This window comes from Pseudoclavibacter sp. Marseille-Q434 (assembly GCF_050315415.1).
Classification (GTDB): domain Bacteria; phylum Actinomycetota; class Actinomycetes; order Actinomycetales; family Microbacteriaceae; genus Pseudoclavibacter.
In genome coordinates this window covers 1-115,343 of the sequence record NZ_JBNPQH010000003.1, presented here as the reverse complement: position 1 = coordinate 115,343, position 115,343 = coordinate 1, and the positions used below count along the sequence as shown (strand labels likewise).

Here is a 115,343-nt window from a genome sequence, read left to right as displayed (position 1 = left end):
CCGGGGAAGACACGACTTCGCCCATCCCCGCCGTCATCTCGTCGACGACGCTGTTCTTCCTGCAGCCCGACCTGCCACCGGTCCTGGAGCGCGCACCGCGCGAGGACCGCAGCCGGACGCGACGACAGGACGACGAGCCGTACGAGCGTCCGGAGCGCAGCGACCGCGCCGACCGCTACGACCGCCAGGAGTCGAGCGACCGCTCGGACCGGGGAGACCGTGGAGACCGCTCGGACCGGGGAGACCGCTCACGCGAGTCCTCACGTGACGACCGCCGGCAGGCATCCGCCGAGCGCTCGCAGTCGACTACCCGTCGCCGTCAGCCGCGCGAGGAGCAGCAGGCCGAAGAGCCGGTGCTCATCACGGAACCGCAGAAGATCAAGGGCTCGACGCGTCTCGAGGCAAAGCGCCAGCGGCGTCGCGAGGGCCGCGAGAGCGGTCGCCGTCGCCAAGTCGTCACCGAGTCCGAGTTCCTCGCCCGGCGCGAGTCCGTCGACCGCGTCATGCTCGTCCGTGCCAAGGACGACCGCGTGCAGATCGGCGTGCTCGAGGACAAGGTCCTCGTCGAGCACTACGTCGCCCGCTCGCAGGAGTCGTCCCTCATCGGGAACGTCTACCTCGGCCGCGTCCAGAACGTGCTGCCGAGCATGGAAGCCGCCTTCATCGACATCGGTCGCGGGCGCAACGCCGTCCTCTACTCCGGAGAGGTCGACTGGGCCGCCGCGGAGGTCGGCGGCAAGTCGCGTCGCATCGAGAACGCCCTCAAGCCAGGCGACCGCGTGCTCGTCCAGGTCACCAAGGACCCGATCGGCCACAAGGGCGCGCGCCTCACGAGCCAGGTCTCGCTTCCCGGCCGCTACCTCGTCTACGTCCCCGGCAACTCGATGAACGGCATCTCACGCAAGCTGCCGGACACGGAGCGCGCTCGCCTCAAGAAGATCCTGAAGGAGACCCTGCCGGCAGGCGTCGGCGTCATCGTGCGCACCGCCGCCGAGGGGGCGACTCAGGACCAGCTCGAGCGCGACGTCAACCGACTCACGGCACAGTGGGCCGACATCTCCTCCCGCATCGAGGCAGGCCCAGCTCCTGCGCTCCTGCACTCGGAGCCCGACCTGCTCATCAAGATCATCCGCGATGTCTTCAACGAGGACTTCCAGAAGATCGTGATCCAGGGCAGCGATGAGCTCGAGACCATCACGACCTACCTGCGCCAGGTTGCCCCTGACCTCGTCGATCGCGTCGAGGCATTCCAGGGCGGCGACGTCTTCGCCGAGTACCGCGCCACCGAGCACATCGAGAAGGCCCTGGACCGCAAGGTCTGGCTGCCCTCCGGTGGATCGCTGGTCATCGACCGCACCGAGGCCATGACGGTCGTCGACGTCAACACGGGGAAGTTCGTCGGGTCCGGCGGCAACCTCGAGGAGACGGTCACGAAGAACAACCTCGAGGCCGCCGAAGAGGTGGTGCGTCAGCTGCGTCTCCGTGACATCGGCGGCATCATCGTCGTCGACTTCATCGACATGGTGCTCGAATCGAACCGTGACCTCGTCATGCGTCGCCTCATCGAGTGCCTCAGCCGCGACCGCACGAAGCACCAGGTCGCCGAGGTCACGAGCCTCGGTCTGGTGCAGATGACTCGCAAGAAGCTGGGCCTCGGCCTGCTCGAGACGTTCAGCGAGCCGTGCGAGTCCTGCGCTGGTCGCGGTGTCATCGTGTTCCACGACCCAGTGCTCAAGCACCGCGGTGGAGCGCCCGACAGCGCCGCCAACAGCAAGAACGGCCGCAAGGGCCGCGGAGGCGGACAGCAGCGCGAGCAGCAGGGCGCTCGGGCGGTCGCAGCTCCGGCGGCGCCGTCGACGTCCACGCACGGCATCACGGACGAGCTCCGCGGGGCCCTCTCCAAGATCGCCGCATCCACCATCAACGGTCAGAAGCCGGGCGAGCAGGGCGAGGAGCAGGCCGCAGATGCGCAGTCGCAGCCAGGTGCCCAGGCGCCGGCCGCCGAGGTGCGGGGTGACGAGCAGGCCGCCCAGCCGAGTGAGTCTCGTCGCTCGCGTCGTGGGCGCAGGCGTGCCAAGACGGACGCCCAGGCACCCGCGTCGACGCAGGAGCAGTCGCCGGAAGCGGCGTCTGGCGACGCGGCGCCTGTCGACCGCAACGAGGCACAGCAGTCTGACACCGACGACCGCAAGGCTCGCGCCAGCGAGAACCTCTTCGACTTCGACTCGGCCAAGAGCGCCGAGCCGGCCCAGACCACGCGCGAGGCCGACCCGGCAGCGCTGCGCGAACTCGACTCGCTGCTGGATGCACTGGTCGCCCCCGAGGGTGAGCAGCAGCAGCCAGCAGCGAGCGAAACGACCGGGGCCCCAGCCGCGGTCGAGGTGACGACACCCGCCGCCCCTGAGGAGTCTCAGGACGCGTCGGTGACGTCGGCACCGGAGGCAGTCCAGCCGGTCACGGCTGAGCCGCCGAAGGGTGCTTCGGGGCGTCCGCGCCGCCGCCGCATCACGACGCCTCCGCTCTCCGCCGAATAGGCGGCCAGAGCAGGGCGGCCGGGCGCGAGAGCGCCCACCGGGTGGGTGCGCTTGCGCGTACCGACCCTGCCGGGTAAAGTGGTTCGCTGTTGCACGTTTGCATTCGTGCTGGCATTCCCTCGCCCGGTAGCAGGGCAGAGTCAGCTCGCCGCAGCGAGCAGGGCTTCCAGAGTTTGAACACACAGCGTCCGACCTTGTCGGGCTCGGAGAAAAGGTACTGAAGTGGTATTCGCAGTTGTGCGCGCCGGTGGACGGCAGGAGAAGGTAGAGGTGGGCACTGTGCTCACCACGAACCGTGTTGTTGCCGACAAGAAGGGCAACGTCACGCTTCCGGCTGTGCTGCTCGTCGACGGTGAGACCATCACGAGTGACGCAGAGAAGCTCGCTAAGGTCACGGTGACTGCCGAGGTCCTGAACGACCTCCGTGGCCCGAAGATCGTCATCCAGAAGTACAAGAACAAGACCGGTTACAAGAAGCGTCAGGGCCACCGTCAGGAGCTCACGCGCATCAAGATCACCGACATCAAGTAAGTCGAGGAGCAGACTTCAATGGCACACAAAAAGGGAGCGAGCTCGACTCGCAACGGCCGTGACTCGAACGCTCAGCGCCTCGGCGTGAAGCGCTTCGCGGGCCAGACCGTCAGCGCGGGCGAGATCCTCGTCCGTCAGCGCGGCACGCACTTCCACCCCGGCGCCCTCGTGGGCCGCGGTGGCGACGACACGCTGTTCGCCCTCTCGGCAGGCATCGTCGAGTTCGGTGCGAAGGGCCGCCGCAAGGTGGTCAACATCGTCGCTGGCGAATAGCAGCAAGCACAGTCCCTGAATATCAGGGCGGTGTCAGGATGAGGGGCGGGCCACGGTCCGCCCCTCATCCGTATTTTCAGGACCAATCGTTCTACAGGAGCTCTTCATGGCCACCTTCGTCGACCAGGTGACGCTGTATCTGCGCGCTGGAGAGGGTGGCAACGGCTGCGTCTCCGTCAAGCGCGAGAAGTTCAAGCCACTCGCCGGCCCCGATGGCGGTGACGGTGGCAACGGCGGCAGCATCACGTTCTTCGCCGACCCGCAGGAGACGACGCTGCTGTCGTACCACCACAAGCCCCACCGCTCGAGCGACAAGGGCGGCTTCGGCATGGGCGACTGGCGGAACGGCTACACGGGTCAGCCGCTCGACCTCCCCGTTCCCGTCGGCACGGTTGTCCGTGACGCGGACGGGGTCGAGCTCGCCGATCTCTCGGAGCCCGGCATGCGCTACGTCGCGGCCGAGGGCGGCCAGGGCGGCCTGGGGAATGCATCGCTCGCGAACACCAAGCGCAAGGCTCCCGGCTTCGCGTTGCTGGGCACGCCCGGCGAGGAGCTGCAGGTGCAGCTCGAGCTCAAGATCGTCGCTGATGTGGCCTTCGTCGGCTACCCGTCGGCCGGCAAGTCGAGCCTGATCGCGGCCATGTCGGCCGCCAAGCCGAAGATCGCCGACTACCCCTTCACGACCCTCCACCCCAACCTCGGCGTCGTGCAGGCGGCCCAGTACCGCTACACGGTCGCCGACGTCCCCGGGCTCATCGAGGGCGCGAGCGAGGGCAAGGGCCTTGGCCTCGACTTCCTGAGGCACGTCGAGCGGTGCTCTGCGCTCTTGCACGTGCTCGACTGCGGAACGCTCGATCCGGGTCGCGACCCGATCAGCGACCTCGATGTCATCCTCGAGGAGCTGCGCAGCTACCCGGTGCCCGAGGGGCAGACGCCCCTGCTCGAGCGCCCCCAGCTCATCGCGCTGAACAAGATCGACCTGCCGGACGGCCGCGAACTCGCGGACTTCGTCCGTCCCGAGCTCGAGGAGCGCGGCTACCGTGTCTTCGAGATCTCCACGGTCAGCCACGAAGGGCTGAAGGAGCTCTCCTTCGCGCTCGGTGAGCTCATCGAACGCGACCGCGAGGCGAAGCTGGCCGAGCTGGCCATCAAGCCGCGCATCGTGCTCCGCCCGCGCCCCGTCGACGAGAAGGACTTCGAGATCCGCGTCGAGGGTGGAACGCACGGCAACACCTACCGCATCCTGGGCGAGAAGCCGCAGCGCTGGGTCGCGCAGACCGACTTCGCCAACGATGAGGCGATCGGCTACCTCGCCGACCGTCTCAACAAGATCGGCGTCGAGGATGCCCTCTTCAAGGCGGGGGCCGTCGCCGGGTCCGCGGTGATCATCGGACCTGGCTCGCAGGGCATCGTCTTCGACTGGGAGCCCACGCTCACGAGCGCGGCCGAGCTGACCGTCTCGCCCCGTGGCACGGACAGTCGCCTCGAGGAGAACGCTCGCACGACGACACGCGAGCGTCGCGAGGGCTACTACGAGCGGATGGACGGCAAGGCTGCGGCCCGCGCCGAGCTCGAGCGTGAGCGTGAGGGCGGCGTATGGAAGGTCGACGAGTGACCCTTCGAACATGGGTAGGATGGACGGCATGATCGAGCTGATTCCTGCCGTGCTTGCCAACGCTGTGCTAGCTGAAGAGGGGCACCACGTCGTCAACGAGCTGGCGATGCCCCCGATCATGTTCGGCGTCGTCACGCTCGTCACCTTCGTGGTCCTCATCGCCGTGACGTACGCGTTCCGGAACACGTGGCACAGCCACCCGGTCGACTCGAAGGTCGTGCCGTACGAGCCGTTCAACCACGCTGGTGTCATCGAAGCCGGTTCGGTCCACTCGAAGCACTAGCGCGAAGAGCCGCGCCGCCCCCATGCCTCATACCGTCGAGACCTCCCCTGCAGCCGCGCGCCGTCGTGTCGGCATCATGGGTGGCACCTTCGACCCCATCCACCACGGGCACCTCGTGGCGGCGAGCGAGGCGGCGGCGCACTTCGAGCTGGATGAGGTGCTCTTCGTGCCGACGGGAAAGCCCTCGCACAAGTCGCACGTGACGCCCGTCGAGCACCGCTACCTCATGACGGTCATCGCGACGGCCTCGAACCCGCGCTTCAAGGTCAGTCGAGTGGACGTCGACCGCGACGGTCCCACGTACACGATCGACACGCTCCGCGACGTGCAGCGCCTCCGTCCTGATGCGGACCTCTACTTCATCACGGGAGCCGATGCCATCACGCAGATCCTCGGCTGGAAGAACTCGCTCGAGCTCTTCGAGCTCGCGCAGTTCGTCGCCGTCTCTCGACCCGGTCACGAGCTGCGAACCGACGGGATCCCGGCAGACAAGGTCGCCGTACTCCAGATTCCCGCGCTGGCGATCTCCTCGACCGATATCAGGGAGCGCGCCTACGAGGAGAAACCGGTCTGGTACCTGGTCCCGGACGGTGTCGTGCAGTACATGGCGAAGCACCGGCTGTACACGGCTGAAGAGATTGATGCGATATGAGTGACGCCCCACTGACCCGCCGCGAGCTGCGAGAGCTCGAACGGCGCCGCGAGAAGGGCGAGGAGACGCCGCTGCCGAACCGCACGCCGACCGTCTCGGTCGACGCGGGAGTTCCGAGCGCTGACGTGTCGAGCGCTGATGCCACGAGCGCTGACGCTCCAGGGCAGCCCTCAGCGCCCCCTCCCGCATCCGGTGTCGCCCTCGAGGCTCCTCTGCAGATCGACGGGCTCTCGCCTGAGCGGCCCCCCGAGACCGCTGATACGGCGGAGCCCGCGGAGCTGCCCGGCGACTCGTTCAACCGCAGCCCGGCAGCCGTCGAGCAGGAAGCCCAGGAAGACGGCACGAGCGGCGACTACTTCCGTCGCCTCGTGATGGCGAGCCACTCCACGGACGAGACTCCGACAGGCATGATCGTCATGCCTGAGATGAGCTCGCCAGACATCACGGGTGCCCTCAGCGGCGCCGGTGACCTCATGGTGACGGGCAAGATGCAGGTCTCCCGCGAGCTCTCCAACTTCGGCACGCTCACCAGCGGCCTCGACTCGCCCGAGATCGACCGGGACGACGACGGCGACGAGCCGCAGCAGACCAGAGTCGTCGAAGAGCACACGCCGGTCGCTGCCAGTCGCGCGGTCCGCGAGCCGGGAATGCCGCTCGCGCCTCGTCGCGGACACGGCATCCGCCTCTCGATCTGGGCCGTCGTCAGCGGGATCGCCGTCGCTGTGGCTGGCGTTGTCGCCGTGATCCTGGGTATCGTTCAGGGTTGGTTCTGATCAGCTGGCGAGCGCATCGCCTCTCGGACACCACGATGAGCTCTCAAGGGCTCTCTATGAAAGGGACCGAATGACCGCGAGTACGCGAGCAATCGAACTGGCACACGTCGCAGCGAAGGCTGCCGACAAGAGACTCGGCTTCGACATCGTCGCCCTGGACGTCTCGAACAACATGCCGCTCACGGATATCTTCCTGCTCGTCTCCGGCCGAAACGAGCGCATGGTGCTGTCCATCGCCGACGAGATCGAAGACGCGATGCGCGACATCGGGCAGCGCACGCTGCGCCGTGAGGGTCGCCGCGAGGGCCGTTGGGTGCTCCTCGACTTCAACGACATCGTCGTGCACGTCTTCCACGAGGAGGAGCGCATGTTCTACGGGCTCGAGCGCCTGTGGAACGACGCCCCCGTCGTGAAGCTCGACATCGGCGCCGACGACGCGGAATCCGCGGACTCGGCTCCGGAAGCACAGAGCTGACCGGCGTGACCACCCGCAGGTCCCCGGGGGGATGGGCGTGGCTCGTCGTCACCGGCTTGCTGGCGGGCTTCCTCTCCGGTCTCTTCGGCGTCGGTGGGGGCATCCTCATCGTGCCGGCCCTCATCTACCTGGTGCGACTCGACCCACGCCTGGCAGCGGGCACCTCGCTTCTCGCGATCCTGCCGTCGGCGATCGTCGGTGTCGTGACGTACGCGATCGGCGGCCACGTCGATCTGCTCCTCGCCCTGCTGCTGGCGGCGGGTGCGATCGTCGGGGCGCCGATCGGGTCCTGGCTCCTGCAGAAGGTCTCGAAGCGCACCCTGCAGTGGTCGTTCATCGCCTTCATCGTCGTCGTCATCATCTCCCTCTTCCTGGTCGTGCCCTCGAGGGACGCCGCCGTTCATATCGACGTCCTCGGGGGAGTGCTGCTCGTCGTCCTCGGTCTCTGCACGGGTGTGCTCTCCGGGTTGCTCGGCATCGGCGGCGGCGTTGTCGTCGTCCCGATGCTGGTCGTGCTGTTCGGGTCCAGTGACCTGCTGGCGAAGGGCAGCTCGCTGCTCATGATGATTCCGACGGCGATCTCCGGCACGATCAGCAACCTCCGCCGCAAGAACGTCGACGTGGGTGCTGGCCTCGCCGTCGGTGGGTCGGCCTGCCTGACCACGACCCTCGGAGGGTTGAGCGCTGCGGCCATCTCGCCATCGCTCGCGAACATCCTCTTCGCCGTGTTCCTCGCGGCGACCGCCATTCGCATGGGGATCGACGCGTGGCCACGCCGTCGCGCGCAGTAGCGACACGCGCCGGCCGCCTCGATTTGGTACGCCTCAGGTTCTGAGCTATTATTTTCGAGTTCCCGGAAACGGGTGCGGGTCTGTGGCGCAGCTGGTAGCGCACCTGCATGGCATGCAGGGGGTCAGGGGTTCGAATCCCCTCAGATCCACCAAGAAGCCCCGGTCAGCACGCGCTGACCGGGGCTTTCTCGATCGTGCCGCGGGCGTGTGCGGTCCGCACCCCGAACGTGCGACGTCGGCATGGGGCAGGATGTCCGCATGGCGAGACGCATAACGAGCGACAACGCGCGCGCGAACTGGAGCGCGCTGATCGCGACTCCCTTCGCGGCGGCCTTCTACATCTTCGTGGCGAGCAGGCTCGGGGTCGAGATCGGTGACTCCGTGCGCTACCTGGTGAGCATCTTCATCGTCTTCTGGCCCCTGTTCGGTGCGGTCTACCTCGTCTGGACGCACCTGGCGTACCGCAACGCGGATACCGTGCAGCTGCGCGTGGCGTCCCGGCAGGAGCGCATCACCAAGCGTCGATGGTGGCATCGGCTTGTCGGCTACGGGGGAGCGACTGACTGGACGACCGCCGGCGCCATGGTCGCCGTCGCTCTGACGATCGCGATCGCGCAGGAACCCGCCTTCCGGGACCAGACGATCTTCGTGGTGCTCGGGCTCGCGACGGTGGCCGCGTCGTGGGCGCTCATGGTCTACGCCTTCGCGCTCGAGTACCTGCGCCTGGACGCGACAGCAGCGACGGCGCCGGCGGTCGGGCTCGAGGGCGCATCCGCCACCGAGCAGGAGCGGGCGCGTCGCCCGGAGATCGTGTTCCCGTTCGAGGAGGAGCCGCGGTTCGGCGACTATCTGACGCTCGCCGTGCTGATGTCGACGATGGCCGCGACCGCCTCGGCAGAGATCACGTCCCGCCGAGGCTGGCGGATCGCGCGCACGAACGTCGTGCTGGCGTTCTCGTTCAACTCGGTCATCGTCGCGATGATGGTGTCGGTGCTCTTCGGCGGCCTCACGAGCTAGCTGCTCGGCAGGATGACGAGGTTGCCGACCTTGCGACCGGAGTCGACGACGGCGTAGGCGTCCTGGATGCTCTCGAGGCCGCCTGCGACGCTCGTCACGGGGTCGAGGGCCCCGGTTGCGGCGAGCGTCAGCAGCTCCGTGATGTCGGCCGTGCGCTCGGGAATGGGCCCGGCGATGACGTTGCCGCGTGCGGTGACCGTGTCTGCGAAGCCCGCGACGGCGAGGATGAGTCGTCCCGTGGGGGAGAGCAGCTGCCGGCCCGACCGCCTGCTGAGGTTCCCGACGGCGTCGAGGACGACGTCGTACCGCGCATCGAGGTCTTCGACGGGCGTGACGGCGTAGTCCACGTGCTCGTCGGCGCCGAGACGCAGCGCGAAGCTCCGGTTCCGCGCGCTCGAGACGGCAGTTATGTGCGCGCCGAGGGCCTTCGCGAGCTGCACGGCGCTCGAGCCGACTGCGCCAGAGGCTCCGTTGATGAGGACGCGTTCGCCGGGTTGGAGGTGGGCGCGCTCGCGCAGGAACTGGAGGGCGGTGCCGCCCCCGAACAGCAGGCCGGCCGCATCCTCGAACGACACCTGCTCGGGGAGGCGGGCGAGGCGCGCGATGGGAACCCGGGCCAGCTCTGCGTGCCCGCCCAGTCCGCCGCCGATCATGGCGGCGACCCTCGTGCCCGGTGGGAAGCCGCTGCCCGTCGCGCCCGTCGATTCGACGGTGCCCGCCACGGCGATCCCGAGCACCTTCTTGCGCGGCCCGCTGACCCCGATCCCAAGGCGCGCCAGCATCCCGAAGCCGGCGGGAAAACGCCCGGCGCGCATTCGCGCATCTCCGGAGGTCACGGCAGCGGCTTCCACTCGGACGACGACCTCGCCCGTGCGGGGTGTCGGGTTCGGAACCTCGGTGATGACGACGGCCTCTGGTGGTCCGTACCTGGTGACGACTGCAGCTCTCATGAGATCCCTTACGCCTGTAAGTCTGATGATCTCAGAGTAGCCTTACGGATGTAACCCTGCAAGGAGGAGAAATGGCAGACCGTCAACCGCTGAGCAGGACGCGCATCCTCGACGCCGCGGTGCGCGTCGCTGATGGAGGCGGGCTCGCCGCCGTCAGCATGCGCAGTGTGGCGCGTGAGGCTGGAGTCGAGGCCATGTCGCTCTACCACCACGTGGCGAACAAGCAGGCTGTCCTCGACGCGCTGGCAGGGTGGGCATTCGAGCAGATTCCCCTGCCACCTGGCGGCGGGGACTGGCGAGCCGAGATGGGTGCAAGGGCGCGCGCAGCTCGCGAGGTGCTCCGCGCACATCCCTGGGCGCTCGGCCTCCTCGAGTCCCGTTCGAACCCGGCGGTGGCGGTGCTCGCCCACCACGACGCGACGCTCGGCTCGCTGCGCGCCGGCGGGTTCTCGGTGCTGCTGGCCTCACATGCCTACTCACTGCTCGACGCGTACGTCTTCGGGTTCGTGCTCACCGAGCAGAACCTGCCGTTCGAGCAGGGCCAGAACGCGGAGGAGTTCGTCGCAGCGATGGAGCTCCCCGCCGACGAGTTCCCACACCTCGCGGAGCTCGTCGGCGAACGCATCATCGGTGGTGCGTACGACTTCGCTGACGAGTTCGACGTCGGCCTCGAGATGATCCTCGACCAGCTCGGGACGAGGCTGGCCCTCGAGCGGGGCGCGTGAACGGCGTCAGCGGACGACGCGAAAGCCCTCGATGCCCTTCGGGGTGCGCTCGGAGACACGCGAGGAGGTGACCTCTGCAAATTGCGGCCCCTCCGCCATCCACGCGAGCAGCGCGTCGACCTGGCTCTCCTCACCCTCGAGCTCGGCTTCGACCCGGCCGTCGTGCAGGTTGCGCACCCAGCCGCTCACACCGAGGCGCTCAGCCTCCTGCGCGGCGCTGAAGCGGTAGCCGACGCCCTGCACGTTCCCGGACACGATCATGTTGACTCTCCGCATGGGCACATTCTGCTCCGGCGACGGCGGGTACGGGAAGAAGCCTGCCCGGGCTCGCACCGAGACACAGGTTTCTCTCACCTGGGGAACCTCCGGCTGCCGCGGGCAGTGGGGACGAGGCCTTCCGGAGGCGGAGCGTCTGCGGAGGCAGGCGCAGCGTCTCACGTGAGGTGGGAGAGCTCGCCCTCGTCGTAGCCGGTGTCGGGCAAGCAGCCGAGTTCCGTCAGCAGCTCCGGCATCGTCCAGAGGCGCACCTCCTGCGGGCGGTTCGTCGCGACCGCGGCTCTTGCGCTGCCTCGTACCGCGAGCATCCGCACGCTGACGGGCGATGGGGTCGGTGCGGCAGGATCACCGGGGCCACGAGAACCGGCGGAGCTGGGGGAGGGGGCGCCGTGCACGCGGTGCCAGCCGGCGTGCTCCGGGTCCGGATGCGCGTCGACGCGCAGCGAGGCGGGCTCGGTCCGCAGGCCGGTGCCGGAGACCTTCAGCGCCGCCTCCTTGGCGGTCCAGGTGCCGATGCGGGCGGCGACACCCGACGGCTGGCCGGCATCGCTGACGACCCGCGCGCGTTCGTCAGGGTGCAGCGCATACGCATCGAACCCGGCCCACAGCTGCCGCGGAACGGTCTCGATGTCGACGCCGATCGCATCCGCTGGGTCCGCGATCGCGACGAGCACCCGTCCAGCGCTCGTCGAGGAGCTCAGGGCCAGGTCGGCGCTGCGCGGCTGCCCGTGCGCTCGACCGCAGTCGGGGCAGAGGCGCAGGATCTCGAGCTCGCTCGCCTGCTCGAGCGGCAGGCCACGCCCCCAGGCCGCGAGCAGCCGGAGCGCGGCGCGTCCCGCGAGCGTTCGCCGGCGCAGCTCCTCGCTGCGCCTGGCGCTCGCCGTGACGCGGTCGTCCTCGCTCGCGCACTGCGACGCGGCGTCGAGCACCTCGTCGATGCCAGCGGCGAGCACGGCGATCATCGGCGGCTGATGCGGCGGTACTGCCACACGGCGATCGGCGCGAAGATCGCGATGATGGCGACGCTGCAGAGGAACGCATACAGCACGGCGTTCTCGGCCGGCCATCCGCCGGCGGCCGTGAAGCCGCTCGGAGCCGCGTTCCCGAAGAGCTCTCGAACGGCGCTTGCCACCGCGGTCACCGGGTTCCACTCGGCGAAGGCGCGAAGAGGACCGGGAAGCATGTCGGCCGAGACGAAGGCTCCCGAGATGAAGCAGACGGGGAAGAGCCAGAGGAGGCCGAGGCTCTGCGCGACCTCGACGCTCTTGGCGGTCAGTGCGATCGTCGCGCCGATCCAGGAGGTCGCGAAGGCGAACAGCAGGAGCATGCCGAACGCGAGGAGCACCTCGAGTGGGCCGGATTCGACGCGCCAGCCGATCGCGAGTCCGCAGGTCAGGATCACGGCGATCGAGATGATGCTCGTGACGAGGTCGGAGCTCGTCCGGCCCAGGATGACGCCAACGCGTGACATGGGCAGCGTGCGGAGCCGGTCGATGAGGCCCGACTGGAGGTCCTTCGCGAGGTAGACGGCCGTGAACGAGGAGTTGAAGGTGAGCGTCTGCGCGAGGATGCCGCCGATGAGGAACTGCCGATAGTCGGCTCCGCCGAGCGCCCCGCCGAAGACGAACGCGAGGATGAGCACGAAGATGATGGGCTGCGCGATGCCGGTGACCAGCGCCCCCGGCGTGCGCTGGACGTTGAGGACGTTCCGGCGGGCGACGATGCCGCCGTCGCGGAATGCTGCGGTGATGGCGCTCATGCGGTGACCGCCTCTCGCTCGTCGTGCGCGGTCGCATCCTCGGCCGGTTCATCCGGCCGCTGGCCCGTGATCTGGAGGAACACCTCATCCAGCGTGGGCTGCCGGAGAGCGGCCTCGCTCGTGGCGATGTCGGCGTCCTCGAGCGCACGCAGGACCGTGGACAGGTCGTGGCTGCCACGCGGTGCCTTGGCGGTGATGCGCACGCCACGGTCGTCGATGGACGCTCCGCCGCTGATCGTCGTGACGAGGTCGAGCGCGCGGTGTCCATCCTCGGACGATTCGAGGACGAGGTCGATCGACGCCCCGCCGGCTCGGGCCTTGAGCTGGGCGGCCGTGCCCTCCGCGACGATGCTGCCTGCGTCGATGACGGAGATGGAGTCGGCGAGCTGGTCGGCCTCTTCCAGGTACTGCGTGGTGAGGAGCACGGTCGTCCCCGCCGTGGCGAGGGTCTGGATGGCGTCCCAGGTGTCGCGGCGCCCGCGGGGGTCGAGGCCGGTGGTCGGCTCGTCGAGGATCACGACGGGCGGTCGGGCGACGATCGCACCCGCCAGGTCGAGGCGTCGGCGCATGCCGCCGGAGTACTCGCCGGCTCGCTTCTTCGCCGGCAGGTCGTCGAGCCGGAAGTCGCGGAGCAGCTCGTGGGCCCTGGCGCGGGCGTCTCGCCTGCGCATGCCGTAGAGCTGGCCGACCATCGTCAGGTTCTCGACTCCGGTGAGCTTCTCGTCGACGGCCGCGTACTGCCCGGAGACCCCGATGCTGCGGCGGACGTCCTGGGCCTCATGCCGCACCGAGTGGCCGGCCACCTCGACGTCGCCCTCATCGGGGTCGAGCAGCGTCGTGACGACGCGCACGGTGGTGGTCTTGCCGGCGCCGTTCGGTCCGAGGAGCGCGTGGACGGAGCCGGCGGGGATCTCGAGGTCGACGCCGTCGAGCGCGGTGAAGTCGCCGAAGCGCTTGCGCAGGCCGCGAATCGAGATCACGAGACCGCCAGGTCGCGCTCGCGGACCGGCGTGATGTCTCGCCAGTTCTCGGTCACGTAGTCGAGGCAGGCCTGCTTCGGGGCCGGTCCGTAGACCACGACCCACCCTGCTGGGACGTCGGCGAAGTCTGGCCACAGGGAGTGCTGCTGCAGATCGTTGACAAGAACTCGGAACTCTGCGGATGTGTCATCGAACGGATTGGTCAAGATGTTCCCTTCTCTCGTCACGCGGGGGTTCCTGATGGAGGTGGCGCGAATGGTTCTCCAAGTGCTTCGGAGCCCGTTCGCTATCGGTTGGGGAATCGCGCGTGTGAATCCGACATGAGGCGGTCGAGCTCCGGAGCGACCTCGCCGAGCGCTGATTCGTCGAGGAGCGCGGAATGGCGCGCGTGGACTGGGCTCGAGGTCACCGTGCCAGTCGTGTGCGGTGCCCAGGCGTCGGGTCCTGGGCGGTCGGCCGGGACATCGACGCTCGCCTCGAACACGTGCAGGTCGCCGTCGAAAGTCGGCACGGGCGTCGTGTCGAGGAGGGCGCCCACGCGCAGGAAGCCGCGCACCATCCGCTCGATACTTGCCGAAGGGATGTCCGCGAGCGGGTTGCCCGCTCCTGCGAGCAGGGCGCGGACCGCATCCGCATCCAGCTCGTCGGCTGGCGCCTCCACCTCGTTCGCATCGAGGAAGGCACGCCACATGCGGTCGCCACCGTCGACGCCCGCGACCGAGGAGTGCTCGGTCGGGTAGGCGTCGAGGATCGCGAGGAGCGCGACCTCGTCGCCGCCGCGCTGCAGGTGGGCGGCGAGGTGCTGAGCGAGGCGGCCGCCGAACGACCAGCCGACGATCCGGTACGGTCCTGCCGGCTGCACGGTCTTCATCGCGTCCACGTACTCGTCGAGCAGCTCGGCGAGCGTGTCGTGGTTGGTCTGCTCCCCGTCGTCCGGGGCGATGCCGGGCAGCTGGAGGCCGTAGAGCGGGCGGTCGCCCTCGAGGTGTGCGAGCAGCCCGGCGAACTTCCAGGAGATGCCGCTGGCAGGGTGCACGGCGAAGAGCGGTTCCTGGGCGGCAGGGGAGCCGTCGTCGCGGGCGGGCCGCAGCGGCAGGATCGTCCGGAGGCTCTCCGCGATGTCGCCGCCTCCGGTGCTGGCGAGGGCAGCGAGCCCCTCGACGGTGGGCGCCTGGAACATGGCCTGCACGGGCAACTCGACGCCGAGGGCCTCGTTGATGGCGCGGATGGTCGGCTGCGCCACGAACGAGTGGCCGCCAAGCGCGAAGAACGAGTCGTCCGCCCGCACGTCCTCGACGCCAAGCACCTCGGCGAAGGCCGCCGCGACCGCCAGCTCGGCCCGCGTGCTCGGCTCGCGACCGGCCCCGCCCGTCGTCTGGAACTCGGGGAGCGCATCCCGGTCGAGCTTTCCGTTCGGGGTGAGGGGGATGCGCGGGATGATCTCGAGGCCCACGGGATGCATGTAGTCGGGCACCGTGCCGCGCACGGCATCGAGCACTCGGCTCGCGAGCTGTGCTCGGGCCTCGCCGTCTGCGTCCGGGTCGCCGCCAGCGATGCCGGGGTCGCTCGGCACGATCCAGGCGCCGAGCGCGAGTTGCCCGGCCGAGTCGACGGGCAGGACCACGGCGTTGGCGACGCCCGGCTGGGCGCCGATCACGCGAGCGAGCTCCTCCGGCTCCACGCGGTGGCCGCGGATCTTGAGCTGGGCGTCGGTGCGGCCGAGCGACACGACTCGGCGCGGTTCGCCGTCGAGCGCATCCCGCACGACGACGAGGTCGCCCGTGCGGTACATGCGGCTGCCGTCGCGGGCGAACGGGTCGGCGACGAACCTGTCGGCGGTGGCCTCAGAACGGCCCGTGTAGCCGTGGGCGAGCTGCGTGCCGGCGAGCCAGAGCTCGCCGACGCTGCCGACGGGGCTGGGACGCAGCTGGCTGTCGAGCACGTAGCCCACGACGTCACCCGTCGTCGCCCCGAGCGAGGGGGCCGCCGTCTCACCGATATCGGCGAGCATCGAGTCGACGCCGACCTCCGTCGGGCCGTAGAGGTTCCACGCGCGAACCGTCGCTCGTCCACGCAGCCAGCTCCACAGCTCAGCGGTGATCGCCTCGCCGCCGAGCAGCATCGTGAATCCGTCGCCGTCGGGGAGGGAGTCGAGCCAGCTCTCGAGTCGGGTCTGCTTCATGAGCGCCTCGACGTAGCTCGGGGTGGTCTCCCACGCGCCGATCCGCCGGTCCGCGAACAGCTGCACAAGCGCCTCGGGGTCACGGCGCACGTCGTCGGCGACGATGTGCAGCTCGTGTCCGCTCGCGAGCCACAGGATCGGGTCCATGGCGGCGTCGAAGCCGACGCCCGTGGTGTGCGCCACGCGGATGCGACGCTTCGCCGCATCCGGCAGGAGGGTCGATCGGTGGCTGCGGAGCAGGCTCGCGAGGGCGCGGTGGGGCACCTGGACGCCCTTCGGCACACCCGTCGTTCCCGAGGTGAAGATCAGGTAGGCGGGGTCGTCGAGCGACACCTCGGGGAGACCGGCGGCCTCGTGCTCCGTGGAGCTGTCGGCGAGGAGCTCCTCGAGTCCGCCGTTGAGGATGACGGCTGGCTCTGCGGCCTCGATCATCGCGTCGACGCGCTCGCTCGGGTACTCGGGGTCGATCGGCATGGCGACTGCGCCGGCCCGCCATACGGCGAGAAGGGCGGCGGCCGTGTCGACCGAGCGCGGCAGGCGGTAGGCGACGACGTCGCCACGGCCAACGCCGTGTCGGCGGAGCGCGCCGGCGAGCCGGTCGATGCGAGCCGTGAGGGCGCCGAAGTCGAGCGCTCCGTCTGGGGCCACGACCGCTAGTTCCGTGGGCGTATGCGCGGCAGAGGCGGTGAAGGCGGCGAGCACCGCGCTCGGCTCGGACGTCGTGCTGGCGTCGCTCGCCTCCTGGAAGGGCCAGGCACGCAGGCGCCCTGGCGTGCCTGGCACCGGGATCGCCTCGAGGGGCGCATCCGGCGTCTCGGTGGCCGCCGCGAGGTAGGCGAGGAGCCGCTCGACGAGGCCGCCGGCCGCGGCTGCGCTGAAGAGCGCCGAGTTGTACTCGAGCACGCCTGGCACGTCGGCGCCGGCCTCTGCGGTGCGCAGCGTGAAGGACAGGTCGAACTTCGCGCCGCCCGTGCTCTCCGGAGCGACCGGGGTGACGGCGACGCCTGGCAGGGCGAGGGGGAGCTCGCTGCGCTCCTCGACCGCGAGCATCGTCTGGAAGAGGGGGTGGCGTCCGAGGACACGCTCCGGGGCCATCGCCTCGACGATGCGCTCGAACGGCACCTGCTCGTGGTCGATGCCGAAGAGCGCGGCCGTGCGGGCCGCCTCGACGGCGTCGGCCAGCGTCGCCTCGTCGCCGAGCTGCACTCGGAGCGGCAGCGTGTTGACGAAGAATCCGACGAGGTCGCTGAGATCGGCGTCCTGGCGGCCGGCCGAGGGGGCCCCGATGACGAGGTCCGTGCCGGCACCGGTCCGCGCGAGGAAGCCGGCGATCGCGCCGAGCCAGCCGTGGAAGGCGCTCGCCGACCTGCCGGCCGCGACGGAGCCGAGCGCGCCCGCGACCTTCGCGGGGATGCTGAAGTCGAGCTGGCCGGCAGGCTGCGCGCTCTGGGCGGCCCGCGCGCCGTCGGCGGGGAGCTGCAGCACCGACGGAGCACCTTCGAGGTGGGCGGTCCACGCCCCGACCTGCTCTGCTTCATCCGCTGGCGCCTCGCTCGCCCGGACCAGGCGCGCGAGGCGCCAGCGGCGCGAGGGAGGCGCCGTCGGTGGAGATGTGATGGAGGACGAGCTCGAGCAGCCACGAGTCGTCGCCGGCGGGAGTCAGGCCTGCGCGCAGGGGAAGCTGGCTCGTCAGGTCGAAGCCGGCCGATGCGTCGACCGGCTCGTGCTGGAGCACACCGGCGGCGGGTTCATGGATGCGTTGCACCGGAGCCCCATCGACTTCGGGGTACGTGGTGCGCAGCACCTCGTGTCTCGCGACGAGGTCGTCGACCGCGCCGGACAGCGCCTCGAGGTCCAGGTCGCCGTCGAGGCGAGCGCTGAGCACGACGTTGTAGTTACCGGATTCGGGGGCGAGCTGGTTCAGGAACCAGAGGCGCGCTTGGCCGGGCGAGAGCGGCAGGGCTTCGCCGTGGACGCGCGGGTTGGCTGCGGTCCACTCGGCGAGCGGCGGGCGCGAGCTCGGCCCACCGGTGGGGTCGGCCACCGGGTGCTCGCCCGTGCGGCCGAGCACGGCAAGGAGGGCGGCCGGCGTGGGGGCGTCGAAGATCGCGCGCAGGGGAGGGGCGGCGCCGAAGCGCTGGCGCAGCTCACCGGCGAGCGCCACAGCGAGCAGGGAGTGCCCACCGAGCCGGAAGAAGTCGTCGTCCAGGCCGACCTCGTCGAGGCCGATGACGGCGGCGAACGCCTCGCACATGCTGTGCTCGTCGTCCGTCTCGGGCTTGCGGGAGCCCGCGACCGACTCCGGGGCGGGGAGCGCGGCGAGGTCGACCTTGCCGTTCGGGGTCAGCGGGAGCCGCTCCAGCACCGTGACGGTGGCCGGAACCATGTACTCCGGCAGCTCGGCGCGGGCGAAGGAGAGGACGGCGTCGGCATCGGCTGCCCCGGCGACCCAGGCGACGAGCCTCGCGCTGTCGGGACCTGCCGGCGCGTGGATGGTCGCGACGGCGGCCTCGACGCCCGGAGCGCGCTCCAGGCTGCGCTCGACGTCGTCGAGCTCGATGCGGTAGCCGCGGAGCTTCACCTGGTCGTCGTCGCGGTGGAGGAACTCGAGTTCGCCGGAGGGGTGGCGGCGGACGATGTCGCCGGTCCGGTAGAGGCGGGTGCCGTCTCCCGAGGGGTCGGCGATGAAGGCGCTCGCCGTCTCGGCGGTGCGTCCCAGGTAGCCGTGGGCCTCGGAGGCGCCAGCGAGGTGGAGTTCACCCGGCACGCCGTCCGGCACGTCGCGGAGGTAGCCGTCGAGCACCCGAGCGGTCACGTTGGCGACCGGGCGGCCGATGCGAACACCTCCCGGCTCGGTCAGGCGCGTCACGACGGAGTCCACCGCGAACTCGCTCGGGCCGTAGAGGTTCCAGGCCTCGATTCCGTCAGCGCTGAGCAGGGAGTCCCAGAGGTCGGACGAGACGGCCTCGCCACCGAGGGCGACGAGCAGCGGCGTCTCGCGTTCGGTGCTCTGCTCGAGAAGGCCGGTGCCGATGAGCTGGCGCACGTACGAGGGCGTCGTCTCGAGCACGTCGATCGAGGAACCCGACACGCGCTGCACCAGCTCGTCGGCGTTGCGCCGCGTGGCGTCGGACGCCATCACCAGGCTCGACCCCGCGGCAAGCCAGAGGATCGGGTCCCAGGCGGCGTCGAAGCCGAGGCCGGCTACGTGCAGGACGCGCGGGGGGCGCCCGCCGAGGAGCTCGCGGAGCGGGGAGATCATCGCGTGCAGGTGCTGCGCGAGGACATTGGCGAGGGCGGAGTGCGGCACCTGGACGCCCTTGGGCACACCGGTGGTGCCGGACGTGAACACGAGGTAGGCGGGCTGCTCGGGGAGCGGCAGGGCGGGGAGGTCGAGGTCCGACTCGCTGGCGCCGAGCTCGACGAGAGAGGTGGGGGGCACGGTCCGAGTCCCTGACTCGTCGGCGAGGGAGCCGAGGCGCGCCTCGTCGACCGCGACGAGCAGCACGGGGGTGCTGGCGTCAAGGATCTGCGTGATGCGGGCATCCGGGTAGTCGATGTCGACGGGCACCGCGATGGCACCGCTGCGGAGCGCGGCGAGCACGAGCGTCACGGCGTCGCCGGAGCGGGGCAGCGCGATGGCCACCCGGTCTCCGGGGCGCACGCCTGAGGCGACGAGGCCACGGGTGGCGGCGTCGATGCGCTCGCCGAGCTCGGCGAAGGTGAGAGGCTCGGTGTCGTCCTCGAGGGCCAGCTCTCCGGGGAGACGGCGGACGCTCGTGGCGAGTTCATCGAGGATCGTCCCGTCCATCGGCAGGCGCTCGCCGCGGGCCTGCGCGTCGATCCGCTGCTGGGTCGCCCGGTCGAGGGCCGGGAGATCGGAGAGGGCGAGCTCGACGGTGTCGATCATGGCGGAGAGCATGCGGTCGACGGTGTCGCGCATGCGCCCGATCGTCGACTCGTCGAAGAGCGCGAGGTCGTAGGCGAGGGCGGCCTCGAGCGGGCCTTCGTCGCCGGCGGGGGTCGAGAAGTCGAGCATGAGGTCGGTCTTGACGCCGGCGGTCGTGACCTGGCTCGGGACGGTGACGACGACCTCGCCGAGGTCGAGCTTCGCCGGCTCGGTGTTCTGGAGCGTGAGGAGCACCTGGAAGACGGGGTGGCGGTCGGCCACGCGCGGCGGCCGGAGGGCGTCGACGACCGCATCGAACGGCACGTCCTGGTGGGCGTACGACTCGGTGTTGCCCACGCGCACACGCTCGATGAGCTCGCCGAGCGTCGGGTTCCCCGCGAGCGAGGTGCGCAGCGCGACCGTGTTGACGAAGAAGCCGACGAGTCGCTCGAGCTTCGGGTCCACGCGTCCGGCCACGGGGGTGCCGACGACGATGTCCGTGCCGGCGCCGTGCTGGCCGAGCGCCGCCGCGACTGCCGCGTGCAGGACGATGAAGAGACTCGTCCGATGCTGCGCCGCGACCTCGCGGAGGGCGCGGTGGCGCTCCGCATCCAGTTCGAAGGCGAGGTGGCCGATGTCGCTCCGCCGCGCGCCGCGCTCGCGGTCTCGCGGGAGGGCGATCTCGTCGGGTGCGTCTGCCAGCGTGCGCCGCCAGAAGTCGAGCTGGGTGCTCATGGCGCTCGAGGGGTCGTCCTCTGAGCCGAGCGACTCCCGCTGCCACAGCGTGTAGTCGGCGTAGGAGACGGGGAGCGCGGGCAGCACGTCGTCGGCCGAGACGCTCCTCTCGCCGGCGGCCGCGGCGACGTGGCTCGAGTAGGCCGCGGAGAGGTCGGCGGCGAAGGGCGCGAGCGACCAGCCGTCCGAGGCGATGTGGTGCATCGTCGCGACGAGCACGTGGTTCGTCGGCGAGGTGCGCAGGAGGACAGCGCGAAGCGGCACCTCGCGGGTCACGTCGAAGGGGCGCAGCGACTCCTGGCGGACGATGTCGTCCACCCGGTCTTCTGGCACGTCGACGGAGGTGAAGGCGGGGGCGCCGGCGTCGATCGGGAGGATGCGCTGCCTCGGCTCGCCATCGACGTAGGGGAAGACCGTGCGCAGCGGCTCGTGGCGCTCTGCGATGTCCCGGAAGGCGGCCCGGAGCGCCGCCTCGTCGAGCGTGCCATCGAGGTGCAGCACGATGGGGATGTTGTAGGCGCTGGAGCCTGGCTCGAGGCTGTTCAGGAACCACAGGCGCCGCTGGGCGAGGGAGACCTGGAGCTCGTCGCCGTGGGGCGTTGGGGCGAGGGGGCGGGTGCGGGCGGCGTCGGCGCTGTCGTCGTCGAGCGCGGCGAGCCCGGCGACGGTCGGGCGCTCGAAGACGTCGCGCACCGTGATCTGCCGGTCGAGGCGCTCCGTGAGCTGCGAGGCGAGTTTGGTGGCGAGGAGCGAGTGGCCGCCCGCGCCGAAGAAGTCCTCGTCGACGCCGATCGACTCGATGCCGAGCACCTCGGCGAAGGCCTCTGCGGTGACGCGCTCGGCGCGTGTGCGCGGCTGCTGCACGGGGTCGTTCGGGTGCTGCTCCGGGGCTGGGAGTGCCCGCCGGTCGAGCTTGCCGTTCGGGGTCATGGGCAGCTCGCTCAAGGCGAGCACGCTGCTCGGGACCATGTAGCCGGGCAGGTCGGCGGCGAGTGCGGCCTTCGTCTGCGCCGCGAGGTTCTCCTGCTGGCGCTCGCCGGTCACGTACCCCACGATGCGGGCGGATGCGCCGTCGCCCACCACGATCGCGGCGGCGGCTGAGACCCCGGGCTGCCTGCGCAGCGCGGCCTCGACCTCCGCGAGCTCGACCCGGTACCCGCGGATCTTCACCTGCTCGTCGATGCGGCCGAGGAAGCGGAGCGAGCCGCTGCGACGGCGACGGACGACATCGCCCGTGCGGTACATCCTGGTGCCGTCCCCGGCGAACGGGTCGGCGAGGAAGCGCTCGGCGCTGAGGCCGGGCTGGCCGACGTAGCCGGACGCGACGTTGGCGCCGGCGAGGTAGAGCTCGCCGATGGCGCCGTCCGGCACCGGGGTGAGGGAGGCGTCGAGGAGGTAGTGGCGCGTGTTGCGCACCGAGCTGCCGATGTGCGGCTCCGAGCCCTGCACGATGGGCGCGATGAGGCTGTCGACGGTCGTCTCGGTGGGGCCGTAGAGGTTGAGGGCGGAGACGTCCGGCTGGGCCGCGAGCGCGTCCCAGAGGGCGGGCCCGACGGCCTCCCCGCCGAGCGCGATCTCGGTCGGGTACCTGTCCTGCTGAAAGAGTCCGCCCGCGATGAGGGCCTCGGCGAACGACGGGGTCGTCTCGATCGCGTCGATGCCGTGTTCGGCGAGGTAGGTGGCGAGGCGCTGCGGGTCGCGGCGCACGTCGTCGTCGATGAGGTGCAGCTCGTGGCCGGCGAAGAGCCAGAGCAGCGGGTCCCACGCGGCGTCGAACGAGAGGCCGGCCGTGTGGGCGACCCTCACGGGCCGGCCGAGGCGCTCTGCCGCTGGGTCGAAGATCTCGGCGCGGTGGTGCTCGAAGAGGTTGCGCAGGGCGAGGCGGTCCACGCCGACGCCCTTGGGGCGCCCGGTGCTTCCCGAGGTGAAGACGACGTAGGCGAGCTCTGAGGGGGAGACGGGTGCAAGGCCGCTCGGGTCGGCGGGTCGCTTGCGCCAGGCGATGGACGTGTCGGCGTCGATCGGCAGGGTCGCGACGCGCCAGGACGCGCCATCGGCGAGGTCGCGCTGCTCCTGGGCCTTGCTGGTCAGCAGGAGCGCGGGCGATGCGTCCTCGATCATGTTGCCGACGCGGTCGATGGGGTACTCGGGGTCGAGGGGGACGTAGACGCCACCCGCCTTGAGCACGGCGAGCACGAGCATCGGGAGGTGCTTGCTGCGCTCGATGCGCACTGCCACCGTGCGCCCTGGACCGACGCCCTCGCCGACGAGGTGGTGCGCGAGGCGCGTCGAGAGCTCGTCGAGCTCCGAGAAGGTGAGCGTGCCGTCAGCTGCGACGACCGCACGAGCCGTGTCGCGGACCGCGGCGACCTTCGAGAACGCGCGCAGCACCGATTCCTGGCCGATGGGCACGTCGTCGCCGGAGCCCTGCCCGAGGAGACCGGCGATCTCGTCCGCTCGCACCACGTTGGCGTCCGTGACGGTGGTCGCGCTCGGATCGTCGAGCACCTGCGAGAGCAGCTCGAGCATCCGCCCCGCGTGCTCGCTGAGGATCTCGGCCGTGTAGAGCTCGGCGTCGCCTTCGAGCTGGAGCGTGGGCTCGGCGGCCTCGCTCGTCAGCCCGGAGATGACGACCGACAGGTCGTGCACCGGACCGGTCGAGAGGATGTTGACGGTGCCGCGCGCGCGGCCGAACACGAGCTCGTCGATGACGGGGAGCAGGTTGACGGAGGGGCCGGCGAGGGCGTGCGTCTGCGCGACCTCCTCGACCCGGAACTGCTGGTGCGCGACGGCGCCGCGCACGGCGTTGCCGGCGTTGGCGATGACCTCGGAGAGGCTCAGCCCCGGGGCGACGTCGACGCGCAGGGGCAGGATGCTCGACAGCATGGACGGGATCGTCTTCGCGAGCTTCCCGCGCCTCGCCGTGACGGGGAGGCCGAGCGAGACCCGGACCTGGCCGGTCATCTTCGACAGGTAGAGGGCGACCAGTCCGACTGCCGTCTTCGGCATGTCGCGACCGAGCGCGCGCAGGCGCTTGGCGTCGGCGTCGGGGATGGTCGTCGACACGCGCACGACGCGCTTGGCCGCCCGGCCGGTGGTTCCCTCGAGCCCGGTCACGACGCTGTCGTCGGCGAGCTGCTCGCGCCAGTAGTCGGCGTCGGCCGCGTGCTGATCGGAGACCGCGTACTCGTCGAGGTGGGCCAGCAGTTCAGGCAATCCGGGAAGGGGAGACGCGGTGCGCGCGGCCAGGTGCGCGATCGGGCCGGCGAGCAGGGCGCCGAGCACCCCGCGGGGGGCGCTCTTCTCGAGCCGGGTGTACGCGCCGGCGAGGTAGCGGAGGCCCACGACGGCGGAGTAGCCGTCGAGGAGCACGTGGTGCACACGCTGGAAGAGCAGCCAGCGAGCGTCCGCGACCCGGTACAGGGTCGTGCCGAGCAGCTCGCGTCCCGTCATCGGCCGCGGCGTCTCGAGCTCGCGGTCCATGCGCTCGAGGGCGACCTCGACCGCCTGCTCCTCGCCGAGCTCGCGCAGGTCCGTCACCGCGAGGAGGTCCGCGGTGGGCGACGGGCGCTCGATGATCGCGTACGGCCCGTCGCCGTCCTCGGCGAGCACGAGGCTCATCGCGTCGAGGTCGGCCACGGTCTTCGTGAACGCGATCCGCAGCAGGCGCTCGTCGAGCTGCCCTCGCAGGTCCAGGTACTGGCCGATCTGGTAGCTCGGGTTGTCGGGATCCAGCTGCTGGGCGTACCAGATGCCGAGCTGCGCCGGGGTGAGGCGCAGGCGATCCGATGCCGCGCCGTCATCGTGCTGGTCGCTCGGGCCCCGCTGGCCCTTCGGGGTCTGCTGGCTGGTCTGCGTCTGCTGGCTGGCCTTCGTCACTGTGCGCTCCTCATAGCGGTGCCGAGGTCTCCCTCGGCACCTGGTCTCCTGCTGTGCTGCGGCTGGTCGCCGCGGCTGGCCTCCCTCAGACGGAGGCGCGGCCGCTACTGGAACTGGCCGATCTGCAGGGAGTTGAGGAGGCCGCCGAGGTCGATGAGTGGGCCGTCGATGAGGGGGCCGTTGATGAGCGCGCCGCTCGCCGTCGTCGAGACGGAGCTCGCCGGTGCGAGATCGGCTGCGCTCGCGGGGGCGGCCGTCAGGGCGACTGCGCCGAGAGAGAGGGCCGCGGCCGTGGAGAGGCTGGCGATGGTGCGCGTCGTCGTCTTCTTCATTGTCTTGCTCCTCAGTTCGCTGTGTGCCGGGTTGGTCACAAGAGTCCTTCGGAACCGGTCTGGCGGCGGTTTGGCATCAATCCGAGGCCTCTCGGTCGTTTCACAGCTAGCCTGAACGCGTGTTCGACTGGCTGATAGCTATCCCCCCGCTGCTCGTTGTCCTCCTCGTGGCCGTCATCGTCACGCTCGAGAGTCTCGGCTTGCCCCTCCCTGGCGAGAGCGTGCTCATCGCCGCGGTGCTCATGAGCGTGGCAGGCACTGGGGTCGACCCGTGGCTGCTCGCCGCCGCGGCCGCCGTCGGCGCCATCGTGGGCGACTCGATCGGCTACTACATCGGCAAGCGCTGGGGAGCGCGACTGCTGCACTACCTCTCGCAGCGGTTCCCGAAGCACTTCAGCGTCGCGCGCATCAACGCCGCCGTCGGGCTCATGCAGAAATGGGGCGCGTACGCCGTCTTCTTCGGTCGCTTCATCGCGCTGCTCCGCGTCTTCGCGGGACCCCTCGCGGGCGCCATGGCCATGCCGTACGGTCGCTTCTTCGTCGCGAACGCCCTCGGTGGCGTCGCCTGGGCGGCCGGTGTCACCGCCATCACGGTCGCCCTCGGGAAGAGCGCCCTCGCGCTCATCCACGCGTTCGGCTGGGCCGCGCTCGCGGTCGCCGTCGTCCTGGTCATCGTCATCGTCGCGGTCGTCGTCTACCGAGCCCGCAACCGACCTGAGGGGGCGGATGCGAGCAGCGAGACCGAGCAGGAACTCGACCTGCTCATCCCTGCCGCCCAGGATGCGCAGGAGACCGCTCCGGGAGGGGCCGCGGGTCGCGACGCCATCGGGGCGGCGGTCCGCCCACTCGTCACGTTCGCCCGTCGTGCTCCGTTCACGACCATCCTGGTCCTGGTCCTCATCGTCGGAGGCGTCGCCACCGGCGCGATGTGGCACCTGTCACGAGCGCAGCCCTGGTACGGAGACGTGGCCTTCGGCCTGCCGCCGCTCCAGGCCGGCATGTGGTGGACCCCCATCACGGGGTCGCTGCTCGGCAACGGCGCCTGGCACTACGCGCTCCTCATCGTGCAGCTGCTCATCGTGGGCGGCGTCTTCGAGTTCCGCTTCGGCTGGAAGCGAACCGCCCTGGTCTTCCTCGCCGGTCAGGCGCTCGCCGTGCTCGGAACGCTCGCCATCGTCGCCGCGCTCGCCCCGACCGGGTGGGAGTGGGCGACCAGACTCGCGGGCAGCCTCGACGTGGGGGCATCCGGTGGCATCGCAGCGCTGACCGCCGCCCTCGTCTGGGTCCTCCGACCGCCATGGCGCCTGCGACTGGGTCTCGCGCTCGGGGCGCTCGTCTCCCTGCGCCTCCTCTATGTGGGCGACCTCGCGGACCTCGAGCACTTCCTGCCGGTCGCCGTCATCTTCACGATCTACGCCGTGCAGCGGCACCGCAAGACGGGCCTCGCCACGAGCACGCGCGAAGACCGCCTCATCGCCTTCACGGCGCTCATCGGCCTCGGTGCGGCGCAGGTCGTCGCTGCCCTCTTCACGCTCGACGGACCGCTCGGCAAGTCGACCGCCGAGACCGAGACCTGGGTCGGCGTCGCGATCGACGTCGTCGTGATCCTCCTCGTCGCGAACGGCATCAGGCGAGGACAGCGCTTCGCGTGGATCGTCGCCGTGACCCTCGGCATCTTCAACCTGCTCGAGCTCGCGCTCATCGTCCTCGACGTCGCAACGTCCGGCAGCCTCGACGACGGCCTGACCATGAACTTCACGGGCTCGCTGCTCTGGGTGCTCGTCGTGCTCTTCCTCGTCGTCGCCCGCAGGTCCTTCGCCGTGCGCGTGCGCCCGTCGAAGAACTCCATCTCCGGGGACCGGCGAGGAACGGTCGAGGAAGCCCGCGAGATCCTCCCGAGAGTCGGGGGCAGCACGATCTCCTGGATGACGCTCTGGCCCCGGAACCACTACCTGATGAGCCCCAAGAAGGATGGCTACATCGCCTACCAGGAGTACTCGGGGGTCGCGCTCGCGCTCGGCGACCCGGTTGCGCCCGCGACGGAGCTGAGCGACCTCATCCACGACTTCGCCTCCCGCGCCGAGCTCGCCGGGCACACGCCGGCGTTCTTCTCAGCGACGCAGGCGACCGTGGACGCCGCCCCATCCAGCTGGCAGCGAGTTCAGGTGGCGGAGGACACGATCATCGACCTCCCCGGTCTCGAGCTCAAGGGGAAGCCCTGGCAGCCCGTCCGCTCCGCCGTCAACCGGGCCGAACGCGAAGGCATCCGCTTCAAGATGACGACCCTCGCCGAGGAGCCGTGGGCTGTGCTCGCGCAGGTGCGCGCGATCTCCGAGGACTGGGTGGGTGACAAGGGGCTGCCCGAGATGGGCTTCACCCTCGGCGGCGTCGACGAGGCACTCGACCCGGCCGTGCGGCTCGGCATCGCGATCGATGACGACGGCAGCGTGCACGGCGTCACCTCGTGGCTGCCCGTCTACGGCAGCGAGGGCGAGGTCCGCGGCTGGACGCTCGATCTCATGCGTCGACGCGACGGTGGCTTCAAGCCCGTCATGGAGTTCCTCATCATCTCGTCGGCGCTGGCCTTCCGGGATGAGGGTGCCGCCTTCGCCTCGCTGTCGGGGGCGCCACTGGCGGGGTCCGGCGAGGCTCAGGCCAGTGCGCTCGACCAGGTGCTGAGCCAGGTCTCGGAGATCCTCGAGCCGCTCTACGGCTTCTCGTCCCTGCACAACTTCAAGACGAAGTTCAACCCGAGGTACGAGCCCATGTACCTGCTCTACCGGGACGAGGCCGACCTGCCGCGCATCGGCATCGGCCTGACGCGTGCGTACCTCCCGACCGCGACGACGGGTCAGCTCATCAGGGCGGGACTCGGCGCCGGCAAGTAGCGCCTGGCGTCGTTCTCGCCGAGCGTGGACGCTTCGGCGAGCCACTGCTCGCGCTTCTCGGCCGTCGAGGTCTTGACGGGGGAGAAGCGCGTGACCGCGATGGGCGAGAGGCCGATGAAGCCGAGCACGTGCGTCTTGAGCTGCCGGACAGGTGTGTTCCCCGTGAGCCGCAGGTAGGTGCCGGGGCTGTCCGCAGTCATGATGATGCGCGCGCTGCGTCCCTTGAGGAGGCCCTTGGGGAACGTGCCCGAGGCGTCATAGGCCATGCGAGGGAGCAGGAGCCTGTCGAAGAAACCCTGGAGCAGTGACGGCACGGAGCCCCACCAGACCGGGGTGACGAGCACGATCCTCGTCGCCTCCTGGATGGCGGTCCAGGCCTGCCGCAGGTCGGGCTCCAGCTCCTGCCGCTTGGTGTAGCCGAAGCGCAGGTTCTGGTCGAACGCGAGGTCTCGCACGGCGAGGATCCTGGCGTCGCCGTGTGCGTCGGCGTAGCGCGTCGCGAGCGCGGCGCAGAGGGAGTTCGGGTTGGGGTGGCCGTCGATGACGAGGGTGTGCATGGTGGCTCCTGAGCCTTGAAGTGGACAGTGTCAAGATGTGGCGAGAGTCAGCCTAGCTACAATGTTGCTCATGTCAAGATCGGATGCGCCCTATCACCACGGCAACCTCGGCCCCGTCCTCGAAGCAGCCGGCGTCGAGCTGCTGGCGCAGAAGCCGCATTCATCGATCAGCCTGCGCGAGCTGGCGCGGGAGGCTGACGTCAGCCACAACGCGCCGTACCACCACTTCGGCGACAAGACCGGGCTCTTCAAGCGGCTCGGCGAAGTGAGCATGCAGCGGCTCGTCGACCAGTTCCTGGCCGCGGATGCGCCAGGCCTCGACGCGCAGGAGCGCGCGCTTGCGCTTGGCGCCGCCTACGTCGAGTTCGCCGTCGACAACCCGCATGCGTTCACGCTGATCTACGACCCGGAGGTGTGTGTGCCAGGTTCCCCGAGCGAGACCATGGCCCCGCTCATCCGTCAGCTCGAGGACACACTCGGCGACGCGGCGGCGGGACTTGACCCCGAGGCTGGCGCTGCGCGAATCGAGGCGCGCGCGACGGCCCTCTGGGCGACCATGCAGGGGCTCGCATATCTGGTGATCGCGGGGCATCTCACCCGTGCTGAGATCAGGCCCGCGATCGCCGAGTCGCTTCGACGCTGAAGCGCCTCAGTCACGGTCTCGATGTGAGGCTCGAGTCAGGCGAGCGACTCGACGACGGCGACGACGCGTCGTTCGCGCACCGCGGGGTGCTGGTCGGCGCGGTGACGGGCGTGAGGCAGGAGTTCCGCGAGATTCGCTGCTCGGATGCGTCTGATTGTCGGCGGCTTGTGCCACGATCAGATCCAGCGACGATGACCGTCGTCGCGACCTATGAGAGGCCCGACCATGGCAGTCATCCTGAACCCCTACATCCACCTCATCGACAACGCGCGCGAGGCGCTCGAGTACTACAAGTTGGTCTTCGGGGGCGAGCTCGTCCTGAGCACCTTCGGTGGCTCTGGCATGCCCATGGACCCTTCCGTATCAGAGAAGATCATGCACGGCCAGCTCACGACCACGAGCGGCTTCACGATCATGGCCTCGGACACCCCCTCTTTCATCGAGCCCAACCCGGGACGAACGGTCGAGATCTCCATCAGTGGTGATGCAGCGGACGAGCTGCGCGGCTACTGGGACAAGCTCGCCGATGGCGGCGAGATCGAGCAGCCCCTCGTGCAGGCGCCGTGGGGTGACACGTTCGGAATGCTCGTCGACCGCTTCGGGATCGCGTGGATGATCAACATCCTGGGAAGCTGACGAGTGCGCTGCATGCGATCAGCCTGACTGCGCCGTACACTTGACGCCGACCTACTGCGAGGTGAGTGACCCTGGTGCCATCGAGTTTCGACGTGACGTCGCTTGCTTCTCTCGACACTTCTGCGTTGCCGCGAATCGGACGAGCCGTCGGGCGCGGGAGCGCCCACGCCAAGCTCATCCTCTTCGGTGAGCACGTCGTCGTCTACGGAAAGCCCGCCGTCGCGCTTCCGCTTCGTGCCATGCGCATGCGGGCGACCGCATGGCGTGAGGGCACAGAGCCCCGCTTCGAGTCGGACCACTACACGGGCCCGCTCGCTGCCGCCCCCGAGATCGTCGAGGCGCCACGCACGGCGATCGAGGAGACCCTCAGGGCCATCGGGGGCGACCTCGAGGGTCTGACAGTGGCCGTTCGCGGCAACATCCCGCTCGGGCGCGGCCTCGGGTCGAGCGCCGCAGCGGCCGGAGCCATCGTCGACGCGGTCTCGCGGCTCCATAACGTCACGCTCTCCGGCGGCGAGCACTTCGCGCTCGTCCAGCTGGCGGAGCAGGTGGCGCACGGCAAGCCGAGTGGACTCGATGCGCTCGCGACGACCATTCCGTCGCCCATCCGATTCCAGAACGCCAGCGCCGTGCCGGTGCCTGTCGCCCTCGACGCGTGCTTCGTGATCGCAGACACGGGCGTGCACGGTTCGACGCGCCAGGCCGTCGATGACGTGCGCACCTCGCTCGAACGCGACCACGACGCGACGATGACCATCATCGACACCCTCGGTGACCTCTCGGACCTGGCTATCACCGACCTTGAGACCAACGAGGCGCGCTCGCTCGGCGCCCGCATGACGCAGGCGCACGAGCTCCTGTCAGCGCTCGGTGTGAGCCACCCAGCACTCGACGAGCTCGTGGCCGCGGCGACGGGTGCAGGGGCGCTCGGGGCCAAGCTCACGGGCGGAGGCCTCGGTGGATGCATCGTCGCCGTCGTCGAGCGCGGCAACGCGTCGGCGGTCGCCGCAGCGTTGCAGGGCGCGGGGGCCATCCAGACCTGGAGCATCACCAGCACGGGCACCCCGCTGTGAGGTCGACTGCCGTCGCCTTCCCGAACATCGCGCTCATCAAGTACTGGGGGAAGCGCGACGAGGCGCTGATCATCCCGCAGACCTCGAGCCTCTCGCTGACGCTCGCCGTCTACCCGACCACGACGACCGTCACGCTCGCGGCGGAGGCCGAGCAGCACCAGGTCCTGCAAGACGGCGCCCCCATGTCGCAGGCGGCGTCCGTCAAGGTAGCCCGCTTCCTCGACCACGTCGGTCAGCTGGCCGGCAGCACGAGAGCTGCGCGCGTCGAGACGAGCAACGCGGGACCGACCGGTGCAGGCCTTGCGTCGTCCGCCTCCGGTTTCGCTGCCCTCGCTGCCGCGGCTGCTGCGGCGTACGGGCTCGACCTCTCTGCACGCGACCTCTCGCGACTCGCCAGGCGTGGCTCCGGCTCCGCCTCGCGCTCGATCTTCGGCGGCTTCGCCGTCTGGAACGCCGGCACCGACGACCTCAGCTCCTACGCGGAGCCCGTGAACGACGCGCACGTCGACGCGGCCATGGTGCTCGGCATCGTCAACGCCGGGGAGAAGCCGATCTCGAGCCGCGACGCCATGCGCCGAACCGTCGAGACCTCGCCGTACAACGCGCCGTGGGTCGAGACGAACCCGACCGAGCTCGCGCTCATGCGCGACGCGCTGCGTCGAGGCGACTTCACCGAGGTCGGTGAGATCACCGAGCGCAACGCGCTCCGCATGCACGCCGCGATGCTCGGCGCCGTGCCTCCCGTCCGATACCTCACCGCGGGCAGCATGGCCCTCATCGACGCCGTGGCGGACCTCCGCCGCGGCGGCCTCGAGGCGTACGCGACCATGGACGCCGGGCCGAACGTCAAGACGCTGTGCCGCTCCGCTGATGCCCCCGCGGTCCGAGCAGCGCTCGCAGCCGCAGCTCCCGGCACCGAGTTCGTGATCGCCGAGTCAGGTCCGGGTGTGGCCGTCTCCGGTCCGGACGACGGGGCCGCGGTCCCAGGCATCCCCGGAGCAACGCGGTGATCGTCGCCGAAGCCCCGGGCAAGCTCTTCGTCACCGGTGAGTACGCGGTTGTCGAACCAGGCAGGCACGCCGTGATCGTGGGGGTCTCCAGGCTCATCCGTGCCCGCCTGCACGCCGCCGCGAACGACGCGGTCAGCTCGGTCCGGTCGCTGCACTTCGGCTCGCAGCCCGTCCCGGTTGCCATCGATGGCGACTCGGTCTCGATCGACGCAGCCGGTGGCGAGCTCGTGCAGGAGTGCATCCGCGTCGTCCACGACCTGGCACGTGAGCGGGGGATCGAGACCTCGCCGTTCGCGCTCGAGATCGAGAGCGAGCTCGACGACGAGCACGGTCGCAAGTTCGGACTCGGCTCGAGCGGTGCCGTCGCCGTCGTCACCGTGCGCGCCGTCGCCGAGCACCTCGGTCTCGGCCTCGACGACGACGCGGTCTTCCGCCTCGCAAGCCTCGCGACCATCGAGCTGCGGCCGGCCGCCTCGTGCGCTGACATCGCGACGAGCACGCTCGGGGGATGGGTGCACTACGCGTCGCCCGACCGGCTCGCTGTTCGCGAGCTGCGTCGTGCGAGCGGGGTCGAGGCGAGTCTCAGCGAGGCCTGGCCAGGACTCGTGCTCGAGTCGCTGCCAGATCCGAGTTCCATGGTGCTGCACGTGGGATGGACCTCAGCGCCAGCCTCGACGGCCGAGCTCGTCGGTACACTCCACGCGGGGGACTGGCGATCGAGCACCGGATACGCGGCCTTCCTCGGGGAGAGCGACAGGATCACGGCGGCTCTCGTCGCGGCGATCCGAGCCGACAGCGTCGAGCACGCCCTCCTGGCCATCCGCGACGCGGCCGACAACCTCGAGGCGCTGGACGAGTTGAGCAGCATCGGCATCCGCACCCCCGCGCTGCTGGATCTCATCGCCGCGGCACGCGGCGTCGGGATACCGGCGAAGACCTCGGGGGCAGGTGGCGGCGACTGCGGAATCGCGCTGGCGCCGGCCCGCAACGAGGCGCTCGACGCCGCATGGCGCGCCGCCGGCATCGAGGTCCTGGACCTGCACGTCATACCGCACCGTCGAGTTGGAGTTCGCGAACATGGGTAACCGCAAGGACGAGCACGTCGACCTGGCCCTCGAGCAGCGGGCAGGCATCACGCGCAACGACTTCGACGACGTGCGCTTCGTCCACCACGCCCTCGGCGGGATCGACCGCGGGTCCGTCTCGACGGCCGTCGAGGTCGCCGATGCCAGCTGGCCTGTGCCGTTCTACCTCAACGGCATGACGGGCGGCAGCGACCGCACCGGCGCCATCAACCGCGACCTCGCGGTGGCGGCTCGCGAGACCGGCATCGCCATGGCCGCCGGCTCGCTCTCCGCCTATCTCAAGGATGCCGCCACGGCCCCCAGCTTCCGCGTCATCCGCGATGAGAACCCGCGCGGGTTCGTCATGGCCAACGTCAACGCCACCGTCAGCCCGGACGACGCGCGGCGCGCCGTCGACCTGCTCGAGGCGAATGCGCTGCAGATCCACATCAACTCGGTGCAGGAGACCGTGATGCCGGAGGGCGACCGAGACTTCGCTGCGTGGCCGGGGGCCATCGAGGCCATCGTGCAGCGAGTCGGCGTTCCGGTCATCGTCAAGGAAGTCGGATTCGGGCTCAGCTCGAAGACGCTCGCACGCCTCGCCGCGCTCGGAGTGTCATACGCGGACGTCAGCGGCCGGGGTGGCACGGACTTCGCCAGGATCGAGAACTCCAGACGGCGCCTGGGCGACTACGCCTCGCTGGTCGGCTGGGGACAGTCGACCCCTGAGGCGCTCATCGAGGCGGACGCCAGTACCTCGCCCACGCCCGTCCTGCTCGCCTCGGGAGGCGTGCGAACGCCACTCGACGTCTTGAGGGCGCTTGCCCTCGGCGCGCGCGCCGTCGGCGTATCCGGCCACTTCCTCGAGGTGCTCGTCGAGGACGGCCTGGAGGCGCTCGTCGAGCACATCCGCTCCTGGCAGGATCAGCTCGCTGCGCTGCAGACCATGCTCGGCGCTCCCACTCCTGCGGCTCTGGGCCAGCAGGAGCTCATCCTCCACGGCGCGCTCCTCGAGTTCTGCGCCTCCCGCGGCATCGACCCGGCCGTCGTCTCGCGAGCCCGCGGGCGCGGCACCCTCCCATCGAAAGGACAGCGATGAGCACCGAGCTCCTCGACCACGCACCAGTTCCGCTCAAATGGGTGGGTCCAGTCCGCGTGACCGGCAACGTCATGGAGGGTGAGCAGCTCGTCCCGCTCGCGACCTACGAGCAGCCGCTCTGGCCCTCGGTCGGCCGCGGCGCCAAGATGTCCATGCTCGTGCCGGACGGGATCAAGGCGACCCTGATCGACGAGCGCATGAGCCGCTCGGTGCTCTTCGAGGCGGACGACGCCGGCGTCGCGCTCACGGCGCTCCACGAGATCCAGGCGCACATGCACCTGCTGCAGGAGGTGGTCGCGACGAGCAGCCGCTTCGCTCGCCTCATCGACCTGCACGCGCAGATTGCCGGCAACCTGCTCTTCCTCAGGTTCGAGCTCACGACCGGCGACGCGTCCGGCCACAACATGGTGACGCTCGCCTCCGAGCGACTCATGGACTTCATCCTGCGTCGCTGGCCAGAGCTCCGCTACGAGTCGATCTCGGGCAACTTCTGCTCCGACAAGAAGGCGACCGCGGTCAACGGCATCCTCGGCCGGGGCAAGAACGTCGTCACGGAGCTCGTGCTCCCGCGGCGCACCGTCGAGCGCTGGCTCCGGTCGACTCCGGAGAAGATCGCCCAGCTCAACGTGCGCAAGAACCTCATCGGCACGATGCTGGCTGGCGGCCTTCGAACGGGCAACGCGCACTACGCGAACATGCTCCTCGGCTTCTTCCTCGCCACGGGGCAGGATGCGGCGAACATCGTCGAGGGCTCGCAGGGAATCACCCACGCCGAGGTGCGCGACGGAGACCTCTACTTCTCGTGCACGCTGCCCAACCTCATCGTCGGGAGCGTCGGCAACGGCAAGGGGCTCGACTTCATCGAGGCGAATCTCGAACGCCTCGGCTGCAAGGAAGACCGCGAGCCCGGAGCGAACGCTCGGCGACTGGCCGTACTGTGTGCGGCAACCGTTCTCTGCGGCGAGCTCTCCCTCATGGCAGCCCAGACGAACCAGGGCGAGCTGATGGCCTCGCACATCAAGCTGGAACGCGCCGCGAACTGAGCGACGCGCGGAAACGAGCGAACACTATGACAACACCAATCGGCATCCACGACCTCGCCTTCGCGACGGGGTCCCGAGTGCTCGACCTCTCGGTGATCGCCGAGCGGCTCGGCACTGAGATCGAGAAGTACACCATCGGCATCGGCCAGGAGCGGATGAGCATCACCGCCGCCGACGAGGACGTCGTCACGATGGGAGCGGCGGCAGCCAAGCAGATCATCGACCGGCACGGCACCGAGGGGATCCGCACGGTTCTCTTCGCGACGGAAACCGGCATCGATCAGTCGAAGGCGGCTGGCGTGTACGTGCACCAGCTGCTCGGTCTGCCGGCCACCTGCCGAGTCGTCGAGCTGAAGCAGGCCTGCTACTCGGCCACCGCCGCGCTGCAGTTCGCCACGGCCCTCGTCGCACGCGACCCGCGGCAACGCGTGCTCGTGGTGGCGAGCGACGTCGCGCGCTACGAACTGGGTTCGAGCGGTGAGCCGACCCAGGGGGCCGGCGCAGTCGCCATGCTGGTGGCTGCCGACCCGGATCTTGTCGTCATCGAGCCAGGCTCAGGGGTGTTCACCAGCGACATCATGGACTTCTGGCGTCCGAACGGCCAGGTCACCGCGCTCGTCGACGGCAAGTACTCGATTCGCGCGTACCTCCAGGCCGTGGAGAGCGCGTGGAACGACTACACCGAGCAGGGCGGATTCCCCATCGGCGACTTCCACCGCTTCTGCTACCACCAGCCGTTCACCAAGATGGCCGCTAAAGCGCACCGCCACCTCATCAAGACAGCAGGAGGTGACCTCGAACCGGCGGCTCTCGACGCCCAGATCGCGCCCACACTCCGCTACAACAGGGTCATCGGCAACACATACACCGCATCGATCTACCTTGCGCTCCTGAGCCTGCTCGACAGCGAGGAAGAGCTGGAAGGCAGCCGTATCGGCTTCCTGAGCTACGGCTCCGGAAGCGTGGCGGAGTTCTTCGGCGGCACGGTTCAACCTGGATATCGAGAGCACTTGCGAACCGAAGAGAATCGAGCAACGCTCGCGAATCGCGTTCCCATAGATGCCGCACAATACCTGGAGTGGCATGAACGTCGGGATCCGACCGAGTTGGGGGAGTTCACGCTCCCGAACGAGACGGAGGGTCCATTCCGGTTGGCCGGTTTCAGCGACCTCAAGCGCGAGTACGCCGCTACGCAGTGATTCCACTGGTGGGCGGGGCTAGCATTCGGGTATGAGCGAGAACATCACCGTCGGAGTCGCTGGTAACCATCCTGGAATCGTCGCGACGCGGTGGGCGGCAGCCCGTGCGTCACGCGGACGGAAACGCCTGAAACTCGCGCATATCGTCGATCCGAGAATTGCGGGTGCCGGGAATCCAGACCTCATGATCGAGGCGGAGTCGGCTGCGGCGCGCATCCTGCAGGAGGCGACCGAGGCGGCGCTCGCCGTCGACGCCGGCCTCGACGTGGAGACCGTCGTGTTGACGGGTCCGGTCATTGAGACCCTCGCCGAGCTCTCGAAGTCGTCCGGCCTGCTTGTCGTGGGCAGCAACCGTGGTGACGCTCCTGGGCGCGCGAGTGGCACGCACAGCGTTCGCGTCGCCGCTGCCAGCGAATCTCCGGTTGCGGTCGTCCCGGACACCGATCTCTCGGCCCGACGCGGCGTGGTCGTCGGTGTCGACGGGTCGGACCTCTCGGAGAATGCCCTGGCGGTGGCTGCGGAGGAGGCGAGTCGCGCAGGGGAGCCTCTCATCCCCGTGCACGCCTGGCATGCCCCGAACGTCTACGGAGGGGGCGTCATCGTCACGGGTGACTTCTTCGACGAGCTGCGTCTCGCCGCAGAGGAGACACTCTCGCTCGCCCTTGCGGGCCTGAGGGGCCGCTACCCAGACCTCGAGATCACCCCGGTTGTCGTCGAGGGCATTCCGGACATGGCCATCCTCGACGCCGCGCACTCGGCGTCCCTGGTCGTCGTCGGCAGCCGGGGGCGGGGTGCCTTCGCAAGGCTCCTGCTCGGTTCCGTGAGTCATGGAGTCCTCGCGCACCTCGAGACGCCAACGATCGTCGCCAGATAGCGACGGCCGGTACAGGAAGAGGGCCCGACGGCTTCCGCCGTCTGGCCCTCTTCCTGCGTCTGGTCTCGAGAGGTGAACCCACGAGACCTCTCGGGTTCGTGCTTACGCGTTGGCTGCTTCGTAGTCCTCGATGATCGAACCGGGAATGCGACCCCGGTCGGAGATCTTGTGGCCCTCGGCGCGAGCCCAGGCGCGGATAGCGGCCAGGTCCTTCTTCGGGCGGTTCGAGGTGGAACCGGCCGACTTGGACTTGCGCGACTTGGCTACCGTGCGGGCGGCCGAGACGTAGTCGGCGAGTGCGTCACGGAGCTTCTTGGCGTTTTCGTCCGAGAGATCGATTTCGTAGTCGGTTCCGTCGAGAGCGAATTGAACCGTTTCGCCTTCGCCTTCGGCGAGTGAACTCGAGTCGATGTCGTCGACGAGCTGGTAGATGACTTTCCGAGCCATGGGATCCCCTTCGTTAATTGCAGACCGAGGACATGTTAGATGATTATCCGGTGATTTGAATCCAGGTTTCTTCTGGCTGGGGAGTTTGCGCCCTATGCACTGCGTGAGCTAGGTGGCGACACGATGAGAGAAAAAGTCTCCCGAAGTCATTTCGGTTCGCATCCGAGTTCCTCGTGAATTCGTCGGTGAGCGCGCGGTCGCGCTCACCAGCGTCACCCGAGAGCGGCGGGCAGGATACGATCGCGGAAGCTATGAATGTTCTTCAGGGATTCGCGGTCATCGCGGTCATCGTGACCGTGGGCGTGTTCCTGGCACGCAGCGGTGTACTCGGGCAGACCGGGCAGACCGGCCTGTCCAAGCTCGCATTCAACGTCGCGACCCCAGCTCTGCTCTTCACGCTCATGGCCGACGCGCACCTCGAGGTGCTCTACTCCAGGCAGTTCGTCGTCACGGCGATCGCCATGACCGCTGTGGCACTCATCTACACCGCCGTCGGCGCCCTCCGCAGATGGGGACTCGGGACGACGACGTCCGGCGCCATGGCGGCCAGCTACGTCAACGCCGGGAATCTCGGCATCCCGATCGCGGTCTACGTGCTCGGCGACGCAACACTGGTCGCACCCGTGATGCTCGGGCAGCAGCTCATCATGGGTCCGGTCTTCATGACGCTCCTCGACATCGCATCCAGGGACGACGACGCGCCCCGACTCCGGTGGTGGCAGATCGTCCTCCGGCCCTTCCGCAATCCCATCGTCATCGGAGCGCTGGCTGGCATCGCAGTGAGCGCGTCCGGCGTCACGATCCCTGGGTTCCTGCTCGACCCCATCGAGCTCCTCGGAGGCATGAGCGTCCCCGCGATGCTCCTGGCGTTCGGTATGTCCCTCTGGGGCAACGCCATCCCCTTCCGTGAGCCCGACCGTGCGCCCGCGATCGTCGCCACCGTGCTCAAGGTGTTCGTCCACCCGGCTCTGGCCTGGCTCATCGGAGCGTGGCTGTTCGGTCTCGACGGTGCGGCGCTGCTCATCGTCGTCGTGACCGCGGCGCTGCCGTCCGCGCAGAACGTCTTCACCTACGCGAGCAACTATGGGGTCGGGATGCGTGTCGCGCGCGAGACGATTCTGGCGACGACCTTCCTCTCGGTTCCGGTCATCTTCGTCGTGACCCTGCTGCTCTCGAAGTAGCGCGCGCAGATTGCCGCTGGCGCTTCGAATTCGAGGCGGGCTAGCTTTGTCGCATGGAGCTCTGGCGTGGAGAACTGCGATGGCCGATCAAGTCGTCCTTCGTGGAGTACGTGCGTCGCTCGGGTGGTGACGTGCGCGTGGAGGGCGGAGCCTTCGTCGACGACGATGAGTTCGCCTATCCGCGAGGCGCCACCGACTCGGCGTGGCTGGCTGGAGAATCCCCGGTGGGAAGCGCCAGCTTCGTCGGCTCGGTGAGGCTCACGGGACACGGAGGCATGCTCGACGTGACGTTCCGGAACCCGCAGCTCGTCTTCGACGGCGATGGGGCGAGGCTCGTCGTGCAGGGTGAGGACGGTGCGCTGATCGACTTCGCGAGCTGCGAGGTCGGGACGCCGCTCATCCGCGATGACGTGGCCGAATGGCTCGGGGTGCGCGTGATCCTCACCCCGGCGGGCTCGAGCGTCTTCAACGGCATGTACCGCCCGTACTCGGAGATGGACTCGCTGAACTTCACGCTCGCCCTGGGGCGCACGCAGTCCCCTCGAGAGGAACGCGCCTAGTCCACGGGTGTGACGACGGTCTCTTCCGGGGCCTCGTCCGTCGTCGTGCCCGGCGCCTGCGTCAGGTCCGGCAGGATGCCCGCCTCCGTGAGCTGCTTGGCGAGGCCAGCGCCATCCGGCGCGTACACCCACGGCACCGGCGCGTTCTTGCGCCAGTGCGCGCTTGCCGCGCGGCCGCCCGCGAGCACAGCCTCGCTCGTCGACAGCTGTCGGATGGCGATGGCGAGCACGCGGTCAGGGTGGCGGCTCGTGAACTCGCCGTAGATCTGCTCGTCATGCTGGCCGTCGTCACCCACGAGGATCCACTTGATGTCGGGGAACTCACGGGCGAGTCGGTCGAGGTTCGACACCTTGTGGTCGAGCCCGGACCGGAAGATGCGCTCCGGGGTCGGCCCCCAGTCGGTGAGCAGCAGGGGACCGGCGGGGTAGAGATTGCGACCGAGGAAGCGAGCAAGCGTCGGAGCGACGTTCCACGGACCGGTCGACAGGTAGACGACGGGCGTCTCGCTGCGCCCGAAGGACGTGAGGATGCGCTCGGAGAGCACGTTCATGCCGGGCGTCGGGGTGCGCGCGTGCACATCGAGCACGAAGGTGTTCCACGCTGCGAGCATGGGGCGGGGGAGTGCCGTCACCATGACCGTGTCGTCGATGTCGGACAGGAGTCCGACGCGCTGCTCGTCGGCGACGATGAAGACCGGGGCCGTGCTCGTCTGCCGGTCGAAGCTCTCGAAGGTGATCGTGTTCCAGCCCGGCGCGAGGTTCGCGGGCAGGTTGATGTCGATGATGCCGCCCCGGTCGGCCTTGACCGCGTGCCGGACGCCATCGATGATGACGGTCGCGGGCACATTCCCGGCGGATACCCGTGCGAAGCTCCGCCAGCCGCGGACGACCGATTCACGGCGCTTGCGCCTGAGGAGCCTCGAGAGGCTGAAGCGGCGCCTGCTGCCGGGAGGGGCCATGTGGACGCGCGCGAGCGCTCTGACCCACGTCGTGGTCCCGTACCCCGTGTAGGGCTCGAGGACGGTGAGGTAGCCGCGCTTCCGTACGAGCTTGACTCGCACGAGGCGGACGCGGTCCTCGATTCGGAAGGCGTTCTCGATGACGGCCCGCACGGGCCTGAGCCCAAGCAGCCAGCGTTCGAGCGGGGACTGGGCGTCGGAGGTCGGCGTCACCCGCTCATCCTCGCACGCCGGCGGTCTCGGCGTCTGAGTTGTCTGCGTCCGTGTTGCCGCCATCCGGCCCGGCCTGCTCGTCGGCTGCTCGAGCTGTCGCCTCGTCGAGGTCGCGGTTCATGACCTTCCCGATGGATCGCTTCACGAGCCACATGATGAAGAGGAACACGACGATGACGCCGACGAAGAGGTAGCCGGCCCAGTGCAGGGACGAGGAGAGCTCCCTGAAACCGGCCGACGCCCCAGCCGCGGCACTCACGTAGGCGGTCGACCAGATGACGCAGGCCGGAATGGTCCAGGCGAGGAATCGTCGGTAGCGCATGCCGCCCATGCCTGCGGTGAGCGGCACGAGGGAGTGCAGGACCGGGAGGAATCGAGAGATGAGGACCGCAGGGCCGCCGCGACGCTGGATGAGGAGCTCCGCTCGCTGCCAGCGCTCGTCTCCGAGCCAACGGCCCACTCGCGAGGCGCGGATCCGTGGTCCGAACGTGCGGCCGAGCCAGAACCCGAAGGACTCGCCGAGGAGCGCACCGACGATCGACGCGGCGATCGTCAGGACCCAGGGGAGCGGGGCGTCTATGCCCGTGCTGAGTGCGAGCAGGACCGTCTCGCCGGGAACGATGAGCCCGATGAGCACGCTGGTCTCGAGCAGGATCGCGACGCCCACCAGCACGATCCGCCAGACGGGAGGCACGGATTCGATGTACTCGAGGGCGGTCTCGATCAGCTCGTTCATGCTCTCGTCCCCGCATTCATGTCCGCGACTCTAGAGCCAGAAGTTTGGCGTCCCTGGGGATTCTCCACCGTTACCGTTTCGTTACACGCACTACATAATGTAGAAAAGCCTGGTCGAGGCAAGGAAGTGTGCCAACTCAGGGGCTTCTATTCGACAACATGTAGGAGAAGTCGGCGTACCATCGAGTTCAGGAATCGCGCTGCGCTTCCAGGGCCTCGCGCCCAACCCGAGACGCATCAGGAGGCCCCGTGGACGCCCTGCTGGATCCACTCATTCTCGCGCGGTGGCAGTTCGGTGTCACGACGATCTACCACTTCCTCTTCGTGCCCGTCACGCTGGGCCTGGTCCTCGCCATCGCGATCTGGCAGACGGCATGGGTGCGCACGGGCAAGGTCACGTACCTGCGACTCACGAAGCTCTTCGGCAAGATGTTCCTCATCAACTTCGCCATGGGCGTCGTGACCGGCATCGTGCAGGAGTTCCAGTTCGGCATGAACTGGTCTGACTACTCGCGTTTCGTCGGCGACGTGTTCGGGGCCCCGCTCGCATTCGAAGGACTCGTGGCGTTCTTCCTCGAGGCGACCTTCATCGGGTTGTGGATCTTCGGCTGGGACAAGCTGCCGCCGAAGCTGCACCTCGCCACCATCTGGATGACCATGATCGGAACGTGGACCTCGGCCTACTTCATCCTGGCCGCCAACGCGTTCATGCAGAACCCGGTCGGGTACGAGATGAACGAGGCCAACGGGCGAGCTGAACTCGTCGACTTCGGTGCCGTGCTGACCAACCCGGTTGCGCTCGCCGCGCTGCCGCACACGATCTTCGCCTCGCTCATGGTGGGAGCGGCCATCATCATCGCGACCGCCGCGTGGCACCTCAAGCGCGACCAGAACCACGACGTCATGTGGCCCGCCCTCAAGTTCGGCCTCTGGTTCATGCTCGTCGGCGGCGTCGGCACCATGCTCAGCGGCGACCAGCTCGGCCTCGCCATGGTCGAGGCGCAGCCCATGAAGATGGCGGCCGCCGAGGCTCTGTACACGACTGCCACCGGCGCGGACGCATCCTTCTCGGTCTTCACATGGGGAACCCCGGACGGCTCGTCCGAGCTCTTCTCCATCCGCATCCCCTACCTCCTCTCGTTCCTGTCGACGCACACGTTCGACGGAACGGTCGAGGGCATCAACGATCTGCAGGCGCAGTACACGGCGCTCTACGGTCCGGGCGACTACGCGCCGATCATCTGGGTCACGTACTGGTCCTTCCGCTGGATGATGGGCTTCGGCATGGCGTCCATCGCGGTCGCCATGGCCGGCCTCTGGGTGACGCGCAAGAAGGCGAAGAACCCGCCGAGGAAGTGGATGTTCAACGTCGCGATCCTCACCGTCCTGTTCCCGACGCTGGGCATCACGGTCGGATGGATCTTCACCGAGATGGGACGCCAGCCCTGGCTGGTGTTCGGGCTGCTCAAGACCGAGTCCGGAGTCTCCCCGAACGTGAGCGGCCTGAGCGTGCTCATCTCGCTCATCGCGTTCACGGTCGTCTACGCGATCCTCGCGATCGTCGAGGTGAAGCTGCTGCTGAAGGCGGCTCAGTCCGAGCCGCCGAGTTTCGATTCGAATGCCGATGGCACCGTCGACGACGTTGCCGATGTCAAGGTGAAAGCGAGCGTCTACTGATGGATCTGCCCGTCCTCTGGTTCTGGATCGTCGCGTTCTTCTTCATCGGGTACTTCGTGCTCGACGGCTTCGACTTCGGCGTCGGCATCGCCCTCCCGTTCATCGGCAAGGACGACACCGACCGGCGAGTGCTCATCAACACGATCGGCCCGATCTGGGACCTCAACGAGACGTGGGTGATCGTCGCCGGGGCCGTGCTGTTCGCATCGTTCCCCGAGTGGTACGCGACGATCTTCTCCGGCTTCTACCTGCCCCTGCTGCTCATCCTGCTGGCGCTCATCGTCCGAGGGGTCTCGTTCGAGTACCGGCACCAGGGCAAGGGCGTCGAATGGACGAGATGGTTCGACTGGATGATCTTCGTCGGCTCGATCGTGCCCGCCTTTCTCTGGGGCGTCGCGTTCGCGAACATCACCCAAGGGCTCGCGCTCGATGAGAACTTCAACTACGTCGGCTCGTTCTTCGACCTGCTGAACCCCTATGCGCTGCTCGGCGGGCTCACGACGCTCACGCTGTTCTTCTACCATGGGCTGGTGTTCATCACGAGGAAGACCGAGGGGGAGATCCTCGACCGTGCTCGCGCGCTCGCCCTGAAGGTCGGCGTGCTCGTCGCGGTGCTCGCGATCACGTTCCTCGGCTGGACGGTCACCGCGAACTTCTCGATCGCGGGCATGATGCTCGCGATGGTCGCCGTGCTCGCGTTCGTCGGCTCGTACGTCGGCACGCTGCTGCGTCGCGACGGCATCGCCTTCGCGCTCGGTGCTCTGACGGTGGCCACGGCCGTGCTCACGCTGTTCGCGTCGCTCTTCCCGAACCTCATCCCGAACACGCTCGACCCGGCCAACCCGCTGACGATCATCAACGGCTCCTCCAGCGACTACACGCTGACGATCATGAGCTGGGCCGCGCTCATCATCGTGCCGTTCGTGCTGGGGTACCAGGCGTGGACCTTCTGGGTCTTCCGGAAGCGCATCAGCCGCACCATGATCACGGGAGAAGCGCCCAAGGAGTCAGCGGCCGTGGCCGCCTAGCCTGTGAAGCCCCTCGACCCCCGACTCCTGAGCCACGCCGCGTCGGCACGAAGCTTCTTCGTGCTCGGCGCGGCCCTCGGGGTCGTGCAGACGGCATCCGTCATCGGCTTCGCCTGGCTGGTCACCCACCTCATCGTGTCGGCGATCGCAGGCGAGCGCGTCGACGAGCTCTTGCCCTGGTTCGGGGCGCTGCTCGCGGTCATCGCAGCGCGCAGCGCCGCGACCTGGGGCATGGAGGCGATCTCCGCTCGGGCTGCGGCGAAGGTGAAGAGCGAGCTGCGCTCGAAGCTGCTGGCATCCATCGCGAAGCTCGGCCCCGCCTGGCTGGCCAGCACGTCGAGCTCCCGGCTCACGACACTTGCCGGACCGGGTCTCGGCGCCCTCGACACCTACTTCTCGAAGTACCTTCCACAGCTCATCCTGACGGCTATCGCAGCGCCCGTGCTGATCGTCGTCATGGCGATCTGGGACCTCCCCTCCGCCATCACCGTCATCATCACCCTGCCGCTCATCCCCGTCTTCATGATCCTCATCGGGTGGGCGACGCAGAAGGTGCAGCAGCGGCAGTGGTCGGCGCTCTCGACGCTGGCGACGGGGTTCCTGGAGGTCGTCGAGGGGCTCTCGACGCTCAAGATCTTCGGCAGAGCCGAGCGGCAGCCCACGCGTATACGACAGGTCACCGACGACTACCGGGTCGCGACGATGAAGGTCCTCCGCCTCTCGTTCATGTCCGGGTTCGCGCTCGAGCTCCTCGCGAGCCTCTCGGTGGCGCTCATCGCCGTCACGATCGGCATCCAGCTCATCAACCGTGAGATGTCGCTCGAGGTGGGACTCTTCGTGCTGCTGCTCGCGCCCGAGGTGTACCTTCCGCTGCGCCAGGTCGGCGCCCAGTTCCACGCGGCGGCCGATGGCGTCGCGGCGTCCGAGGACGTGTTCGCGGTGATCGAGGAGGCCGACGCGGCTCCCGGTGAGTCGCAGGCCGCTGCGCGGGGTGCATCCGACGCGGGACGCCCGGGCCCGGGCAGAACCCTGGGAGACCTCGTGCTCGACGATGTCACTGCCGGCTACGAGGGTCGGTCCGTGCTACGGCATCACAGCCTCGTCGCCCCGGCTGGGGAAGTGACGGCGATCGTCGGCCCGTCTGGCGCGGGCAAGTCGACGCTGCTCGCCGTCGTGCGTGGCACGGTCGACTCGGTCGGCTCCGTGAGTGTCGGCGGCGAGCACCTGACCGGTGAGGCGCGTCGGGCGGCCATCGCGTGGATGGGCCAGTCGCCGTCGCTGATCGAAGGAAGCGTCGCCGAGAACGTGGCCCTCGGCCAACCGGACGCGAGCCCGGAAGAGGTGCGCGCCGCGCTCAGCGCCGCTGGCCTCGCGTCCCTTGACGCAGATCGGATGCTCGGCGTCGCCGGCGCGGGTCTCTCCGGCGGGCAGTCCCAGCGCGTCGCCCTCGCCCGCACGCTGTTGCGAGCGCGTCGCCTCGACTGCCCCGTCGTGCTGTTCGACGAGCCGAGCTCGGCGCTCGACGCCGAGACCGAGCGTCGCATCGCGGCGGCGTTCCGGGCCCTCGCCGACGAAGGGCGCGTCGTTCTCGTCGTCAGCCACCGGCGAGCGCTCGTCGCGTCTGCGGACTCCGTCCACGCCGTCGAACGCATCGATGCGGTGGTCAGCTCATGACCCGTCTCCAGGAGCGCCCGTCCGCCGATGAGCGCCGGATCCTGCGCCTCGCCATGCCGTCTGCGCGTCGCCTGTGGCCGTCCATCGCGATGGGGCTCCTGAGCGCCATCTGCGCCGTGGCGCTCCTCGCCACGAGTGCCTACCTGCTCACGCGGGCCTCGGAGATCATCCACATCCTGCTGCTCGGCATCGCCATCGTGGGAGTCCGCGCGTTCGCCATCGGGCGTGCGGTCTTCCGCTACGTCGAACGGCTCCTCGGACACGACGCCTCCTTCCGGCAGCTCGCGGAACTGCGCGTCGGGGTGCTCGAGCGGCTCATCCCGCTCGCACCCGCCGGCCTCGCCACGCATCGTCGCGGCGACCTGCTGACCCGGCTCGTGAGCGACGTCGACGAGCTGCAGTTCCTGCCGCTCCGAGTCGCGCAGCCCCTCATCATCGCGGGGCTCACGTCGACGCTCGCCGTCGTCGGCATCTGGCTCGTGAGCGCGCCCGCAGCGATCGTGCTCGCGCTCTGCCTCCTGCTGGCTGGCATCGTCGCGACAACGACGAACCTGGCCATCTCCGGCCGCGCCGACCGGGAGGCCGCGCCGCTGCGCGCGGCGCTCAACGACCGCATCTACGAGACCGTCTCCAACTTCGAGACGCTCGAGGCATACGGAGCCCTCGACGCGAAGCTCGCGGAGGTCGACGCGGCAGACGCGCGCCTGCGCGACGCGCTGGTCTCCCGCGCCAGGGGCAGCGGTGCGGTCGCAGGGTCCGTGATGCTCTTCTCGGGCCTCGCGACGGCGAGGGCGCCCGCCGTCGGCATCAACCCGACGGTCGACGGCACCCTGCTCGCGCCCATGCTCACCCTCATCGCGCTCGTGCCGATGGCCCTCTTCGAGATCTTCGCGCAGGTGCCCCAGGCGGTGGCCGCCTGGCGTCAGGTCAGGGCGAGCGCGGTTCGTGTCGCCGACGTGGCACCGGGGGATGCGCCGAAGAGCCTGCCGGACGCCCAGCTGCTTCCGGAACCGCGCCAGGGGCCGACCCGACCGGTGACGCTGGCACTCGACGGCGTCTCCGCGTTCTGGCCCGGCGACCCCGGGCCCGCGATCCGCGAGATCTCCCTCGAGCTGGCACCCGGCGACCGGCTGCTCGTCGAAGGCGAGTCTGGTGCCGGCAAGACGACGCTCGCCAACGTGCTCGTCCGGTTCCTGGACTACGAGGGCTCGTACCAGCTCAACGGCGTCGAGGCGAAGGAGTACGCGCCCGCGCAGGTGCGGGGAGTCGTCGGACTCATCGAGCAGCGGCCCCACATCTTCGACGAGACCATCAGACAGAACCTGCTGTTCGCGAAGCCGGACGCCGACGACGCCGAACTCGAGGCCGTCCTCCGCCGAGTGGGGCTCGGAGCATGGCTCGAAGAGCGGGGCGGACTCGAGGCCAGAGTCGGCGAGCACGGCTCGCTCATGTCCGGCGGGCAGGCGCAGCGCATCGCCCTCGCGCGCGGCATCCTGGCAGACTTCCCGGTGCTCGTGCTCGACGAGCCGACCGCCAACGTCGACCCAGCGCTCGCCGACCGGCTCGTGGCAGAGCTGCTCGACGCATCCGGTGCCGAACGCTCGGTCGTGATCATCTCGCACACCCCCGTCGACCCATCCCTCGTGACTCGCGCGCTTCGCCTCGGCTGCGAGTAGTCTTGGGCGTTGGTGTGCAACGCGAAGAGCCCCGTGCTTCGCGTGGAATCCCGTCGCTCGCGGCGAGACCCACCCTCCGTGCAGCAACCGGCAACGCGATGAGATCTCCTCACCGCCGAGCGACCTGCAAGAAAATGGAAGAGGAAATCTGTGACCGAAGCGACAGGCGCTGAGCCCCAGGACTACGACTTCAAGGCTCTCGAGGCGAAGTGGTCGGCTGAATGGGATCAGCTTCAGCCTTTCGCGACGAACCTCGCGGGCGACGACCGCCCGCGCAAGTACGTCCTCGACATGTTCCCGTACCCCTCCGGTGACCTGCACATGGGCCACGCTGAGCAGTACGCGCTCGGCGACGCCGTCGCGCGCTACTGGCGACACCAGGGCTTCAATGTCCTGCACCCCATCGGCTGGGACTCCTTCGGCCTGCCCGCCGAGAACGCCGCCATCAAGAACGGCGGCGACCCAAAGGACTGGACCTACGAGAACATCGGGCAGCAGCGCGCCTCCATGAAGCGCTACGCGGCGTCCTTCGACTGGAACCGCGTCATCCACACCTCCGACCCCGAGTACTACCGCTGGAACCAGTGGCTGTTCCTGCAGATGTACGAGCGGGGCCTCGCCTACCGCAAGTACTCCGACGTGAACTGGTGCCCGAACGACCAGACCGTGCTGGCCAACGAGCAGGTCATCGACGGGCACTGCGAGCGCTGCGACGCGATCGTCGTGAAGAAGAAGCTCAACCAGTGGTACTTCAAGATCACCGACTACGCAGACCGGCTCATCGACGACCTCAACCAGCTCGAGGGTCACTGGCCGCAGAAGGTCATCACGATGCAGCGCAACTGGATCGGGCGCTCGCTCGGTGCGGACGTCGACTTCGTCGTCGAGGGCCGGGATGAGCCCGTCACGGTCTTCACCACGCGACCAGACACGCTCTACGGCGCGACTTTCATGGTCGTCGCCCCAGACTCCGACCTCGCCGCAGAGCTGGCCGAAGGCGCGAGCGACGAGGTGCGCGAGCGCTTCGCGAAGTACCTTGCCGACACGCGCGCGCTCGACTCCATCGACCGCCAGTCGAGCGACCGCCCGAAGACGGGCGTCGACCTCGGGCGCTTCGCCATCAACCCGCTGAGCGGCGAGCGCCTGCCGATCTGGGCGGCCGACTACGTGCTCGCCGACTACGGAACCGGCGCGATCATGGCCGTGCCCGCGCACGACCAGCGCGACCTCGACTTCGCGCGCGCCTTCGACCTGCCGGTCAAGGTCGTCGTCGACGTCACGCAGGCCGTCACGGGCGTCATCCCGATCATCCCCGAAGACGGCTCGATGCCAGAGTTCGAGGACCTGCACCCCGCAAAGACGGGCGAGGCGCTGTCCGGCGACGGCCGACTCACCAACTCGGGGCCGCTCGACGGGCTCTCGAAGCGCTCGGGCATCCAGGCCGCCATCGAGCTCCTCGACGAGCGCGGCACGGGGCGCGCCGCCAAGAACTACCGGCTGCGCGACTGGCTGATCTCCCGCCAGCGCTACTGGGGCACGCCCATCCCGATCCTGCACGGCGAGAACGGCAAGGAGGTGCCCGTGCCGCTCGACCAGCTGCCCGTGCGCCTGCCCGAGGCCGAGGGCCTCGACCTGCGACCCAAGGGCGCCTCGCCGCTGGGCGGCGCCACCGACTGGGTGAACACGGTCGACCCCGAGACGGGCGAGCCCATGCTGCGCGACACGGACACCATGGACACGTTCGTCGACAGCTCCTGGTACTTCCTGCGCTTCCTGTCGCCGAACAACGAGCTCGCGGCCTTCGATGAGAAGACCGCCTCGAGCTGGGCGCCCGTCGACCAGTACGTGGGCGGCGTCGAGCACGCCATCCTGCACCTGCTCTACGCGCGCTTCATCACGAAGGTGCTCTACGACCTCGGGCACGTCGACTTCACGGAGCCGTTCTCCGCGCTGCTCAACCAGGGCATGGTCGTCATGGACGGCAAGAAGATGTCGAAGTCGAAGGGCAACGTCGTGAGCCTCTCGGCGGAGCTCGACCAGTACGGCGTCGACGCCGTCCGCCTGACGATGCTCTTCGCGAGCCCGCCGGAGGACGACGTCGACTGGGCCGATGTGTCGGTCGCGGGCTCCGGCAAGTTCCTCGCGCGCGCCTGGCGCATCTCCGGCGAGGTCACGAGCCCCCTCGGCGTCGACTTCGGTGAGGGCGACCGGGGCCTGCGTCGCGAGACGCACCGGTTCCTCGCCGACGTCCCGCAGCTCGCGAGCGGGTTCAAGTTCAACGTCGTCATCGCGCGGCTCATGGAGCTCACCAACGCCACCCGCAAGGCCATCGACTCGGGCGCAGGCCCGGCCGACCCCGCCGTGCGCGAGGCCGCGGAAGCCATTGCGGTCGTGCTCGACATGTACGCACCGCACACGGCGGAAGACATGTGGGAGCGCCTCGGCCACGAGGGCAGCATCTCGCACGTCAAGTGGCCGACGGCCGCCCGCTCGCTGCTCACGCAGGACCAGGTGACGGCAGTTGTCCAGGTCAACGGCAAGGTGAAGCACCGCCTTGACGTGCCCCCGACCATCGACGAGGCGTCGCTCGAGCAGCTCGCGATCTCGTCGCCGAAGGTGCAGGCCGCCATCGACGGGCGCGAGATCGTCAAGATCATCGTTCGGGCCCCGAAGCTCGTCAACATCGCCGTCAAGGGGTAGCAGGCCCCCTGCTGAGAGACGCCCGACGCGCCCCCGCTCACCCGAGCGGGGGCGCGTCTGCGCGTCTGACCGCCTTCCTCACTCCGACCCCTTCTTCCATTTCGGGATGGCTTTCTCGCTTCGGGATGGTTTGTTTCCCATCCCGAAGCGAGAAAGCCATCCCGAGAGTCGGTCACGAGTCGCTCGGCGACTCTGCAGACATGTCCGCTGAGGGGAGTCAGCTCTCCACAGGATGCGACTTCGAAGGCACCAGGATGCCCGAGCGGTCGTAGCGTGCGAGCGTGTCCGAATCCGAGCTGGCCGACCTCTTCGAGCGTCCGCCCCGACCGCGCCTGCGGATCGGGGTGGGCGCCGCGGTCGTGCTCGTGCTCGTCGTGCTCGCGGGGGCGATCGCGATCGCCGCGTTCCGGCCGACACCGAGCCTGGGAGCTGTCGGAGTGCCATCTCCGTCGGCCAGCTTCGAGCTCGACTCGACGGAGGCGCCCGCTGGCAGCGAGGGGGCGACCACCGAGACGCTGCTGGTGCACGTCGTCGGGGCGGTCGGGGCCCCTGGCGTCTATGAGGTTCCGCCAGGCGCACGCGTGGTCGACGGCATCGCCGCCGCCGGAGGTCTGGCGGCCGACGCCGACCCCTCGCTCCTCAACATGGCTCGCCTGCTGGTCGACGGCGAGCAGCTGCACATCCCTCGCGTCGGCGAGGCTCCGGTGGCGCCGGTCGGGGCGGGCGCCGAACCGCCGGGCGCAGGGGGAGGCCCCGCCGCGGGCGGGGTCGTGAATCTGAACACGGCGACGGCGGCAGAGCTCGAGGAACTGCCTCGGATCGGGCCGGCGATGGCGGCCCGCATCATCGACTTCCGCGAGCAGAACGGCGGGTTCACGGCCGTCGAAGAGCTGAAGGAGGTAGCGGGCGTCGGCGACGCGACCTATGAGGGTCTCGTCGACCTGGTCACGGTGTGAAGAGCCGCGGCGTCGAGCGAGACCCGGCGCAGAGCGGTGCGCTTCTGCCTCCTTTGCAGGCCGAGCGCCTCGGCATCAGGGATGCTCGACTCGTCCCTGCGGCGAGCGCTGTCTGGGGTGTGGCCTGGCTGTGCGTGACGTTCCCAGGGGCCGCCTGGCCGATCACGGTCGGCGCGGCGCTCCTGGCCCTCTGCTGCCTGGCGGCGGCGCTCGTCTGTCAGCCCAGATCGACCTCCTCGAGCGGGGCGCTGGCGACCCTGGCTGTCCTGGCCGCGGCGATGACGCTCGTGGCGGTGAGCGCTGCTGCCCAGCTCCCCATCCGAGCGCCTGAGACGCTGCGGGCCGCAGCGGTCGAGGGGGCGACGCTCCGCGCGACTGGGACGCTCACAACCCTCGTGGGTGAGAGCGGGGTCGACGACCGTGAGCAGAGCGGCGACTGGGCCGGGGTGCAGCTCGAGGAAGCACCGCACTTCGAGGTGCTCCTCGACTCGTTCACGGCTGCGGGCAGCTCCGGAGGGGGTGGGGCCTCGCTGCTCGTCTTCGGTCAGCTGAGCATGCCGGAGGGCGCGGACGCGCGCATCCCCGGAATCGGCTCGCGGGTCGCACTGCACGGCGAACTGGGTCCGGCGGAGGCAGGTGACAGCGTGGCAGCCATGGTCTTCCTCGACGGTCCCGCCGAGGTCGTGCAGAGCCCCGGCGGGCTCCTCGAGGTCACCGCGGGCGCTCGGGATGCGTTCGTGGGTGCTGCGCGAGGGCTGCCGGGGCCCGGTGCGCAGCTGCTGCCCGGTCTCTCCGTCGGAGACACCCGCCTCGTGACGCACGAGCTCGATGCCCAGATGAAGGCCGCCGCCCTCACGCACCTCACCGCCGTCTCCGGCGCGAACTGCGCCATCGTCGTCGCGGCCGTGCTGGTGGTCGGGCGCCTGCTCGGAGCCAGGCGCGGGGTGAGACTGGCTCTCGCCTCGGTGGTCCTCGCTGCCTTCGTGGCACTCGTGACACCGGAGGGGAGCGTCGTCAGGGCCAGCGTCATGGCGGGCGTCGTGTTGGCGCTCGAGGCCACATCTCGTCGCGCGAGCGGGCTCGCGCTGCTCTCACTCGCGGTCCTCACCGTGCTCGTGGCAGATCCGTGGCGCAGCCGCGATTACGGCTTCGCGCTCTCGGCGCTCGCGACGCTGGGGCTGCTGACCCTCGCGAGTCCGATGAGCGACCGCCTCGCGAGGTTCATGCCCCGAGCTCTTTCCCTGGTCCTCGCGGTGCCGGCAGCGGCGCAGCTCGCCTGTCAGCCCGTCCTCCTGCTCCTCGCGCCACAGCTCCCGCTCTACGGCGTTGTCGCGAACGTGCTCGCCGCCCCGGCAGCGCCCGCCGCGACGCTCATCGGTCTCGTCGGCTGTCTCCTGCTCGGGCTCGCTCCTTGGCTGGGTCATGCACTGCTCTGGGCGGCGTGGGTCCCGGCCCAGTGGATCGGGCTCGTGGCCGGCGCGGTCAGCTCCTGGCCGGACGCCCTCCTCCCGTGGCCAGGCGGTCTTCTCGGCGCGCTCCTCTGCCTCCTCGCGGTCCTCGCGCTCGTCTTGCTCATCCAACGCTGGCGAACGTGGCTCGCGCTCCTGCTCTGCGTGGCCCTCGTCGCCTACCTCGGCACAGTCGTGGGGCAGGCTGTCCACCTGAGGCGGAGCATCCCGAGCAACTGGCGGTATGCGGCGTGCGACATCGGCCAGGGGGATGCGCTGCTCGTGCGCACGGATGCCGGGACGGCGCTCATCGACACCGGTGCCGAGCCCGAGGCGCTGCTGTCCTGCTTCGAGACGCTCGGCGTCGGCCACCTGTCGATGCTGGTGCTGTCGCACTTCGATCTGGACCACACCGGGGCCGCGATGGCGATGGTCGAGTCTGGAGTCACCGTCGCGGTGCTGGTCGTCCCTGACACGAGCGAGGCCCGGGAGGAGCCGCTCGTCGCGGACCTCCGCGCATCCGGGGCTCACGTCACGTACGCGGCGAGCGGAGACTCGTGGGCACTCGGCGACCTCACCTGGAACGCGCTCTGGCCAAAGCGTGGACGGAGTGGAGAGCCGTCACGCGGGGGTGGCAACGATGGCAGCCTCGTGACGGTGCTCGAGCCGACGACGGCGTGCGTGTCCGTCTGCCTGTCCCTGGCGGCCCTCGGCGACCTGGGGGAGGAGGCGCAGCGCGACCTCCTTCGCGAGCACCCGCATCCGCGAGCCGACATCGTCAAGATGGCGCACCACGGTTCGCGTGACCAGAGCGCCAAGCTGTACCAGGAGCTCGGCTCATCGATCGGGCTCGTCTCGGTCGGGGCCGACAACGGCTACGGACATCCGACGGATGCCGCGCTCGCGATGCTCACCGCAGCTGGCACGCAGCCGCTGCGCACCGACGAGCTCGGCACCATCGTGGTCGGGGGCACGGTCGGGGCCGGCGGCGGTCTGGACGAGCCGGTGGTTGCCGGGATCGAGACGGTCGCACGCACGAGGCTTCGACCGCGCTGGCACCGGAGCGCTTGGTCCCGAGCCCGGACCGGTCGTCGCTACCATTGACCCATGGCACAGGCGAAGCGGGCGAGCACCCCCAAGAGGGCGATCCCCGTCCTCACCCATCGCGAGGTGCGGCCCGCTGGCATCGTCCTCGTCAGCGGCCCGGAAGACTATTTCGCCGAGACCGCGATCACGCGGCTGCGTGACGTGCTCCGCGCCGAGTCGCCCGATCTCGAGATCACCGAGATCGACGCCTCGGGCTACTCGAGCGGCTACCTCACCACGCTCGTGAGCCCGTCGCTGTTCTTCGAGCCGCGCCTCGTCATCATCCGCGGTGTGCAGCAGTGCACCGACGCGCTCATCGCAGACGTCGTCGACTACACGAAGATCCCCGTGGACGGCGCAACGCTGGTGCTCAGGCACGGCGGGGGAGTCCGCGGCAAGAAGCTTCTCGACGCGGTCCGCGCCGCCAAGGACGTCGCCGTTGAGATCGACTGCCAGAAGCCGAAGCCGAGCGAGCTCGTCGACGTCGTCGTCGCCGAGGTCCGCGGCGCCGGCCGTCGCATCGAGCCGCAGGCGGCCGCGCTGCTCGTCGCCGCCTTCAACACCGACCTCGCCGAGCTCATCGGAGCCGCCCGTCAGCTCTTGACGGTCACCAGCGACACCATCACCGACGAGCACGTCGACAAGTACTTCGGAGGCCGCGTCGAGACGACCGGCTTCAAGATCGCGGATGCGGCGCTCGCGGGGCGAGTCCGTGACGCGCTCGCGCTGGTCCGGCACGGGTTCTCGACCGGACTGCACCCCGTGCCCATCGTCTCGGCCGTCGCCTCGAAGCTGCGCATCATGGCGAAGGTGCAGGGCCTCAGCGGGTCGGACGCGCAGATCGCAAGCCGTGCCGGGGCATCCCCCTGGCAAGTCGGCCAGGCCCGTCGTGAGCTGCGCGACTGGGATGACTCGTCGCTCGGACGCGCCATCACGCTCGTCGCCGAGACCGACCACGCCGTCAAGGGCGGAGGCAAGGACCCGCAGTTCGCCGTGGAGCGGATGCTCCGCTGCATCGCACTTCGCGACGTCTGACCGCATCCGCGTACCCTGGCCGGCTTCGGCTGACCAGCTTCCGTGATCGAACCGCGCCCGCGGGCCAACAGCGCTCTGCGGCGTGGCCCTGAGCACGCGAGTTGGTCACGAGGCCGGACCGTCGCCTCAGGGCAGGCCCGAGAGGCGGCCCCTAGAGCTTCGCGGCGATCCGCAGCACGGTGCCCCAGGTGCGGACCGTGGCCGGTCCGCTCGACGGGTCCGAGCTCTTCGGCCGGCCGAGGCGCTGCAGCACGGGCGACTGGATCTGCCCGATGGGGCAGGAGACGTAGATCTCGCGACCGTGCACGGCCCAGCGGTCGTCCTCGAGGTCAACGCCCTCGAGCGCGGCCGCGACGCGCTCCTCCGGTGGCTCCGCGCAGAACACGACGACGTAGCGGCTCGGATGCGGGTCGAGATGCCTGAACGGGTCCAGCTCGACCACCGCTCGCCACTCGTCCGCGTCACGCACGAGCGCCGGCACGTCGAGGTCGAAGGCAGCCGCTATCTCTGCGCGGAGCCTCGTCTCGAGTTCGGCGTTCGACTCCGCTGGCGGAGCGTTGAACAGCACGTTGCCCGTCTGCAGGATCGTCGCGAGACCGGTGTGCCCGGCGGCCTCGAGCGCGGCCTTGAGGTCCGCCATCGGGAGCTTCCGGTGCTGACCGAGGTTGATGCTCTGCAGCAGGGCGATACGACGAATCGACCCCCGCACCTCGGACGAGGATGCGGGGGTCGATGTCGGCATGACGGGAGGCTTAGAGCGCTGCGACCGTCTTGGCGATGGCCGACTTGCGGTTCGCTGCCTGGTTCTTGTGGATGACGCCCTTGGAGACGGCCTTGTCGAGCTTCTTGGCAGCGAAGGTGAGCGCGAGCTCAGCCTGCTCCTTGTTGCCCTCGGAGACAGCCGAACGCACGCGACGGATAGCCGTGCGGAGTTCGCTCTTGTAGGCGCGGTTGCGCTCGGTCGCCTTGCGGTTGGTGCCGATGCGCTTGATCTGCGACTTGATATTTGCCACGTTGCTTCTTTCTTACAGGAAGGTGTACTGGAACGGTGCCGCACGGAAGAGGGCCGTGCCGCCAATCCGCGCCGAGTGGGCGACGCGTAAGCCAAACAGAAACTCTACCAGGCTTCAGGCGACGTCGGTACCCGGCAGTGGTTTATGCCGGATCCGCGATGGTGATCTCGAGCTCGGCCGGCGCATCCGTCTTCGTGCCGAACACGACCGTACCGGTCGCGACCTTGTCGATGAAGAACCGGTCGTGGCTGACGACGATGACGGCGCCGGGGAAGTGCACGAGCGCGCGCTCCATGACCTGCGTGCTCGGCAGGTCGAGGTGGTTGGTCGGCTCGTCGAGCACGAGCACGGAGGCGCCGGAGAGCAGGCACTGGGCCATCGCGACTCTGGCGCGCTGGCCACCGGAGAGGGTCCCGATCCGGGACTTCAGCTCCGCCTCGCTGAAGCGGAACATGCTGAGGAACCGGGCTACGGACTTCTTCGTGGCTCGGAGCGCGATGCTGTCCGGCATGGCGTTGACCGAGTGCGAGACGGTGTCCGACTCGTCGAGCTCGGCGAGCACCTGGTTGTAGGAGACGACCTTGACGCCGTTCGGCCAGTCGACCCGCCCGGTATCGGCCTTCTCCTCGCCCGTGAGCACGCGCAGAAGCGTCGACTTGCCGCTGCCGTTCGGGCCGATGACCGCGATGCGGTCGCCGCGGTGCACTTCGAAGGTGACGTCGTCGAAGAGCGTGCGCTCGCCGTAGCTCTTGCCGAGGCCGGAGACGCGCGCGAGCACATCCTTGACGTGCAGTGAGCCGTAGATCTCGGTGACGATCTCGTCGACCGGCCGCGGCGCGCGCTTCTTCTTGATGCTCGAGAGGCGCTTGCCGAGCCCCTTGCCGCCCGCCTTCGCGGCCTCGCGCCGGTCGGAGATGCCCTCGGCCTCGAAGGCGAGCAGCTCCGCCTCGTGCACGAACTGCGCCTGGAGGGTCTTGAGTCTGAACTGCTTCTGGATGACGTACTCGCCGAAGTCACCCGGGTACTCGTGCAGGTGCAGGTTCTCGACCTCGAGGATGCGCGTGACCACTGCATCCAGGAACGTGCGGTCGTGCGACACGATGATCGCGGCGCCGCGGAACGCGCGGAACCACGTCTCGAGCCATTCGACGCCGGCGACGTCGAGGAAGTTCGTGGGCTCGTCGAGCAGCAGCACGTCTGGCTGCTCGAGCAGGAGCTTGGCAAGGGCCGCGCGGTTGCGCCAGCCGCCGGAGAGCTTCTCGATGGGGCTCGTGCGGTGGTCGTCGTTGAAGCCGAGCTTCGTGAGGGCGGTGTCGATGTGGCGCTTGTAGTCCCAGCCGTCCGCCCGGTCCATCTCCTCGAAGAGCTCGGACTGACGCAGGATGAGGCGGTCGAGCGAGTCGGCGTCCGGTTCGGCCGCGATGGCGGCGTCGATCTGCGCGAGCTCCGCCTCCATCTCGTGGACGTGAGCGAAGAGCGTCTCGAGCGTCTCGAGGATCGTCGAGGAGCCGTCGAGCTCGGAGAACTGCGAGAAGTAGCCGATGCGCACGCCGTCGTCGATCGACACGGTCCCGTTGTCGGGCGAGACCTGCTCGAGGATGAGCTTGAGGAGCGTCGACTTCCCCGAGCCGTTCTGGCCGATGAGCCCGATGCGGTCGCCCCGGTCGAGCGTGAGGAAGACCTCCTTGAGTACGGGGGAGGGGCCGAAGCCGACCTCGACGTCGTTGAGGCGGATGAGACTCATGCAGTGGTGCCTTCCTGGGCGTTCTCGGGCGGTGCGTGCCGCTGGCAGCGCGCGCGATCGCCGGGCGATGAGCGGCGGACTCGCGGCTCATGGGAGGATAGGCGACACCATGTCACCACGCGCCTCCACTCCGCTCGAGCCGGCTCAGACCGACCCCGCCCGGATCCGCAATTTCTGCATCATCGCCCACATCGACCATGGCAAGTCCACCTTGGCCGACCGGATGCTGCAGCTCACGGGCTCCGTCGATGAGCGCGCCATGCGTGCACAGTACCTCGACCGCATGGACATCGAGCGCGAGCGCGGCATCACGATCAAGAGCCAGGCCGTGCGCATGCCGTGGGCCGTCGAGGGCGACACCTTCGCGCTGAACATGATCGACACGCCCGGCCACGTCGACTTCTCGTATGAGGTCTCCCGCTCGCTCGCCGCCTGCGAGGGCGCCATCCTTCTTGTGGACGCCGCGCAGGGCATCGAGGCGCAGACGCTCGCGAACCTGTACCTGGCGATGGAGAACGACCTGGAGATCATCCCGGTCCTCAACAAGATCGACCTGCCTGCCGCCGACCCCGACCGTTTCGCGGCCGAGATCGCGAACCTCATCGGCGGCGACCCCGACGACGTGCTGCGAGTGAGCGGCAAGACGGGCATGGGCGTCGAGGAGCTCCTCGACCGAGTCGTCGAGCGCATCCCAGCCCCCGTCGGGGTGGCGGATGCACCGGCGCGCGCGATGATCTTCGACTCGGTCTACGACGCCTACCGCGGCGTCGTCACCTACGTCCGTGTCGTCGACGGCGAGCTCAAGGCCCGCGACAAGATCAAGATGATGTCGACCGGCTCCACGCACGAGATGCTCGAGATCGGCGTCTCGTCGCCAGAGCCCACCGTGGCCAAGGGCCTCGGCGTCGGCGAGGTCGGCTATCTCATCACGGGCGTCAAGGACGTCCGCCTCTCGAAGGTCGGCGACACCGTCACGGGGAGCACGCGGCCGTCCGAGGACCCGCTGCCCGGTTACACCGAGCCGAAGCCCATGGTCTTCTCCGGTCTCTACCCGATCGACGCCGGCGACTACCCGGAGCTGCGTGAGGCGCTTGACAAGCTCAAGCTCTCCGACGCCGCCCTCAACTACGAGCCGGAGACGTCCGTCGCGCTCGGCTTCGGCTTCCGCGTCGGCTTCCTCGGCCTCCTCCACCTGGAGATCGTCACCGAGCGCCTCATGCGCGAGTTCGACCTCGATCTCATCACGACCGCGCCGTCGGTCGTCTACGAGGTCAAGACGGAGGACAAGCAGCTCCACACGGTCACGAACCCGAGCGAGTACCCGGAGGGCAAGATCCTCGAGGTGCGGGAGCCGATGATGCGCGCGGCGATCCTCGCGCCGAAGGACTACGTCGGCAAGATCATGGAGCTCTGCGAGGGCAAGCGCGGAACGCTCATCAGCATGGACTACCTCAGCGAGGAGCGCGTCGAGTTGCGCTACTCGATGCCGCTCGGCGAGATCGTGTTCGACTTCTTCGACCAGCTGAAGAGCCGGACGCAGGGGTACGCCTCCCTCGACTACGAGCCCATGGGCGACCAGGTCGCCGACCTCGTGAAGGTCGACATCCTCCTGCAGGGTGAGCGCGTCGACGCGTTCAGCGCCGTCATCCACAAGGACAAGGCGTACGCCTACGGGCTCCTCATGACCGAGCGCCTGCGCAAGCTCATCCCGCGCCAGCAGTTCGAGGTGCCGATCCAGGCAGCGATCGGCGCCCGCATCATCGCCCGCGAGACCATCCGCGCCATCCGCAAGGACGTGCTGGCCAAGTGCTACGGCGGCGACATCTCGCGAAAGCGCAAGCTGCTCGAGAAGCAGAAGGCCGGCAAGAAGCGCATGAAGATGGTCGGCCGCGTGGAAGTGCCGCAGGAGGCGTTCATCGCCGCCCTGAGCGGCGATGTCGAGAAGAAGAAGTAGCAAGAAGACGCAGTCTTTACCTAGTGGAAGTAGCCTGAGAGACGTGATGGAACAGGACAACCCTTTCGGCCAGGTGCTCGTCGCACTCGTGACCCCGATGACGCACGACGGAGAAGTCGATTGGGCGGGCGTCGAGAAGCACATCGACGACGTCATCTCGGCTGGCGCTGACGGCATCGTCGTCACCGGGACGACCGGCGAGACGTCGACGCTCACCGACGCCGAGAAGCTCAAGCTCGTCGTCGTCGGCAAGGAGGTCTCGGCAGGGCGCGCCAAGATCATCACCGGTGGCCCGTCGAACGAGACCGCGCACGCCATCCAGCTCGCCAAGCAGTCGGCGGATGCGGGTGCCGACGGCGTCATGGCCGTCACCCCGTACTACAACAAGCCGACGCAGGCGGGTGTGCTCACGCACTTCCGCATGATCGCGGACGCGACCGACCTGCCGCTCATCCTCTACGACATCCCGGGCCGCACCGGCATCCCGATCACGTACGAGACGATCCTGCGCCTCGCGAAGCACCCGAACATCATCGCGGTGAAGGACGCCAAGGGCGACCTCGCCCAGGTGTCGCGTGTGCTCAACCAGACGGAGCTGCTCTACTTCTCGGGCGACGACGCCAACACGCTGCCGCTCCTCTCGATCGGCGCGACCGGCCTCATCGGCGTGACCGCGAACATCGCGTCGCAGCCGTACCGCACGATGGTCGACGCCGTCAACGCGGGCGACCTCCGGACGGCGACGGATGCGCACAAGCGCCTCGAACCGCTCGTCCGGGCCACCATGACCCACGTTCCGGGCACCGTGGCGACCAAGTACATCCTGCACGGCCTCGGCCGTATCCAGTCCCCGCGAGTCCGGTTGCCGCTTGTCGGTCCGGAGGAGTGGGAAGCCGCCCTCATCGAGGACGAGCTCGACCTGGTTCGCGACGTCGAAGGCGCGAGCTTCACGAACTTCCGGCCTGACCGCAACGCGGCCGCGGGTGGTGCGCTCCCGCGCATCCCAGGCACAACCCGCTGATTCGACCATCTCACCAGCGGCAACGCTGACTTCTCTAAGGCTCATATGACAAAGACCGAACACCTTCCCAAGCTCGCTGCAGGCTCCATGCGGATCATCCCGCTCGGAGGCCTGGGCGAGGTCGGCCGCAACATGGCGACGTTCGAGATCGACGGGAAGATCCTCATCGTCGACTGCGGCGTGCTCTTCCCCGAAGAGACGCAGCCCGGCGTCGACCTGATCCTCCCGGACTTCGACTCGATCCGCGCTCGTCTGGACGACGTCGTCGGCATCGTGCTGACCCACGGCCACGAGGACCACATCGGAGCGGTGCCGTACATCCTCCGCCTCAAGCCGGACATCCCACTCATCGGCTCGACGCTGACGCTCGCGCTCGTCGAGGCGAAGCTCAAAGAGCACCGCATCAAGCCGTACACGCTCACGGTGGCGGAGGGGCAGGTCGAGGAGCTCGGCCCGTTCTCGCTCGAGTTCGTGGCCGTCAACCACTCGATCCCGGATGCGCTCGCCGTGCACATCACGACGGACGCGGGCACCGTGCTCCACACGGGCGACTTCAAGATGGACCAGCTGCCGCTCGACGGTCGCCTGACGGACCTCCGCGCGTTCGCGCGACTCGGCGAAGAGGGCATCGACCTCTTCATGGCCGACTCCACGAACGCCGAGGTTCCGGGCTTCACGCCGACGGAGCGCAACATCGGCCCGGTCATCGAGGACGTGATCTCGCGCACCAAGGGCAAGGTCGTCGTCGCGAGCTTCTCGAGCCACGTGCACCGCGTGCAGCAGGTCATCGACGCGGCGGCGGCCAACGGTCGCCGCGTCGCGCTCATGGGGCGTTCCATGGTGCGCAACATGGGCATCGCGTCCGAGCTCGGCTACCTCAACGTGCCGCAGGGTGTGCTCATCGACCACAAGAAGGCGCTGAAGCTCCCCGACAACGAGATCGTCTTCATGTCGACGGGGTCGCAGGGCGAGCCGATGGCTGTCCTCAGTCGCATCGCGTCGAAGACGCACGCCATCGAGGTGGGGGAGGACGACACCGTCATCCTCGCCTCGAGCCTCATCCCGGGCAACGAGAACTCGGTGTTCCGCGTCATCAACGCGCTCATCAAGCTCGGCGCGAACGTCGTGCACAAGGCCAACGCCAACGTCCACGTCTCGGGCCACGCCGCGGCGGGCGAGCTGCTCTACTGCTACAACATCCTGCAGCCGCGTCAGGTCATGCCCGTGCATGGTGAGATCCGTCACCTCGTGGCCAACGCCGAGATCGCGAAGAAGTCCGGCATCGCCGACGAGAACGTGCTGATCGTCGAGAACGGTGCCGTCCTCGACATGAAGGACGGCGTCGCTCGTCAGGTCGCCCAGCTCGACATCGGCTTCATCTACGTCGACGGCTCGACCGTCGGGACGATCACCGACGCGGACCTCAAGGACCGCCGCATCCTCGCTGAAGAAGGATTCATCTCCATCTTCACCGTGGTCGAGGCGGCGACAGGCAACATCCTCGTCGGACCTGAGATCCACGCGCGAGGCTTCGCTCCGGATGAGGCTGTCTTCGACGACATCATCCCCGGCATCCAGAAGGCGCTCAAGGAGGCCGTCGAGGCAGGCAACTCGAACTCCTACCAGCTCTCGCAGGTCGTGCGTCGCACGATCGGCCGCTGGGTCAACACGAAGCACCGCCGTCACCCGATGATCATCCCGGTGGTCATCGAAGCCTGACGTCATGCTCCGGGGGCCGCCGATCTCGGCGGCTCTCGGGGCGTCATCCTCGATCCTGTCGGTGGCCGCAGGTACCTTGGGCACCATGGCCACAACCTCGTCCAACACGAAGCGAACCCCCGCGCCCAAGAAGCGGGCGAGCGCGGCAGCTGCCAAGGCTCCGGTGGAGACCGAGAAGCCTGGCATCGCCACCCGCGCCTGGATGGCAGCGGCGAACGTCGCGGGCCAGACAGCTCGTGCGTTGGGGCCCGAGACGCTTGAGAAGGATCAGCGGCGCGACGGATTCCCGTTCCTGCTCTTCCTGCTCGCGGTCATCGGCGGCGTGGTCGTCTGGTTCTTCCCGGGCAACGGCGTCGCCACAGCCCTCAACGACTTCACCTTCGGCGGGCTCTTCGGCCGCATCTCCTATGCGCTTCCGGTGGTGCTGGCCTTCTTCGCGCTGTGGCTGTTCCGGCACCCTTCGTCGGTCAGCGACAACGGACGCATCGGGGTCGGCCTGTTCCTCGGCCTGGTCTCGAGCTCCGCGATCTGCCACGTCATCGCGGACAACCCGGACCCGGCCAACGGCATGCCCGCGCTTGCGCTTGGCGGCGGGGTGTTCGGGTGGCTCCTCGGTGGCACCCTCGGGGTCATCATCACCCCGATCGGCGCGGCCATCATCGCCGGCCTGCTTGTCCTGCTCTCGGTCTTCATCATCACGAAGACCCCACCGCACAAGGTCGTCTCTCGACTGCGCGAGCTCTGGGAGTGGATGTTCGGCATCGACGAGGAGTCCGCGGCGCACGCACGCTCCGCGAAGCCTGGCAAGGCAGTCGGTGCTGACGACGAGAGCCTGCTCGGTGACGACGACCGCTCGCGTTCCGCCGACGCCGAGCGACTTCCCTGGTGGCGCCGGAACGAGTCCGGCCGTGAAGACGACGTCGACTACGAGGAGCAGCCGTACGAGACGGCGGTCGCCGACACCAAGAAGCACGAGCACCACCGCATCGATCCAGAGGCGACGACGACCGTGCTGCGAGGGCTCACCTCGGAAGATCCCGACAACGCCGTCACCGGACCGCAGCCCACCGCGGTGCTCCCGGGCCTGCGTATGGACGACGCGACCGATGTCATCGACGTCGCCGATCCCACCCTCTTCTCCGCGACCGGCATCCAGGACGACTCGACGCCGACCGACCCGGACGAGTTCGCCGACCTCTTCGGGGCGCCGGCGGCTTCTGCGGCGGCCGTCGTGACGACCCCGTCCCCGGAGGCTGCTCCCGCAGCCGCGGATGATGACGGTGAGCAGTGGGACTCCCGCGACGCCGACTCGTCCGGCCAGGGGTACAGCCTCCCAGTGCAGTCAATGCTGTCCAGGGGTGCGCCCGCGCTGGCCCGCACCGAGGCGAACGACCTCATCGTGGAAGCGCTGAACTCCACCTTCGCTCAGTTCAAGGTCGACGCCAAGGTGACCGGCTTCTCGAGGGGCCCGACGGTGACGCGCTACGAGGTCGAGGTGGCCCCCGGCGTCAAGGTCGAGCGAGTCACGCAGCTCTCGAACAACATCGCGTACGCGGTCAAGAGCAATCAGGTGCGCATCCTGTCTCCGATCCCCGGCAAGAGCGCCATCGGCGTCGAGATCCCCAACTCCGACCGCGAGGTCGTGTCCCTCGGCGACGTCCTCCAGTCGCCCGAGTCGATCGCCGCCAGGCACCCCATGACGATCGGCGTCGGCAAGGACGTCGAGGGCGGCTTCGTGCTCGCCAACCTCGCGAAGATGCCGCACCTTCTCGTGGCCGGTGCCACGGGAGCCGGAAAGTCGAGCTTCGTCAACTCGATGATCGTGTCGCTCCTGATGCGGGCGACGCCTGCCGAGGTGCGCATGGTGCTCGTCGACCCGAAGCGGGTCGAGCTGACCCCATACAGTGGCGTCCCCCACCTCATCACGCCCATCATCACGAACCCCAAGAAGGCAGCGGAGGCGCTGCAGTGGGTCGTGAAGGAGATGGAGATGCGCTACGACGATCTGGAGAGCTTCGGCTACCGGCACGTCGACGACTTCAACGCTGCGATCCGCTCCGGCGGCATCATCCTGCCTGAAGGGTCGAAGCGAAAGCTCAAGCCCTACCCGTATCTGCTCGTCGTGGTCGACGAGCTCGCCGAGCTCATGATGGTCGCCCCTCGCGACGTCGAGGACTCCATCGTCCGTATCACCCAGCTCGCCCGCGCCGCGGGAATCCACCTCGTGCTCGCCACGCAGCGTCCGAGCGTCGACGTCGTCACGGGACTCATCAAGGCCAACGTGCCGAGCCGCCTCGCGTTCGCCGTGACCAGCTCCACCGACTCACGCGTCATCCTCGACCAGGTCGGTGCCGAGTCGCTCATCGGGCAGGGTGACGCGCTCTTCCTGCCGTCTGGGGCGAACAAGGCCGCTCGAGTGCAAGGAGCGTGGGTCAACGACAAAGAGATCATGGAGATCGTCGCTCACGTCAAGCGTCAGGCGCAGCCCGAGTACCGGGCCGACGTGGCGCAGGTCGTGGAGAAGAAGGAGATCGACGCCGACATCGGGGACGACCTCGAGCTGCTGCTCGCGGCGGCGGAGCTCGTCGTGAACTCGCAGTTCGGCTCGACCTCGATGCTGCAGCGCAAGCTGCGCGTCGGCTTCGCCAAGGCCGGACGCCTCATGGACCTGTTGGAGTCCCGCGAGATCGTCGGGCCATCGGAGGGCTCGAAGGCCCGCGACGTGCTCGTCACGGCCGAAGAGCTGCCCGGTGTTCTCGCGCGCATCCGTGGACAGGACCCGGCCATGAGTGCCGCCGCGCCGGCGGCCGCAGCGCCCCTGGCCGAGCCTGACGGCATGGCAGCGTCGTTCGACGCAGTCGCCGCCCAATACGATGGGCTTGAAGAAGTCGAAGGCGAGAGCGGCGACGAAGACGCCTGGGGTCTGACGGGGCGCGACTAGCGAGAGGCAGCACCATGACCGGTCGAATACTCCGTGGAGGCGACGGGCCGGTGAGCAACTGGTGCGTGCCGAACCTCATCACGATCGCGCGCATCCTGCTGGTGCCCGTCTTCGTGTGGTTCCTCCTGCTGGACGGCAACACCGATGGTGCCTGGCGCTGGGCGGCCGCCGTGCTGTTCATTGTGGCCATCGCGACCGACAGCCTTGACGGTCACATCGCCCGCAGCCGGAACCTCATCACGGACCTCGGCAAGCTCCTCGACCCCATCGCCGACAAGGCGCTCACCGGCACCGCGCTGGTGATGCTCTCCGTGCTCGGCGAGCTCCCGTGGTGGGTGACGATCATCATCCTCGTGCGCGAGCTGGGTATCACCTTCTGGCGACTGGCGGTCGCCAAGAAGCGCGTCCTGCCGGCCGGGCGGGGCGGCAAGCTCAAGACGCTTGTCCAGGCGTTCGCCATCTCGCTCGCGCTGCTCCCGCTCTGGGCCGTCTTCGGGGACTGGGTGCACTGGGTCAACATCGTCTTCATGTCGGCGGCGTTCATCCTCACCGTGTGGTCCGGGATCGACTACCTCTGGCAGGCCTACCGGCCGCAGAACAAGAAAACGCCCGAGCTTCGGGCCGACGACGGGACTCAGCGATGACCGGCGGAATCACCCCAGCACTGCCGCAGACGATCGAGCTGGGGCGGGTGCTGCTCGAGGCCGGCCTCAGCATCGGCGTCGCCGAGTCCCTCACCGGAGGCGCACTCGTCGCAGAGCTCGTCAAGATCCCTGGCATCTCCGCATCGCTCGCGGGCGGCATCGTCGCCTACCGCACCGAGCTCAAGCACTCGCTGCTCGGGGTCGACGAGGACCTCCTGGCCGAGCGGGGACCGGTCGACCCTGATGTCGCCGCCGCCATGGCACTCGGCGCGCGGACCGCTCTCGCCGCTGGTCGTGGCGAGCGCCTCGACATCGGACTCTCGACCACGGGGGTCGCAGGCCCGCAGGCGCAGGCCGGCCGAGCTCCCGGCGTGGTCTTCATCGGCATCTCCTCGCTCTTCGGCGACAAGGTCGTCGAACTCGACTTCTCCTCGCTGGTCCGTCTCGACGACCCCGCCGGCAGCCGGCAGCGGGTCCGCGGCGCCACCGTCGAGGCAGCCGTTCACAACGTGCTGGAAATGCTCGTGGAACACTGACGCGGTATCGTGAGCGAAGCTTCCTCGAAGGTTGAGTCGAATCGCCTCAACATTCGGCTTTCTTTCAGGAATACCATCGATGTTTGCTTGGTTGTTCTCAGCGTGACGAAGTCTCCACGAAGTCTCGTAAGTTACAGTTCTTGGCATACGGCAGTAAGGAGGACCCCGCTATGGTCCTAGCGCGTCAAGAGATCGGTGAAGTCCTGCGCGATGTGCGCCTGCGTAAGGGGCACACGCTCCGGCAGGTCGCGGGTCGCGCCTCGGTTGCACTCGGCTACCTGAGTGAGGTCGAGCGCGGGCAGAAGGAAGCCTCGAGCGAGATCCTCGCGTCGGTGGCGGAAGCCCTCGAGACCCCCCTCTCAACCATCTATCGCGAAGTGGGCGACCGTCTGGCAGTCCACGAACGCTTCGACACGAGCATCCCGGACACCGTTCCGGACGACCTCCTGCTCGGAGTTCGCAAGCCACTCGTCACGCGTTAGCGCGACGCTCTCGCAGGGTTCTCCTGGTCGAGGGAAGCGACCGACGGCGCCGCAGCATCAGCTGCGGCGCCGTCGGCGTACGCTTGGGGGATGCGCAAGAGCGAGTTCGACAGGGCCGTGGTCGACGAATTCGGTGACGCCTACGGGCGCTCCCTGATGCGCGACCTGGTGCTCGGGGCTGTCGGGGACCGCACGGCGCTGCAGGCGCTTGACGACGGAGTCGAGCCGCGCGACATCTGGCTCGCGCTCTGCGCGGACACGGGAGTGCCAGAGTCCAGGCGTCACGGCGTCGGCACGATAGATCCCCGGACTCGGGACTGACCTCGACCTCCTGAGCCACTGCCTTCCATCCGACACGCCTGTCGGATGTTCGAAGTCGTGTTCGAAGCGCGTAGGGTGTTCACGTCGGACTCCTCGGAGACTTGTCCACAGATGAGGGACCTCGATCACGGAATGTCGGTGGTCGCCTCTAGCGTGATTGTCGAGTAGCCAAGGAACCCGATCCGCCTTGTCGTCAGCGCTCTCCATCAGCGCGCGACAGCCGAGAGGCGACCGCCACATTCCGAGAGGACCACCACCATGCCAAACCCAGCAGACCGCGAAAAGGCTCTTGACGCCGCACTCGCCCAGATCGACCGCCAGTTCGGCAAGGGGTCGGTCATGCGCCTCGGGAGCGACGAGCGCGCACCCGTCGAGACCATCCCAACCGGATCCGTCGCACTCGACGTCGCGCTCGGCATCGGGGGGCTCCCTCGCGGCCGCATCGTCGAGATCTACGGGCCGGAGTCCTCGGGGAAGACCACGCTGACGCTCCACGCCATCGCGAACGCGCAGCGTGCCGGTGGCATCGCGGCCTTCATCGACGCGGAGCACGCGCTCGACCCCGAGTACGCGAAGAAGCTCGGCGTCGACATCGACGCTCTCCTCGTGGCCCAGCCAGACACCGGTGAGCAAGCGCTCGAGATCACGGACATGCTGATCCGCTCTGGCTCCGTCGACCTCGTTGTCATCGACTCCGTGGCGGCCCTCGTGCCGAAGGCTGAGATCGAAGGGGAGATGGGCGACAGCCACGTCGGACTCCAGGCGCGCCTCATGTCGCAGGCCCTCCGCAAGCTCACGGGTGGGCTCAGCCAGACGAAGACCACCGCCATCTTCATCAACCAGCTCCGCGAGAAGATCGGCGTCTTCTTCGGCAGCCCCGAGACGACCGCCGGTGGAAAGGCGCTGAAGTTCTACGCCTCGGTCCGCCTCGACATCCGTCGCATCGAGACCCTGAAGGATGGCACGGACGCCGTCGGCAACCGCACCCGCGTGAAGGTCGTCAAGAACAAGATGGCACCGCCCTTCAAGCAGGCGGAGTTCGACATCCTCTACGGGGTCGGCATCTCCCGTGAGGGCTCGCTCATCGACTTCGGGGTCGAGCACGGCCTCGTGCGCAAGTCGGGCGCCTGGTACACCTACGAGGGCGACCAGCTCGGGCAGGGCAAGGAGAACGCCCGCAACTTCCTCATCCAGCACCCCGAGATCGCCGAGGAGATCGAGCGCAAGATCCTCGCCAAGCTCGGTGTCGGCCAGCCAGCCGACTCGCCTGCCGAGGCCGTCGAGGCACCGCTCGCGCCTGTCGCCGCCGAGGCGAAGGTCGCTCAGCGGCGCGGCGCATGACCGACGAGCTCGCTCCGGTGACACCGCTCTTCGGGTCGTCACCGGCGAGCGACCAGTCAGCGTCGGAGGCTGACATGGTGGCCCCGGCCACAGAGCAAGCTCCGTCGAGTCCGGGGAGGCGAGACGCTGCCAGCTCTGCGGCAGAGTCCCGCCCCTCGACCGGCGGAGCCCCGAGACTCGTTTCCATCCCAGGCGGGCAAGGCGAGACACAGGCTTTCACGGCCGTCGTGCCCGCTGGGATGGACGCGGAATCCCGGCAACGGCTGGTCGAGGAGGCACAGGAGACACTGGTCCGAGCGCTCGCTCGCAGCGACCGGTCCATCGAGGAGGCGCGGCGCCTGCTCCGCGACTGGCGGGGCGAGGACCCTCAGGGCGCGCAGGCTCCCGAGGACGGCTCCGAGGAGGCCGCCGACTATGAGGCGTCGCTTCGTCTTGACGACGACGAGACCGAGCAGGTGATCGAACGCTGCACTGAGCTCGGCTACCTCGACGACTTCAGGCTCGCCGAGCTGCTCGTGCACAAGGCCAGAGACAAGAAGCGGTCGGGCATCCAGGGCGTCGAGCGGACACTTCGCGACCGGCACCTCTCCACGGAAGCGATCCAGGAGGCGCTCGCCGAGATCGATCGCGACGATGAACTCGAACGTGCCACCGAACTCGCCACTGAGCGTGCCAGGCGGGTGACGGGGGTCGAGCCCGACGCGGCAATCCGACGCATCGCCGGGTTCCTCTCCAGGCGCGGCTACTCTGCAGGCGTCGCGTTCACCGCCGCCAGGGAAGCTGTCCAGGGAGGTCCCAGGACGCGCCGCCCGTCGAGCGGCTCAGCCGGCGTGTTCTTCGGCGTCACTCCCGTCGAGTAGCGCCAGCGCAACGCGCTGCCCCTCAGCGTCGCGGGCGACCTCGAGGCGGACCAGAGCCTCCTCGAGGGCTCGCCGGGCTGCGGCTGGAGCACCAGCCCGATCGTGTGCCTCAGCCAGCACGAAGCCCACGCGACCTGCCGCGCGCAAGTCGCGTTCCGCTTCCAGGGCCGAGATGGCAGCCATCGCCTGCGTCGCCGCACGTGACGGGTCGCCGTCCCGAAGCGCCGCGCGAGCACGGCGTACCGCCACGATCGCGGCCTCCTGCTCCCGCTCGGCAACGGGCGCCAGGTGCAGGGCCGCGATCTGCAGGTTGGCATCGAAACCAGCGAACACAGCAGCACCCGACGGGAACGACGTCGCCCCGAGGGCCAGGAGCATCTCGGTCCGCCCAGCGAACTCCACGGCCGTCACGGGCCCCCCGTCCGACGCCGCGGCCGGAGCGACCACCTCGTCCACCCACCGATCCCACGCGAACTCGCCCTGCCGGTACTGATCGCGCAGCCCCGCGTCGCAGACGATCAGCAGCCCATGCCGCGGCTCGACAACCGGGACCTCGCCCTGGAGCTCACTCGGCAGGGAATGCCAGTACGCCTCATCGCGAGGGGCGTCCCTCCAGCGCTCCGGTTCGTCATGCATCGAGATCGTCAGAGCCTCGAGGCGCGAGGCTCCCAACTCATCCGTGACCACCGTGGTCACGGCCTGCAGCGGACCGCCGCCCACCTTCAGCACCAGGCCGTCGACTCCGTTCTCACCGCCCGCCGGACCGACATACAGGGCCCCGCTCGGCGCCGAGATGACAGCCGAACGGTCCCCGCGCGCCTCAACGCGGCCAGCGTCGGTCTGCAGCAGCCCCCTCTGGAGAGCAAGAGAAGTCGCCGGTGTGACGCCGTCATCAGTGGTCATGGCTCGCATCCCGCCAGCGTAGCGGTGGCAGTGCGCCATCGTGAAGCGAACGTAGAATTGGCGGATCATGAGCGAGACAGCCACACCCATCGCACCCTCCCCAGCTGCACGCAGACCAGACGGGTCGCCGAGGAGCTACGAAGTGCGCACGCTCGGCTGTCAGATGAACGTGCACGACTCCGAGCGCATGTCCGGTTCGCTGCGAGCTGCTGGGTACGTCGAAGCCGACGGCCTCGAACCAGACGTCGTCGTCATCAACACGTGCGCCGTCCGAGAAAACGCGGACAACCGTCTCTACGGCAACCTCGGGCAGCTGGCGGCCATCAAGCGAGAACACGAAGGCATGCAGATCGCCGTCGGTGGATGCCTGGCCCAGAAGGACCGCGGAACGATCCTGGAAAAGGCCCCCTGGGTCGACGTGGTCTTCGGAACACACAACATGGGGGCCCTGCCGAGCCTGCTCGAGCGGGCACGTCACAACGACGAGGCCCAGCTCGAGATCCTCGAGTCACTCGATGTCTTCCCGTCGACCCTGCCGACCAAGCGCGACTCGACCTACTCCGGGTGGGTGTCCATCTCTGTGGGATGCAACAACACCTGCACCTTCTGCATCGTCCCGTCTCTCCGTGGCAAAGAGAAGGACCGTAGGCCGGGCGACGTCCTCGGCGAGATGCGTGCGCTCGTCGACGACGGCGCGATCGAGGTGACGCTGCTCGGGCAGAACGTCAACTCCTACGGGGTCGAGTTCGGCGACCGCCAGGCATTCAGCAAGCTCCTCCGCGCTGCCGGCCAGATCGAAGGCCTCGAGCGCGTGCGCTTCACGAGCCCCCACCCCGCCGCCTTCACGCAGGACGTCATCGATGCCATGGCGGAGACGCCCAACGTCATGCCTCAGCTGCATATGCCCCTGCAGTCCGGCTCGGACCGCATCCTCAAAGCCATGCGGCGCTCGTACCGCAGCACGAAGTTCCTCGGCATCCTCGACAAGGTGAGGGAGCAGATGCCGCACGCTGCCATCACCACCGACATCATCGTCGGATTCCCGGGCGAGACCGAAGAGGACTTCGCCGAGACCATGCGCGTCGTCGAGGCCTCGAGGTTCGCGAGCGCCTTCACATTCCAGTACTCGATCCGGCCGGGCACGCCCGCCGCGACGATGCCGGATCAGGTGCCGAAGGCCGTCGTGCAGGAGCGCTACGAGCGGCTGATGGCATTGCAGGACCGCATCAGCCGCGAGGAGAACGAGAAGCTCGTCGGCTCGGTGCAGCGGATCCTGGTCAGCGCCGGCGAGGGGAAGAAGAACGGCGAGACACACCGCATGTCCGGGCGAGCCGAAGACAACCGGCTCGTGCACTTCTCTGTGCCGACTGGTGTGGAGCGTCCGCGACCCGGTGACGTCGTGACCGCCGAGATCACGGCCGCGGCCTCCTTCCATCTCGTGGCCGACGCTCGCTCATCCCACCTCGACGTCCGCCGGACGACGGCGGGGGATGCCTGGGATCGTTCGCTCGCGGAGAGCTGCTCGGTACCCGCGCCGGGAGGTGCCCAGAGCCGCGTCTCGCTCGGTCTCCCGACGCTCCGGCGAGCCTGACCGTGTTCATCACGATCGGGGGAGCGACCGGTACGGGCAAGTCGCGGCTCTCGCTCGAGGTTGCCGCGCGGCTTCGCGCCACGGGTCGAGGAGCGCAGATCATCAACGCCGACGCCATGCAGCTGTACCGCGGCATGGACATCGGCACCGCGAAGCTCAGCCTCGAGGAACGCGTGGGAGTTCGGCACCACCTCCTCGACGTCCTAGAGGTGACCGAGGACGCGAGCGTCGCCTGGTACCAGGAACGTGCGCGGGCGCTCATCGAGCAGATCGAGGCCGAGGGGGACGTGCCCATCCTCGTCGGCGGATCCGGTCTCTACATCGCCGGCGTGTGCTTCGATCTGCGTTTCCCTGGAACCGACCCGCAGGTCCGCGCGCGACTCGAGGCCGAGCTGGAGAGTGCCGGACCTGGCCCGCTGTTCGCACGTCTGCGCGAGCTGGACCCGACCGCCGCAGCCACGATGGACGCGCGGAACGGCCGTCGTCTCGTCCGCGCGCTCGAGGTGATCGAGGTCACCGGCGAGCCATTCAGCGCGCAGCTGCCCGACCAGGAGGCGACCTGGCGGGACGTGACCTTCGCCGTCGTCGAAGAGCACCGCGAAGTGCTCACGCCGCGGCTGGACGCCAGGGTGGAGCGGATGTGGGAGAGCGGACTCCTGGAAGAGACGGAGATGCTGGCGGAAGCGGGCCTCGAACGCGGCACCACCGCGAGACGAGCCATCGGCTACCAGCAGGCGCTCGCGCAACTTCGAGGCCAGTCGTCTCGGGCCGAGGCGATCGCGGAGGCGCAGCTGCTCACTCGGAAGTACGCGAGGCGACAGGTCTCGTGGTTCCGTCGCTACAGCAGAGCCGTCCGCGCGCACAGCGGCGAGAGCTTCGCCGCCCAGCGCATCATCGAAGCAGCCGGACTCTGACGCCGTGTCCGCTGCGCACGGGCCGGGTCAGATGTCCGTAGCATTGACGCCATGACACAACTCGCGTTCACCAAGGCGCAGGCCACCGGCAACGACTTCGTCCTCGTCTCCGACCCGGATGGTGAACTCGAGCTCGGGCCTCAGCGGGTGGCGCGGCTGTGCGATCGCAACTTCGGCGTCGGCGGCGATGGGCTCATCCGCGCCGTCCGTTCCGCCCACCTTGCAGAGGGCCGCGAGCTGCAGGCCGTGAACCCCGGTGCAGAGTGGTTCATGGACTACCGCAACGGCGACGGATCCATCGCCGAGATGTGCGGCAACGGTGTCCGCGCCTTCGCTCTATTCCTCACCGAGACCGGGCTGGCGACGCTCGTGGAGGGCGAGCGCCTCGAGATCGGGACCCGCGCTGGCCTCCGGATCGTCGAGCGCGAGGGCGACGGCTTCCGCGTTGACATGGGTCCGTGGCGTCTGGATGGCGGAGAGCCGCTGGTGACCGTGCCGCACATCGGTGTGTCCCGCCCGGGCCTCGGCATCGATGTCGGCAACCCTCACGTCGTCGTGGCCCTCTCGAGTGAGGAGGAGCTGGATCGTCTCGAGCTCTTCCACGCCCCGCTCATCGAGCCTGCCCCCGAGCTCGGCGCGAACGTCGAGTTCGTGGTGCCGCACGACCAGCTCGTCCAGGACGGGGTCGGGCACATTCGGATGCGCGTCCACGAGCGCGGTGTCGGCGAGACGCTCTCCTGCGGGACAGGCGCCGTCGCATCGGCGCTTGCTGTCCGCTCCTGGGCTGGCGCAGGCGCGCCGGACGTGTGGTCCGTGCGAGTCCCGGGGGGCGTCCTCAACGTCACCGTCGCACCTGTCGACGGCGTCGAGCACGTGTTCCTGTCCGGGCCGGCCGAGATCGCCTTCACCGGCGTTGTCGAGGACGACCTCGCTACTGAGCTCGCCGTACCCGCAGCACTCTGAATCCGGCGTCCGTCGAGTGGCGCTCGACCGACAGCTCCGGGCCGAACTGCTTCGCGATCCAGGCCTGCAGCGAGTCGCCGCCGAGCTTCTTCGCGACGACGAGCCATGCCTCCCCGTCTGCGCTGAGGCGGGGAAGCCAGTCCATGAGCAGCTCATGAAGCGCGTCCTTGCCGATCCTGATGGGCGGATTGGACCAGATGAGGTCGAAGCGGGCGTCAGCGGGGACATCGGCTGGCAGGGATGTCCTGATCCGATCGAGGCGGAGGTTCTCCGCGTTCTCACGGGTCAGGAGGAGCGCTCGCTCGTTGACGTCGACCGCCCACACATCGAGTTCGGGCGACTCGAGCGCCAGGGCCAGGCTGATCGCGCCCCAGCCGCAGCCGAGATCCAGCGCCGTGCCAGTTGCTGGAGGCTTCGGGGCGGCGGCGAGGAGAGCTTGCGTGCCTCGGTCGAGGTGCTCCGGGCTGAAGGTGCCTCCGGCCGTGGTGACGGTCGCGGCGTGCCCCCGGAGCCTGACCTGGATGCTTCGCCGCTCGAGCGGGCCGTCTGGGGTTGCTGAGAAGTAATGCTGAGCGGTCACCCCTAGACGCTAGCACCGGCGTAGAATCGTACGAATATGCGAGATTCTGAAACTCCTCCAGGCGAGAGCAACGACGCGATCGACCGAATCCTGCGAGCGGCGAGAGAGCCGGGCGCGACCATGACCCTGTTCTCGTCCGGGCGTGCGCAGGCATTGCAGGACGGTGCGAGCACGGGGTACGACGGCGAATCCGATGGTGACCAGCTCGAACGCGAGGCGCGCCAATCCCTGCGGCGCGTCGAGAGCCTGCGCACGGAACTCGAGGACGTCACCGAGGTCGAGTACCGCAAGGTGCGTCTTGAGCGGGTTGTCCTGGTCGGGGTCTACCGTCGCAACTCCCTCGAGGAGGCCGAGAACTCCATGCAGGAGCTGGCCGCTCTCGCGGAGACGGCGGGCGCCGTCGTCCTGGACGGCGTGCTCCAGCGGCGACCCAACCCGGACCCGGCCACGTACCTGGGCCGAGGCAAGGTCGCTGAGCTCAAGGAGATCGTCGCGGCCCTCGAAGCCGACACGGTCGTCGCGGACACGGAGCTCGCGCCAAGCCAGCGGCGTGCGCTCGAGGACGAGATCAAGGTCAAGGTCATCGACCGCACGGCCGTGATCCTCGACATCTTCTCTCAGCACGCGAAGAGTCGCGAGGGCAAGGCTCAAGTCGAGCTGGCGCAGATGGAATACATGCTCCCGCGCCTCCGAGGCTGGGGTGAGTCGATGTCCCGCCAGGCCGGTGGGCAGGTCGGCGGCGGAGCCGGTATGGGCTCGAGAGGTCCCGGTGAGACGAAGATCGAGCTCGATCGTCGCCGCATTCGCACGAAGATGGCCAAGCTCCGGCACCAGATCGCGGACATGAAGGACGCGCGCGACGTGAAGCGCGCGACTCGCGAGCGCAACCAGGTGCCGGCCGTCGCCATCGTCGGCTACACCAACGCCGGCAAGTCGAGCCTCCTCAACCGCATCACGCACGCGGGTGTGCTCGTCGAGAACGTGCTCTTCGCGACGCTCGACGCGACGGTGCGCAAGGCATCCACGGAAGACGGCCGCCCGTACACGATCGCCGACACCGTCGGGTTCGTGCGCAACCTGCCTCACCAGCTTGTCGAGGCCTTCCGATCGACGCTCGAGGAGCTGCAGGCTGCCGATGTCATCGTGCACGCCGTCGACGCCTCGCACCCGGACCCGGCCGCCCAGCTCGCCACCGTGCGTGACGTCATCGGCGAGGTCGAGGCGCACGACGTCCCGGAGATCGTCGTCTTCACCAAGGCCGACCTCGTCGACAGCGATCGACGCCTTGAACTGCAGGGCCTCGCGAATGACGGCATCTTCGTGTCTGCGCACACCGGCGAGGGCATCGACCTGCTGCTCGCTCGAATCGCAGAGCTGCTTCCGACGCCGGAGGTCACGATCGACGTGCTCGTGCCGTTCGAACGCGGCGACCTTGTCTCCTACCTCCACGAGCGCGGTGCTGTGCTCGAGCTGGGTCACGAGGAGGGTGGCACGCGCCTCAAGGCGCGAGTGAATCCCGATCAGCTCGGCCTGTTCGAGGAGTTCACCGTCGCGGGCTGAGTCGCTGCAGCGCGACTGAGCACTGAACGCAGAAGAGCGGCAAGCCCGAGGGGCTTGCCGCTCTTCTGCGTTCAGGCAGGTCTTCTGTGGAGAGGATCAGATGGAACGGAGCACCGCGACGACCTTGCCCAGGATCTCAGCCTCGTCGCCCAGGATCGGCTCGAAGTCGCTGTTGCGGGGGAGCAGCCAGATGTGTCCGTCCCGCTTGCGGAAGGTCTTGACCGTGGCCTCGCCGTCGAGCATGGCGGCGACGATGTCGCCGTTCTCGGCAGTGCGCTGTGACCGCACCACGACCCAGTCGCCATCGCAGATGGCGGCGTCGATCATCGACTCGCCGACCACGCGGAGCAGGAAGAGCTCGCCCTTGCCAACGATCTGGCGGGGGAGCGCGAAGACATCCTCGACCTGCTGCTCAGCCGTGATCGGGATGCCGGCTGCGATGCGACCCACGACGGGTACGAAGGCGGCCTCCGCCGTGTCGTTCGAGTCGCCATCGTCGGCATGGTCGAAGTGCACGAGCACCTCGAGGGCGCGTGGCATGCCCGGGTTCCGCTTGATGTAGCCGAACTTCTCAAGCTGCCCGAGCTGATGGGTCACGCTCGAGAGCGAGACCAGCCCGACCGTATCGCCGATCTCCCGCATGCTCGGCGGGTACCCGCGAGTGCGAACCGACTCGATGATGCAGGTCAGGATGCGTTCCTGCTTCTCGGTCAGCTTTCTGTAGATGTCACTCGCTGGCTTCTTGGCCATGTCGTCTCCGTCCGCTCTCCGACACGGAATGTCGGTGGCAGGTGATGCACTGCCTGATAGCGCCAACCCTACCGAGGGTGCACGCAGCTACGAAACATTTCTTCGAGTGTTGTGGAGGAAAGTTCGACAGATTCGAACGTTCGACCTTGACTTGGCACTTTGTTCGTAGCTATATTCAGTACATACATTCGACCACTCGAAGATGTGGACGAATCAGGAGGAATCATGAACAACACTGCCGCACCGCTCCGCCTCACCGCTCGAGGCCGCCGGGTCGTCCTGGCGCTCGCCGCGCTGCCCGTCGCCGCCGCCATCGCGCTCGGCGCCACGCACATGACCTCTGCAGCGGCATCGAACGAGACAGCCGATGTCGAGTTCGAGTACGTCACGGTCGGCGCGGGCGACACTCTCTGGGGAATCGCCGAGGAGGTCGCGGGCGACGCAGATGTCCGCGACGTCATCGTCGAGATCTCCAAGCTCAACGCGCTCGAGAACGGCACGGTTCAGGCCGGCCAGCGCCTCGCGCTCCCGCTCGACTGACGTCGTACATGTCGTCGACGAACACCTCGGCCGGGGCGTGGTGGGGGCCTCGTCGTAGGCTTGTCCGGTGACCTCGTTCGAAGACCTGCCCATCCGCGACGACCTTCGCGGACTCACCCCATATGGTGCGCCTCAGCAACCGGTGCGCGTCGCCATCAACGTCAACGAGAACCCGCACCAGGTTCCAGAGGTCGTCGCACGACGCATCATCGAAGCGATCGCTCGCGAGCTCCCGGGTCTCAACCGGTACCCGGACCGCGAGTTCACCGCACTCCGGGAGCAGCTGAGTGTCTACCTGGGTCACGGCATCTCTCCCGAGCAGGTGTGGGCGGCGAACGGCTCCAACGAGATCATGCAGCAGCTCTTGCAGGTCTTCGGGGGGCCAGGCCGGAGTGTGCTCAGCTTCACGCCCAGTTACTCGATGTACCCGCTGCTCACCCAAGGTGTGGGGTCCACCTGGGTGCCCGTGCCGCGCGCCGGTGACTTCACGATCACCGCAGAGCTCGTCACCGAGGCCATCGAGCGGGAGCAGCCCGACATCACGATCATCTGCTCGCCCAACAACCCGACGGGCACCGCGACCGACCTCATCGTGATCGCCGCGGCCTACGAAGCGACCGACGGCATCCTCATCGTCGACGAGGCCTACGCCGAGTTCCTCCCAGACGGCGAGGAGACCGCGCTCTCGCTGCTTCCCGGGCGCGAGCGGCTCGTCGTCTCGAGGACCATGAGCAAGGCATTCGCGTTCGCGGGTGCTCGAGTCGGGTACTTCGCGGCCGACTCCGCCGTCGTGGATGCCGTGCGGTTGGTCCGCCTTCCCTACCACTTGTCTGCGATCACCCAGGCCGCGGCAACCGCCGCACTCGAGTGCTCCGAGATCATGCTGCAGCAGGTCGACGCCATCCGCGAGCAGCGGGACCGCCTTCTCGCAGAGCTCCCGGCGCTCGGTTTCACGCCCTGGGAGTCCGGGGCGAACTTCGTGCTCTTCGGGGGCGTCGATGACCCGGCAGACACCTTCGCTCGGCTGCTGGAACGCGACATCCTGGTCCGCGACGTCGGCATCCCGAACACGCTCAGGGTGACGGCGGGTACACGGGCGGAGACGTCCGCGTTCCTGGACGCTCTCGCCGAGATCACGAACGCCGGAAAGGCCTAGGCTGGAGGGATGACCACGACGCCACGCACTGCGACGCTCTCGCGAGCAACAAGCGAGTCCTCCATCGAGCTGAGCCTGAACCTGGACGGCACCGGCATCGCCGACATCCAGACGTCGGTGCCGTTCTACGACCACATGCTCACGGCCTTCGCGAAGCACTCGCTCACCGACCTCACGGTCCGCGCCACGGGCGACACGGAGATCGACGTGCACCACACGGTGGAGGACACGGCGATCGTCCTCGGTCAGGCGATCCGGCAGGCCCTCGGCGACAAGTCCGGTATCGCCAGGTACGGCGACGCGCGGGTTCCGCTCGACGAGTCGTTGGCTGAGGCAGTCGTCGACATCTCAGGGCGACCGTTCCTCGTGCACACGGGGGAGCCGGACGCGTTCGTCTACCACCTCATCGGCGGTCACTTCACGGGGGCGATGGTGCGCCACGTCTTCGAGGCGATCACCTTCCACGCCGGTCTGACCGTGCACGTCGAACTCATCCGCGGGCGCGACCCCCACCACATCGCCGAGGCAGAGTTCAAGGCATTCGCCAGGGCGTTCCGCGCTGCGAAGCGCCTCGACCCCGAGGTCGTCGGCATCCCCTCGACGAAGGGCGCCCTGTGACCGGACCCGCCCGTCCGCGCGTCGTCGTCGCCGACTACGGCTCAGGCAACGTGCACTCGGCAGTCAAGGCGCTCGAAGCGGCGGGAGCCGACGTCGAGCTCACCGCCGACCGCGCCGCGGCCTACGACGCCGACGGCTATGTCGTCCCGGGCGTGGGCAGCTTCGCGCACGTCATGGAAGCCATCAACCGGCAGCGCATCGGCGAGATCGTCGGCAGGCGCCTCGCCGGCGGTCGCCCGGTCCTCGGCATCTGCGTCGGCATGCAGATCTTCTTCGACGGCGGCATCGAGGGCGGGGAGCGCGCCGAGGGTCTCGGCGAGTGGCCAGGGGAAGTGACCGAGCTCCACGCCGACGTGCTTCCGCACATGGGCTGGAACCTCGTCGAGCCGCCGACCGACTCCAAGCTCTTCGCGGGCATTGCCGATGAGCGCTTCTACTTCGTGCACTCGTACGCGGCGCACGAGCTCCCGCTCGAGCCGCATCCCAAGGCCCGCCCGGTGCTCGTCACATACGCGGAGCACGGCGAGCGCTTCATCGCGGCCGTCGAGAACGGCCCGCTCTCCGCCACGCAGTTCCACCCCGAGAAATCTGGCGAGGCCGGCGTTCGCCTGCTCCGCAACTGGATCGAGACGCTCCCGACGCGGGCCTAGGCCGATCGCCGCGGCGCGCGTGGCGACTGCCTGCCGATACGCTATTGCCCGGACGGCCAGGGCCTGACCTTCCGGCGTCGACGTCCAGGCGCCTCTGAACGAGAACAAGGAACCAACGCTCGTGAGCGAATTCAACACGTCACCGGAGCTCGTGCTCTTCCCCGCAATCGACCTCGCGGGTGGTAAGGCCGTCCGCCTGGTCCAGGGGGAAGCAGACTCGGCCACGAACTACGGCGACCCCGTCGATGCGGCCGAGGACTGGATCGAGCAGGGCGCCGAGTGGATCCACCTCGTCGACCTCGACGCCGCCTTCGGGCGCGGTGAGAACCGCGGCGTCATCAAGCGCGTCATCCGGGCCGCCAAGCACGTCAACGTCGAGCTGTCCGGCGGGATCCGCGACGACGAGTCGCTCGAGCGTGCGGTCGAAGCCGGTGCGAGCCGCATCAACCTCGGTACGGCGGCGCTCGAGAACCCGGAGTGGGCCGCCAGCGTCATCGCCCGCTACGGCGAGCTGATCGCCGTGGGTCTCGACGTGCGGGGCACGACGCTCGCGGCCCGCGGCTGGACGCGCGATGCCGGCGACCTCTGGACAGTGCTCGAGCGTCTTGAAGAAGCCGGTTGTGCTCGCTACGTCGTGACCGACGTGACCAAGGACGGCACGCTGCAGGGCCCGAACCTGCAGCTCCTGAGCGACATCCTCGACCGCACCGATCGACCTGTCGTGGCCTCCGGCGGCGTCTCGAGTCTCGATGACCTCGTCGCTCTCCGTGGGTTGGTCCCGCAGGGGCTCGAAGGTGCGATCATCGGCAAGGCCCTCTACTCCGGGGCGTTCACGCTGGTCGAAGCGCTCGACGTCTCGTCCTGAATCGAGAGGCGCCGACCCATGCCGTCCCTGCCTGAGCACTTCCACCCGAGCGAAGCTGACTCGGCCGGCCAGAGCTGGTCGGGGCGGAGCTTCGGCGACAACCCCTTCCGTGACGACGACGGCACTGCGCCCGCAGCGTTCCTCGCCGCGATGCAGCGCTTTCGCGCGCGCGAGGCCGGGCCGGACGCCGTCGTCGACGCTCTCCGTCAGGCGAGAGTGCTCATCCCTCTCGTCGCGAAGCTCGGTGAGGCCGGTGTCAACGAGCAAGGGTCCACCGTCGACAAGAGCGCCGATCTCTCGATCGTGACCGTCGCCGGTCCGGATGGTCGCACCGTCCTTCCCGTGTTCACCTCGGCTGATGCGATGAGGCGGTGGAACCCGACCGCCCGCCCGGTCCCGGCGCTCATGCAGCGTGCCGCCATCTCCGCTGCGGCCGAGGGCAGCGACCTCATCGTCGTCGACGCGACGAGTGACACGGAGTTCGTCGTCCGTCGACCTGCGGTGTGGGCGATCGCGCAAGAGCAGGAGTGGGTCGCTCCGTGGGTCAACCCCGTGGTCGCCGATGAGCTCTCACGGGTCATGGCAGAGCTGGTCGAGGTGCTCGGCCTCGATCTCGTGCCTGGCGATCCGGAGGCCCGGCTGACCGGACCGGAGCTGCGGGTGGTGCTCCACGTGGGGCCAGCGGTCGGCCGCGATGAGCTCGCCGACCTGTCGCGGCGGGCCAGTGAGCTGCTGCAGGGGAGTGAAGCGTTCCGCACCGAGGTCGATTCCCTCGGCATCTCCTTCTCCCGTGCCGCCGGGTCTCACGCGGGGGAGGCGCAGGGCCGTACGGGCCTCGATTCTAAGCGGTCCTGGTGGCGTCGCAGAGGGGATTGACCTGGCTCAGCATGTCGGGCAAGGCTTGCCTGTAGGCTCACCGAGAAGTAATTAGATACTCTTATAGCTAGCCAACCGAACTAAAGGGAGTGGTGCCGAGTGATTCGTGAGCCTCTGGCGAGCCCCCGTGGCCAGGGTTCGGACTTCGAGCTTGCAGCGAAGCAGCTGCTCGAGGTGCGACGGCGCATCGAGGAGTTCCTCGACGGGCGCGTCCAGGCGGCCAGTGTCATCGATGAAGGCCTCGCGACCCTCTGGCGCATTACGGCTCGGAGTGCGGAGGGCGGCAAGCTCTTTCGGCCGGCCCTGGTCGTACAGAGCTACCTCGCCTACACGGGCGCGGAAGAGGTGCCAGATGCGGTGATCGAGCTGGCGACGGCGACCGAGCTCCTCCATCTTGCGTTCCTGACGCACGACGACGTCATCGACAACGACACGATGCGCCGTGGTGTGCGGAACCTGCTTGGGAGCGTCGAGGAGATCGTCGGCGGTTCGGAGTTCGATGACGAACGCGGGAACCGTCTCGGCCAGGCCGCCGCGATCCTGGTCGGTGACCTCCTGCTCTCGGAAGCCCACCTGCGCGTCGCGCGCATCGACCTGCCGCATGCGGTGCGCCTCCGTGTGCTCGACGCCATCGAGCGTGCGCTCTCCGTGTCTGTGGCCGGAGAGTTCAGCGATGTCAGCCTGTCGGTCCGGGCAGACCATCCCGCGCTCGCCGAGGTGCTGTCGATGAGCTCGAATAAGACGTCGGCGTACACCGTTCTGCTGCCGCTGGAACTCGGCCTGATAGCGGCGGGTGGAGAAGACCTCGTGGACGCGCGGCTCATCGCACAGTTCTCCGATGCGGCTGGCCTGGCGTTCCAGCTCCAGGATGATCTCTTCGGCGTCTTCGGAGATCAGCACAAGCTCGGGAAGGCGCCGTACTCGGATATTCGCGAGGGCAAGTTCACGGCACTGATCGCGCTCGCGTGCGGGACACCCGTATGGAACGAGCTCGAGTCGCTGCTCGGCGACCCGCAGCTCAGCGAGGTCGACGGAGCAAAGGCGCGCGACCTCATCGACGCGTCCGGTTCACGTGCGGCTGTCGAGCAGGAGCTCGCGGCGCAGTTCGCGAGGGCGAGCGCCGCGGCCCGTGCCGTTGGCGCCTCGGGACGCGAGGGCGATAGGAATCTTGCGGAGATGATGGAGCGGCTGCTCATGCTGCTGGAGCGGCGCACCTCATGATCTCTCCGCTCGAGCAGTACACGCGCACGGCGGAGAAGTCCGCGGCAGAGGTCATCTTCGCGTACTCGAGTTCCTTCGGGGCGGCCACGCGGCTGCTCGGCCGCCGCACGGTGAAGCCCGTGCGCAGCATCTACGCGCTCGTCCGGGTCGCCGACGAGATCGTCGACGGTGTGGGAGCGCTCGCCGGCCTCTCGCTCGAACAGCAGCACGCTGCGCTGGACGGGTTGGAGGCGCAGACGCTGGAGGCGATCGAATCCGGATTCAGCACCAACCTGGTGGTGCACGCGTTCGCGGTGACGGCGCGACGCTGTGGGTTCGGGGCCGAGCTGGTCGTCCCCTTCTTCGCGTCGATGCGCATGGACCTGGAGCCGAAGTCCCTCGACGTGGAGGAGCAGCGGCGGTACGTCTACGGCTCCGCCGAGGTCGTCGGCCTGATGTGCGTCCGCGTCTTCCTGACGGGCGTCTCTCGCACGGACGAGGAACGCGAGCGGATAGACGCGGCTGCGTGCGCGCTCGGCGCGGCTTTCCAGAACGTGAACTTCCTGCGCGACGTGGGTGATGACGCCGATCGGCTCGGCCGGGACTACCTCCCGGTGGAGGGGCTCGAGTCGGCGCCGCTCGACGAGCGTCGCAAGCTCATCTGGCTCGACCGCATCCGCGCAGATATCGAGACGGCGGATGCGGGCATCCCGCTGCTTCCGCGAGACTGCAGGAGGGGTGTCGCGCTCGCGAGCGCGCTCTTCTCCGCCCTGGCCGACCGCATCGCGGCGACGCCAGCGGAGCAGTTGCGCACGACGCGAGTCAGGGTTCCCGGCGCCGAGAAGGCGCGTATCGCAGCACGAGTCCTTCTGGAGACACGATCATGAGCACTCGAGCAGTTGTCGTCGGCGCTGGAATGGCGGGGCTCGCCACGGCGATCCTCCTCGCGCGGGACGGTTTCGCCGTGACCGTGCTCGAGAAGAACGACAGGGTGGGAGGCCGAGCCGGTCTTCTCGAAGTCGATGGGTTCCGCTTCGACACCGGCCCGAGCTGGTACCTCATGCCGAGCGTCTTCGACCACTACTTCGCACTGGCGGGCACGAGCACCGAGGAGCAGCTCGACCTCAGGATGCTCGACCCCGGCTACCGCGTCTTCCCGGAGCCGACCGCCGACGGCGCACGCAGCGAGCCCATCTCCATCCCGTACGGCCAGGACGCCGTGCGTGAGCTGGTCGCCGAGCTCGAGCCTGACGCGCTCTCCGCGTTCGATGACTACCTCGAGACCGCCAGACGCGCCATGGACATGGCCGAGGACGTCTTCCTCTACAACACGTTCGCGAACCCGCTGTCCCTGGTCGGCGAGCGAGTCCGCCGCGAGCTGCCGGATCTCCTCACCTGGCTGACCACGCCCCTCGAGAAGTTCGTCGAGGAGTCCTTCACGCATCCGCTGCTTCGCCAGATCCTCGCGTACCAGGCTGTGTTCCTCGGAACCGATCCGCGCCGCGCGCCGGCGATCTACCACCTCATGAGCCGCATGGATCTCGTCGAGGGCGTGCAGTACCCGATGGGTGGCTTCACGGCCGTGGTGGATGCGCTGCACGGCCTCGCGGTCGAGGCCGGAGTCGAGTTCAGGCTCGAGGCCGAGGTCACGGGCATCGCCGTCTCGCACGGGTGGAGCCGTGGTGTGCACTGGCGGGACGCGGCGGGCAAGCGGCACTTCGAGGACGTCGAGGTGGTCGTCTCGGCGGCTGACCTGCACCACACGGAGACGCAGCTGCTGCCGGAGCGGTACCGCAGCTACCCGGAGCGGGTGTGGCAGAAGACCGACTCCGGTCCGGGCGCCGTGCTCGTGATGCTCGGTGTCGAGGGCGAGCTGCCGACGCTCCCGCACCACTCGCTGCTCCTCACGAAGGAGTGGGGCGAGAACTTCGACGCCATCTTCGGGACGGGCGTTGCGCTGCCGGACCCGGTCTCCGTCTACGTGTGCAAGCCGAGCGCAACCGATCCCGAGGTCGCGCCAGACGGGCACGAGAACCTGTTCATGCTCATCCCGGTGAAGGGGGATCCCGCCATCGGCGGGGGAGGAGCGGACGGCCGGGGAGACGCGGAGGTCGAGCGCATCGCCGACCTCGCGATCGCCCAGCTCGCCGAGTGGACCGGGGCTCCCGATCTGGCCAGCCGCATCGTCGTTCGGAGCACGCTCGGGCCCGCGGACTTCGTGAACGACTACAACTCGTGGCGCGGCGGCATCCTCGGCCCGTCGCACGAGCTCGCCCAGTCGGCCATGCTCCGAGCGGGCAATGCCTCCCCGAAGGTCAAGGGGCTGTACTACGCGGGTGCGACGGTCAACCCCGGTGTCGGTGTGCCGATGTGCCTGATCAGCGCGGAGCTCGTCCTCAAGCATGTGCGGGGCGACCGCAGCGCCGGGCCGCTGGGGGTCGAGAACCGGTGACGGTCGCCACCGTCCACCTCTGGGGAACCGGCAGCGCGAGCACCGGCCTCGGGTTGACGGCGAAGACGACGCTGCAGCTGCTCGGGCGACGCAGGCCGGAGGGGCTGCGCTTCTCTCGCATCCTCGGCACGGCGAAGGGGACGAGCTTCTCGTCGCGAGACGCCGACCTCGGGCACTGGGCGCTGGTCGCCTCATGGGAGTCGCAGCAGGCGGCTGATGCCTTCGACCGTGGGCCACTGGTCGCCGCCTGGGATGCGAGCGCGCGGGAGCGGGTCAGGGTTCGCATGCGCGCCATCCGCTCCGTCGGGCTGTGGGGCGGCCGCGAGCCGTTCGGCCCGGCGGTTGCCGAAGCGGCCGAGGGGCAGCGGGTCGCCGTGATCACTCGCGCCCGGATCCGTCCCTCGGCGGTGCACCGCTTCTCTGGGACCGTGCCGCCCATCGCCGCCGAGCTGATGCAGGCGAGGTCGCGTGGTCTGCGGCTCGGATTCGGGATGGGGGAGCTCCCGGCGGGCCTGCTGGGCACCTTCACGCTGTGGGAGTCGGCGCCAGCGCTTCGGGAGTTCATCGCCGGTGCGCCGTCGCACCGCGCGGCGATGCTCGACAGCAGGGCTGGCGAGTGGTTCGCGGAGGAGCTCTTCGCCAGATTCGCAGTGGATGCGGTCGAAGGGTGGGCGGGCGAGACGGGATGAGCTCCGCGCGGCGAGACCCACCACGGGCCACGGGACCAGACGACGAAGATCCAGAGCCACGACCGAGAGGAACGGACTCAAGATGAACGCCATCACACGACGACTCATGTGGGTGACCCTTGCCGCCGGCATGTTCGTGCAGAGTCTCTTCGCCTTCACGGGTGGGGGAACGATACCGCTGACGATCGCGAGCGTCGCGCTCCTGGCTGCCACCGGCGTGCTGCACGCCTGGGCGACGAGGGGGCCGAAGTTCGCGTCCGTGCTGCTCGCAGCGGCCGCGATCGGCTTCTTCGCCGAGGTCGTCGGCGTCGCGACGAGCTTCCCGTTCGGGCAGTACATCTATACCCCGTCGCTGGGCTTCTCGCTCTTCGAGGTGCCCCTGATCGTGCCCCTCGCGTGGGTGACGATCGCCTATCCGGCGGTCATCATCGCGCGGCGCCTCGTCGGCACGGCCCCCGGGGTCCTGCGCCGCATCGCGCGCGTCGCGGTCGCTGCGTGGGCGCTGACCGCCTGGGACGTGTTCCTCGACCCGCAGATGGTCGACTCGGGGCACTGGGGCTGGAAGCACCCTGATCCCGGCATCCCTGGCGTCGACGGCATCCCGCTCACGAACTTCCTCGGCTGGTACCTCGTCTCCCTCATCATCTGCGGGCTCATCGATGCCGTGGCCGCGAGGTCGAAGCGGATCGAGGGCGCACCGGGCGACGCGGTTCCGTTCACGGTCTACCTGTGGACCTATGCGACGTGCGTCGTCGGCAACCTGACCTTCTTCGAGCGTCCGAGCGTCGCTCTCGTCGGCGGCATCATCATGGGCGCTATCGCGGTGCCGCTTGTCGTCGTGCTGCTGCGCGACTGGCGTGCGCGCAGGTCGACAGATGACCTCGTGACAACCGGCGCTCGCAGCGGGGACGCTCCGCGATGAGCCGTGTCGTCGTGATCGGCGCGGGCGTCGGCGGGCTCGCCTCGGCGGCGCGCCTCGCGTCGCTCGGTCACGACGTGACGGTTCTCGAGCAGTCCGACGTCATCGGCGGGAAGCTCGGCACCATCGAGCACGATGGCTTCCTCTTCGACACTGGGCCATCGCTCGTGACGATGCCGTACGTCTTCGCCGAGCTGTTCGGTCAGACGGGTGCGCCGCTCGAGTCGGTGCTCGAGCTCCGGCGCCTCGAGGTCGCGTGCAGGTATCGATTCGCGGACGGCACCGAGCTCGACATGCCCGGTCGCATCGAGGAGATCCCCGGTGCGCTGGATGCGGCACTTGGCTCAGGAACCGGGCGGCAGTGGTCGAGGTTCCTCGAGCGCTCCGGAAAGGTGTGGGACATCGCCCGTGGTCCGTTCCTCGAGTCGCCCATCACCGCGGCCGGTATCGCGATGCTCGCCGCGAACCCGCTGTCGCTCGCGAAGGTCGCCCCGTGGCGGAGCCTCCGCGGCTTCGGCGAGCAGGACCTCGCCGACCCGCGCCTGCGCGCGCTGCTCGACCGCTATGCGACCTACACCGGCTCGGACCCGAGGCGGGCGCCCTCGGCCCTCGCGACCGTCCCGTTTGCAGAGCAGGCGTACGGGTCCTGGTACGTGCCTGGTGGTCTCTGGCGCCTGGGCGCAGCCATCGCCGACCGGGCCCGCGAGTGCGGTGCGCGAATCCGGACGGGGGTGGATGTGACCCGCATCCTGCAGGAGGGTGCGCGGGTATCGGGCGTCGAGACGGCGGACGGCGAGCGCATCGCCGCCGACGTGGTGGTCGCGAACGCAGACGCGGAGACGGTCTACGGGAAGCTGCTCAGCAGCGAGGGCGCCCGGCGCGCGGCGAGGAGCCACGCGAAGCTCGACCCGTCGCTGTCCGGGTTCGTCCTGCTGCTTGCGCTCGACGGGTTGGACGAGGCCGCCTTCGAACACGGCGAAGCCACGCACCACCGGGTGCTCTTCGCCAAGGACTACGACGCTGAGTTCGACGCGATCTTCGGCGTCGGAGGGCAGGCGCAGTCGGGGCCGAAGCCGGTCGAGCGGCCCACGATCTACATCGCCGCACCCGAGGATCCGGAGATCGTTCCCGGTCCAGGCAGCGGTGCCTGGTTCGTGCTCGTCAACGCGCCTCGCCACGACCCTGAGCACGGCGTCGACTGGAATGAGCCCGGCCTCGCCGAGCAGTATGCGGAGTCGCTGCTCGAGCTGATGGCCGAACGTGGCGTGGACGTGCGCGACCACGTGCGGTGGATGCGCATCCGCACGCCCGCCGACCTCGAGCGGGAGACGCGCTCACCAGGGGGGTCGATCTACGGCACGGCGTCGAACGGGGCGAAGGCGTCGTTCCTGCGTCCTGCGAACCGGCAGCCGGTCGAGGGACTCTACCTGGTCGGGGGGTCATCGCACCCCGGGGGCGGCCTGCCGCTCGTGACCCTCTCCGCGGCCATCGTGGCGGAGATGATCGGCCCGGCTGAGGGGCGAGGCTCGACCGCTCCCTGAGCCGCCTGCCCACCGCGACGCGCGGCGATCCGGCAGGCGGCTGCGAACGACTAGCCGTAGACGGGACCCGTGAGGTCCTCGCCCGGCCCCTTGCCGACGGCGTCTGGGTGGTCCGACGCTTCGCGGAACGCGAGCTGCAGCGAGCGAAGACCGTCGCGGAGCGGTCGCGCGTGGTGGTCGCCGAGGTACGGGAGGCTCGCGGTGAGGAGGCCGGCAAGTGCTGAGATGAGCTTGCGGGCCTCGTCGAGGTCGAGCTCGTCATCACCGCTGTCCTCATCGAGTCCGCAGGCGACCGCTGCGGCGCTCATGAGGTGGACTGCAGTGGTCGTGATGAGCTCCACCGCGGGCACTTCGCCGATGTCGCGGCGCAGGTCGCCGTACTCGGGATCGGTGGCGGAGGGGTTTTCGAGTGAGGCGTCGGTCACGCTGGTCCTTTGTGCGAAGTTCTGGTAATGTAGCGATCGGTTTCTGCTGTGCAGAGACCGCGAAAGAGGATTCGTCCCACCCGCGCAAACCGCTCTACGTAGGTTACCGGGTTGCTCCACTCCCTTCCTCAGTTCGGCCTCACGGCTGCGCGGGAAGAGGTCACAGAGCCTGCAGGACGTGCACGAGTTGCGCGATCTGCAGACTCCATGACGTCGGGTGGAAACACGCTGCGAGCGCAGTGCTGTTGGTGTGACGCCTCCTTTCCACATTCAGTGAAGTCAGGAGCCTTCCATCAGCGAACCACGTACCAATGACCGCATCCGTGCCAGTGAAGTCCGCCTTGTCGGCCCGGGCGGTGAGCAGGTCGGAGTAGTCAAGCTCGAGATGGCCCTGCGCCTCGCGCAGGAGTCTGAGCTCGACCTCGTCGAGGTCGCCCCTAACTCGAAGCCACCCGTCGCCAAGATCATGGATTACGGGAAGTTCAAGTACGAGGCCGCCCAGAAGGCCAAAGAAGCCCGCCGCAACCAGGCCAACACGGTCCTGAAAGAGGTCCGCTTCCGCCTGAAGATCGACGCCCACGACTACGAGACCAAGCGCAAGCGCGCTATCGGCTTCCTCGAAGACGGCGACAAGGTCAAGGCCATGATCCAGTTCCGCGGTCGCGAGCAGTCGCGCCCGGAGATGGGCGTGCGTCTTCTCCAGCGCTTCGCTGAAGAGGTCTCGGAGTACGGCACCGTCGAGTCCAACCCCATGATCGATGGCCGCAACATGGTCATGATCATCGGCCCGTTCCGGAACAAGTCCGACGTGAAGGCCGATGCCTCCGCAAAGCGGAACGCAGCTCGCGAGGCGTCGCGGGCGGCCAAGCACGGGCAGCCGTCACCAGACGAAGCTGCACAACCAGCTGTAAATGAAGCTGCGACAGAGTCTGCAGCAGAGTCTGCACCAACAGAGGAGAAGTAATGCCGAAGCAGAAGACCCACTCGGGCGCCAAGAAGCGCTTCAAGGTCACCGGAAGCGGCAAGATCATGAAGCAGCAGGCTGGCCTCCGCCACAACCTCGAGGTCAAGTCCCCCGGTCGCAAGGCTCGCCTGAACCAGGACCAGCTCCTGTCCCCGGCAGACGCCAAGGTCGCCAAGAAGCTGCTCGGCCACTAAGCCGCCCCGCACACGAACTTACTGAGGAGAATCAACACACATGGCACGTGTAAAGCGGGCGGTTAACGCCCAGAAGAAGCGTCGCGTCATCCTTGAGCGCGCATCCGGCTACCGCGGACAGCGTTCGCGCCTGTACCGGAAGGCCAAGGAGCAGGTCATCCACTCGATGGTCTACTCGTACCGCGACCGTCGCGCGAAGAAGGGCGAGTTCCGTCGCCTCTGGATCCAGCGCATCAACGCCGGGTCCCGCGCGAACGGCCTCACGTACAACCGCTTCATCCAGGGCCTCGGCCTTGCCGGCATCGAGGTCGACCGCCGCATCCTCGCTGAGCTCGCCGTGAACGAGCCCGCGACGTTCGCGGGTCTCGTCGAGGCCGCCAAGCAGGCCCTCCCGGCCGACACGTCGGCCCCGCGCGCAGCAGCGTAGCGAACTCCGCGGCCCGACTCGATATGCAGTCAGCGGCCGTCTGAACATGCGGCCGAGAGTCCAGCTCTCGGCCGCATTTTCTTTTGCCTCGAGCTCCGCAGCCGCCCGCATCGGGACGGTGCCGCCCCGCATGAGATCGGCCCCTGAACCACCACTCCAGCCAAGCAGCGCCCCGTGCGCAGGAAGAAGTCGACACCATGATCGAGAGTCCGCGGAACGCGCGAGTCAAGGAAGTCAGGAAGCTCTCGCAGAAGTCCGAGCGCCAGGAGACTGGCCTGTTCGTCATCGAGGGCCCGCAGGCCGTCCGTGAGGCGCTCGTCTCGCGCCCCGAGCTCATCGAGGAGCTGTTCGTCACGCCCACGGCGCTCGAGCGTCACTCCGAGCTGCGCGGCCTCGCCGAGGAGGCGCAGCTCGAGGTCGACTTCGCGAGCGAGGAGGCCATCGACGCGATGGCGGACACCCGCACGCCCCAGGGCGTGATCGCGGTCTGCCGTCAGTTCCCCGCCTCCATCCGGGATGCGCTGCGCGGCTCCCCGAAGCTCGTCGCCATCCTCGAGGAGGTGCGCGACCCTGGCAACCTGGGCACGATCATCCGGGCAGCTGATGCTGCGGGTGCTGACGCCGTGATCCTCACGGGTCGCACGGTCGACCTGTACAACTCGAAGGTGGTCCGCTCGAGCACCGGCTCGATCTTCCACCTTCCGATCGCTGTCGAGGTGACGCTCGACGTCGCGACCTCGCGCGCTCGTGACGCGGGACTGCGCGTCGTGGCCGCCGACATCGACGGTTCGGACCTGCTCTCCGCGCGCGAGTCGGGCGAGCTGGCTCAGCCGACCGCGTGGCTCTTCGGCAACGAGGCCCGTGGCCTCGATGCGGAGCAGCTGGCCTACGCTGACGCGACGATGAGCGTGCCGATCTACGGTCAGGCGGAGTCGATGAACCTCGCGACCGCCGCATCCGTCTGCCTGTACGAGAGCGCCTTCGCGCAGCGCGCGTAGCGCCCGCGAGCCGCAGCAACGAAACGCTCCCCGCTGGCAGGACCGAGAGACTCGGTACCTGCCAGCGGGGAGCGTTTTGTCGCTGGTGCGTCTAGACGCGATCGCCGTCGTCGCGCTTGCGGAGATCGCTCTGCCGCTGCGCTTCGGCCAGATCGTGCTTGGCCTTCTGCCGCTCGTCCTCTTCGAGTTCGAGGACGTCCGACTGCTGGACCAGGATGAGCTCCGTGTCGGTCACGTTGCCCGCGTTGGTGAGCGGCTCCGGCGCCGCCCCCGCGATGACCTTCGGGTTCTGCGAGATGCGCTTCTGCACGATGGTCGCGAGCCACGAGAGCAGCACGCAGGTCGCGATGTAGATGGCGCCGATCACGATCGTCACCGGGATGTACGGGCGGCCGTAGTCTGCCTGGCCGCCGATGAGCTTCGCCATGTAGAGGAGCTCGTTGTAGGTGATGATCGAGCCGAGGGCCGTGTCCTTGAGCGTCACGACCAGCTGCGCGATGATGACGGGCAGCATCGCGCGGATGGCCTGCGGGAGCAGGATGATCTGCATGACGCCGCTCTTGCGGAGGCCGATGGCGTAGCCGGCCTCGGCCTGTCCGCTCGGCAGCGACTGGACGCCGCTTCGGATGACCTCGGAGAGGACTGAGCCGTTGTACGCGATGAGCGCGATGACGACGGCCCAGAACGGCTCCATCTTGATGCCGATGGCGGGCAGGCCGTAGTACATGAGCATCATGAGGATGAGGACGGGGATAGCGCGGAGCCCCTCGACGACCACCGTGAACGGGATGCGGACCCACGCGTGGTCCGATAGGCGGCCGATGGCGAGGACGAATCCGAGCGCCAGCGCGCCGACGGCGGCGACCAGGAAGGCGCTGAGCGTGGCCCAGAGCGCCTGCGCGATCTGCGTCCAGATGGCCGCGTAGCCGAAGATCTGCCACTTGTTGGCGCTCAGGTTGCCCGTTGCGCCGAGGCGGTAGATCAGGAACGCCACGAGGCCGACGATGACGACGACCGTGATGATCCCGAGGAGCTTGTTGCGAGCGAGCGCGCGGGGTCCCGGGACGTCGTAGAGAACTGAGGTCTGGCTCATCGGGCAACCTTCCAGTGGCGTTCGAGCGCGTTCTGCACCCACGAGAGCAGGAGCACGAGGACGATGAAGACGATGGCGACCCAGATGAGCACCTCCATCGCGTTCTCACCCCGCTCGCTCATGTTGGCGCGGATGATGCCGAGGTTGACGGCCGAGAACCCAGCAGCGACGGTGGTGTTCTTCAGCAGTGCGATGAGGACGCTCATCATGGGCGGGACGACGGCGCGTGCTGCCTGTGGGAGCACGATGAGGGTCATGACCTGCCCGAAGGGAAGGCCGATGGCTCGCGCGGCCTCTGCCTGGCCGACAGGCACGGTGTTGATGCCGCTTCGAAGCACCTCGGCGACGTACGTGGCGGTGTAGACGCCCAGCGCGAGGATGCCGAGGAGCAGGTAGTCGGTGCGGCCCATCGGGATGAGGACGGGCACGGCGAAGACGAAGATGAAGAACACCAGCGTGAGTGGCGTGTTGCGCACGATGTTGACGTAGGCGGCGCCGACGGCCCGAGCGATCGGGACCGGCGAGACCCGCATGGCACCCACGATGAAGCCGAGGACGAGCGCGAGGAGCGCGCCCCCGAAGAAGAGGATGAGCGTCCCGATGAGGGCCTCACTCCACAGGTCGAGGTGGTTCGTGAAGATATCGAACACGCTCGCCTTCCTTTCTGAGACAGGGCGCGAGGCGCCCTAGGTGCGAACGAGCGGCGGCGAGAGTGAGTCTCGCCGCCGCTCGCCTGTGGGATTAGTAGCGGTCGACCGCTGGCTGCGAGACCGTGGTTCCGGAGGAGCCGAGGTTGTAGTCGAAGATCGACTGCCACACGTCGCCGCCCTCTTCGAGGGTCGTGTTGAAGTGGTCGCGGAGCGCGTCGTCGCCCTTGGCGAGGCCGATGCCGTAGAGCTCTTCGCTGAAGGGCTCGCCGACGACCTTGAGCTGCTCAGGGTCCTGAGCCGCGTAGCCGATGAGGATGGCCTCGTCGGTCGTCACTGCATCGACCTGGCCGTTGAGGAGCGCCTCGACGCACTGCGAGTACGTGTCGAACTCGGTGGTCGTGACCTCTGGGTAGTTGTCGCGGATGTTCTGGATCGGCGTCGAGCCGGTCGCGGAGCAGACGTTGACGCCGGCGACGAGGTCGTCGACACCCGTGATCTCGGAGTCGGCGCCGACGAGGAGGCCCTGTCCGGTCTCGAAGTACGGACCGGCGAAGTCGATCTGGTCCTTGCGCTTGTCGGTGATCGAGTAGGTGCCGACGTAGTAGTCGATGTCGCCGTTGGAGATCGCCTGCTCGCGGTTGGCGGAGGCGATCGGCTTGAACTCGATGTTCTCCTCGGAGACGCCGAGCGATGCGGCCATCCAGCGTGCGACGTCGACGTCGAAGCCGGTGCGCTCACCGGTAACAGCGTCGAGGTAGCCGAGGTTCGGCTGGTCTTCCTTGACGCCGACGACGACCTTGTCGCCGCGCGCCTTGATGGCGTCGAACGTGGGCGAGCCTTCGATCGCGACGTCCGTCGCGACCTCGAAGACGGGTGCTTCACCGGTCGTGGTGCCTTCGTCGCCGCCTGCAGCGGGCGGGGCGCCTTCGGCGCATCCGGTCAGTACGAGTGAGGCCAGGATGCCTGCGCCGAGAATGGCGCTGAGCTTGGTCTTTCGCATTTCTTCTCCTTCTGTTGGAAGTCTGTCTGGTCCTGGAGGACGGTCGGGGCGCGGTCCGCGCCTGCCGTCAGTGGGTGATGAGCTTGGAGAGGAAGTCCTTGGCGCGGTCGGTCTTCGGGTGCGTGAAGAAGTCCTCAGGCGCCTGGTCTTCGAGGATCTGGCCGTCGGCCATGAAGACGACCCGGTCGGCCGCCTTGCGGGCGAAGCCCATCTCGTGGGTCACGACAATCATCGTCATGCCCTCCTTCGCGAGATCGACCATGACGTCCAGGACCTCGTTGATCATCTCGGGGTCGAGGGCGCTCGTGGGCTCGTCGAAGAGCATGACCTTCGGCTTCATGGCCAGTGCGCGGGCGATCGCGACACGCTGCTGCTGACCACCGGAGAGCTGGGCAGGGAACTTCGCCGCCTGGTGGCCGATGCCGACGCGGTCGAGAAGCGCCTTTGCCTCTTTCTCGGCGTCGGCCCTCGAGAGCTTGCGGACCTTGATGGGGCCGAGAGCCACGTTCTCGAGGATGGTCTTGTGCGCGAAGAGGTTGAAGGACTGGAAGACCATGCCGACGTCGGCGCGGAGCGCGGCGAGTGCCTTCCCTTCCTTGGGCAGCACCTTCCCGTCGATCCGGATTTCCCCCGAGGTGATCGTCTCGAGTCGATTGATCGTGCGGCACAGGGTCGACTTGCCGGAACCGGAGGGCCCGATGACGACGACGACCTGACCGCGCTCGACGTTGAGATTGATGTCCTTCAGGGCGTGGAATTCACCGTAGTGCTTCTCGACGTGATCAACGACGACGAGGGGCTCGCTCTGATTTTGCATGGAGCGATTCCACCACAGCGTCAGACTGCGCGGTTGCCTATTTCTCGCTTTCGCAACGAGATGGTTACCTGATTGGTGCACGTCGGCCACAATTTCGGTGCTCATGGATACACCTGGACCCTGGAAGATCGCCGGATTCACGCGGATCCTGATCGAGGAACGGGACGAAGCCGCGTTCTCCCGGAGGCCCCGACACGCCTCGTCTCACAGCGTGAGAAAAGCGGATCCATGGTTCTGGAGCCGTTGTCCACTGCGTTCGCTAAACTCGACGCTTGTGTCTGACGCCTCATCGAACCCCATCACGCAGGAAGCCGTCGGCTCCGCGGTCGACGCGGCACTCGCCGCCATCGCCGCGGCGCCCGACCTGACCGCACTCAAGCGCGTGCGCGCCGAGCACCTGGCGGAGGGTTCGGCGATCGCGTCGCTGAACGCCGCCATGCGCTCCGTCCCCAAGGAGAGCAAGAAGGAAGCCGGTCAGCTCATCGGGCAGGCCCGCAGCCGGGTCAACGAGTCCTTCGCCGCTCGCGAGCGGGAGCTGGCCGAAGCTGAGGCCGCCGCGCGTCTCGCTGCGGAGACCGTCGACGTCACGCTCGCGCGACCCGCTCGCGGAACGGGAGCCCGGCATCCGCTCACCGTGCTGCAGGACCGGGTGAGCGACATCTTCGTCGGCATGGGCTGGGAGATCGCGGAAGGGCCGGAGCTCGAGAGCGAGTGGTTCAACTTCGACTCGCTCAACTTCGACGCCGACCACCCGGCCCGAGCCATGCAGGACACCTTCTTCGTCGAGCCCGCCGACCGGCACCTCGTGCTGCGCACCCACACGTCGCCCGTTCAGATGCGCTCCCTCATCGAGCGCGGCGTGCCCCTCTATGTGCTTGCACCGGGTCGCACGTACCGCACCGATGAGCTCGACGCGACGCACACGCCCGTCTTCACGCAGTTCGAGGGCATCGCGATCGACAAGGGCCTCACGATGGCTCACCTTCGCGGCACGCTCGAGCACTTCGCGACGTCGATGTTCGGCGACGAGGCCCGCATCCGTCTGCGCAACAACTACTTCCCCTTCACGGAGCCGAGTGCCGAGATGGACATCTGGCACCCGGGAGCCAAGGGCGGCCCGCGCTGGATCGAGTGGGGCGGATGCGGCATGGTGCACCCCAACGTGCTGCTGGCGGCCGGTGTCGACCCAGAGGAGTACCAGGGCTTCGCGTTCGGCATGGGCGTCGAGCGCACCCTCATGTTCCGCAACGCGCTCACCGACATGCGAGACATGGTCGAGGGCGATGTCCGCTTCAGCACTCAGTTCGGAATGGTGATCTAGTCATGCGCGCTCCACTCTCCTGGCTCCGCGAGTACGCGGAGATCCCCGCCTCGGTGTCCCCGGCATCGGTGCTCGATGCCTTCGTTCGTGTCGGGCTCGAGGACGAAGCCGTGCACGGCACGCAGCTGCAGGGCCCCATCGTCGTGGGTGAGGTGCTCTCGGCCGAGCCCGAGCCGCAGTCGAACGGGAAGACCATCAACTGGTGCCAGGTGCGTGTTGCGCCTGAGGGTCAGCTCGCGGCCGATGGCGGTGCGGATGTGCGCGGCATCGTCTGCGGCGCGCATAACTTCGGCGTGGGCGACTCGGTGGTCGTCACGCTTCCCGGCGCCGTCCTTCCGGGCGATTTCGCCATCGCGGCCCGGAAGACGTACGGGCATGTGTCCGACGGCATGATCGCGTCCCAGCGTGAGCTCGGCATGGGCGACGACCACGAGGGCATCATCGTGCTGTCCAGGCTCGGCGTCAGCGCGACCCCGGGCACCGATGCCATTGAGCTGCTCGGCCTCACCGAGCAGGCCGTCGAGGTCAACGTCACCCCCGATCGCGGCTACGCGATGTCGATCCGCGGCCTCGTCCGGGAGTACTCGAACGCGACCGGCGTCGCCTTCAGCGATCCCGCGCTGCGACCGCAGCTCGAGGCGATCCTGGCCGAAGCCGTCGCCGCTGACGCGCAGGATGTGCGCGTCCCGGTCTCGGTCGACGATGACGCCTCCGTGCGGGACCAGCCGATGGCCCCCGTGTTCGTCGGCCTCGTCGTCGAGGGCATCGACGCCACTCGGCCGACGCCGCCCTGGATGGCCCAGCGACTTCGCCTCGCGGGCATCCGTCCGCTCGGCATCGCCATCGACATCACCAACTACGTCATGCTCGAGCTGGGGCAGCCCATCCACGGCTACGACCTGGACAAGCTGCGCGGCGGCATCCGGGTGCGGCGTGCGGCGGAGGGGGAGCAGCTCACGACCCTCGACGGCAAGGAGCGCACGCTGAGCGCCGAGGACATCCTCATCACCGACGATCGGGGACCGATCGGTCTGGCCGGGGTCATGGGTGGCGAGGAGACCGAGCTGAGCACGGAGACTCGCAACGTGTTCATCGAGGCCGCGTCGTTCTCACCGATCTCCATCGCGCGCACCGCGCGCAGGCACAAGCTGCCGAGCGAGGCCTCGCGTCGCTTCGAGCGTCGCGTCGATCCCCGCGTCGCGCAGCCGGCCGCGGCACGCGTCGCGGAGCTGCTGGTCGAACACGCTGGCGGACGTGTGGTTCGTGCGGGAAGCGTTCACGAGCAGATCCCCACCCCCGAGTCGCTGATCCTTCCGGTTGATGCCGCGTCTCGAATCATGGGCATCGACTACTCGCTCGACGAGACGATCGGTGCGCTGCGTGCCGTGGGCTGCGAGGTCTGGGAGGAAGCGGAGGGACTCCTCGGGGTCACCGTTCCGAGCTGGCGCGGCGATCTCACCGAGCCGGTCACGCTCGTCGAGGAGATCGGGCGCCTGTGCGACTTCGAGCGCATCCCATCCCGCCTCCCCGTCGCCCCTCCCGGGCGAGGGCTGACCCGCGAGCAGCGCCTGCGTCGGGCTGCGGCGGATGTCCTGGCGGCGTCCGGCGCCGTCGAGGTGCAGAGCTACCCGTTCGTCGCCGAGGCGGACACGGTCACGTTCGGCCGACCTGATGCTGGCGAGGTGGCGGCGGTCAAGCTCGCCAACCCGCTCGACCCGCGTGCGGCGTGGCTCCGGACGAGCCTCCTGCCGGGACTTCTCACCATCGCGCACCGGAACGTGTCCCGTGGCCTCACGGACCTGGCGATCTTCGAGACGGGCACCGTCTTCAAGCCGGAGTCCGGGGTCGTGTACGGCGTCGACGAGGTGCCGTCGGTCGCCGTTCGACCGACTCCCGAGCGCATCGCGGAGCTCGAGGCCGGCCTGCCGCCACAACCGCGGCATGCTGCCGGCATCGTGCTCGGACAGCGCGAGCCCAAGCGCCCCGGCCACGCCCCGACCGCCGCGTCCTGGGAAGACGCACTCGAGCTGGTCGCACAGCTCGGCCTCGCGACCGGCGCGGACATCCAGGTGAGGCAGGGGACACACCGCGCCTTCCACCCCGGCCGCTGCGCGGAGCTGTTCCTGAGCTTCGGGGTCGACGAGATCGTCGTCGGCTTCGCGGGCGAGGTGCACCCCGACATCGCTGAGGGGGCCGACCTGCCACGCGTCGTCGCCGCGTTCGAGGTCGACCTCGACGCGGTCATCGACCTGGCACGACGCGAGGTGCTGCCAGAGCCCATCTCCACCTTCCCGGCAGCCACGCAGGACCTGAGCCTCGTCGTGGACGCCACCGTTCCCGCCGCCGCCGTGTCGGCGGCTGTGACCGAAGGTGCCGGTGCGCTGCTCGAGCAGCTCACCATCGTCGACGACTACCGCGGTGCGGGGCTCGAGGACGGGCAGAAGAGCCTGACGTTCGCGCTTCGCTTCCGTGCGACCGACCGCACGCTGACGGCCGCCGAGGCGAGCGAGGCCAAGGAAGCGGGCGCGACGCTGGCGGCGGAGCGCTTCGGCGCGACCATGCGCGCCTGACGGACGCACGAACTCCAAAGCACGAACTCGAAACAGAGATCGCCCGGCCCCGATGGGGCCGGGCGATGCTGTTCCGCGTGGAGCGGAGTTGCACGCTGAAGGAGACTCAGTGCTCGCGGGCGACCGAGGCCTCTTTGAGACTCGCCTCGAGGGCCACCCAGGCGAGCATGGCGCACTTGACGCGCATGACGAACTTCGAGACGCCCTGGAACGCGACCGCGTCCTCGAGCAGGTCCTCGTCGGGCTCCGAGCCGTCGCGGGTCCGGAGCATGAGGCGGAACGCGGCGACGAGCTCCTCGATCTCGGCGGTGGTCTTGCCGACGGCGAGCTCGCTGAGCACCGACGCGGAAGCCATGGAGATGCTGCATCCGTCGCCCTGCCATGCGAGCTCCGAGAGACCGGTGCCGGCTTCGTCGAGCTTCACGCGCACGGTGATCTCGTCGCCGCAGCTGGGGTTGCGTTCGAAGTGCTCGGCCTCGGCGTCGGCGAGGGGGCCATCGCCAGACCGCTTCTTCGAATGCTCGAGGATGAGCTGCTGATAGAGGCCGTCGAGCGCGCTCACGCGTCCACTCCGAACCAGGCGCGGATCTGCCCGACCGCGAGGACGAAGCGGTCGACGTCTTCACGGGTCGTGTAGAGGTAGCTGCTGGCGCGTGTGGACGCCGTGAGCCCGAGCCTCCGGTGGAGGGGCTGTGCGCAGTGGTGGCCACCGCGAACCGCGATGCCCTTCGAGTCGAGGAACTGGGTCACGTCATGCGAATGGACGCCCTCGACCTCGAAGCTGACGAGGCCCGCGCGGGGCACGCCGGCTGGCTCGCCGATGACGCGCACGCCTGGAACGCCGGAGAGGCCGGCGAGGAGGAGCTGGCCCATCTCGGCCTCGTGGGACGCGACCGCATCCATGCCGACCGACTCGAGGTAGCGCACGGCCTCGGCGAGCGCGACGACCTGGGAGACCGGCTGCGTGCCGGCTTCGAAGCGCGTCGGGGGAGCCATGAAGTCGCTGGCCTCCATGGTGACGGTCGAGATCATCGACCCGCCTGTGCGGGCGGGCGGCAGCGCGTCGAGCATCTCGGCGCGCCCGTAGAGGACGCCGACGCCGTTGGGGCCGAGCATCTTGTGCCCGGAGAACGCGGCGAAGTCGACGCCGATCGCCGGGAAGTTCACTGGCAGGTGCGGCACCGACTGGCAGGCGTCGAGGACGACGATCGCACCCGCGTCGTGCGCGAGCTCGGTCAGGCGCTTCGCATCCGCGACCAGGCCGGTCACGTTGGAGACGTGCGCGAAGGCGAAGACCTTGGTCCGCGAGGAGATGAGGGCGGCCGCATCCTCGACGCTCCAGGTCCCACGATCGTTGACCGGCACGTAGACGAGTGTCGCGCCGGTGTCCAGCGCCAGCTCCTGCCACGGCACCAGGTTGGCGTGGTGCTCGGCCTCGGTGATGAGGATCTCGTCGCCCTCGCCGATCGCTAGGCGTGTTGCCCGTGGTCCGCCGCGGCCCGCGCTGGCGATGCGGATGCCACCGGTCACGAGGTTGATGGCGTCGGTCGCGTTCAGCGTCCAGGAGATCTGCTCCGGGGCGGCGCCGACGAAGGCGGCGACAGTCTCGCGAGCATCTTCGAAGGCGACCGTCGAGAGGGCCGCGAGCGTGTGCGCCCCGCGATGGACGGCCGCGTTCTCGTGCTCGAGGAAACGCCGCTCGACCTCGAGAACCTGAGTCGGCCGCTGTGACGTCGCGCCGGAGTCGAGATACACGAGCGGCTCGCCGTTCACCTCCTGGTCGAGGATCGGGAAGTCTCGTCGCAGCTGGTTCACCCGTGTGTCGCTCAGCGCCTGGACCGCGGTCGGTGCCCCGTCGGCGCTCGTGGTGGAAGCTGCGTCTTCGGTGTTCAGTGTCACGTCGTCCTCTCATCGGCATCGCGCCGCCGACGCGTGAACGTCGAGGCCTCAGCCTGTCAAGCCTACGAGTGGAACGCGCGTGGCGCGCTCGACATTCCCGCAGGAGACGCCCCAGGAGGCGCCCGTGGGTCCGGTCGACCGTGGTGGGGGTGGCACGGCCTAGGATGAACGGCATGGCTTTCTCCGTTGCAGTAGCTGGGGCGAGCGGGTACGCAGGTGGCGAACTCCTGCGCATTCTCGCCTCGCACCCCGAACTCGAGGTCCGCACCGTCACCGCGCACGCGAACGCGGGTGAGCGACTGCTGCGCGTGCATCCGCACCTCGCGAGCTACGCCGATCTGGTGCTCGAGCCGACGACCGCGGATGTGCTCAGAGGGCACGACGTCGTGTTCCTGGCGCTGCCCCACGGAGCATCCGGGGCGATCTCTGCGGAGCTGGGGGAGGAGACGCTGGTCATCGACTGCGGAGCCGACCACCGCCTCGAGCGCGAGGAGGACTGGGCCGAGTACTACGGCGGCGACTTCTTCGGCACCTGGGCCTACGGCCTGCCCGAGCTCGAGCTCTCAGGGGCCGAGACCAAGCAGCGCGCGAACCTCAAGGGAGTCTCACGAGTCGCCGTCCCAGGCTGCAACGTCACGGCGATCACGCTCGCGCTCGCCCCGGCGCTCCACCGCGGGCTCGTGCAGCCGTCCGACCTCACCGCCGTCCTCGCCGTCGGCCCATCCGGGGCTGGCAAGAAGGCAGCGGTCTCGCTGCTCGGATCGGAGCTCATGGGCTCGGCCAACCCGTACGCCGTGACGGGCGGGCACAGGCACAACCCCGAGGTCAGGCAGAACCTCCGCCGCGCGGGTGGGGCCGAGGTCACGCTTGCGTTCACTCCGGTCCTGGTGCCCATGGCACGCGGCATCCTGGCTACGACGACGGCGCACCTGTCCGATGGCGTGGATGCGGCCCAGCTGCGCGCCGCCTATGAGGAGTCGTATGGAGCTGAGCGCTTCGTGCAGCTCCTCCCCGATGGGGAGTGGCCGCGGACCGGTGACGTGACCGGCTCGAACCGCGCATCCATCGGCATCGGTGTCGACGAGCGAGCGGGCAGGGTCGTCGCGGTCGCCGCGATCGACAACCTCGGCAAGGGCACCGCGGGCGCCGCGGTGCAGTCAGCGAACATCGCCCTGGGACTCGAGGAGTCGCTTGGCCTTCCCCTGGACGGAGTGGCACCGTGAGCGTGACCGCAGCAGCAGGCTTCCGTGCGGCAGGTGTCGCCGCCGGCATCAAGTCGGAGGGGCGACGTGACGTCGCCCTCGTCGTCAACGACGGTCCGAGCGCGGCCTGCGCCGCGGTTTTCACCAGCAACCGATGCAAGGCCAACCCCATCCTGTGGTCGCAGGAGGCCATCAGGGGCGGTTCCATCTCCGCCATCGTCCTGAACTCCGGCGGCGCGAACTGCTACACGGGCTCCTTCGGATTCCAGACCACGCACCAGACTGCGGAGGCTGTGGCCGCGAAGCTCGGCATCGGAGCTGGCGACGTGCTGGTCTGCTCGACCGGGCTCATCGGCGTCGGCGACCAGAGCTTCCGCGACGGCGTCCTGCGCGGCGTCGAGCTCACGGCCGAGTCGCTTTCCGACACCGCAGAAGCGGGCGATGAGGCGTCGCTTGCCATCATGACCACCGATTCGAAGCCCAAGCGCTCTGTGCGCCAGGGCGAGGGGTACGTCGTCGGAGCCATGGCGAAGGGTGCGGGGATGCTCGCGCCCGGGCTCGCGACCATGCTCGTCGTCATCACGACCGACGCCGACCTCGAGTCCGTGGCGCTCGACCGAGCGTTGCGGTCTGCGACGCGGGTGACCTTCGACCGTGTCGACTCGGACGGCTGCATGTCGACCAACGACCAGGTCACGCTCATGGCATCGGGCGCGAGCGGCGTCACGCCAGATGAGGCGGCCTTCACGGCGGTGCTCACCGACGTGTGCGCCGACCTCGCACGTCAGCTGCAGCAGGATGCCGAGGGCGCGAGCCACGACGTGACGATCACGACGATCGGCGCCGCGACCGAGGAGGACGCGCTCGACGCATCACGGGCCGTCGCTCGGTCGAACCTCTTCAAGGCGGCCATCTTCGGCAATGACCCGAACTGGGGTCGCGTGCTCGCGGCGGTCGGCACGACGGACGCGGAGTTCGACCCGCAGGCGCTGGACGTCACGATCAACGGCGTCATGGTCTGCCGCGCTGGCACTCCGCACGAGCCCGCAGAGCTCGTCGACCTCACCCCGCGCGACACGAGCGTCCTGATCGACCTGCATGCGGGCGTCAGCGAGGCGACCATCCTCACCAACGACCTGACGCACGACTACGTGCACGAGAACAGCGCGTACTCGTCCTGACGAGCCACGCGAGTCGAGATGAGGAGCGACAGCCGCCGAGCGGATGCCGGACCAGCCCGACGGTTTCTGACCGGCCCGAAAGGGGCAGCATGACCACTCCTGACCTGTACGAGAAGGCGACCTCCAAGGTCGAGACGCTCATCGAGGCGCTGCCGTGGATGCAGGAGTTCTCGGGTCGTGTCCTCGTGATCAAGTTCGGCGGAAACGCCATGGTCGACACCGAGCTGTTCGAGGCGTTCGCATCTGACATCGCGTTCCTGCGCTACGCGGGCATCAAGCCCGTGATCGTGCACGGCGGCGGCCCGCACATCTCTCGCATGCTCGGCAGGCTGCGCATTGAGAGCGAGTTCAAGGACGGCTACCGCGTCACCAGTGAGGAGGCCATGGAGGTCGTCCGCATGGTGCTCGGGGGCCAGGTAGCGCGTGAGCTCGTGGCGGCGATCAACGAGCGCGCTCCGATCGCGGTGGCGACCAGCGGAGAAGATGCCGGCCTGTTCCAGGCGAGGCGAAAGAAGCTCCTCATCGACGGCGAGACCGTCGATCTCGGCCTCGTCGGTGAGATCGAGAGCGTCGACCCGACGGTGGTCAAGGCCGACATCGCGGCCGGCCGCATCCCCGTCGTCTCGTCGATCGCGAGCGACATCGACACGCCCCGAAAGGCGCTCAACATCAACGCTGACCGAGCCGCGTCGGCGCTGGCGCAGGCGCTCGGCGCGGCCAAGCTCATCATGCTCACTGATGTCGCGGGCCTGTACCGGGATTGGCCGGATGTCGACTCGCTCATCTCCGAGATCAAGCTCGAAGAGCTGCGTGCCCTGCTTCCGACGCTGTCGGCCGGCATGATCCCGAAGGTGCAGGCGTGTATAGAAGCCGTCGAGGGCGGTGTCGACCAGGCCGCGATCATCGACGGCCGGGTGCCCCATTCGATGTTGCTCGAGATCTTCACCACCGAGGGCTTCGGCACCAAGGTCTCCGCCTGATGCGCCTACGCCCGTCGTTCTGACACCTCTCCGTCACCCACTGAAAGGCAACACTGTGATTCGCCACTTCCTCCGCGACGACGATCTGACACCCGCCGAGCAGCGCGAGGTGCTCGAGCTCGCCGCGGTGCTCAAGCGCGATCGTTTCTCCGCGCGTCCGCTCGAGGGGCCCCGCAGCGTGGCCGTGATCTTTGACAAGACCTCGACGCGCACACGAGTCTCGTTCCACGTCGGGATCTCGGAGCTCGGTGGCTCGCCCCTCATCATCTCGACGGCGTCCAGCCAGCTCGGTGGCAAGGAGACCGCATCGGACACGGCTCGCGTCCTGGAACGCCAGGTCGCCGCCATCGTCTGGCGGACCTACGCGCAGAGCGGCCTGGAGGAGATGGCGCACGGCGCGCTCGTCCCGGTTGTGAACGCCCTGAGCGACGACTTCCACCCGTGCCAGCTGCTCGCTGATCTGCTCACGGTCAACGAGCACCTCGGCGACCCTGCGGGACGCACGCTGGTCTTCCTCGGCGACGGTGAGAGCAACATGGGTCACTCCTACCTCCTCGCCTGCGCGACGGCGGGGATGCACGTCCGTATCGCCGCGCCCGTCGGCTACCAGCCGCGCGCCGACGTCGTCGCCGACGCCGAGCGCATCGCCGCGGAGACCGGTGGATCCGTGATGGTCGGCGACGACGTCGACGCCCTCGTCGCCGGGGCCGATGTCGTCGTCACCGATACGTGGGTGTCCATGGGACGCGAAGACGAGAAGCAGACCCGCATCGACGCGCTCAGCGCCTACCGGGTCACCGAGGAGACGATGGCGAAGGCCGCAGATGGCGCCATCTTCCTGCACTGCCTCCCGGCCGACCGGGGCTACGAGGTCGACGCGGCTGTCATCGACGGTCCGCAGTCGGTCATCTGGGACGAGGCGGAGAACCGCCTCCACGCCCAGAAGGCACTCCTCGTCTGGCTACTCGCCAAAGCCGCGGCCTGACCCGCGCATCCACCGCACATAGACTGAACACAAGACTCAAACGCTAGGAGCATTGATGACGGAACGCGTCGTTCTCGCATACTCCGGAGGTCTCGATACCTCCGTCGGCATCGGTTGGCTGAAGGATGCCACCGGCAAGGACGTGGTCGCACTCGCGATCGACGTCGGCCAGGCCGGTGAGGACATGGAGAAGGTGCGACAGCGAGCGCTTGACTGCGGCGCTGTCGAGTCCGTGGTCGTCGACGCTCGCGAGGAGTTCGCGAGCGACTACATCGTGCCCGCGCTCAAGGCGAACGCGCTCTACCAGAAGCGCTACCCCCTGGTCTCGGCGCTCTCTCGCCCGCTCATCGCGAAGCACCTGGCGAAGACCGCCCGCGAGCTCGGTGCCGACTCGATCGCGCACGGCTGCACGGGCAAGGGCAACGACCAGGTTCGCTTCGAGGCGGCCGTCGCGGCCGTGGCCCCGGAGCTCACGTCGATCGCGCCGGTGCGCGACCTCGCGCTCACACGTGACAAGGCCATCGTGTATGCGCAGGAGCACAACCTGCCGATCGAGCAGTCGAAGAAGAGCCCGTACTCGATCGACCAGAACGTCTGGGGTCGCGCGGTGGAGACCGGCTTCCTCGAGGACCCCTGGAACCCGCCGATCGAAGACCTCTACACCTACACGAAGAGCCCGGACGAGACTCGCGAGCCCACCGAGGTGACGGTCACGTTCGAGCAGGGCGTCCCGGTCAAGATCAACGGCGAGGCGCTCTCGCCCATCCAGGTCGTCGAGCTCATGAACACGCTCGCCGGTGACCAGGGTGTCGGTCGCATCGACGTCGTCGAGGACCGCCTCGTCGGCATCAAGAGCCGCGAGATCTACGAGTCCCCGGCCGGACTGGCCCTCATCGAGGCGCACGAGCACCTCGAGGACCTGACGCTCGAGCGCGATGTCGCACGCTTCAAGCGCGGCATCGAGGCCGAGTGGTCGAACCTGGTCTACGACGGACTCTGGTTCTCGGGCCTCAAGCGCTCGCTCGATGCGTTCATCAACCACACGCAGGAGCACGTCTCCGGCGAGGTGCGCATGACGCTGCACGGCGGCCGCGCCGTCGTCACAGGCCGTCGTTCGGAGGAGTCGCTCTACGACTACAGCCTCGCGACCTACGACACCGGCGACACGTTCGACCAGTCGCACGCCAAGGGCTTCATCGAGCTCTGGAGCCTGCCGTCCAAGATCTCCGCGCGCCGCGACAAGCCGGAACTCTGAGCATGGTCGCATCCGAGGGCGGACCGAAGTCCGGGGGAGTGACCACGCAGGGCGCGCTCTGGGGCGGTCGCTTCAGCGACGGGCCGTCCCCGGAGCTCGCGCGGCTGTCGAAGTCCACCCACTTCGACTGGCAGCTCGCCACGTACGACATCGCCGGGTCGCGGGCGCACGCTGGTGCGCTCGCGGCCGCGGGCTACCTCGACGAGGCTGAGCTCGCCGGCATGCTCGACGCGCTCACCGAGCTCGAGCGACGTGTCGTCGCTGCCGAGTTCGTGGCGGCGGAGAGCGATGAGGATGTGCACGGCGCTCTCGAGCGCGGGCTCATCGAGATCGCGGGTCCGGAGCTGGGCGGCAAGCTGCGCGCGGGTCGCAGCCGCAACGACCAGATCGCGACCTTCGTGCGCATGTATCTGCGCGACCACAGCGCGACCATCGCGGAGCAGCTCGAGACGCTCGTCGACGTGCTCGCGCAGCAGGCCGAGCTCAACATCCAGGTCATCATGCCTGGCCGGACGCACCTGCAGCACGCCCAGCCGGTGCTGCTCTCGCACCACCTCCTCGCCCACGCGTGGCCGCTCGTTCGCAATCTCGATCGTCTGCGCGATTTCGGTCGGCGACTCGACGAGTCGCCGTACGGCGCGGGCGCCCTCGCCGGGTCGACGCTCGGGCTCGACGCCGTGCGTGTAGCGCGCGAGCTCGGGTTCGCGTCCTCCTCGCCGAATTCGATCGACGCGACGGCGAGCCGCGACCTGGTCGCTGAGTTCGCCTTCATCGCGGCGCAGATCGGCATCGACCTGTCGCGTCTCTCCGAGGAGATCATCCTCTGGAACACGAAGGAGTTCGGCTTCGTCACGCTGCATGACGCCTACTCGACGGGGTCGAGCATCATGCCGCAGAAGAAGAACCCGGACATCGCCGAGCTCGCTCGCGGCAAGGCAGGGCGTCTCATCGGCAACCTGACCGGCCTGCTGGCGACGCTCAAGGCGCTCCCGCTCGCGTACAACCGCGACCTGCAGGAGGACAAGGAGCCCATCTTCGACTCCGTCGAGACGCTCGAGCTCGTGCTGCCCGCCTTCACGGGAATGGTGGCGACGCTCACGTTCCACGGTGAGCGGATGCGTGAGCTCGCGCCGCAGGGCTTCTCGCTCGCGACGGACGTCGCAGAGTGGCTCGTGAAGCGCCAGGTCCCATTCCGGGTGGCCCACGAGGTATCCGGGTCCATGGTCCAGGCTGCAGAATCCAGGGGAGTCGACCTCGACGGGTTGAGCGACGACGAGATCTCGGCGGTGTCCGAGCATCTCTCACCTGAGGTACGCGAGGTCCTGTCGGTCGACGGCTCCGTCGCGACCCGAGACGGACGGGGCGGCACGGCTCCCGTCCGTGTGACCGAGCAGATCGCAGAACTCCGCGAGCGACTGGCGTCGCTCAGGTCCTAGGCTCCCAAGTGCACCAGGACCTCCACGGGCCCTTCGCGAAGGACCGCTCCCCGCAGCAGACGCGCTGCTGGGGGCGGTCCTTTCGCGTACCTCGCCCGAGGGCACCGTGTCCGTCCGCCTCACCGAGGTCGAGGCCTACGCGGGATCGGATGATCCGGGGTCGCACGGCTTCCGGGGTCGAACGGCGAGGAACTCGACGATGTTCGGCCCCGCCGGGCACCTGTACGCGTACCGCATCTACGGCATCCACACCTGCCTCAACGTCGTGGCGGGGGAGGCCGGGATCTCATCCGCAGTCCTTCTGCGAGCCGGGGAGGTCGTCGACGGGGTCGAGCTGGCGAGGGCTCGGCGCAGCGAGGGCCGCCGTTCGGCTGCTCCGCTGCGCGACCATGAGCTGGCCCGCGGACCGGGAAACCTGGTCACGGCGCTCGGCGCAATGATCGACGATGACGGCGCCCGCTTCGACGCCGACCCCTTCGCGCTTGAGCCGCCTGCGCCGAACGCGCGGCGTGCTGTCGTGCGCGGGCTTCGCGTCGGGGTTGGCGCCCCGGGTGGTGCGCATCCGTTCGACTGGCGCCTCTGGCTCGACGGCGAGGCGTCCGTTTCCCGCTACATCGCGCACAGGTCACTCCGCGCGGGGCGGCACTGAGTCGTCAACTGCTTGATACGGTTGCGCGGTGACTACGCGTGATCTGACGACCCAGCACAACGACGCCACCTTCGAGCACGTCATCGACGAACTCGAGTGGCGCGGGTTCATCCACGTCTCGACCGATCTGGCCGAGCTCAAGGAGCGGATGAACGAGGGGCCGATCACGTACTACTGCGGGTTCGATCCGACCGCTCCGAGCCTGCACCTCGGCCACCTGGTGCAGCTGATCCTCCTCCGTCGCCTGCAGCTCGCCGGCCACAAGCCGCTTGGACTCGTCGGCGGTTCGACCGGTCTCATCGGCGATCCGCGCCCCACTGCGGAGCGCACGCTCAACTCCCGAGAGACCGTCGCCGAATGGGTCGAGGGCCTCCGCGGGCAGATCGATGGCTACCTGTCGTTCGAGGGTGACAACGCGGCGCGCATGGTGAACAACCTGGATTGGACGGCGCCGCTCTCGGCGATCGACTTCCTGCGTGAGATCGGCAAGCACTTCCGTGTCGGTTCGATGCTCAAGAAGGATGCCGTCTCGGCCCGGCTCAACTCCGAGGCGGGTATCTCGTACACGGAGTTCAGCTACCAGATCCTGCAGGCGATCGATTTCCTCGAGCTGCATCGCAACTACGGCTGCGTTCTGCAGACGGGTGGCAGCGACCAGTGGGGCAACCTGACCTCCGGTGTCGATCTGATCCGCCGCACGGAAGGCGCAAGCGTCCATGCGCTCGGGACGCCCCTCATCACCAACGCGGACGGGACGAAGTTCGGCAAGAGCGAGGGCAATGCGATCTGGATCGACGCCGAGCTCACGAGTCCGTACGCGTTCTACCAGTTCTGGCTCAACACCGACGACGCTGACGTCATCGCGCGCATCAAGATCTTCACGTTCCTCACTCGTGCCGAGATCGCCGAGCTCGAGACCCTTGTCGAAAGCGAGCCCTTCAAGCGAGTCGCGCAGAAGACGCTCGCCTCGAAGGTGACTTCGCTGGTGCACGGTGAGGCAGCGACCGAAGCGGTCATCGCAGCTTCCGCGGCGCTCTTCGGGCAGGGCGAGCTCTCCGAGCTCGATGGCCAGACGTTGCGCTCGGCGATCCTCGAACTTCCGAACGCAGAGATCGTGGATGGTGCGCCGGTCGCGCAGGCCCTTGTCGACACCGGACTCGCGAAGAGTCTCGGTGAGGCCCGCCGTGCGATCTCGCAGGGTGGGGTCTCGCTCAACAATGAGCGAGTGACCGATGAGTCCACCGTCGTGAGTGAATCGGCCGCGCTTGCCGGCGGAGTCGCTGTGCTGCGTCGGGGCAAGAAGACGCTCGCAGGCCTGGTATTCCGGGCCTGACGGCTCGTCCGGCTGTCACCGACACGCCCGGGATGTGCGCCGAGTTGTGCGCCGGGCTGGCCCTGCGTAATGTAATCACTCGTCAGGCCGACGGAGCGAAACGCGAGAGCGGGTCGCACGGGCCGGACAGTTCTGAAAGAAAGATCAGCATCTGCCACTTGTTCTTGCAAGTTGGAGCAACATGATCTACACTCGGAACTCCTGCCTCACCGGGTAGCGAGATCAACGGCCTCTGGTTCTTCCAGGTGGTTGTGCGGAGGATGAGCTTCATGCTCACGGTCCGTGGTTCTTGTCCGGGGTTTGCAGTGCAAGCGATTTCTCCTTAGAGATGGCCGTGAGGTCTGAAGAGGGAAGCGCTCGATTCTTGAGAACTCAACAGCGTGCACTATGTCAAATGCCAATTTGATCCCGTGCCTCTTCTTTCTGGAGGGGTAAGGATTCCTTTTGGAAACATATTTGGACAATACAAGTCAGTACTGAGCCTTCGGGTTTGGTGTTGTTTTGTTTTTTGTCAGTTTCAAACTTGTCATCGCACTTCGGTGTGGTGGCGTGATGTTTATCAGGCAGCTTTCGGGTTGTTTGGTTGTTATTCATTTACGGAGAGTTTGATCCTGGCTCAGGACGAACGCTGGCGGCGTGCTTAACACATGCAAGTCGAACGATGAAGCCCAGCTTGCTGGGTGGATTAGTGGCGAACGGGTGAGTAACACGTGAGCAACGTGCCCATAACTCTGGGATAACCTCCGGAAACGGTGGCTAATACTGGATATCTAACACGAGCGCATGGTCTGTGTTTGGAAAGATTTTTTGGTTATGGATCGGCTCACGGCCTATCAGCTTGTTGGTGAGGTAATGGCTCACCAAGGCGACGACGGGTAGCCGGCCTGAGAGGGTGACCGGCCACACTGGGACTGAGACACGGCCCAGACTCCTACGGGAGGCAGCAGTGGGGAATATTGCACAATGGGCGAAAGCCTGATGCAGCAACGCCGCGTGAGGGATGACGGCCTTCGGGTTGTAAACCTCTTTTAGTAGGGAAGAAGCGAAAGTGACGGTACCTGCAGAAAAAGCACCGGCTAACTACGTGCCAGCAGCCGCGGTAATACGTAGGGTGCAAGCGTTGTCCGGAATTATTGGGCGTAAAGAGCTCGTAGGCGGTTTGTCGCGTCTGCTGTGAAATCCCGAGGCTCAACCTCGGGTCTGCAGTGGGTACGGGCAGACTAGAGTGTGGTAGGGGAGATTGGAATTCCTGGTGTAGCGGTGGAATGCGCAGATATCAGGAGGAACACCGATGGCGAAGGCAGATCTCTGGGCCATTACTGACGCTGAGGAGCGAAAGCATGGGGAGCGAACAGGATTAGATACCCTGGTAGTCCATGCCGTAAACGTTGGGCGCTAGATGTGGGGACCATTCCACGGTTTCCGTGTCGTAGCTAACGCATTAAGCGCCCCGCCTGGGGAGTACGGCCGCAAGGCTAAAACTCAAAGGAATTGACGGGGGCCCGCACAAGCGGCGGAGCATGCGGATTAATTCGATGCAACGCGAAGAACCTTACCAAGGCTTGACATATACCGGAAACGTTCAGAAATGTTCGCCCCGCAAGGTCGGTATACAGGTGGTGCATGGTTGTCGTCAGCTCGTGTCGTGAGATGTTGGGTTAAGTCCCGCAACGAGCGCAACCCTCGTCGTATGTTGCCAGCACGTAATGGTGGGAACTCATATGAGACTGCCGGGGTCAACTCGGAGGAAGGTGGGGATGACGTCAAATCATCATGCCCCTTATGTCTTGGGCTTCACGCATGCTACAATGGCTGGTACAATGGGCTGCAATACCGCGAGGTGGAGCGAATCCCAAAAAGCCAGTCTCAGTTCGGATTGGGGTCTGCAACTCGACCCCATGAAGTCGGAGTCGCTAGTAATCGCAGATCAGCAACGCTGCGGTGAATACGTTCCCGGGCCTTGTACACACCGCCCGTCAAGTCATGAAAGTCGGTAACACCCGAAGCCGGTGGCCTAACCTTTTGGAGGGAGCCGTCGAAGGTGGGATCGGTAATTAGGACTAAGTCGTAACAAGGTAGCCGTACCGGAAGGTGCGGCTGGATCACCTCCTTTCTAAGGAGCACTTAGCACGCACTCTTCGGGGTGTGGAGCTGAAGTCATTTCGGTCGCAAACGTCGACCGGTGGCGCTCATGGGTGGAACATTTGACTATTCGGTGCTTGTTGTTGTTCGTGCGGAGTACGCCCTTTGGGGTTGGAAACGTGTGGGTGATGGTGAGTGCTGGTGTGCACGCTGTTGGGTCCTGAGGGACCGGGCCTGCTGCTGCTCGCGGCTTCTTTCGGGAAGTTGGGGTGGTGGTGGATCGGACTCTCGGGCCTTCTTGGTTGGCTTTGTGTCAGTCGGGTTGGTACCGATCGTATGTTGAGAACTACACAGTGGACGCGAGCATCTTGAATGCTGCAAATGTTGATCGTCTTCGGATGGTTGGGTTTGTGGTGTTCAGCAATTTTAGTCAAGAGTTTCTGAGAATGAAATGATTGGCTACTCATGTGTAAATCAAATCTTTAAGAGCAAACGGTGGATGCCTTGGCATCTGGAGCCGAAGAAGGACGTAGAAATCTGCGATAAGCCTCGGGGAGTTGATAATCGAACTTTGATCCGAGGATTTCCGAATGGGGAAACCCCGCCAGGCCCCTTGTGGTGACCTGGTGACTCCCGCCTGAATATATAGGGCGGGTAGAGGGAACGTGGGGAAGTGAAACATCTCAGTACCCACAGGAAGAGAAAACAACAGTGATTCCGTTAGTAGTGGCGAGCGAACGCGGATCAGGCTAAACCGGTCGTGTGTGATACCTGGTAGGGGTTGCACGGTCGGGGTTGTGGGACTTTTCATGCTGCTCTACCAGGCAGTGGGCGTGACAGTAGCGTATAGACGAACAGCTTTGAATGGCTGACCAGAGGGGGTGCGAGTCCCGTAGTCGAAATGCGTGTATTGACGTTGAAGAGTATCCCAAGTAGCACGGGGCCCGAGAAATCCCGTGTGAATCTGTCAGGACCACCTGATAAGCCTAAATACTCCCAGATGACCGATAGCGGACAAGTACCGTGAGGGAAAGGTGAAAAGTACCCCGGGAGGGGAGTGAAATAGTACCTGAAACCGTTTGCTTACAATCCGTCGGAGCAGCCTTGTAGCTGTGACGGCGTGCCTTTTGAAGAATGAGCCTGCGAGTTAGTGATATGTGGCGAGGTTAACCCGTGTGGGGCAGCCGTAGCGAAAGCGAGTCTGAATAGGGCGATTCAGTCGCATGTCCTAGACCCGAAGCGAAGTGATCTATCCATGGCCAGGTTGAAGCGAAGGTAAGACTTCGTGGAGGACCGAACCCACCTAGGTTGAAAACTGGGGGGATGAGCTGTGGTTAGGGGTGAAAGGCCAATCAAACTTCGTGATAGCTGGTTCTCTCCGAAATGCATTTAGGTGCAGCGTTGCGTGTTTCTTACCGGAGGTAGAGCTACTGGATGGCCGATGGGGCCCAAAAGCTTACTGACGTCAGCCAAACTCCGAATGCCGGTAAGTGAGAGCGCAGCAGTGAGACTGTGGGGGATAAGCTTCATAGTCGAGAGGGAAACAACCCAGACCACCAACTAAGGTCCCAAAGCGCGTGCTAAGTGGAAAAGGATGTGGAGTTGCACAGACAACCAGGAGGTTGGCTTAGAAGCAGCCACCCTTGAAAGAGTGCGTAATAGCTCACTGGTCAAGTGATTCCGCGCCGACAATGTAACGGGGCTCAAGCACGCCACCGAAGTTGTGGCATTCATATTTATAGACAGGCCTTCGTGGTCCAGTCGTGTGGATGGGTAGGAGAGCGTCGTGTGGCGAGTGAAGCGGCGGTGGAAACCAGCCGTGGACGCTACACGAGTGAGAATGCAGGCATGAGTAGCGAAAGACGGGTGAGAAACCCGTCCTCCGAATGATCAAGGGTTCCAGGGTCAAGCTAATCTTCCCTGGGTAAGCCGGGACCTAAGGCGAGGCCGACAGGCGTAGTCGATGGACAACGGGTTGATATTCCCGTGGCCGGCGAAAAACCGCCCAAGCTAATCCAGTAGTGCTAAGAGTCCGAATCTTCTCGTCTGCCTTCGGGTGGGTGGGAAGCCTAGCGCTCGACCCCGTTCTGGTGCGGTTAGCGTATTAACAGGTGTGACGCAGAAAGGTAGCCGAACCGGGTGATTGGTTGAATCCGGGCAAGGATGTAGGGTGAGTGATAGGCAAATCCGTCACTCGTGAAGCCTGAGATCTGACGCGGAACTCACTTTTGTGAGGTAGTCGGTGATCCTCTGCTGCCAAGAAAAGCATCGACGCGAGGTTTTAGTCGCCCGTACCCCAAACCGACACAGGTGATCAGGTAGAGAATACCAAGGAGATCGAGAGAATCGTGGTTAAGGAACTCGGCAAAATGCCCCCGTAACTTCGGGAGAAGGGGGGCCTGAGGCGTATAGGGATTTACTCCTGAAAGCGCATTGATGGCCGCAGAGACCAGTGGGAAGCGACTGTTTATCAAAAACACAGGTCCGTGCGAAGTCGCAAGACGATGTATACGGACTGACGCCTGCCCGGTGCTGGAAGGTTAAGAGGAAGGGTTAGCTTCGGCGAAGCTCTGAATTTAAGCCCCAGTAAACGGCGGTGGTAACTATAACCATCCTAAGGTAGCGAAATTCCTTGTCGGGTAAGTTCCGACCTGCACGAATGGCGTAACGACTTCCCAGCTGTCTCAACCGCGAACTCGGCGAAATTGCATTACGAGTAAAGATGCTCGTTACGCGCAGCAGGACGAAAAGACCCCGTGACCTTTACTACAGCTTGGTATTGGTGTTCGGTGTGGCTTGTGTAGGATAGGTGGGAGACTGTGAAGCGGGCACGCTAGTGTTCGTGGAGTCGTTGTTGAAATACCACTCTGGTCATTCTGGATATCTAACTTCGAACCGTAATCCGGTTCAGGGACAGTGCCTGGTGGGTAGTTTAACTGGGGCGGTTGCCTCCTAAAGAGTAACGGAGGCGCCCAAAGGTTCCCTCAACCTGGTTGGCAATCAGGTGGCGAGTGTAAGTGCACAAGGGAGCTTGACTGTGAGACTGACAAGTCGAGCAGGGACGAAAGTCGGGACTAGTGATCCGGCAGTGGCTTGTGGAAGCGCTGTCGCTCAACGGATAAAAGGTACCTCGGGGATAACAGGCTGATCTTGCCCAAGAGTCCATATCGACGGCATGGTTTGGCACCTCGATGTCGGCTCGTCGCATCCTGGGGCTGGAGTAGGTCCCAAGGGTTGGGCTGTTCGCCCATTAAAGCGGCACGCGAGCTGGGTTCAGAACGTCGTGAGACAGTTCGGTCTCTATCCGCTGCGCGCGTAGGAAATTTGAGAAGATCTATCTTTAGTACGAGAGGACCGAGATGGACGAACCTCTGGTGTGTCAGTTGTTCCGCCAGGAGCACCGCTGATTGGCTACGTTCGGAACGGATAACCGCTGAAAGCATCTAAGCGGGAAGCCGGCTTCAAGATGAGATTTCCATCCCTTCGGGGGAGAAGCTCCCAGTAGACGACTGGGTTGATAGGCCGGATGTGGAAGCACAGAAATGTGTGGAGCTGACCGGTACTAATAAGCTGATGATTTGATAAAACATGCACATGAATGTTGTTGCTGTTCGCGTCCACTTTGTGGTTCTCGATAGACGATCGAGAATCGACCACATGCCGGCCCGTTTTGGGTGTGGTGTGTGGTTCGAAACATGATGGTTTGTCCATAGTGTTTCGGCGGTCATAGCGAGAGGGAAACGCCCGGTTACATTCCGAACCCGGAAGCTAAGACTCTCAGCGCCGATGGTACTGCAGGGGGGACCCTGTGGGAGAGTAGGTCACCGCCGGACTTCTTCATGAGCCGGGGTTGGTTGGTGAGTGAGCAGAGATGCTCCTCACCCACCAACCCCGGCTTTTTTCATTTGCCATCAAGTACTACGCGCCGCCTTTACGACCACTCGGACGGCAGCAGACGCACGAGTCAGGGACCCTGAAGCTCGGAACCGCGTTGGCGTAGGCTGGGTGGCGACGCAAGCGTCCAAGGTGAGGCGCATCCAAACGAGTACAACAACAATTCGACAGCGCATCCCGAGGAGCTATTCATGGACGCAAACGACAACGAGCGGCGAAGCTCAAACAACGACCGTGGAGCGGGCAACCGCAACGAACGCGGCGGCCAGGATGGCCGACGGGATGCCAGCGGACGTGGCGGCGAGCGCAAGAGCTACCCGCCCCGCGATGGCGAGCGTCGTCCGTACAACTCGCGTGATGACCGCGGTGACAACCGTGGCGAGCGCAAGTCCTACCCGCCTCGCGACGGTGAGCGGAAGTCGTACGCTCCTCGCGACGGTGAGCGGAAGTCGTACCCTCCTCGCGACGGTGAGCGGAAGTCGTACCCGCCTCGCGACGGTGAGCGGAAGTCGTACCCGCCTCGCGACGGTGAG

At 67.9% G+C, this 115,343-nt stretch carries 96 protein-coding genes, 1 tRNA gene, 3 rRNA genes and 2 pseudogenes (1 of these 102 running past the window's edge); 76 read left to right on the top strand and 26 right to left on the bottom strand.

All coding sequences use genetic code 11. The annotated features are described in order from the left end of the window. From ACQFZP_RS12810 to ACQFZP_RS12760, 11 genes are all read left to right on the top strand, one after another. A protein-coding gene (locus ACQFZP_RS12810) for an Rne/Rng family ribonuclease (RefSeq protein ID WP_249312486.1) crosses the window boundary here: on the top strand, positions 1–2,534 show its 3' portion. The gene continues 127 nt to the left of window position 1, outside the view; 2,534 of the gene's 2,661 nt are visible here — the last part of the coding sequence; its start codon lies off the left edge, out of view; it ends in the stop codon at positions 2,532–2,534. 222 nt (positions 2,535–2,756) lie between these two features. Continuing rightward, positions 2,757–3,065, top strand: coding sequence for a 50S ribosomal protein L21 (gene rplU, locus ACQFZP_RS12805; protein WP_068481311.1), 309 nt, complete (start codon positions 2,757–2,759; stop codon positions 3,063–3,065). A gap of 18 nt (positions 3,066–3,083) precedes the next feature. Then, positions 3,084–3,338 (top strand): 50S ribosomal protein L27, encoded by a 255-nt coding sequence (gene rpmA / locus ACQFZP_RS12800; RefSeq protein WP_068481308.1) that lies wholly within the window; start codon positions 3,084–3,086, stop codon positions 3,336–3,338. A 106-nt stretch (positions 3,339–3,444) separates the two neighbouring features. Continuing rightward, a complete protein-coding gene (obgE, locus tag ACQFZP_RS12795) occupies positions 3,445–4,953 on the top strand; it encodes a GTPase ObgE (protein WP_104253065.1) in 1,509 nt (502 codons plus the stop codon). A 28-nt stretch (positions 4,954–4,981) separates the two neighbouring features. Continuing rightward, positions 4,982–5,236 carry a hypothetical protein gene (locus tag ACQFZP_RS12790; protein ID WP_146080758.1) on the top strand — a complete coding sequence of 85 codons (255 nt, stop codon included), beginning with the start codon at positions 4,982–4,984 and terminating at the stop codon, positions 5,234–5,236. Between the two features lie 22 nt (positions 5,237–5,258). Continuing rightward, complete coding sequence (nadD, locus tag ACQFZP_RS12785) at positions 5,259–5,888, top strand: nicotinate-nucleotide adenylyltransferase (RefSeq protein WP_104311471.1); 630 nt, start codon at positions 5,259–5,261, stop codon at positions 5,886–5,888. Beyond that, positions 5,885–6,661, top strand: a complete 777-nt coding sequence (locus tag ACQFZP_RS12780; protein WP_211891592.1) for a hypothetical protein — start codon at positions 5,885–5,887, stop codon at positions 6,659–6,661. Before nadD ends, ACQFZP_RS12780 begins: the two co-directional genes overlap by 4 nt. 70 nt (positions 6,662–6,731) lie before the next feature. Then, positions 6,732–7,136: a ribosome silencing factor gene (rsfS, locus tag ACQFZP_RS12775; protein WP_211891591.1), complete on the top strand. Its 405-nt coding sequence runs from the start codon at positions 6,732–6,734 to the stop codon at positions 7,134–7,136. Positions 7,137–7,141: 5 nt separating this feature from the next. Beyond that, the gene (locus ACQFZP_RS12770; protein ID WP_258068066.1) at positions 7,142–7,927 is read left to right on the top strand and encodes a sulfite exporter TauE/SafE family protein; all 786 of its coding nucleotides are present in this window, start codon (positions 7,142–7,144) and stop codon (positions 7,925–7,927) included. A 76-nt stretch (positions 7,928–8,003) separates the two neighbouring features. Then, positions 8,004–8,079 (top strand) — tRNA-Ala (locus ACQFZP_RS12765). A 106-nt stretch (positions 8,080–8,185) separates the two neighbouring features. Next, positions 8,186–8,944, top strand: coding sequence for a DUF1345 domain-containing protein (locus ACQFZP_RS12760; RefSeq protein WP_211891590.1), 759 nt, complete (start codon positions 8,186–8,188; stop codon positions 8,942–8,944). Here ACQFZP_RS12760 and ACQFZP_RS12755 read toward each other — a convergent pair. Beyond that, positions 8,941–9,894, bottom strand: coding sequence for an NAD(P)-dependent alcohol dehydrogenase (locus tag ACQFZP_RS12755; RefSeq protein WP_211891589.1), 954 nt, complete (start codon positions 9,892–9,894; stop codon positions 8,941–8,943). The two genes, ACQFZP_RS12760 and ACQFZP_RS12755, sit on opposite strands and share 4 nt — an antisense overlap. A 71-nt stretch (positions 9,895–9,965) precedes the next feature. On the opposite strand from ACQFZP_RS12755, the gene ACQFZP_RS12750 reads away from it, so the two are divergent. Next, positions 9,966–10,619 carry a TetR/AcrR family transcriptional regulator gene (locus ACQFZP_RS12750; protein WP_211891588.1) on the top strand — a complete coding sequence of 218 codons (654 nt, stop codon included), beginning with the start codon at positions 9,966–9,968 and terminating at the stop codon, positions 10,617–10,619. 6 nt (positions 10,620–10,625) lie between these two features. Here the strand turns inward: ACQFZP_RS12750 and ACQFZP_RS12745 are convergent, their stop codons facing one another. From ACQFZP_RS12745 to ACQFZP_RS12710, 8 genes are all read right to left on the bottom strand, one after another. Beyond that, positions 10,626–10,895, bottom strand: coding sequence for an acylphosphatase (locus tag ACQFZP_RS12745; RefSeq protein WP_211891587.1), 270 nt, complete (start codon positions 10,893–10,895; stop codon positions 10,626–10,628). Between the two features lie 158 nt (positions 10,896–11,053). Beyond that, complete coding sequence (locus tag ACQFZP_RS12740; RefSeq protein ID WP_211891586.1) at positions 11,054–11,857, bottom strand: 4'-phosphopantetheinyl transferase family protein; 804 nt, start codon at positions 11,855–11,857, stop codon at positions 11,054–11,056. Continuing rightward, positions 11,854–12,654: an ABC transporter permease gene (locus tag ACQFZP_RS12735; protein ID WP_211891585.1), complete on the bottom strand. Its 801-nt coding sequence runs from the start codon at positions 12,652–12,654 to the stop codon at positions 11,854–11,856. Before ACQFZP_RS12735 ends, ACQFZP_RS12740 begins: the two co-directional genes overlap by 4 nt. Continuing rightward, positions 12,651–13,634 carry an ATP-binding cassette domain-containing protein gene (locus ACQFZP_RS12730; protein ID WP_104311478.1) on the bottom strand — a complete coding sequence of 328 codons (984 nt, stop codon included), beginning with the start codon at positions 13,632–13,634 and terminating at the stop codon, positions 12,651–12,653. Before ACQFZP_RS12730 ends, ACQFZP_RS12735 begins: the two co-directional genes overlap by 4 nt. Continuing rightward, complete coding sequence (locus ACQFZP_RS12725; protein WP_218855261.1) at positions 13,631–13,840, bottom strand: MbtH family protein; 210 nt, start codon at positions 13,838–13,840, stop codon at positions 13,631–13,633. The genes ACQFZP_RS12730 and ACQFZP_RS12725 overlap by 4 nt, the downstream gene beginning before the upstream one ends. A gap of 80 nt (positions 13,841–13,920) precedes the next feature. After that, on the bottom strand, positions 13,921–17,301 hold the full coding sequence (locus ACQFZP_RS12720) for a non-ribosomal peptide synthetase (protein WP_307852836.1): 3,381 nt from the start codon (positions 17,299–17,301) through the stop codon (positions 13,921–13,923). A 49-nt stretch (positions 17,302–17,350) separates the two neighbouring features. After that, complete coding sequence (locus tag ACQFZP_RS12715) at positions 17,351–24,319, bottom strand: non-ribosomal peptide synthetase (protein ID WP_307852835.1); 6,969 nt, start codon at positions 24,317–24,319, stop codon at positions 17,351–17,353. Between the two features lie 104 nt (positions 24,320–24,423). Then, positions 24,424–24,651: a hypothetical protein gene (locus ACQFZP_RS12710; RefSeq protein ID WP_104311480.1), complete on the bottom strand. Its 228-nt coding sequence runs from the start codon at positions 24,649–24,651 to the stop codon at positions 24,424–24,426. A gap of 119 nt (positions 24,652–24,770) precedes the next feature. Between ACQFZP_RS12710 and ACQFZP_RS12705 the strand changes: the two genes are divergently transcribed. Then, positions 24,771–27,539, top strand: a complete 2,769-nt coding sequence (locus tag ACQFZP_RS12705) for a rhomboid family intramembrane serine protease (protein WP_211891584.1) — start codon at positions 24,771–24,773, stop codon at positions 27,537–27,539. On the opposite strand, the gene ACQFZP_RS12700 is transcribed toward ACQFZP_RS12705, so the two are convergent. After that, entirely contained in the window at positions 27,503–28,096 is a 594-nt protein-coding gene (locus tag ACQFZP_RS12700; protein WP_211891583.1) for an NAD(P)H-dependent oxidoreductase, read from the bottom strand. The genes ACQFZP_RS12705 and ACQFZP_RS12700 overlap by 37 nt on opposite strands. A 70-nt stretch (positions 28,097–28,166) precedes the next feature. Between ACQFZP_RS12700 and ACQFZP_RS12695 the strand changes: the two genes are divergently transcribed. From ACQFZP_RS12695 to ACQFZP_RS12655, 9 genes are all read left to right on the top strand, one after another. Then, complete coding sequence (locus ACQFZP_RS12695) at positions 28,167–28,739, top strand: TetR/AcrR family transcriptional regulator (RefSeq protein WP_211891582.1); 573 nt, start codon at positions 28,167–28,169, stop codon at positions 28,737–28,739. A gap of 225 nt (positions 28,740–28,964) precedes the next feature. Continuing rightward, positions 28,965–29,375, top strand: a complete 411-nt coding sequence (locus ACQFZP_RS12690) for a VOC family protein (protein ID WP_211891581.1) — start codon at positions 28,965–28,967, stop codon at positions 29,373–29,375. A 125-nt stretch (positions 29,376–29,500) separates the two neighbouring features. Then, positions 29,501–30,448 carry a mevalonate kinase gene (mvk, locus tag ACQFZP_RS12685; RefSeq protein WP_179557543.1) on the top strand — a complete coding sequence of 316 codons (948 nt, stop codon included), beginning with the start codon at positions 29,501–29,503 and terminating at the stop codon, positions 30,446–30,448. Next, positions 30,445–31,458 carry a diphosphomevalonate decarboxylase gene (mvaD, locus tag ACQFZP_RS12680; RefSeq protein ID WP_211891580.1) on the top strand — a complete coding sequence of 338 codons (1,014 nt, stop codon included), beginning with the start codon at positions 30,445–30,447 and terminating at the stop codon, positions 31,456–31,458. The genes mvk and mvaD overlap by 4 nt, the downstream gene beginning before the upstream one ends. After that, positions 31,455–32,543 carry a phosphomevalonate kinase gene (locus ACQFZP_RS12675; protein WP_211891579.1) on the top strand — a complete coding sequence of 363 codons (1,089 nt, stop codon included), beginning with the start codon at positions 31,455–31,457 and terminating at the stop codon, positions 32,541–32,543. Before mvaD ends, ACQFZP_RS12675 begins: the two co-directional genes overlap by 4 nt. Continuing rightward, the gene (fni, locus tag ACQFZP_RS12670; RefSeq protein WP_211891578.1) at positions 32,536–33,621 is read left to right on the top strand and encodes a type 2 isopentenyl-diphosphate Delta-isomerase; all 1,086 of its coding nucleotides are present in this window, start codon (positions 32,536–32,538) and stop codon (positions 33,619–33,621) included. The genes ACQFZP_RS12675 and fni overlap by 8 nt, the downstream gene beginning before the upstream one ends. Then, positions 33,618–34,664, top strand: a complete 1,047-nt coding sequence (locus tag ACQFZP_RS12665) for a hydroxymethylglutaryl-CoA reductase (RefSeq protein ID WP_211891577.1) — start codon at positions 33,618–33,620, stop codon at positions 34,662–34,664. The genes fni and ACQFZP_RS12665 overlap by 4 nt, the downstream gene beginning before the upstream one ends. 26 nt (positions 34,665–34,690) lie before the next feature. Further along, on the top strand, positions 34,691–35,863 hold the full coding sequence (locus tag ACQFZP_RS12660) for a hydroxymethylglutaryl-CoA synthase (RefSeq protein WP_104311489.1): 1,173 nt from the start codon (positions 34,691–34,693) through the stop codon (positions 35,861–35,863). 31 nt (positions 35,864–35,894) lie between these two features. Continuing rightward, positions 35,895–36,737, top strand: a complete 843-nt coding sequence (locus ACQFZP_RS12655) for a universal stress protein (protein WP_104311490.1) — start codon at positions 35,895–35,897, stop codon at positions 36,735–36,737. 102 nt (positions 36,738–36,839) lie between these two features. Here ACQFZP_RS12655 and ACQFZP_RS12650 read toward each other — a convergent pair whose 3' ends face one another. Then, positions 36,840–37,184, bottom strand: coding sequence for a histone-like nucleoid-structuring protein Lsr2 (locus ACQFZP_RS12650; RefSeq protein WP_104311491.1), 345 nt, complete (start codon positions 37,182–37,184; stop codon positions 36,840–36,842). 251 nt (positions 37,185–37,435) lie between these two features. Here ACQFZP_RS12650 and ACQFZP_RS12645 point away from each other — a divergent pair, with 251 nt between their 5' ends. Beyond that, positions 37,436–38,365 carry an AEC family transporter gene (locus ACQFZP_RS12645; RefSeq protein ID WP_104311492.1) on the top strand — a complete coding sequence of 310 codons (930 nt, stop codon included), beginning with the start codon at positions 37,436–37,438 and terminating at the stop codon, positions 38,363–38,365. A 53-nt stretch (positions 38,366–38,418) separates the two neighbouring features. Further along, a complete protein-coding gene (locus ACQFZP_RS12640) occupies positions 38,419–38,925 on the top strand; it encodes an HtaA domain-containing protein (protein ID WP_104311493.1) in 507 nt (168 codons plus the stop codon). Here the strand turns inward: ACQFZP_RS12640 and ACQFZP_RS12635 are convergent. Together ACQFZP_RS12635 and ACQFZP_RS12630 are read right to left on the bottom strand one after the other, a co-directional pair. Then, on the bottom strand, positions 38,922–40,097 hold the full coding sequence (locus ACQFZP_RS12635) for an App1 family protein (RefSeq protein WP_258068067.1): 1,176 nt from the start codon (positions 40,095–40,097) through the stop codon (positions 38,922–38,924). The genes ACQFZP_RS12640 and ACQFZP_RS12635 overlap by 4 nt on opposite strands. 4 nt (positions 40,098–40,101) lie before the next feature. Next, positions 40,102–40,833, bottom strand: coding sequence for a DedA family protein (locus tag ACQFZP_RS12630; protein WP_104311495.1), 732 nt, complete (start codon positions 40,831–40,833; stop codon positions 40,102–40,104). A 248-nt stretch (positions 40,834–41,081) separates the two neighbouring features. Between ACQFZP_RS12630 and ACQFZP_RS12625 the strand changes: the two genes are divergently transcribed. The 8 genes from ACQFZP_RS12625 (at position 41,082) to holA (ending at position 54,112) form a co-directional block, all read left to right on the top strand. Continuing rightward, entirely contained in the window at positions 41,082–42,509 is a 1,428-nt protein-coding gene (locus ACQFZP_RS12625; protein WP_104311496.1) for a cytochrome ubiquinol oxidase subunit I, read from the top strand. Further along, complete coding sequence (gene cydB, locus ACQFZP_RS12620; RefSeq protein WP_179557551.1) at positions 42,509–43,537, top strand: cytochrome d ubiquinol oxidase subunit II; 1,029 nt, start codon at positions 42,509–42,511, stop codon at positions 43,535–43,537. Before ACQFZP_RS12625 ends, cydB begins: the two co-directional genes overlap by 1 nt. A 3-nt stretch (positions 43,538–43,540) precedes the next feature. Further along, complete coding sequence (gene cydD, locus ACQFZP_RS12615; protein WP_211891576.1) at positions 43,541–45,211, top strand: thiol reductant ABC exporter subunit CydD; 1,671 nt, start codon at positions 43,541–43,543, stop codon at positions 45,209–45,211. Continuing rightward, complete coding sequence (gene cydC / locus ACQFZP_RS12610) at positions 45,208–46,887, top strand: thiol reductant ABC exporter subunit CydC (protein ID WP_211891575.1); 1,680 nt, start codon at positions 45,208–45,210, stop codon at positions 46,885–46,887. The genes cydD and cydC overlap by 4 nt, the downstream gene beginning before the upstream one ends. Before the next feature lie 150 nt (positions 46,888–47,037). After that, positions 47,038–49,587, top strand: coding sequence for a leucine--tRNA ligase (leuS, locus tag ACQFZP_RS12605; RefSeq protein WP_211891574.1), 2,550 nt, complete (start codon positions 47,038–47,040; stop codon positions 49,585–49,587). 281 nt (positions 49,588–49,868) lie between these two features. Beyond that, positions 49,869–50,543, top strand: a complete 675-nt coding sequence (locus ACQFZP_RS12600) for a ComEA family DNA-binding protein (RefSeq protein WP_307852834.1) — start codon at positions 49,869–49,871, stop codon at positions 50,541–50,543. A 134-nt stretch (positions 50,544–50,677) separates the two neighbouring features. Continuing rightward, the gene (locus tag ACQFZP_RS12595) at positions 50,678–53,095 is read left to right on the top strand and encodes a ComEC/Rec2 family competence protein (protein ID WP_211891573.1); all 2,418 of its coding nucleotides are present in this window, start codon (positions 50,678–50,680) and stop codon (positions 53,093–53,095) included. Positions 53,096–53,098: 3 nt separating this feature from the next. After that, positions 53,099–54,112 (top strand): DNA polymerase III subunit delta, encoded by a 1,014-nt coding sequence (gene holA / locus ACQFZP_RS12590; RefSeq protein WP_104311502.1) that lies wholly within the window; start codon positions 53,099–53,101, stop codon positions 54,110–54,112. 151 nt (positions 54,113–54,263) lie between these two features. On the opposite strand, the gene ACQFZP_RS12585 is transcribed toward holA, so the two are convergent. The 3 genes from ACQFZP_RS12585 to ACQFZP_RS12575 all read right to left on the bottom strand — a co-directional run bounded on the left by ACQFZP_RS12585 (position 54,264) and on the right by ACQFZP_RS12575 (position 56,869). Beyond that, the gene (locus tag ACQFZP_RS12585; protein ID WP_211891572.1) at positions 54,264–54,854 is read right to left on the bottom strand and encodes a DUF1697 domain-containing protein; all 591 of its coding nucleotides are present in this window, start codon (positions 54,852–54,854) and stop codon (positions 54,264–54,266) included. Positions 54,855–54,864: 10 nt separating this feature from the next. After that, positions 54,865–55,125: a 30S ribosomal protein S20 gene (rpsT, locus tag ACQFZP_RS12580; RefSeq protein WP_068493103.1), complete on the bottom strand. Its 261-nt coding sequence runs from the start codon at positions 55,123–55,125 to the stop codon at positions 54,865–54,867. Between the two features lie 142 nt (positions 55,126–55,267). Beyond that, complete coding sequence (locus ACQFZP_RS12575; RefSeq protein WP_211891571.1) at positions 55,268–56,869, bottom strand: ABC-F family ATP-binding cassette domain-containing protein; 1,602 nt, start codon at positions 56,867–56,869, stop codon at positions 55,268–55,270. Positions 56,870–56,978: 109 nt separating this feature from the next. Between ACQFZP_RS12575 and lepA the strand changes: the two genes are divergently transcribed. From lepA to ACQFZP_RS12525, 10 genes are all read left to right on the top strand, one after another. Continuing rightward, the gene (gene lepA / locus ACQFZP_RS12570) at positions 56,979–58,823 is read left to right on the top strand and encodes a translation elongation factor 4 (RefSeq protein ID WP_104253030.1); all 1,845 of its coding nucleotides are present in this window, start codon (positions 56,979–56,981) and stop codon (positions 58,821–58,823) included. Positions 58,824–58,869: 46 nt separating this feature from the next. Next, entirely contained in the window at positions 58,870–59,844 is a 975-nt protein-coding gene (dapA, locus tag ACQFZP_RS12565) for a 4-hydroxy-tetrahydrodipicolinate synthase (RefSeq protein ID WP_104311505.1), read from the top strand. A 45-nt stretch (positions 59,845–59,889) separates the two neighbouring features. Then, positions 59,890–61,563: a ribonuclease J gene (locus ACQFZP_RS12560; RefSeq protein ID WP_211891570.1), complete on the top strand. Its 1,674-nt coding sequence runs from the start codon at positions 59,890–59,892 to the stop codon at positions 61,561–61,563. An 85-nt stretch (positions 61,564–61,648) separates the two neighbouring features. Next, complete coding sequence (locus ACQFZP_RS12555) at positions 61,649–64,504, top strand: FtsK/SpoIIIE family DNA translocase (protein WP_249312484.1); 2,856 nt, start codon at positions 61,649–61,651, stop codon at positions 64,502–64,504. Positions 64,505–64,518: 14 nt separating this feature from the next. Further along, positions 64,519–65,148 carry a CDP-diacylglycerol--glycerol-3-phosphate 3-phosphatidyltransferase gene (gene pgsA, locus ACQFZP_RS12550; RefSeq protein WP_104311507.1) on the top strand — a complete coding sequence of 210 codons (630 nt, stop codon included), beginning with the start codon at positions 64,519–64,521 and terminating at the stop codon, positions 65,146–65,148. Further along, the gene (locus ACQFZP_RS12545) at positions 65,145–65,684 is read left to right on the top strand and encodes a CinA family protein (protein ID WP_211891569.1); all 540 of its coding nucleotides are present in this window, start codon (positions 65,145–65,147) and stop codon (positions 65,682–65,684) included. The genes pgsA and ACQFZP_RS12545 overlap by 4 nt, the downstream gene beginning before the upstream one ends. A gap of 170 nt (positions 65,685–65,854) precedes the next feature. Next, positions 65,855–66,166, top strand: coding sequence for a helix-turn-helix domain-containing protein (locus ACQFZP_RS12540; RefSeq protein WP_104253024.1), 312 nt, complete (start codon positions 65,855–65,857; stop codon positions 66,164–66,166). Positions 66,167–66,256: 90 nt separating this feature from the next. Further along, positions 66,257–66,487: a DUF3046 domain-containing protein gene (locus ACQFZP_RS12535; RefSeq protein ID WP_104311509.1), complete on the top strand. Its 231-nt coding sequence runs from the start codon at positions 66,257–66,259 to the stop codon at positions 66,485–66,487. A gap of 258 nt (positions 66,488–66,745) precedes the next feature. Beyond that, on the top strand, positions 66,746–67,828 hold the full coding sequence (gene recA, locus ACQFZP_RS12530; protein ID WP_104311510.1) for a recombinase RecA: 1,083 nt from the start codon (positions 66,746–66,748) through the stop codon (positions 67,826–67,828). Next, the gene (locus tag ACQFZP_RS12525; protein WP_211891568.1) at positions 67,825–68,688 is read left to right on the top strand and encodes a regulatory protein RecX; all 864 of its coding nucleotides are present in this window, start codon (positions 67,825–67,827) and stop codon (positions 68,686–68,688) included. The genes recA and ACQFZP_RS12525 overlap by 4 nt, the downstream gene beginning before the upstream one ends. On the opposite strand, the gene ACQFZP_RS12520 is transcribed toward ACQFZP_RS12525, so the two are convergent. Then, positions 68,650–69,591: a hypothetical protein gene (locus ACQFZP_RS12520; RefSeq protein ID WP_211891567.1), complete on the bottom strand. Its 942-nt coding sequence runs from the start codon at positions 69,589–69,591 to the stop codon at positions 68,650–68,652. The genes ACQFZP_RS12525 and ACQFZP_RS12520 overlap by 39 nt on opposite strands. 67 nt (positions 69,592–69,658) lie before the next feature. Here ACQFZP_RS12520 and miaB point away from each other — a divergent pair, with 67 nt between their 5' ends. Genes miaB through dapF form a run of 3 tightly spaced genes read left to right on the top strand, consistent with a single transcriptional unit; the run spans position 69,659 to position 73,059 of the window. Continuing rightward, complete coding sequence (gene miaB / locus ACQFZP_RS12515; RefSeq protein ID WP_104311513.1) at positions 69,659–71,182, top strand: tRNA (N6-isopentenyl adenosine(37)-C2)-methylthiotransferase MiaB; 1,524 nt, start codon at positions 69,659–69,661, stop codon at positions 71,180–71,182. Then, positions 71,179–72,096: a tRNA (adenosine(37)-N6)-dimethylallyltransferase MiaA gene (miaA, locus tag ACQFZP_RS12510; RefSeq protein WP_211891796.1), complete on the top strand. Its 918-nt coding sequence runs from the start codon at positions 71,179–71,181 to the stop codon at positions 72,094–72,096. The genes miaB and miaA overlap by 4 nt, the downstream gene beginning before the upstream one ends. A gap of 51 nt (positions 72,097–72,147) precedes the next feature. Then, entirely contained in the window at positions 72,148–73,059 is a 912-nt protein-coding gene (dapF, locus tag ACQFZP_RS12505; RefSeq protein WP_211891566.1) for a diaminopimelate epimerase, read from the top strand. On the opposite strand, the gene ACQFZP_RS12500 is transcribed toward dapF, so the two are convergent. Then, on the bottom strand, positions 73,028–73,639 hold the full coding sequence (locus ACQFZP_RS12500; protein ID WP_104311516.1) for a class I SAM-dependent methyltransferase: 612 nt from the start codon (positions 73,637–73,639) through the stop codon (positions 73,028–73,030). The two genes, dapF and ACQFZP_RS12500, sit on opposite strands and share 32 nt — an antisense overlap. A 36-nt stretch (positions 73,640–73,675) precedes the next feature. Between ACQFZP_RS12500 and hflX the strand changes: the two genes are divergently transcribed. Further along, positions 73,676–75,199: a GTPase HflX gene (hflX, locus tag ACQFZP_RS12495; protein WP_104311517.1), complete on the top strand. Its 1,524-nt coding sequence runs from the start codon at positions 73,676–73,678 to the stop codon at positions 75,197–75,199. Between the two features lie 96 nt (positions 75,200–75,295). On the opposite strand, the gene lexA is transcribed toward hflX, so the two are convergent. After that, positions 75,296–75,949: a transcriptional repressor LexA gene (gene lexA, locus ACQFZP_RS12490; RefSeq protein WP_104253014.1), complete on the bottom strand. Its 654-nt coding sequence runs from the start codon at positions 75,947–75,949 to the stop codon at positions 75,296–75,298. A gap of 225 nt (positions 75,950–76,174) precedes the next feature. Between lexA and ACQFZP_RS12485 the strand changes: the two genes are divergently transcribed. The 12 genes from ACQFZP_RS12485 (at position 76,175) to ACQFZP_RS12430 (ending at position 87,455) form a co-directional block, all read left to right on the top strand. Beyond that, the gene (locus ACQFZP_RS12485) at positions 76,175–76,489 is read left to right on the top strand and encodes a LysM peptidoglycan-binding domain-containing protein (protein ID WP_104311518.1); all 315 of its coding nucleotides are present in this window, start codon (positions 76,175–76,177) and stop codon (positions 76,487–76,489) included. Between the two features lie 67 nt (positions 76,490–76,556). Continuing rightward, the gene (locus tag ACQFZP_RS12480; protein ID WP_211891565.1) at positions 76,557–77,645 is read left to right on the top strand and encodes a histidinol-phosphate transaminase; all 1,089 of its coding nucleotides are present in this window, start codon (positions 76,557–76,559) and stop codon (positions 77,643–77,645) included. A 9-nt stretch (positions 77,646–77,654) separates the two neighbouring features. Next, a complete protein-coding gene (gene hisB / locus ACQFZP_RS12475; RefSeq protein ID WP_104311520.1) occupies positions 77,655–78,263 on the top strand; it encodes an imidazoleglycerol-phosphate dehydratase HisB in 609 nt (202 codons plus the stop codon). Next, positions 78,260–78,913, top strand: a complete 654-nt coding sequence (gene hisH, locus ACQFZP_RS12470; RefSeq protein ID WP_179557567.1) for an imidazole glycerol phosphate synthase subunit HisH — start codon at positions 78,260–78,262, stop codon at positions 78,911–78,913. Before hisB ends, hisH begins: the two co-directional genes overlap by 4 nt. Positions 78,914–79,034: 121 nt before the next feature. Continuing rightward, entirely contained in the window at positions 79,035–79,778 is a 744-nt protein-coding gene (gene priA, locus ACQFZP_RS12465) for a bifunctional 1-(5-phosphoribosyl)-5-((5-phosphoribosylamino)methylideneamino)imidazole-4-carboxamide isomerase/phosphoribosylanthranilate isomerase PriA (RefSeq protein WP_104286150.1), read from the top strand. Between the two features lie 18 nt (positions 79,779–79,796). Further along, on the top strand, positions 79,797–80,654 hold the full coding sequence (locus ACQFZP_RS12460; RefSeq protein ID WP_104311522.1) for an SseB family protein: 858 nt from the start codon (positions 79,797–79,799) through the stop codon (positions 80,652–80,654). A gap of 99 nt (positions 80,655–80,753) precedes the next feature. Then, a complete protein-coding gene (locus ACQFZP_RS12455; RefSeq protein ID WP_104311523.1) occupies positions 80,754–81,875 on the top strand; it encodes a polyprenyl synthetase family protein in 1,122 nt (373 codons plus the stop codon). Continuing rightward, complete coding sequence (locus tag ACQFZP_RS12450; protein ID WP_104311524.1) at positions 81,872–82,741, top strand: phytoene/squalene synthase family protein; 870 nt, start codon at positions 81,872–81,874, stop codon at positions 82,739–82,741. The genes ACQFZP_RS12455 and ACQFZP_RS12450 overlap by 4 nt, the downstream gene beginning before the upstream one ends. Next, entirely contained in the window at positions 82,738–84,306 is a 1,569-nt protein-coding gene (gene crtI / locus ACQFZP_RS12445) for a phytoene desaturase family protein (protein ID WP_179557570.1), read from the top strand. Before ACQFZP_RS12450 ends, crtI begins: the two co-directional genes overlap by 4 nt. Beyond that, entirely contained in the window at positions 84,303–84,995 is a 693-nt protein-coding gene (locus tag ACQFZP_RS12440) for a monooxygenase (protein WP_104311526.1), read from the top strand. Before crtI ends, ACQFZP_RS12440 begins: the two co-directional genes overlap by 4 nt. 82 nt (positions 84,996–85,077) lie before the next feature. Continuing rightward, positions 85,078–85,917, top strand: coding sequence for a carotenoid biosynthesis protein (locus tag ACQFZP_RS12435; RefSeq protein WP_211891564.1), 840 nt, complete (start codon positions 85,078–85,080; stop codon positions 85,915–85,917). Continuing rightward, positions 85,914–87,455: a phytoene desaturase family protein gene (locus tag ACQFZP_RS12430; protein WP_211891563.1), complete on the top strand. Its 1,542-nt coding sequence runs from the start codon at positions 85,914–85,916 to the stop codon at positions 87,453–87,455. Before ACQFZP_RS12435 ends, ACQFZP_RS12430 begins: the two co-directional genes overlap by 4 nt. Positions 87,456–87,505: 50 nt before the next feature. Here ACQFZP_RS12430 and ACQFZP_RS12425 read toward each other — a convergent pair whose 3' ends face one another. Next, positions 87,506–87,880: a DUF1844 domain-containing protein gene (locus tag ACQFZP_RS12425; RefSeq protein ID WP_211891562.1), complete on the bottom strand. Its 375-nt coding sequence runs from the start codon at positions 87,878–87,880 to the stop codon at positions 87,506–87,508. A 292-nt stretch (positions 87,881–88,172) separates the two neighbouring features. Here ACQFZP_RS12425 and infC point away from each other — a divergent pair, with 292 nt between their 5' ends. The 4 genes from infC (at position 88,173) to ACQFZP_RS12405 (ending at position 90,463) form a co-directional block, all read left to right on the top strand. After that, on the top strand, positions 88,173–88,844 hold the full coding sequence (gene infC, locus ACQFZP_RS12420; protein ID WP_104253000.1) for a translation initiation factor IF-3: 672 nt from the start codon (positions 88,173–88,175) through the stop codon (positions 88,842–88,844). Continuing rightward, on the top strand, positions 88,844–89,038 hold the full coding sequence (rpmI, locus tag ACQFZP_RS12415; RefSeq protein WP_068481113.1) for a 50S ribosomal protein L35: 195 nt from the start codon (positions 88,844–88,846) through the stop codon (positions 89,036–89,038). Before infC ends, rpmI begins: the two co-directional genes overlap by 1 nt. A gap of 40 nt (positions 89,039–89,078) precedes the next feature. Beyond that, a complete protein-coding gene (rplT, locus tag ACQFZP_RS12410) occupies positions 89,079–89,465 on the top strand; it encodes a 50S ribosomal protein L20 (protein WP_104252999.1) in 387 nt (128 codons plus the stop codon). Positions 89,466–89,662: 197 nt separating this feature from the next. Continuing rightward, positions 89,663–90,463: a TrmH family RNA methyltransferase gene (locus ACQFZP_RS12405; RefSeq protein ID WP_104311529.1), complete on the top strand. Its 801-nt coding sequence runs from the start codon at positions 89,663–89,665 to the stop codon at positions 90,461–90,463. Positions 90,464–90,554: 91 nt separating this feature from the next. Here ACQFZP_RS12405 and ACQFZP_RS12400 read toward each other — a convergent pair whose 3' ends face one another. The 4 genes from ACQFZP_RS12400 to ACQFZP_RS12385 form a co-directional block, all read right to left on the bottom strand. Beyond that, positions 90,555–91,556, bottom strand: coding sequence for an amino acid ABC transporter permease (locus ACQFZP_RS12400; protein WP_104252997.1), 1,002 nt, complete (start codon positions 91,554–91,556; stop codon positions 90,555–90,557). After that, a complete protein-coding gene (locus ACQFZP_RS12395; RefSeq protein ID WP_104311530.1) occupies positions 91,553–92,206 on the bottom strand; it encodes an amino acid ABC transporter permease in 654 nt (217 codons plus the stop codon). The genes ACQFZP_RS12400 and ACQFZP_RS12395 overlap by 4 nt, the downstream gene beginning before the upstream one ends. A gap of 91 nt (positions 92,207–92,297) precedes the next feature. Then, positions 92,298–93,206 carry a glutamate ABC transporter substrate-binding protein gene (locus tag ACQFZP_RS12390; protein ID WP_104311531.1) on the bottom strand — a complete coding sequence of 303 codons (909 nt, stop codon included), beginning with the start codon at positions 93,204–93,206 and terminating at the stop codon, positions 92,298–92,300. A 67-nt stretch (positions 93,207–93,273) separates the two neighbouring features. After that, positions 93,274–94,023 (bottom strand): amino acid ABC transporter ATP-binding protein, encoded by a 750-nt coding sequence (locus ACQFZP_RS12385; protein ID WP_104252994.1) that lies wholly within the window; start codon positions 94,021–94,023, stop codon positions 93,274–93,276. A gap of 274 nt (positions 94,024–94,297) precedes the next feature. On the opposite strand from ACQFZP_RS12385, the gene pheS reads away from it, so the two are divergent. Further along, positions 94,298–95,344: a phenylalanine--tRNA ligase subunit alpha gene (pheS, locus tag ACQFZP_RS12380; RefSeq protein ID WP_179557572.1), complete on the top strand. Its 1,047-nt coding sequence runs from the start codon at positions 94,298–94,300 to the stop codon at positions 95,342–95,344. A gap of 2 nt (positions 95,345–95,346) precedes the next feature. Then, entirely contained in the window at positions 95,347–97,914 is a 2,568-nt protein-coding gene (pheT, locus tag ACQFZP_RS12375) for a phenylalanine--tRNA ligase subunit beta (RefSeq protein ID WP_211891561.1), read from the top strand. A gap of 106 nt (positions 97,915–98,020) precedes the next feature. On the opposite strand, the gene sufU is transcribed toward pheT, so the two are convergent. Continuing rightward, positions 98,021–98,476, bottom strand: a complete 456-nt coding sequence (gene sufU / locus ACQFZP_RS12370; RefSeq protein ID WP_211891560.1) for a Fe-S cluster assembly sulfur transfer protein SufU — start codon at positions 98,474–98,476, stop codon at positions 98,021–98,023. Next, positions 98,473–99,744, bottom strand: a complete 1,272-nt coding sequence (locus ACQFZP_RS12365; RefSeq protein WP_211891795.1) for a SufS family cysteine desulfurase — start codon at positions 99,742–99,744, stop codon at positions 98,473–98,475. Before ACQFZP_RS12365 ends, sufU begins: the two co-directional genes overlap by 4 nt. 242 nt (positions 99,745–99,986) lie before the next feature. On the opposite strand from ACQFZP_RS12365, the gene argC reads away from it, so the two are divergent. The 12 genes and pseudogenes from argC to ACQFZP_RS12305 form a co-directional block, all read left to right on the top strand. Further along, complete coding sequence (gene argC / locus ACQFZP_RS12360; RefSeq protein WP_211891559.1) at positions 99,987–101,036, top strand: N-acetyl-gamma-glutamyl-phosphate reductase; 1,050 nt, start codon at positions 99,987–99,989, stop codon at positions 101,034–101,036. Then, on the top strand, positions 101,033–102,196 hold the full coding sequence (gene argJ, locus ACQFZP_RS12355) for a bifunctional glutamate N-acetyltransferase/amino-acid acetyltransferase ArgJ (RefSeq protein WP_211891558.1): 1,164 nt from the start codon (positions 101,033–101,035) through the stop codon (positions 102,194–102,196). Before argC ends, argJ begins: the two co-directional genes overlap by 4 nt. Positions 102,197–102,285: 89 nt before the next feature. Continuing rightward, positions 102,286–103,176: an acetylglutamate kinase gene (argB, locus tag ACQFZP_RS12350; RefSeq protein WP_211891557.1), complete on the top strand. Its 891-nt coding sequence runs from the start codon at positions 102,286–102,288 to the stop codon at positions 103,174–103,176. Between the two features lie 55 nt (positions 103,177–103,231). Next, complete coding sequence (gene argF, locus ACQFZP_RS12345; protein ID WP_104311538.1) at positions 103,232–104,161, top strand: ornithine carbamoyltransferase; 930 nt, start codon at positions 103,232–103,234, stop codon at positions 104,159–104,161. A gap of 55 nt (positions 104,162–104,216) precedes the next feature. Next, positions 104,217–105,416 carry an argininosuccinate synthase gene (locus tag ACQFZP_RS12340; RefSeq protein ID WP_104311539.1) on the top strand — a complete coding sequence of 400 codons (1,200 nt, stop codon included), beginning with the start codon at positions 104,217–104,219 and terminating at the stop codon, positions 105,414–105,416. A 2-nt stretch (positions 105,417–105,418) separates the two neighbouring features. After that, the gene (argH, locus tag ACQFZP_RS12335) at positions 105,419–106,852 is read left to right on the top strand and encodes an argininosuccinate lyase (RefSeq protein ID WP_211891556.1); all 1,434 of its coding nucleotides are present in this window, start codon (positions 105,419–105,421) and stop codon (positions 106,850–106,852) included. A 43-nt stretch (positions 106,853–106,895) separates the two neighbouring features. Further along, positions 106,896–107,501, top strand: a pseudogene (locus ACQFZP_RS12330) (DNA-3-methyladenine glycosylase); the annotation flags it as partial. 28 nt (positions 107,502–107,529) lie between these two features. Then, positions 107,530–108,834 carry a tyrosine--tRNA ligase gene (gene tyrS / locus ACQFZP_RS12325; RefSeq protein ID WP_179557578.1) on the top strand — a complete coding sequence of 435 codons (1,305 nt, stop codon included), beginning with the start codon at positions 107,530–107,532 and terminating at the stop codon, positions 108,832–108,834. A gap of 593 nt (positions 108,835–109,427) precedes the next feature. After that, positions 109,428–110,947: ribosomal RNA gene (locus ACQFZP_RS12320) — 16S ribosomal RNA — on the top strand. Between the two features lie 441 nt (positions 110,948–111,388). Further along, positions 111,389–114,502: ribosomal RNA gene (locus ACQFZP_RS12315) — 23S ribosomal RNA — on the top strand. A 130-nt stretch (positions 114,503–114,632) separates the two neighbouring features. Then, positions 114,633–114,749: ribosomal RNA gene (gene rrf, locus ACQFZP_RS12310) — 5S ribosomal RNA — on the top strand. Together the 16S, 23S and 5S rRNA genes form the textbook arrangement of a ribosomal RNA operon. Before the next feature lie 252 nt (positions 114,750–115,001). Beyond that, positions 115,002–115,343, top strand: a pseudogene (locus tag ACQFZP_RS12305) (primosomal protein); the annotation flags it as partial.

What these genes read in the sequence shown, in the direction of transcription:
- rpmA (WP_068481308.1), top strand. Translation starts at nt 3,084, where the DNA reads ATGGCACACAAAAAGGGAGCGAGCTCGACTCGCAACGGCCGTGACTCG.
- obgE (WP_104253065.1), top strand. Translation starts at nt 3,445, where the DNA reads ATGGCCACCTTCGTCGACCAGGTGACGCTGTATCTGCGCGCTGGAGAG.
- ACQFZP_RS12790 (WP_146080758.1), top strand. Translation starts at nt 4,982, where the DNA reads ATGATCGAGCTGATTCCTGCCGTGCTTGCCAACGCTGTGCTAGCTGAA.
- nadD (WP_104311471.1), top strand. Translation starts at nt 5,259, where the DNA reads ATGCCTCATACCGTCGAGACCTCCCCTGCAGCCGCGCGCCGTCGTGTC.
- ACQFZP_RS12780 (WP_211891592.1), top strand. Translation starts at nt 5,885, where the DNA reads ATGAGTGACGCCCCACTGACCCGCCGCGAGCTGCGAGAGCTCGAACGG.
- rsfS (WP_211891591.1), top strand. Translation starts at nt 6,732, where the DNA reads ATGACCGCGAGTACGCGAGCAATCGAACTGGCACACGTCGCAGCGAAG.
- ACQFZP_RS12760 (WP_211891590.1), top strand. Translation starts at nt 8,186, where the DNA reads ATGGCGAGACGCATAACGAGCGACAACGCGCGCGCGAACTGGAGCGCG.
- ACQFZP_RS12755 (WP_211891589.1), bottom strand. Translation starts at nt 9,894, where the DNA reads ATGAGAGCTGCAGTCGTCACCAGGTACGGACCACCAGAGGCCGTCGTC.
- ACQFZP_RS12750 (WP_211891588.1), top strand. Translation starts at nt 9,966, where the DNA reads ATGGCAGACCGTCAACCGCTGAGCAGGACGCGCATCCTCGACGCCGCG.
- ACQFZP_RS12745 (WP_211891587.1), bottom strand. Translation starts at nt 10,895, where the DNA reads ATGCGGAGAGTCAACATGATCGTGTCCGGGAACGTGCAGGGCGTCGGC.
- ACQFZP_RS12740 (WP_211891586.1), bottom strand. Translation starts at nt 11,857, where the DNA reads ATGATCGCCGTGCTCGCCGCTGGCATCGACGAGGTGCTCGACGCCGCG.
- ACQFZP_RS12735 (WP_211891585.1), bottom strand. Translation starts at nt 12,654, where the DNA reads ATGAGCGCCATCACCGCAGCATTCCGCGACGGCGGCATCGTCGCCCGC.
- ACQFZP_RS12710 (WP_104311480.1), bottom strand. Translation starts at nt 24,651, where the DNA reads ATGAAGAAGACGACGACGCGCACCATCGCCAGCCTCTCCACGGCCGCG.
- ACQFZP_RS12700 (WP_211891583.1), bottom strand. Translation starts at nt 28,096, where the DNA reads ATGCACACCCTCGTCATCGACGGCCACCCCAACCCGAACTCCCTCTGC.
- ACQFZP_RS12695 (WP_211891582.1), top strand. Translation starts at nt 28,167, where the DNA reads ATGTCAAGATCGGATGCGCCCTATCACCACGGCAACCTCGGCCCCGTC.
- ACQFZP_RS12690 (WP_211891581.1), top strand. Translation starts at nt 28,965, where the DNA reads ATGGCAGTCATCCTGAACCCCTACATCCACCTCATCGACAACGCGCGC.
- fni (WP_211891578.1), top strand. Translation starts at nt 32,536, where the DNA reads ATGGGTAACCGCAAGGACGAGCACGTCGACCTGGCCCTCGAGCAGCGG.
- ACQFZP_RS12665 (WP_211891577.1), top strand. Translation starts at nt 33,618, where the DNA reads ATGAGCACCGAGCTCCTCGACCACGCACCAGTTCCGCTCAAATGGGTG.
- ACQFZP_RS12660 (WP_104311489.1), top strand. Translation starts at nt 34,691, where the DNA reads ATGACAACACCAATCGGCATCCACGACCTCGCCTTCGCGACGGGGTCC.
- ACQFZP_RS12655 (WP_104311490.1), top strand. Translation starts at nt 35,895, where the DNA reads ATGAGCGAGAACATCACCGTCGGAGTCGCTGGTAACCATCCTGGAATC.
- ACQFZP_RS12650 (WP_104311491.1), bottom strand. Translation starts at nt 37,184, where the DNA reads ATGGCTCGGAAAGTCATCTACCAGCTCGTCGACGACATCGACTCGAGT.
- ACQFZP_RS12645 (WP_104311492.1), top strand. Translation starts at nt 37,436, where the DNA reads ATGAATGTTCTTCAGGGATTCGCGGTCATCGCGGTCATCGTGACCGTG.
- ACQFZP_RS12640 (WP_104311493.1), top strand. Translation starts at nt 38,419, where the DNA reads ATGGAGCTCTGGCGTGGAGAACTGCGATGGCCGATCAAGTCGTCCTTC.
- ACQFZP_RS12630 (WP_104311495.1), bottom strand. Translation starts at nt 40,833, where the DNA reads ATGAACGAGCTGATCGAGACCGCCCTCGAGTACATCGAATCCGTGCCT.
- cydB (WP_179557551.1), top strand. Translation starts at nt 42,509, where the DNA reads ATGGATCTGCCCGTCCTCTGGTTCTGGATCGTCGCGTTCTTCTTCATC.
- cydC (WP_211891575.1), top strand. Translation starts at nt 45,208, where the DNA reads ATGACCCGTCTCCAGGAGCGCCCGTCCGCCGATGAGCGCCGGATCCTG.
- holA (WP_104311502.1), top strand. Translation starts at nt 53,099, where the DNA reads ATGGCACAGGCGAAGCGGGCGAGCACCCCCAAGAGGGCGATCCCCGTC.
- ACQFZP_RS12585 (WP_211891572.1), bottom strand. Translation starts at nt 54,854, where the DNA reads ATGCCGACATCGACCCCCGCATCCTCGTCCGAGGTGCGGGGGTCGATT.
- ACQFZP_RS12575 (WP_211891571.1), bottom strand. Translation starts at nt 56,869, where the DNA reads ATGAGTCTCATCCGCCTCAACGACGTCGAGGTCGGCTTCGGCCCCTCC.
- lepA (WP_104253030.1), top strand. Translation starts at nt 56,979, where the DNA reads ATGTCACCACGCGCCTCCACTCCGCTCGAGCCGGCTCAGACCGACCCC.
- dapA (WP_104311505.1), top strand. Translation starts at nt 58,870, where the DNA reads ATGGAACAGGACAACCCTTTCGGCCAGGTGCTCGTCGCACTCGTGACC.
- ACQFZP_RS12560 (WP_211891570.1), top strand. Translation starts at nt 59,890, where the DNA reads ATGACAAAGACCGAACACCTTCCCAAGCTCGCTGCAGGCTCCATGCGG.
- ACQFZP_RS12555 (WP_249312484.1), top strand. Translation starts at nt 61,649, where the DNA reads ATGGCCACAACCTCGTCCAACACGAAGCGAACCCCCGCGCCCAAGAAG.
- pgsA (WP_104311507.1), top strand. Translation starts at nt 64,519, where the DNA reads ATGACCGGTCGAATACTCCGTGGAGGCGACGGGCCGGTGAGCAACTGG.
- ACQFZP_RS12545 (WP_211891569.1), top strand. Translation starts at nt 65,145, where the DNA reads ATGACCGGCGGAATCACCCCAGCACTGCCGCAGACGATCGAGCTGGGG.
- ACQFZP_RS12540 (WP_104253024.1), top strand. Translation starts at nt 65,855, where the DNA reads ATGGTCCTAGCGCGTCAAGAGATCGGTGAAGTCCTGCGCGATGTGCGC.
- ACQFZP_RS12535 (WP_104311509.1), top strand. Translation starts at nt 66,257, where the DNA reads ATGCGCAAGAGCGAGTTCGACAGGGCCGTGGTCGACGAATTCGGTGAC.
- recA (WP_104311510.1), top strand. Translation starts at nt 66,746, where the DNA reads ATGCCAAACCCAGCAGACCGCGAAAAGGCTCTTGACGCCGCACTCGCC.
- ACQFZP_RS12525 (WP_211891568.1), top strand. Translation starts at nt 67,825, where the DNA reads ATGACCGACGAGCTCGCTCCGGTGACACCGCTCTTCGGGTCGTCACCG.
- ACQFZP_RS12520 (WP_211891567.1), bottom strand. Translation starts at nt 69,591, where the DNA reads ATGACCACTGATGACGGCGTCACACCGGCGACTTCTCTTGCTCTCCAG.
- miaB (WP_104311513.1), top strand. Translation starts at nt 69,659, where the DNA reads ATGAGCGAGACAGCCACACCCATCGCACCCTCCCCAGCTGCACGCAGA.
- dapF (WP_211891566.1), top strand. Translation starts at nt 72,148, where the DNA reads ATGACACAACTCGCGTTCACCAAGGCGCAGGCCACCGGCAACGACTTC.
- hflX (WP_104311517.1), top strand. Translation starts at nt 73,676, where the DNA reads ATGCGAGATTCTGAAACTCCTCCAGGCGAGAGCAACGACGCGATCGAC.
- lexA (WP_104253014.1), bottom strand. Translation starts at nt 75,949, where the DNA reads ATGGCCAAGAAGCCAGCGAGTGACATCTACAGAAAGCTGACCGAGAAG.
- ACQFZP_RS12485 (WP_104311518.1), top strand. Translation starts at nt 76,175, where the DNA reads ATGAACAACACTGCCGCACCGCTCCGCCTCACCGCTCGAGGCCGCCGG.
- hisB (WP_104311520.1), top strand. Translation starts at nt 77,655, where the DNA reads ATGACCACGACGCCACGCACTGCGACGCTCTCGCGAGCAACAAGCGAG.
- ACQFZP_RS12460 (WP_104311522.1), top strand. Translation starts at nt 79,797, where the DNA reads ATGCCGTCCCTGCCTGAGCACTTCCACCCGAGCGAAGCTGACTCGGCC.
- ACQFZP_RS12450 (WP_104311524.1), top strand. Translation starts at nt 81,872, where the DNA reads ATGATCTCTCCGCTCGAGCAGTACACGCGCACGGCGGAGAAGTCCGCG.
- crtI (WP_179557570.1), top strand. Translation starts at nt 82,738, where the DNA reads ATGAGCACTCGAGCAGTTGTCGTCGGCGCTGGAATGGCGGGGCTCGCC.
- ACQFZP_RS12435 (WP_211891564.1), top strand. Translation starts at nt 85,078, where the DNA reads ATGAACGCCATCACACGACGACTCATGTGGGTGACCCTTGCCGCCGGC.
- ACQFZP_RS12430 (WP_211891563.1), top strand. Translation starts at nt 85,914, where the DNA reads ATGAGCCGTGTCGTCGTGATCGGCGCGGGCGTCGGCGGGCTCGCCTCG.
- rpmI (WP_068481113.1), top strand. Translation starts at nt 88,844, where the DNA reads ATGCCGAAGCAGAAGACCCACTCGGGCGCCAAGAAGCGCTTCAAGGTC.
- rplT (WP_104252999.1), top strand. Translation starts at nt 89,079, where the DNA reads ATGGCACGTGTAAAGCGGGCGGTTAACGCCCAGAAGAAGCGTCGCGTC.
- ACQFZP_RS12405 (WP_104311529.1), top strand. Translation starts at nt 89,663, where the DNA reads ATGATCGAGAGTCCGCGGAACGCGCGAGTCAAGGAAGTCAGGAAGCTC.
- ACQFZP_RS12400 (WP_104252997.1), bottom strand. Translation starts at nt 91,556, where the DNA reads ATGAGCCAGACCTCAGTTCTCTACGACGTCCCGGGACCCCGCGCGCTC.
- ACQFZP_RS12390 (WP_104311531.1), bottom strand. Translation starts at nt 93,206, where the DNA reads ATGCGAAAGACCAAGCTCAGCGCCATTCTCGGCGCAGGCATCCTGGCC.
- ACQFZP_RS12385 (WP_104252994.1), bottom strand. Translation starts at nt 94,023, where the DNA reads ATGCAAAATCAGAGCGAGCCCCTCGTCGTCGTTGATCACGTCGAGAAG.
- pheT (WP_211891561.1), top strand. Translation starts at nt 95,347, where the DNA reads ATGCGCGCTCCACTCTCCTGGCTCCGCGAGTACGCGGAGATCCCCGCC.
- argC (WP_211891559.1), top strand. Translation starts at nt 99,987, where the DNA reads ATGGCTTTCTCCGTTGCAGTAGCTGGGGCGAGCGGGTACGCAGGTGGC.
- argB (WP_211891557.1), top strand. Translation starts at nt 102,286, where the DNA reads ATGACCACTCCTGACCTGTACGAGAAGGCGACCTCCAAGGTCGAGACG.
- ACQFZP_RS12340 (WP_104311539.1), top strand. Translation starts at nt 104,217, where the DNA reads ATGACGGAACGCGTCGTTCTCGCATACTCCGGAGGTCTCGATACCTCC.
- argH (WP_211891556.1), top strand. Translation starts at nt 105,419, where the DNA reads ATGGTCGCATCCGAGGGCGGACCGAAGTCCGGGGGAGTGACCACGCAG.